Consider the following 83,810-nt stretch of genomic DNA (forward strand, 5'->3'; position numbering starts at 1 on the left):
TCCTAGAGTCAAAAGTCCCTCCGCCGGCCCCTTCCCAGGACACGCGCTCAGTATTCGGTGCGGTCCGGGTTGTCGCGCCAGGCCTGGAACGGCAGGTCCGACGCCGGAACGGCAGCTTCGCGCACCGGCATCAGTTCCGGGCGTGCCCCCTCGAAGTACTCGTAGAAGAGGGCGTCGTCGAAGCCGGCGGCGGCGGCAGCATTCCGGTCGGCCGCGAAATACACCTGACCCACCCGGGCCCACAAGGCCGCAGCGAGGCAGAGCGGGCACGGCTCGCAACTGGCGTACAGTACGGCGCCGCTGAGGTCGAAGCTGGCAGCCGCGGAGGCCGCATTGCGGATGGCCACGACTTCGGCGTGGGCCGTCGGGTCGTTGTCCCGGGTCACGCGGTTGACGCCGTCGTAGGCCCGGCCGTCCGCGGTGACCACGACTGCTCCGAAGGGTCCGCCGCCGTCGGCCACGTTGCGGACAGCGAGGCGGATTGCCTGGTTCAGGTACTCGGCGGCCTCTGCTGCTGTGTGGGGCGTATCCATGGTCCGATCATAGCCAGTGGCCTGCCTTCGGCCGCGGAGGAAGACATTCGACGTCGACTTTGCCGGCGCTGCGGAATAAAATCCGCCCATAGGGCAGCTGCGTTTTTCCGGCCGCCTGCCCGGCCTCAATCGGAGGTCGAATAGGTGGTCGAAATGGTCTCAAAGCTGTGGATTGTTCATCAACCGCCTTGGAGCACACCATGAGAAAACAATTGGCTTTGCTGGCTGCGGCCGCCACGGCGGCCCTCTTCATCGCTGCAGGTCCTGCGGCTGCTGAAGCGCCGGAAGGGACCACCGCAGACGGCCCCGCAGGGAGTGCACCGGTCCGGCTGACTGATGGCCTCGTGGGACCGCTTCATGTCAGCGCCGGCCGCAACGGCTCGGTGACGGTCAGCGAGGAGTTCGCCAGCAGGCTGACCCGGATCGCCGCTGACGGCACCAAAAAGGTACTCTACGAAAACACCGAGTGGGAGGTCGCCGGGAACACCCACCATGGTTCCGCCACCTACGTCCTGGAGAGCCAGGGAGCCGGACCCGAGGACCATCGGGATCTCGCCTCCCATGTGCGGATCATTGCGGACGACGGCGGCCAGCGGACCATCGGCGACTTCGCGGCACTGGAAAAGAAGGACAATGCCGACGGCGGTGCCCACTACGGCTTCCGCGATCTTCCCGCGGACTGTGCTTCGCAGCTCCCGCCGGAGCTTCCTGCCTCCTATACCGGCGAGGTGGACTCCCATCCCTATGGGATCGCAGTCTCCGATGGCACCGTGTACGCCGCCGATGCCGGGGCGAACACCGTGGTGTCGGTGGATCTTCGGTCCGGCAAGACGGAAACCGTCGCGGTACTGCCGCCACGTCCGTCCCGGATCTCGGCCGCTGTTGCGGCAGAGCTGCACCTGCCGCCCTGCGTGGTGGGCCGGTCCTACGCCTTCGAGCCGGTGCCGACGGACGTCGCGGTGGGCCCGGACGGCCGGCTCTACGTGTCAACCCTGCCGGGCGGTCCGGAGAGCCCTGCCGCCGGTGCCCGCGGGGCTGTCTTCACGGTCGATCCGGAGCACGGGCACGTGAAGTTGCTGGCTGAAGGGATCATGTCCCCTACCGGGATAGCCGTGGACCAGAACGGCGATGTGTACCTTGCGTCCTTGTTCGGCGACGGCGTCCTCAAGCTGGACGGACACACCGGCAAGACCAGCGTGGTGCTGGCCGCGGGCTCGACGGCCGACGTCGATCTCCGTGGGTCAACGCTGTGCGCCACCGTGAATGCGCTGCCGTCCGACCCCACGGCCCCGAACGGGCAGGTCATGATGTTGAAACTGGGCCGGGAGTCCCGTGACTCGGACGACTGATCCGGACGCAGCAATGGCCGGACCCTCGCCGGGTCCGGCCATTTCACTGCGCTGTTAGGACACTGCGCTGTTCGGGAAACTGCGGTGTTCGGGACTACTTGTTGCTGTCCTCGTCCAGATCGCTGTCTGGCGTGAGGTCGATGTCCTCTTCGTCGAAGTCGTCCTCGTCGAGCTCCACGTCCTCGGGCGTATCGCTCTTGTAGGGATCGGCGTCGCCGGCGTGGGTTGCGCTCGCGGCCAACGCGGCCACTTCGGCGTCGCGCTTCTTCGCGGCCCGGAGCAGTTCCTCCAGGTTGGAGGCGTTGACCGGAATCTGGTCAGCCACGAACTCCAGGGTGGGGGTCAACCGGACAGTGATGTTGCGTCCGACTTCCTGCCGGAGCACACCCTTGGCCTTCTCCAGCCCCTTGGCAGCCTCGGCCTGGACCAGCTCGTCACCAAACACCGTGTAGTAGATCGTGGCGTGCTGCAGATCGTTGGTCACACGCGCGTCCGTGACAGTAATACCCTCAAGCCGCGGATCCTTGACCCTGCGGCCCAGGGCCTCGGCAACAACAACCTTAATCCGCTGCGCCAATTTGGCAGCCCGTGCGGGATCAGCCATTTCCACTCCTAAAAATTTGGATGTACGACGGCGCGTTAACAGCTGGCGTACACACGTTGGGTTAATTGCCACGCGCCTAAGGCGAGTCTACGACGGACTCCCGTTGGATTTTTTCCGGCGGCCAGGGAGTGGCATCGGGCCTGTCGGAGCCGGGCGGGTTCGATCGAAGATCGAAACCGTCCGGCGAAGGGGCGGGGCCGCCGGAAAAATCCAACGGCCCCGCACCTGTAACGCTAAACCAACCTAGACGCGCGGCTTTTCGCGCATCTCGAAGGTCTCGATGATGTCACCCTCGTTGATGTCGTTGAACGAGCCAAGGCCGATACCACACTCGAAGTCCGTGCGGACCTCGGTGGCGTCGTCCTTGAAGCGCTTGAGCGTCTCAACGGCGAGGTTGTCACCGATGACCTTGCCGTCGCGGCTGATGCGGGCCTTGGCGTTGCGTCGGATGACACCCGAGCGAACGATCGAGCCTGCAATGTTGCCGAACTTGGAGGAACGGAACACTTCGCGGACCTCGGCGGTGCCAAGCTGGATCTCTTCGTACTCCGGCTTGAGCATGCCCTTGAGGGCCATCTCAATGTCATCGATTGCTGCGTAGATGACGGAGTAGAAGCGCATGTCCACGCCTTCGCGGTCTGCCAGTTCGGCAACACGCTCGGCGGGCTTGACGTTGAAGCCGATGATGACGGCGCTGTCGACCGTTGCCAGGTTGACGTCGTTCTGCGTGATCGCACCCACACCGCGGTGGATGATGCGCAGCTGGACGCCCTCGCCGACGTCGATCTTGAGCAGCGCGTCTTCGAGGGCTTCCACGGCACCGGACACGTCACCCTTGAGGATGAGGTTGAGGGTGTCGATCTTGCCTTCGGCGACGGCCTGGTCGAAGTCTTCCAGGCTGATGCGCTTGCGGCGCTTGGCCAGGGCGGCGTTGCGGTCGGCGGTTTCACGCTTCTCGGCGATCTGACGGGCGGTGCGCTCGTCAGCGGTCACGAAGAAGGTGTCACCGGCGCGCGGGACGTTGGACAGACCCAGGACCTGCACGGGGCGGGACGGGCCGGCCTCGGTCAGGACGCTGCCGTCGTCGTCGAACATCGCACGGACACGGCCGTGGGCCGTGCCTGCCACGATGGTGTCGCCGACGTGCAGGGTGCCGGACTGAACCAGGACCGTGGCCACGGAACCGCGGCCCTTGTCCAGGTTGGCTTCAATCGCGATACCGCGGGCATCCTTGTTCGGGTTGGCGCGCATGTCGAGGGCAGCGTCTGCGGTGAGCAGGACAGCCTCGAGCAGCTCGTCGATGTTGAGGTTCTGGCGGGCAGAGACCTCCACGAACATGGTGTCGCCACCGTACTCTTCCGGAACCAGTCCGTACTCGGTCAGCTGGCCGCGGACCTTCTCCGGGTTGGCGCCTTCCTTGTCGATCTTGTTCACAGCCACGACGATCGGCACGTTGGCCGCCTGTGCGTGGTTGAGGGCCTCAACGGTCTGCGGCATCACGCCGTCGTCCGCTGCGACCACCAGGATGGCGATGTCGGTGACCTTCGCACCACGGGCACGCATGGCGGTGAACGCCTCGTGGCCCGGAGTGTCGATGAAGGTGATCTTGCGATCGATGCCTTCGTGCTCGTGGCTGACCTGGTAGGCACCGATGTGCTGCGTGATGCCGCCGTGCTCGCCGGCCATGACGTCGGACTTGCGGATGGCATCCAGCAGTCGGGTCTTACCGTGGTCAACGTGACCCATGACGGTGACAACCGGAGGACGTGCCTCGAGGTCTTCATCGCCTTCGGCTTCCAGCTCGGCTTCGAAGTCAATGTCGAAGCCGGAGAGCAGCTCGCGCTCCTCATCCTCCGGGGACACGACCTGGAGCTTGTAGCCAAGCTCCTCGCCGAGCAGTGCGAAGGTCTCTTCATCCAGCGACTGCGTGGCCGTGGCCATTTCGCCGAGGTGGAAGAGCACGGTCACCAGTGCTGCGGGGTTCGCCTCGATCTTGTCGGCAAAGTCCGTGATGGACGAGCCACGGCGAAGCCGGACTACGGTGTTGCCGTCGCCGCGGGGTACGCTCACGCCGCCCAGCGACGGAGCACTCATCTGCTCGAGTTCCTGGCGCTTGGCACGCTTCGACTTGCGCTGCTTGCCACGGCCTGCGCCGCCCTTACCGAATGCACCCTGGGTGCCACCGCGACCGCGGCCACCCTTGCCGAAGCCACCGCCGGCCGGAGCGCCGCCACCGGCACCGGGAGCACCGGTACCTGGAGCGCCACCCGGACGGCCCGGACCGCGTGCGCCGCCGCCGGGACGGCCTGCACCGGCCGGTGCGGGACGTTCGGTGCGGTTGGGCATCATGCCGGGAGTGGGACGGTTTCCGCCGGCGCCTGCCGGACGGCCAGCGCCGGGAGCGCCGGCCGGACGCGGAGCACCCGGGCGTGCACCCGGAGCGCCACCGGTGCGGGGGGCACCCGGACGGGGACCGCCGGCGCCTGCTGCGGGACGCGGGCCGCCGGGGCGTTCGCCCTCGGTGCGGCTTCCGCCCGGACGCGGCATGCCCTGCGAAGGAGCGAACGGGTTGTTGCCCGGACGCGAGGGACGATCGTTGTCGCCGCCGCGGCCCCGGGGCATGCCCTGGGACGTGGCGAAGGGGTTGTTGCCGGGACGGGGGCCGCCCGGACGGGGTGCCGAGCCCTGGCGTGCCGGAGCAGCCGGAGCCTCAGCCTTCGGGGCAGGCCGCGCGCCGGGCTTGATGCCCGTCGACGGAGCGGCCGGGGCGGCCGGAGCCTGGGCAGCGGGTGCCGCCGGTGCGGCGGGCGCTGCCGGTGCAGCGCTGGCCGCAGCCGGTGCGGGGGCAGCCGGTGCGGCGGCGGGTGCCGGGGCAGCTGCTGCCGGAGCCGGGGCTTCGGACGTGGTTGCTGCTGCCTGCGCCGGGGCACCGGGCGCAGCCGGCGCAGGCGCCGGACGGGTTGCCGAGGGACTGGCGGGTGCCTTGGGGGCGGACGCGGGCGCTTCGGACTTCGAAGCTGCCGCGGCGGGGAAGGCGTTGCGCAGTTTCCGCACAACGGGGGCCTCAATGGTGGAAGAGGCAGAGCGAACGAATTCGCCCAGTTCCTGCAGTTTGGTTACTGCATCTTTGGAAGTAATACCGAGCTCTTTAGCAAGCTCATGTACGCGGACCTTGGCCACATTTCTCCTGTCTCGGTCCGCACCGAGCCAGGCACGAACCGTCTACTTCTTAATGCGGGCCTCCGCCGCGGGTGCAGCTGAAAGGCCCATTGCAAAGCGCAACAAAGTTGTCATCGTTGCGCACTCATCGCTGGGAACTCATCGGGTTTCCATCAGTTTTCTGACCCGCTTTCAGGTTGGACGGTTGTTGCTGCGGCCACCGGGGTGTCCACGGCTTTCGTGTCTGCCATGATCCGGCGCTCGACGTCGGCTGTACCGGTTACGCCGGTGAGGGCGCGTCCGAACGCTCGACGTTTGACCGCCAGTGCCAGGCACTTTTCGCTGGGGTGCAGCCATGCACCCCGGCCAGCCATCCGGCGTCGTTCATCCACTACGACGGCGGATGAACCGCTGCCGCCGGAGACGAGCCGGAGTAACTCAGACCGCGAGCCTTTTTGTCGGCATCCGATGCAGGTGCGCTGCGGCTGATTCCCGAGGTGTTGCACTTGTGCCACGTCCGAGTATCTTCCTGCCAGTACCTGTCTGCCTGCCGTGGAATCCGGAGCCCGCCCGGCGAAGTGTCTGGAAACTACCACTTTGCCAAGCGAAAACCCGGATGCGCTGAGGGCACGCGGACACCGGCCCTTAGGCGCGGTCATGTCTATTCTAGCCCCTCCGGCGCCCGGGCCCCGAACCTGAGGGACGCCGGCGCTGCCGGGCGGGCCGGTTGTGCGGCCTATTTGTCGCGGTTGACGACGGCGTCGGAGACGATGTCGATCCGCCAGCCGGTGAGCTTGGCGGCGAGCCGCGCGTTCTGGCCTTCCTTGCCGATGGCGAGGGAGAGCTGGTAGTCAGGGACGACGACGCGGGCGGAGCGGGTCGCCTCGTCCATGATCGTGACGGAATTCACCCGTGACGGCGACAGCGCGCTGGCGATGAAGCTGGCCGGGTCATCGCTGTAGTCGACGATATCGATCTTCTCGTCGTTCAGCTCGGTCATGACAGCCCGGACGCGGGAACCCATTTCACCGATGCAGGCGCCCTTGGCATTGATGCCCGGGGTGTGCGCCTTGACGGCAATCTTGGTGCGGTGACCGGCTTCGCGGGCCAGGGCGACGATCTCGACGGAACGGTCCGCGATCTCCGGAACTTCCAGTTCGAAGAGCTTCCGGACGAGCCCGGGGTGCGAGCGGGACAGCGTGATGGAGGGGCCCTTGGTGCCGCGGTGGACGTCGATCACGAAGGCGCGGAGCCGGTTGCCGTGGATGTACTTCTCCCCCGGAACCTGCTCGGGCGGCGGGAGCAGCGCCTCCACTGTGCCGAGGTTGACCTGGATCATGTGGGGGTTGTTGCCCTGCTGGATGGTTCCGGCCACGAGTTCGCCTTCACGGCCCTTGAACTGGCCGAGGACGTTGTCATCCTCAGCATCGCGCAGACGCTGCAGGATGATCTGCCGTGCGGTGCTTGCGGCAATGCGGCCAAAGCCCGCGGGGGTGTCCTCGAACTCGCCGATCGGGGCGCCGTCGTCGTCGATCTCGGTGGCCCAGATGGTCACGTGGCCGCTCTTGCGGTCCAGCTCGGCGCGTGCCTTCTCGAAGGCCCCCGGGGTCTTGTGATAGGCCACCAGCAGGGCCTGCTCGATGGTCGGGATCAGGAGGTCCAGCGGGATTTCACGCTCACGCTCCAGGAGTCTTAGTGCGCTCATGTCAATATCCATCAGGCCTCCTCAGAAGGTCCATTGTTTGCGTCTTCCAGCCCGCCCTCTTCGAGGTGGCTGAACTCTATCTCGACTTTTCCGCTGCGGATCCTGTCGAAAGGAATTTTGACCGGCTCGCCCTGCTTGGGCTTCATGCCCTTCTTGACGGCGATTTCCGGGACCAGGGTGACGCCGCCGTCGTCGACGGACTGGATCCTGCCGGTGACGTTTTCGCCCTGCAGGACTTTGACCGTGACCATCCGCCCGCGGGCGCGGTGCCAGTGCCGCTCCTCGGCGAGGGCACGCCCGACGCCGGGCGATGAGACCTCGAGCTCGTACGGGCGGGCATCCGTGCTGGGATCGTTGTCCAGGACGTCCGAGAGGGTCCTGGAAATCTCGGCGATGACGTCGAGGGTGACGCCGCCGGTCTCTGCCTGGGGCAGGTCCACCACTACGTGGACCACCCGGTTGGCGCCGGCGACGTGGATGGAAACGTCTTCAAGGTACAGGCGGTTTGCCAGGACTGCGGGTTCGAGGAGGGCGCGAAGACGCTCGGCCTCCAAATTCTGAGCGGGTGCGGCTTCAGCCTTCCCCGTCCCGGTCCGGTCTGTTGAAGTCGTGGCTTCTGCGTTGGTCATGATGCCGGCCGCCTCCCGCTAGATGATGTTGTGTGTACTAGCCTAGCGATTTTCCGGGCACCTTGGTGCACGGAGTTCCCGGCCGGCATGACAACATGGTCTGTTGTGAAAGACGACACCAGGGAAAAGCGTTGGCGCGGGCTCACTCCGCGGTTCCTGCCCCGGTCTCTTCCCCGCTGGGCCCTCTTGGCGTGCATCGCCGTGGTGGTGGTCAGCCTCGGCGTGGCTTTGATTCCCCGGAGCCCCAAAGCGCCCGGGGAACCGCCGTTTTCCGTGCGGGCGCGGGCTGCGGCACTGTCCGAAACCCTGCGCCTCCGGGCAGCCGGCGAGCAGCTCGGCAACTCCGCATCGGGCGCCGGCCAGTCCTCCCTTTCGCGGACTGTGACGTTGCTGACAAGCCAGGCCCGGGCGCTGCTGGCCCCCGGCCAGTCTGCGCTGATTACCCCGTCCGTGCAGTCAACCCGGTCCTCGCAGTCAACCCCTTCCCCAACCGGAGACCCGTCGTCCGCGGCGGCTCCCCTGCCGGACACAGCCGCCGGGCTGGCCGCCGCCCTCGCCGGCAGCGGCTCCGAACGGATCGCTGACGCTGCCGTGGCCGACGGCGGCATGGCCCGGCTACTGGCCGCCGTCGGGACCGCGCAGCTTCTTCAGGCGTCCTCGCTCGCGGCGGCCTCCGGCGCCCCGGCACCCCCGCAGGCGGACCCGGCGCCACCACAATTGACCGGAGCCTGCCCCAGCCCATCGGCACCGGCATCGGCCTCGCCGGCCCGCACGAGCGCTGCGGACGGCGGCCCGGTGATCGAGGCGACGATTCAGGCGGCGCTTGAAGCGGCAGTGCGGACAGAACTCCAAAGCATCTACGGCTATCAGCTTGCCCTGACCAGGCTGGGCGGCGACGCGGCGAAATCGGCGGCTGAACAGCTGGCCCGCCACGAAGCGCTTGTCAGCGGCGCGGAATCCCTGAGCCGCAGCCACTGTGTTTCCCCTCCGCCGAGGGAGGCCGGCTATGCCTTGGCGCCGTCCTTCCTGGCCTCGCCCGCCGCCGGACTCGCCGGACTTGAAACCGCCGCACTGCCCGTCTACGCCGATCTGGTGGCCCTGAGCGAGGGAGAAACCAGGCAATGGGCCCTCTCCGCTTTCGTGGGCGCCGCCCGCCGGGCCGTGCTGTGGGGCGCTGAGCCCGGGCCCGTGCCCGGCCTGGCGGCAGACCCGGACGCCTTCCCGACCCTCCCGGAACTTCCTCCGTCGTCCAGCCCGGTTCGCTCGCAGGCAGGGTGACTGCACCGTCCGGGGCTACTTTGAGCCCCCAAAATGGCGATGACCGGTCAGAACGCGGCGAGTCCGTGTCAAAGTGCCCCCGCCCGGCCCCGCGGCGGGCGGCGCGTGGCAAGCGAAGCGGGCGTCGGACCCAGCCTGGGCTTAGTTTTCTTAGCCTCGCACTACTGGCCAGCTGACGGCGCCGGTGCTTTGCTGTAATCATGGACAGCCGCGCACCCACACTTCATGAGAACGAGCCGCACCACAACGACCTCGCCCACCGCCTCAATTGGCTTCGTGCCGGTGTGCTGGGCGCCAATGACGGAATCGTCTCGGTCGCCGCCATCGTAGTCGGCGTCGCCGGCGTCACCACGGACTCCGGACCCATCCTGGTCGCCGGCACCGCCGGCGTGGTGGGCGGTGCGATCTCCATGGCCCTGGGCGAATACGTCTCCGTCAGCAGCCAGAAGGACAGCCAGCGGGCCCTGATCGAAAAGGAACGCCGGGAGTTGCTGGAGGAGCCCGAGGAAGAGCTCGAGGAGCTCGCCGCGATCTACCAGGGCAAGGGCCTCAGCGCCGACACGGCACGCACTGTCGCCAGGGAACTCACCGCCCACGACGCCCTCGGCGCCCACCTCTCCGCTGAACTGAACATCGACGAGACAGACATCGTGAGCCCCTGGCATGCCGCGTTTGCGTCCGCCGTCGCGTTCCTGGCCGGCGCGATCCTGCCCATGCTGGCGATCCTGCTTCCCCCGGAAAATATCCGCGTGCCGCTGACCTTCGTGGCCGTCCTCGTGGCCCTGGCCGCGACGGGTGCCCTGGGCGCCTGGATTGGCGGCGGCTCGCAACTGAAGGCCGCCGGGCGCGTGGTGGCCGGCGGTGCCTTGGCGCTGGTCGCGACCTTCCTGATCGGCAACCTGCTCGGTGCAAGCGGTGTCGCTATCGGCTAAGGCCCTTCGGCGGCGGGCCCGCCATCCGGCACCCAGATTCGGCGTCCAGACGGTATGCGGCACATTCCCAGCAACTACGCTGGACCCGATGAGGCAGCCTGCAGATATCCCGATCCCGCCCGATCTCTCCCGCCGCTACGGCGTCAGCGCCACCGGCCGCGACTGGCTGGCCTCGCTCCCCGGGCTGGTCAACCGCTGCCTGGACCAGTGGCACCTGGTGCTGGACCTTGCGCCGGGCGCCCTGCCGTGGACCGGACACGGGGCCATCGTGGTGCCGGTCCGGCGTCGAGAGACCGACAGCGGGATGCGGGAAGCTGTCGTCCTGAAAATCGCCTATCCGCACGACGAGGCGCTCGTGGAACGGCACGCGCTCACCTTGTGGGGCGGGGACGGCGCCGTCCGGCTGCTGGCATCCGACGCCGATGCCGGGGCGCTGCTGCTGGAGCGCCTGGACGCCGCCCGCTCCCTGCAGGACGTTCCCCTTGATGCGGCCGTTCCCGTCTGGGGAGCCGTGGTGCGCCGGCTCAGCCTGGTGCCCGACCTGACGCCAGCCGGCCGGCCGGAGTGGCAGGAATTCGACCATATTGCGGCCCGGGCCGAGCAATGGAGCGATGAGCTGCCCGAGACCTGGGAGCAACTGGGCCGCCCGTTCCCGCGCTGGCTGCTGGAGGCGGCACTCGAGGTGTGCCAGACCCGCGGCGCCGTCGGCCGCCGCTCGGGGAAGGATGTGCTGGTCCACACCGACCTGCACTACCTAAATATCCTGGCCCGTCCCGGCAGCCCGGCCGGCCCGAACTGGCCGCAGGATGCGGACGGTGCGGAAGTTTCCAACCCGGAAAGCTACGCCGCGATCGATCCGCAGCCCATGATCGGCGAGGCGGAATTCGCGGTCGCCCCGCTGCTGTGGAACCGGATTCCCGAGCTGTCACGGGCGGATCCGGAACGGGGACTGCTGGAGCGCTGCCGGGACTTCAGCGCCGCCGCAGGCCTCGACGCCGAAATTGCCCGCCAGTGGAGCCTGGCCCGCGAAGTGGACAACGCCCTCTGGTACGCCTCGAAGCCCCGCCACGAAGGGGACCTGGCCCGCTCGCTCTGGGTGGCCAGCACGCTCGCCGGACGCACCCTGCCGGAACTGCCCGCAGCCGCCGACCTGCCGGGACCCGGGGAAGCGGCCGGCTAACTGGCGTGCCCGGCCACCGCGGCCACGGCGTCCCGGACAGCGTCGACGGCGACCGTCACATCGGCGTCGTCCGTGCTCCAGTTGCTGACGGAAATCCGCAGGATGTCCCGGTCCTGCCAGCGCGAACCGGACATCCAGACCCGGCCGTCGCCGATGATCCGTGCCGTCACCGCGCGGGTCGTGGCGTCGTCGCCGAAGGCCAGCGAGACCTGGGTGTAGCCGACGTCGTTAAGCACCTCGACGCCGTCCAGCGCCGATAGCCGCTCCGCCAGTTGCGAGGCGCAGCGCACGAGCCCACGGACCTGGTTGGCGGCGCCGTCCCGGCCCAGTGACTTCAGCGCCGCCCAGACCGGCACCCCGCGGGCCCGGCGGGACAGCTCCGGAACGGTCTCGAACGGGTCCGCGGCGCCGTCCGTGTCCTGGATCAGGTAGCTGGTGTGCAGGCCCATGGCAGAACGCAGCGCATGGGAGTCCCGGACCACCGCGATCCCGCAGTCGTACGGGACGTTGAGGGTCTTGTGCGCGTCCGTGCCCCACGAATCGGCCCCTTCCAACCCGGCGGTCAGGGCTGAGAGTTCCGGCACGGCGGCGGCCCAGAGTCCGAACGCACCGTCCACATGCACCCAGGCGCCGTGCGCTTTTGCGACGGCGACCGCCTCCAGGAAGGGATCGAAGGCTCCGGAATGCAGGTTTCCGGCCTGCAGGCAGACCAGCAGCGGCGCCGGCCCGGTTCCGCCCGCACCGGCCGAGGCTTTATTACGGACGCTGTCCAGGGCGCAGTCCAGTTCCGCCGCGTCAATGCGGCCCTGCCGGTCCGCGGGAACCACCGTGGGCCGCCCCAGGCCCAGGTACCGCAGGCCAAGGTCGATGGTGTCGTGCCGTTCCTGCCCGACGAAGCAGTGGATCCGGGGCGCCCCGGAGAGGCCGCCGCCGTCGAGGTCCCAGCCGGCGTCGGCCATCAGGCGCCACCGTGCCGCGGCCAGGCCGGTGAAGTTCGCCATCGTGGCACCGGTGGCGAAGCCGACGCCGGACTGTTCCGGAAGCCCCAGCAGCTCCAGCAGCCACTGGCCGGCGGCTTCCTCGATGGCGGCCGTCGCGGGAGTGGCGAAACGCAGTCCGGCGTTCTGGTCCCAGGCGCTGACCAGCCAGTCCGCGGCCAGGGCCGCCGGCAGGGTGCCGCCGATGACCCAGCCGAAGAACCGTCCGGAGGGCATCGCCATCAGGCCGGGTTCGGCCTTCCTGGCCAGGTAGTCCACCACCTCCGCGGCCGGCATTCCCTGCCGGGGCAGCGGACCGCCGAAGTCGGCCGCCAGCTCGGACGCTGTGACGCGCGGGCCTACGTGCCGTGTTTCCTGGCTTTCGAGCCAGGAACGTGCATGCCGGACCGCGGCCGCCAGGGCATCGCTGTAGCGTTCTTCAGGTGCTGACATAGGTGCATGCTACGCCGACGGCCCCTGTTCGGGGAGGGTACTGTCCGGGGAGTCTCCGCGGTCCATCCGGGAAGGTGCCCCCGGGGACCGGCCGGCGGGAGCGGGTGCTATGCGAAAGAGTCCTGCCAGATATCGGAACCGAGCTTGAGGATGAGGGCCCCGACCACCACAAGGAACACGATCCGGATGAACTTGCTCCCCTGCTTGACCGCCGTCCGTGCGCCCAGGTAGCCGCCGGCCATATTCGCCGCGCCGAGCACCAGCCCGAGGCCCCACAAGACGGCGCCGTGGGGCAGGAAGAACAGCAGGGCGCCGGCGTTGGTGGCCATGTTCACGATCTTGGCCTTGGCGCTCGCCTCCAGGAAGGCATAGCCCATCGCCGAGACCAGCGCGATGATCAGGAACGAGCCCGTGCCCGGGCCGATCAGGCCGTCGTAGAAGCCGATCACGCCGCCGATCAGGCAGGCCACCACGTAGTGCCGGTGCCCGTCATGCCGCAGCCTGGTCAGCTCCCCCACGTTCGGGCGAAAGGCCGTGAACAGGGCGACGGCGACGAGCGCGGCGACGATGATCGGCTTGAACACGCTGGCCGGCAGGGTGGCCGCGAGCACCGCCCCGCCGAAGCTGCCGGCCAGCGCGATCACCGCCATGGGCACGGCGGTGCGCAGGTCCGGCCGGACCCGGCCGTAATAGGTCACGGCACTGGTGGTGGTGCCGAAGATCGATCCCATCTTGTTGGTGGCCAGCGCCTGCACCGGGCTGATGCCCGGCACCAGCAGCATCGCCGGGAGCTGGATCAGTCCGCCGCCGCCCACGACGGCGTCCACCCAGCCTGCGGCGAAGCCGGCCACCACGATCAGGATGAGGGTACTGAGTTCGATCGACTCCAGTCCCGAGACCACGCCGCTGCCTAGGAAAGCGCGTTAGCTGTTGCGGACGGCGTTGACCACGTAGTCAACGGCCTTCTCAACGGCGATGTTTTCGGCATTGCCGCTGCGGCGGTCCTTGATCTCCACCACCCCGTCCACGAGTCCGCGCCCTACGGCGAGGATGGTGGGCACGCCGACGAGTTCGGCGTCGCCGAACTTCACCCCCGGGGACACCTTGGGGCGGTCGTCATAGATGACGTCCAGGCCGGCGGCTTCGAGGTCGAGGGACAGCTTTTCCGCGGCTGCGAAGATTTCCTCGCCGCGGCCCACGGCCACCACGTGGACATCGGCCGGTGCGACGGCGCGCGGCCAGACCAGGCCCCTGTCGTCGTGGTTGGATTCGGCCAGGGCGGCGACGGCGCGGGTGACCCCGACGCCGTAGGAGCCCATGGTGACGACCACCTGCTTGCCGTTCTGGTCCAGGACCTTGAGGTCAAGCGCCGCGGCGTACTTCCGGCCGAGCTGGAAGATGTGTCCCATTTCGATGCCCCGCGCCGTTTCCAGCGGTCCGGACCCGTCGGGGGCCTCGTCGCCGGCACGAACGTCGGTGCACTCGATCACGCCGTCCCAGCCGAAGTCGCGGCCCGCGACCAGCCCGAACACGTGCTTGCCGGCCTCGTTGGCGCCGGTGACCCAGCCGGAGCCGCTGACGACGCGGGGATCCACGAGGTAGAGCAGCTTGGCCGCGCCCTCGGTGCCCAGCAGGGGCGCGTCCAGGGACAGACCCGGGCCGAGGTAGCCCTTGACGATGAGCGGCCGCTTCTTGAGGTCTTCGTCGTTGGCAGCCTCCAGCGTGATCTCGCCGGCGATCGGCAGGAAGGAACCGATGTTCGCTTCCACCCGCTTGAGGTCGACGCCGCGGTCGCCCGGCAGCCCGATGACGACGATCTGGCGTTCGCCGGTCGGCAGCGTCACGGCGAGCACGACGTTCTTGAGCGTGTCGGCGGCAGTCCAGGCGCCGCCGTCGGACTCGACACGGGGAACGAGGTGGTTGGCGGCGTCGACCAGGGTGTCGATCGTCGGGGTGTCCGGGGTGTCCCGGACTTCCGCGGCCGGGGCGTCGCTGAAGTCGATGTCCGCGGGGACCACGGTGGTGACGGCCTCGACGTTGGCCGCATAGCCGCCCGCGGAGCGCACGAAGGTGTCCTCGCCGATCTCGGTGGGGTGCAGGAATTCCTCGCTCTTGGAGCCGCCCATGGCGCCGGCCGTGGCGGCAACCGGGATCACCTCGAGGCCGAGGCGCCCGAAGATCTTCAGGTAGGCGCCGCGGTGCGCGGCGTAGCTGGCGTCCAGGCCGGCGTCGTCGACGTCGAAGGAGTAGGAGTCCTTCATGATGAATTCGCGGCCGCGCAGCAGGCCTGCCCGGGGGCGTGCCTCGTCGCGGTACTTGTTCTGGATCTGGTAGATGCTCAGCGGCAGGTCCTTGTACGAGGAATACAGGTCCTTGACCAGCAGGGTGAACATTTCCTCGTGCGTCGGGGCGAGCAGGTAGTCGTTGCCCTTGCGGTCCTTGAGCCGGAAGATCCCCTCGCCGTACTCGGTCCAGCGGTTGGTTACCTCGTAGGGCTCCTTGGGCAGCAGTGCGGGGAAGTGGACTTCCTGGGCGCCGATGGCCGTCATTTCCTCGCGGATGACCTGCTCCACCTTGCGCAGCACGCTCAGCCCGAGCGGCAGCCAGGTGTAGATGCCGGGCGCGGCGCGGCGGATGTAGCCGGCCCGGACGAGGAGCCGGTGGCTGGCCACTTCGGCGTCGGCGGGGTCTTCACGCAGGGTGCGCAGGAACAGCTTGGAGAGTCGAAGGACCACTGGAGGAGTATCCGTTTCTGGGAGGTGCCGGGAAAACCCAGTAAAACCGGGTAGAACTGAGTAAAAGCGTCTAGGTACTAATCTACCGTCAGCCCGGACACGGAAGAGCCACGCCATCACAGCTGGAAGCCCCTGGCCGTCTCCGGCTGGTCATCCCGTCATGGCGTGGCTCTGCGGCCCCCAACGCCGCCAGATCTCCGGCTGTGAGCTACTTTTGTGTTGCCCTTGAAGGCATTTACAGCCCCGGGGTTCTCCCGCGGGCCGCACGTGCCCTTGCGACACGGCTAGGTAAAACCTATGTGACTTCCGGGCCTAAAACAAGAGTCCGCATCCGGTTATTTTCGGACGCGCCCGTGCCGGTGGCTCGTCCTAGAAGAGAACGGTTGCGAAGGTGCCCACCTGCCGGAAGCCCACGCGCTCGTAGGTGGCACGGGCCCGGGTGTTGAAGCCGTTGACGTAGAGGCTGGTCACCGGGGCAAGCGTCTGGGCCAGGACCACGACGGCGGCCATGTAGCCGGCGCTCTGACCCAGCCCGCGGAAGGCCGGGTTCATCCAGACCCCTTGGACCTGGCTTACGCCGGGCGTCACCGCGCCAAGCTCGGCCTTGAAGACAACCTCGCCGTCCGGGTCCAGATGGACCAGGGAATGTCCCTGCCGGATCAGGCCCCTCACCCGGCGGCTGTAATACTCCCGGCCGCCGAGATACGGCGAATAGCCCACTTCCTCCTCGAACATCGCCGCGCAGGCGGGCAGGATCCTGTCGAAATCCGCGAGCTGGCCGAAGCTCAGGGCAGGGTTCGGCGGGACGGCCGGAGGCCCGGAAATGGTCATCAGCGGCTGGTCGTCCCGGACCTCGTGCGCGGGTTGGCCTAGCCGTTCCAGGCCGGAATAGAGGGCCATCACGGTCTCGGCCGGACCGAAGATGGAGGCGTAGCGGCGCCCGGTGCTGTGCGCGGCCATCGCCACGAGGCCGGCGAATTCCGGGTCAAGCTGCACCGGCACCAGGTTGGCGCCGGCCCAGCAGGCACCCACCAGGGTGGCGCCGTCGAACACGCCGAGGATGCTGGCTCCGCCGGCCGTGGGAGCTGCCGTGCCGGCGGTTTCCAGGTGCGAGAGCATGAAGACGTTGGCGACGGCGTCCTGCCCCGCCAGGTCCCGCAATTGTGACGTGTCCGGGCCGTTCAGGGCACGGACTGCGACGCCGGAGCCGGCGCCGTCCCTACGAGACGCTAACCACGGGGCTACCCTTGACAGCATCTTCGCCACCGGCCTCCCCCATCTCTTCAGCGATACGCATGGCCTCTTCGATCAGTGTCTCAACAATCTGGTCCTCGGGGACAGTCTTGATGACCTCGCCACGCACAAAGATCTGGCCCTTGCCGTTGCCCGAGGCCACACCGAGGTCGGCCTCGCGTGCTTCACCGGGGCCGTTCACGACGCAGCCCATGACGGCAACGCGCAGCGGAATCTCCATGCCTTCCAGCCCTGCCGTGACCTGCTCGGCGAGCGTGTACACATCCACCTGGGCGCGGCCGCAGGAGGGGCAGGAGACGATCTCGAGCTTGCGCGGGCGCAGGTTGAGCGACTGCAGGATCTGGTTGCCCACCTTGATCTCCTCGACCGGCGGCGCGGATAGGGAGACCCGGATGGTGTCCCCGATGCCGCGCGAGAGCAGGGCCCCGAAGGCGGTGGCTGACTTGATGGTGCCCTGGAAGGCGGGGCCCGCCTCGGTGACGCCGAGGTGCAGCGGCCAGTCGCCTTTTTCGGCGAGCATTTCGTAGGCGGCCACCATGATGACCGGGTCATTGTGCTTGACCGAAATCTTGAAGTCGTAAAAGCCGTGTTCCTCGAACAGCGAGGCTTCCCAGACGGCGGACTCCACGAGGGCTTCCGGAGTGGCCTTGCCGTACTTCTTGAGGATGCCCGGCTCCAGCGATCCTGCGTTGATGCCGATCCGGATGGAGGTGCCGTGGTCCTTGGCGGCGCGGGCGATTTCCTTGACCTGGTCGTCGAACTTGCGGATGTTGCCGGGGTTGACGCGCACGGCGGCGCAGCCGGCTTCAATGGCTGCGAAGACGTATTTCGGCTGGAAGTGGATGTCCGCGATCACGGGGATCTGGGATTTGCGGGCGATGATCGGCAGGGCCTCGGCGTCGTCGGCAGACGGGCAGGCAACGCGCACGATGTCACAGCCGGAGGCGGTAAGTTCGGCGATCTGCTGCAGCGTCGCGTTGATGTCGGTGGTGGGCGTGGTGGTCATCGACTGGACGCTGATGGGGGAATCCGAGCCCACGCCGACCGAGCCCACCTTGATCTGGCGGGTCTTCCGACGGGGAGCAAGAACGGGGGGCGGTGCTGACGGCATTCCCAGGCTGACCGAGGTCACATGGACTCCTTGTAGATCGAAGGATCGATGGGCGGTTTGCGGGGACGGGCTAGGCGGCGTGGCTGGCCAGCAGGCCGGTCAGGGGTGCCCAGACGGTGGTGCGGGTTCCGGAAATGGCGCCGGCGGCGGCGTACGGATCCTGCTTGAGGATCTCGTTCAGTGCCGTTTCATCGGCCGCCTTGAAGATGAGGAGCGCACCGGCGCCGTCGCCGTAGGGTCCGCTGGCGAGCAGCGCGCCCTCCTGCGCCAGTCCAGCGGTCCATTCGCGGTGCGCGGGGCGGCTGGCGTCACGGGCTTCGGAGGATTCGGCGTCGTACACGTACTCAACAGCAAAAACAGTCATACGGATACACTATCGCCCCGGCGGCCAGGTACCCATCCGGCGGCCGGCCAGGCGAGGCTCGGACTGCACTGCTCGACCGGCCGGCTCGTGATCAGCCGGCGACCGGCCGGCTCGGGATCAGCCGAGGAAAAGCAGCTTCGCCAGGGCGGCAATGCCGGCCGCCCACAGCATGGACGTAAGGGTTCCGATGATGAATCTCTCGGCTGCGACCGGCGTCTCCTTCAGTTCGGCGAAGCGGCCCAGCCCCTTGATGGCGACGACGTAGGCAATGGCGACCGGCTGGCCCGCCAGGACCGCGACGCAGACCGCCAGCCGTTCCAGGACGCCGATAATCGCTCCACCGCGCAGGATGCGGGAGCTGTTGACCGCGGCGGCGTGTGCTGCCGCGTGTGCTGCGGCATCTGCTGCGTCCGCGGCGGCCGCGGCGGCGTCCGCTGCCGGTTGAGGGGCCGACTGGGGGTTCGCGACGTCGGTGGTGGTGTCCGCGGCGGGATCCTCAACGGCAGCTTCCGCACTGGCGGGATCAGAGCCGACGGCGTCAGAGCCGGCGGCATGTGCGCCGGCGTCGGCGCGGTCGTCGATGGTCCGGGCGAGCCGGAAGACCAGCGCGGTGACCGGCCAGCCAACGAAACCAGCCGTGAGCAGGGCCAGGGTGATCCAGAGGGCGTTCACCTGTCTCCTTCTGCGCTGGTTTCCTTAGTGCGGGTGTCCCCGGCGCCGTTGTCCCCGGCGCCGTTGTCCTTGGACTGGGCGGCGGCGTCATCCGTCCCGGTTATCAGTCCGTGGGCGAGGGACAGCAGCATTTCGGCGGCCGGCCTCGCGGCCCATTCTTCCTGCCAGCCGGACCGCAGGAGTGCGCGGCTCACCGATTGTTCCGTGATTCCGAGTGTTCGGGCCGCGATTTTCTGGGTGCCACGGGTGCCGGAATGGCCGTGCCGGACAGAGCGGAGCACATCGAGCACCCTCCACTGCGCCTCGGTCCGGTCCTGGACCAGCCGCCCGATCAGCCGCAGCACCGCCTCGGCATTGGCGCAGGCCCTCGCCCCCGCGGATGCTTCCGGTGACCGCGCGGCCCCTCCCCTGCCGGCGCCGCCGGAGACGACGGCGAGCGGCACATGGGCCGCCGCGCCCTTGGCCCTTTCCACCGCAAGCCGGGCCGCGACGAAGGCCGGGCCGGACCCTTCGCGCGGGCTGGCCGGCAGCGGAAGGTCCACCGCCCCCACGCCGATCCCGACGTACCAGCGGCCGCTGCGCAGGGCATGCTGGGCGATCTCCACGACCTCGTCCGGACGCTCCACGACTCCCTGGACTTCGTCACCGACCGAGCGCTCGAAACCCCCGGCGCTGGACAGTGCCGCCAGTTCCACGAGGAGCCCGGGCACGCGGTCGGCGTCGGAAGTACTGCCGCGCTGGTCGATGGTCATCACGTACATAGCCCCACCCTAAGGGGCTGATCTTTCAGAATCAATCATTTTCAACTGATTACCAATAATCAGCTAGAATAAGCTGATAATGACTAATCACCGTAATCCGGTTCGCCCGCAATCACACCTGGGCAAGCTGGGCAGGCGGGACGGCGGGGGCTTCCGGGGGCGGACCCGGCGCCCTCCGGGGGCACTTTGACACGAAACGCCGGGCGCCCTCGTCCATTTCGACGCCGGACTGCGGCAAAGTGCCCCCGGACCGGGGCAAAGCCGGCACGGATCGCAGCAAAGCCCCTATGTGCCCCCGGTCCGCAGGCCAAAGCCGGCCCGGATCGCAGGCTGGGGTTTGAGGCCTTGTTTAGCGGTGGTCAGGGTCAGGGTCACGATCAGGTCAGCCGGCCGGCGGGCCCGCTAGCCGAAGAGGTTGACCGGCTTGACGATGTCCGCGTAGATCAGCAGGGCGCCCATGCCCATCAGCAGCACCGCCACCACATAGGTCACCGGCAGCAGCTTGGCGATGTCGAAGGCACCGGGATCCGGACGGCCGAACAGCTTGGCGATCCTGCGCCGGGCGCCCTCATACAGCGCGCCCGCCACATGGCCGCCGTCGAGCGGCAACAGCGGGATCAGGTTGAAGACGGCCAGGGCGAAGTTCAGTCCGGCCAGCAGGCCCACCAGGGCGCCGATCCTGGACTGCAGCGGCACCTGCTCCATCGCGGCGACCTCACCGGCCACCCGGCCCACGCCCACCACACTGATGGGTCCGTTGGGGTCGCGCGGCTCTTCGCTGAAGGCCGCCTTCGCCACGCCGGCCACCCGCGCCGGGAGGTTCACCACGACGCCGGCGATCTGCTTGATGTTCTCGCCCGCCATCGGCAGCACCGCCGAGGCCGGCTGCTGCACGAGCGCGGTCTGCGCGCCGATGCCCAGGAAGCCGACGTCCTGGTACTGCAGCTTCCCGTCGGCGTCCTTGGCCTGCCGGCCGTCGTCGCCGATGACCGGCCGCGCGGACAGCACCGGGGTCACAGTGGTGGTGACGGGGCCGCCGTCGCGCTGCACCGTAACGCTGACCTGCTTGCCCGCGGAGGAGCGGATCCAGCCGGTGAGTTCGTCCCAGCTGGTCACGGACTTGCCGTCGAAGGAGGTAATGACGTCGTTCGGCTTGAGCCCCGCGGCCGCGGCGGGCGTGGGCTTGCAGTCGGCAGAGTTCGGGTCCACGGTCTCGCCGGCCTTGACCTGGCATTTGGAGACATCGGCGATGGCGGTGGTCTGCGTGGCGACGCCGAATCCCATCAGCAGCACGGCCGTGAGCACGACGCCGATCAGCAGGTTCATGGCCGGACCGCCGAGCATGATGATGATCTTCTTCCAGACCGGGAGCCGGTAGAAGACCCGGTTCTCATCCTCGGGGCCCACTTCCTCGTGGGCCATGGAGCGGGCGTCGCTGGCGAGCGACTGGAACATGCCGGTGCTGGAGGGCCGCACCGTGCCGTCCTCCTTGTTCGGCGGGTACATGCCGATCATGGACACGAAGCCGCCCAGCGGGATGGCCTTGAAACCGTATTCGGTCTCGCCCGTCTTCCGCGACCAGAGCGTGGGCCCGAAGCCGATCATGTACTTGGTGACGCGGACCTTGAACAGCTTGGCCGGCAGCAGGTGTCCCACCTCGTGCAGGGCAATGGACACGGCGATGCCGATCGCCACAAAGACGACACCGAGGATAAAGAGGAGGACGGGGCTCATGCTTTGATCTGCTGCTTCCTAGACGCTTCTCAACTGTTCAGACGCTTCTGACGGCTAAACGTTCGTGGGTGCGGGCGCGTGCCCATCTCTCAGCTTCCAGCACGGACTCCACCGTCAGCCCGGAGGACCCTGTGTGTTCGCTGAGTACGGCTTCGATGGTATCGACAATGTCGGTGAAGCGGATCCGGCCCGCGTGGAAGGCCATCACCGCCTCCTCATTCGCGGCGTTGAAGACGGCCGGGTAGGTGCTCCCCCGCCTGGCCGCGTCCTTGGCCAGCCCGACGGCGGGGAAGGCCACGGTGTCCAGCGGCTCGAACGTCCAGTTGGTGGCCCGGGTCCAGTCGCAGGCCTGGGCGGCCCGGGGAACGCGGTCCGGCCAGCCGAGGCCCAGGGCGATGGGCAGGCGCATGTCCGGCGGGGAGGCCTGGGCGATGGTGGAGCCGTCGATGAACTGGACCATGGAATGCACCACGGACTGCGGATGGACCACGACGTCGATCCTCTCCAGCGGGATGTCGAAGAGCAGGTGCGCCTCGATCACTTCCAGGCCCTTGTTGACCAGGCTGGCGGAGTTGGTGGTGACCATGAGACCCATGTCCCAGGTGGGATGTGCGAGGGCTTCCCGCGGTGAGACGCCCTGCAGCTCCTCGCGGGTCTTGCCGCGGAACGGCCCGCCGGAGGCGGTGAGGACCAGCCGGTCCACCTCGGCGGCCGTGCCGGAGCGCAGGCACTGGGCGATCGCGGAGTGCTCCGAATCCACCGGAACAATCTGGCCTTCGCGCGCCGCGGCCTTGACGAGGGCGCCGCCCACAATCAGGGATTCCTTGTTGGCCAGGGCCAGGGTTGCGCCCGATTTGAGTGCGGCGAGGGTGGGCGCAAGGCCGATGGAGCCGGTGATGCCGTTGAGCACAACGTCGGCGTCGATCTCCGCGATCCGGGTGGCGGCATCCGGGCCCGTGATGATGTCCGGGCCGTAGCTTGTGACGCCGGCCGCGCGGGCGGCGTCGTCGATCAGCTTTTGCAGCACGGAGGCGTCGCCGGACGCGACGCCGATCGCGTGGGCGCGGGTGTGCACGGCCTGTTCGGCCAGGAGTTCCAGGTTGCCGCCGCCCGCACTGAGCGCCACGACCTCGAAACGGTGCGGGGCGCCGTCGACGACGTCAATCGCCTGCCTGCCGATGGAACCGGTGGACCCGAGGAGGACGATCTTGCGCGGCTGCATGGTTTAAGTATCCCGCACGGCCCATTCCTACGGGGCATGGCACTCCCCCGGCCTGCCTAGACCCGTGCTCGACCGCATCCATTTGCCACACCTGGCCGCTACCGACCCGTCCATACCGGCCATTTTTGGCGAACCGATGCACGCGGGAAGGCCTACCGGAACGCCAGCTCCACCACGCCCTTCGTCATCGTGGATACCGCGCCCGTGTAGGCAACGACGACCACAATCCGGCGGACAATTCCGGGCCGGATCCGCCCTGACAGGAGATCGCCGGCCGCGATGCCCAGCACCATGGCCGCTAGAATGCCCAGCCACTGCCAGCCCTCCAGGGCTGGAAGATGGCCGCCGGAAAATAAGTATTTACTCAGCAACGAGGACAGCCCGGTGGTGACGAAGTAGGGCTGCAGGGTGGCGCTGAAGCTCTTCTGATCCCAGCGGGTGGCGATGGCATAGGCCGTGATCGCCGGCCCACCGACGCCGGCCGCGGCGTTCATGAGACCGCTGGAAAATCCGAGTGACACCATGGGAACCGGGCCGTTGGCGCGCCATGAGCTGCGGTTCAGCCGCTGCGAAGCCAGCAGGGCGATGATGAGCAGTACCCCGATGCAGATTTCCAGCGGCGCCGCCGGTGCATGGCTGGCCAGCCAGGCGCCGGGGACCACCCCCAGCAGGGCAGAGATGGCGAGGCCCGCGTAGCGTCTCCACTGAACATGCCGCCACACCCTGGACAGGATCAGCAGCGACGACGCCGCACCGCAGAGGTTGACGATCATCACCCCGTCAAAGGGGCCGAGCAGAACCACAAGCACCGGGGATACGAGGAGGCCGAAGCCAAGCCCGGCAAGCCGCTGAGCCAATGCCCCGGCCACTACGGCGATGAGGACCAGAGCAAACATGACTCGATCTTAGTGCCGCAGTGAAATGCTGCCCGGAATGACCCGGCGGACGCCAGCGCGGCCTGGCTGCCGGGATAGTCCGCCCCTGATTGGCGGCGCCCGGATAGTCGGCCCCTGATTGGCGGCCCGCCGATTGACGGCCCGCACCGCGGGCGTAACGTGGAAATTGTGGAGTGGACCGCATGGTTCGACGCGCCGGAGTACGAATTCGCCCGGCAGGTGCTGCAGCGCGGCATCGCCACGCTCTACTTTGTGGCCTTCCTTTCCTCGCTCAACCAGTTCCCGGCCCTCCTCGGCGAGCGCGGTCTCTTGCCGGTGCCGGAGTATCTGGCGGGGTTCAGCCGCCTGCGCCGGCCCAGCCTGTTCCAGTGGCGCTACTCGGACCGGCTGCTGCGCGGCGTCTGCTGGAGCGGGATGGCCGTTGCCGCCACGCTCATTGTGGGGCTGCCCCAGCTGGGCCCGCCCTGGGTTCCGCTACTCGCGTTCCTGGCGCTGTGGCTGTTGTACATGTCGATCGTGAACGTGGGGCAGACGTTCTACGGCTTCGGCTGGGAGATGCTGCTGCTGGAGGCGGGGTTCACGGTGGCGTTCCTCGGCTCCGACCAGACTCCCCCGCCGCGGCCGATCCTGATCCTGCTGGCCTGGCTGGTGTTCCGGCTGGAGTTCGGTGCCGGCATGATCAAGATCCGGGGCGGCCGGGAGTGGCGGGATCTGACGGCACTGTACTACCACCACGAGACCCAGCCGATGCCCGGGCCGCTGAGCCGGCAGGCACATCTGCTCCCGAAGGCGTGGCACCGGCTGGAGGTCCTGGGCAACCATTTCGCCCAGCTGGTGGTGCCGTTCTTCCTCTTCGCCCCGCAGCCCCTGGGCAGTGCCGCGGCCGGGATCATCATCTTCACGCAGCTCTGGCTCGTGGCGAGCGGCAACTTCGCCTGGCTCAACTGGATGGCGATCCTGCTCGCCTTCGCCGCGGTCAGTGACCCCGTGGCGCACGCCGTGCTGCCGGCGATCCCGCTCGACTGGCACGCCGCGGCCGGGGGTGCTGGAGCGGCGTGGGGTGCTGGTGCTGCCGCCGGCGGGACGGCCACCGGCGCCGGCAGCCTGGCGCCGGTCCCGTGGCTCGTTGTGGTCCTGCTCGCCACTGTGCTGCATGTGGTGCTCAGCTACCGGCCGATCGAGAACCTGTTCTCCCACTACCAGCTGATGAACGCCAGTTTCAACCGCTGGCAGCTCGTGAACACCTATGGCGCCTTCGGCACTGTCACGAAGCGGCGGATCGAGATCGTGGTGGAGGGGACCCTCGACGCGGAGCCCGGAGATGGCACCGAGTGGCGGGAGTATGGCTTCAAGGGCAAACCCGGCGATGTCCGCCGCATCCCGCGCCAGTACGCCCCGTACCATCTGCGGCTGGACTGGCTGATGTGGTTCCTGCCGCTGCGCACCGTGCACGAGGAGTGGTTCTACGCGTTGCTGGCCAGGCTGCTCGCCGCTGACAGGCCCACACTGCGGCTGCTGCGCCATGACCCGTTCGACGGCGAACGCCCCCGCTGGGTGCGGGCCCGCAGCTACCTCTACCGCTTCTCCAGCCGGGCCGAGTTCCGCGCGACGGGCCAGCGGTGGATCCGGATCCCGCTGTACGTAGCCATCGCGCCGATGTCCCTGCCGCCGGAGGGCTGAGACGGGGCTGGTGCTACGGCCGGGAGCCCGGCTTCAGCACGTACCGCCGTTCCGGCCGGCCTGCCCCGTATTTGAGCCGCACGTCCGCCCTGCCCGAATCGTGGAGGTACTCGAGATACCGGCGGGCACTTACCCGTGATGCGCCCAACAGGTCAGCGACTTCTGCGGCCGAGAGGTCTGCGTCGGCTGAACGGAGCGCCTCTACAACCACCCTCAGCGTCTCGACGCTGCATCCCTTGGGCAACGGGAAGTCCCCCGGCTGCATGCGCTCAACACCGAAAACCCGGTTCACGTCCGACTGCTCGGCCACATCCTTGGCGGCGTCCAGGCCGTGATAGGCGCTCAGGTAGTGCGCGAGCCGCTCCTGGAGGTCCGACTGCGAGAACGGCTTGATCAGGTAGTGCACGATGCCGCCGCGGAGTGCCCGCCGCACCGTCTCGCTCTCCCGTGCTGCACTGATCACCAGGACGTCCAGGTCAGGCACTATGCCGCGCAACTGCGAGATCAGGTCAAGCCCGTTGGCGTCAGGTAGATGGATGTCCAGCAGGACGAGGTCGGGCGCCAGTTCCGTGGCCTTTGCGAGGGCTTCGCTACCGCTGTGGGCCGCACCGACCACCTCAAATCCCGGACTGCGCTGGATGAAGCCGGCGTGGACCTTCGCGACCATGAAGTCGTCGTCGACGATCAGGACCCTGATCATGGCTGAAACCTCCTTCTGAAGAGCCGGGCAGAGAAGATGGCACCGCCGTCGTTGTGCACCATGAGCTGTCCGCCCCGCCGCTGGCAGACGACCCGTGACAGCGCCAGCCCGTAGCCCCGGCCGCCTTCCGAGGTGGGCTGTTTCGTCGTGAACCCCTGCCGGAACACGTCCTCGAGGACTTCGGCAGGAACGCCGGGGCCCGTGTCGCGGACCACGATGCTCAGCTTTTCGTCCCGGCCGTCTATGAACACTTGAACGGCGGCGTCGGCCGTGCCCGTAACGGCGTCCAATGCGTTGTCCACAAGGTTGCCTACCACGGTGGTCAGATCCCTCGACAATTCGTCGTCCACCCGTTCCAGACGGGAGTCGGGGGAAAGTTGCAGAGCCACTCCGCGCTCAGCCGCGAGGCTCGATTTTGCGATGAGCAGGGCCGCCAGCGCCGGGTCCTCGATCCGGCTCGTGACGTCGTCGCTGAGCCGGGTCCGGTCCAGGGTTGTGCCGTTCACGAACTGCACCACCGCGTCATACTCCCCGATCTGGATCAGCCCGGAAATTGTGTGCAGCTGGTTCGCAAATTCGTGGGCCTGCGCGCGGAGCGTATCCGTCGCGGTGCGCGTGGCGCCGAGTTCCCGTTCCAGGGAGGCGAGCTCCGTACGGTCGCGCAGGGTGGTCACCGAACCGATGGTCCGCCCGTGCGACAACATTGGCATCCGGTTCAGGACCACCAGCCGTTCGCCCACCAGCACCAAGCGGTCCGGGCCGGGCTGGTCACGTGTCAGCACCTCCCGCAGTGCCGATTCAACGGCCAAGGCATTGAGGCTCTTGCCCACACAGTCCGGCGCCAGGCCCAACAACTGGCGGGCGCTTTCGTTCACCACGGTGATCCGCTCATTCGGATCCAAGGCCACCACACCCTCCTTGAGGCCGTGCAGCATGGCCTCGCGGTTTTCCACCAGGCCGGTGATCTCGGTGGGCTCCATTCCCAGCGTCTGGCGCTTGACCCGGCGGGCGAGCAGCAGCGACCCGGCCACGCCCAGGACGCTCGCAACGCCGAGGTACGTCAAGAGGTTGGGCACGGCATCGCCGAGCCGCTCCCAGGTCGAGGGATAGTTCCTGCTGATGGCCGCAATGCCGATCATCGCCCCGGTATCGTCCAGGACCGGGACGTGCGCCGACAGCATCGCGGTTGCGGTCCCGCCCACCACGCCGGTCCAGGCGCGGCCCTCCATCACGCGGCTGCTGCCGAGCTCAAGTCCCCTGCCCAGCAAGGATGGATCCGATGAGGCCACGACGGTTCCATCCGGCCAGGCGAGCGCCACCTGGGAGGATCCGGAAACAGTCCTGACCGATTCAGCCACCGCCGGCAGCGCCGAACCGCCCCGGGACTCTGCACTCGGCAGCAACGCACGGACAGTGGGATTGTTGCCCAGCGCCTCCGCGGCAGAGAGCGCCCGGCGCCCCTCAATCCGCTCGAAGGCAGCTGCCGACTGCGCGAGGGAGATTGCAACGACAGCTACCAGGACGGCCAGAACGATCAGCAGCTGAAGGACCAGGTATTGCCCGGCAAGGGACATCCCTCTTCGTCGAGTCACGTGCTGTCTTCCTTGTGCGTGGTTCAGCCGCCGTCCGGGCTGGAGAGGGTGCGCACCGGGGTCCGTCCGGCACAGTGGACTATACCCCAAGGTGCAGCACCGCCCCGCGATATGTTGGGCAGCTGTTGGAAACCGGAAATATGAACGCAATGAACTTAACTTTCTCTGGTTACACAAGAGTGATGCCTATCACTTCCGCACCTAGCATCAGATCACCAGTCAGATTTGCTGGTCAGTTCATTGAGAAGAGGAACACCATGCGCCAGATCCGCGCATTGCGAATTGCCGCCGTCGCTGCCGGCATCGCCCTGATGGCCACCGGTTGCGGTGCGACCACCAAGAGCTCCACCGCTCCCGCCAGCTCCGGCGCCGCTGCAGGCCCCGTGACGGGGCTGCAGATCCTGGTCCCCAACACCGCCGGCGGCGGTTACGACACCACCGCCCGGGCGGCGGCGAAGGTTCTCGACGACGAGAAGATTGCCACGAACACCGAGGTGTTCAACCTCGCCGGCGCCGGCGGCACCGTGGGGCTGGCCCGCGTGGTCAACGAGAAGGGCAACGGCGACCTGGCCATGCTGATGGGCCTTGGCGTGGTGGGCGCGAGCTACACGAACAAGACCGAATCCAAGCTGACGGACACCACTCCCCTGGCCAAGCTCATCGAAGAGCCGGGCGCGATCATGGTCGGCAAGGATTCGCCCTACAAGACCATCGGCGACCTCGTGTCAGCATGGAAGGCAGATCCGGGCTCCATCGCCGTGGGCGGCGGCTCCTCCCCCGGCGGCCCGGACCACCTGCTGCCGATGCAGCTGGCCGGAGCCGTTGGCATTGACGCCACGAAGGTTAACTTTGTCTCTTACGACGGCGGCGGCGCTCTTCTTCCCGCAATCCTCGGAAACAAGCTGGGTTTCGCCGCGTCCGGTGCCGGTGAGTTCCTCAAGCAGATCGAGTCCGGCGACGTCCGCGTCCTGGCCACCAGCGGGGACAAGCGTCTTGACGGCGTCGATGCCCCCACCCTGAAGGAATCGGGCATCGACCTGGTCTTCAGCAACTGGCGCGGCATGGTGGCGCCTCCCGGCATCAGCGATGCGGACAAGGCATCCCTGATCGCCGCCTTGGAGAAGATGCACGGAAGCCAGTCCTGGAAGGAAGTCCTCAAGACGCGGGGCTGGACCGACGCGTTCATCACCGGGGATGAGTTCAAGACCTTCCTGACCGAGCAGGACAAGCGGGTGGCCGACGTACTGACCAAGCTTGGGCTGGCGTGAGTTCCTTAGCCACCAAACTCAAAGGCCGCTCCGAGCTGGGGGTCGCCCTCCTGCTCGGGGCGGCCGGCGGGCTCGTCCTGTGGGACGCCGCCGGCCTGGTCACCCCGTACTCCAAGTCTGACCCTGTCGGACCCAAGACCGTTCCCTACATCGTCGCGGGCCTGCTGATCGTCTGCGCGGTGATGCTGGCCATCAACGTTCTCCGTGGCGGCCACGGCGAAGCGGAAGGCGGCGAAGACGTCGACCTGACCCACCCTGCCGACTGGAAGACCGTGCTCCCCCTCGCTGGCGCCTTCATCGCCAACATCCTGCTCATCGATTGGGCCGGCTGGGTCATTTCCGGGACCGTCCTCTTTTGGGGCAGCGTCCTGGCCCTGGGCAGCCGGCGCTATGTCCGCGACGGCCTCATCGCCGTAGCCCTGTCCCTCCTGACCTTCTACGGCTTCTACCTCGGCCTCGGGATCTCGCTCCCCGCCGGCCTGCTGGAAGGGATTCTCTAAATGGACGTCTTCACCTCCCTCATGGACGGCTTTGCCACCGCCCTGACACCCATGAACCTCCTCTACGCCGTGATCGGCGTTATCCTGGGCACCGCCGTCGGCGTCCTGCCGGGACTGGGCCCGGCGATGACCGTGGCCCTGCTGCTTCCTGTGACGTCTGTACTCGAGCCCACGAGCGCTTTCATCATGTTCGCCGGCATCTACTACGGCGGCATGTACGGCGGATCCACCACCTCCATCCTGCTCAACACGCCCGGTGAGTCTTCCTCGGTGGTCACGGCCATCGAGGGCCACAAGATGGCTAAGGCCGGCAGGGCCGCCCAGGCGCTGGCGACGGCAGCCATCGGCTCGTTCGTGGCCGGCACCATCGGCACCACACTGCTGGCCGTCTGTGCACCTATCGTGGTCAAATTCGCGGTCAGTCTGGGATCCCCCAGCTACTTCGCCATCATGGTCCTTTCGCTCCTTGCCGTTACTGCCGTGCTGGGGTCCTCCCGGCTCCGCGGCTTTGCCTCGCTGGGCCTGGGCCTGGCGATCGGCCTGATCGGGATGGACTCTGTCACGGGACAGCGGCGGCTCACCTTCGGCCAACCGCTGCTCACCGACGGCCTGGATATCGTGGTGGTGGCCGTCGCCATCTTCGCCGTGGGTGAAGCCCTGTGGGTGGCCGCCCACCTGCGCCGGACCCCCCTTAACGTCATCCCGGTGGGGAATCCCTGGATGGGCAAGCAGGACTGGAAGCGGTCCTGGAAGCCCTGGCTGCGGGGAACTGCCTTCGGCTTCCCGTTCGGTGCGCTTCCGGCCGGCGGCGCCGAGATCCCCACCTTCCTGTCCTACGTCACGGAAAAGCGCCTCAGCAAGCACCCCGAGGAGTTCGGACATGGCGCCATCGAGGGTGTTGCCGGGCCGGAAGCTGCGAACAACGCATCCGCGGCCGGCACACTGACCCCGCTGCTGGCGATGGGGCTACCTACCAACGCCACCGCGGCGGTGATGCTGGCAGCGTTCACCGGGTACGGCATCCAGCCCGGACCCCAGCTGTTCGAGAGCCAGGGGCCCCTGGTGTGGGCACTGATTGCCAGCCTCTTCATCGGCAACTTCCTGCTCCTGATCATCAACCTGCCCTTGGCACCCCTGTGGGCCAAACTCCTGCAGCTGCCGCGTCCCTACCTGTATGCGGGAATCCTGTTCTTCGCCACGCTGGGCGCCTACTCGGTGAACCTGCAGGCGTTCGACCTGGTGCTCCTGCTGGTGCTCGGCGCTCTCGGGTTCATGATGCGGCGCTTCGGACTCCCCGTCCTGCCGCTCATCCTCGGCGTGATCCTGGGGCCGCGTCTCGAGGGCCAGCTGCGCCAGACCCTGCAGCTCAGCGCCGGCAACCCCGCCGGTCTCTGGAGCGAGCCCATCGCCGTCGGAATCTACGTCATCGTGGCGATCATCCTCGTCTGGCCGCTGCTGCTCAAACTGTGGCGCAAATCCAGGCCCACCACCGCACCCGCCGCTACTGGCGGGACGGACCTGGGGCCAGAAAATAAAGTGTCCAAGGCGCCCGAAGCCGACGTCACCCAGGCTTCGGAACAGGCCGACGGCACCGTCGACGCCGTCCACACCCGAGCAGGACAGGAAAAACTGTGAGCATCATCGTTGGATACGTGCCCACTCCCGAAGGGGAAGCGGCACTGGAACGCGCAGTCTCAGAGGCACGAAGGAACAGCACGTTCCTGGTGGTCATCAACTCCTCACGCGGAGACGCGACGGTGGACAAACGCTATGCCCAGGGCAGCGAAATCGCGAGCATCGAAGAGCGGCTCGGACGTGAGGGAGTGGAACATCACATCCTTCAGCCGGTCCGGGGCAACGACGCGGCCAGCGAGGTCCTGCAGGCCGCCGAGGACTACCGTGCGGAGCTGATCGTCATCGGTCTGCGGAAGCGCACGCCCGTGGGCAAACTGATCATGGGCAGCACCGCGCAGCAGATCCTCCTCGAGGCAGATTGCCCCATCCTCGCCGTCAAGGCAGCCCCGGCGACCTAGCTGGCTGGCCTGGCCTGGCTGGCGTGGCTGAATAGGGGTGCACGCGGCAAAGGGCCGGAAGTCTCACGACTTCTGGCCCTTTGCCGTAGGTGGACCAATGCGCCTATGACGGCGGCCGTGGGGCAGGGATGAGCGCAACGGAGCACCCCATTCGACACAGATGGCCGCAATAGGGGCCGCCAATCCGGCCATTACTGGCGAATCGACGAGGTTCAGACCTGCGGAGCCACCACCTCGCCACACTTCGGTGGCCAGCGGGACGACGGCACGAACCTCCTGAAGTTAGCCGCCCGCGCGGCGGAGGGTGGACTCGGCGTGCTTGAGGATGGGCCCGTCGATCATTTTGCCCTTGTACTGGAACACGCCAGTGCCTGCTCCGGCGGCGGCGTGGAGCAGTTCCGTGGCCGCGGCGACGTCGGCTTCGGAGGGCGCGTAGGCACCGCGGACCGCCGCCACCTGGTTCGGGTGGATGCAGGCCTTCGAGCCGAACCCTGAGGCGGCGGCGTCCCCGGCTTCGACGGCCAGACCGTCAAGGTCCGGAATGTTGACGTAGACCGAGTCGATGGCTTCCTTGCCGAAGGCCTTCGCCGCCAGCAGCACCGTGGAGCGGGCGTGCAACGCCACGGCACGGTAGCCGCCGTCGTCGTCGGTCCGGCTGGAGGTGCCGCCGAGGGAGGCCAGCAGGTCCTCGGCGCCCCACATCAATCCCACGACATTGGGCTCGGCAGCGATGGCGGCCGCGTTCAGGATCCCGGCCGCCGTCTCACACAGTGCAATCACGCTGTAGCCGTCAAGCTCTTTGAGCTGGGCCACGCTTTCGGCCTTGGCAAGCATGACGTGCCGGTACGGGGTGTGCTTGAGGCAGTGCAGGTCCTTCTCGAACTCCTCCGTGCCCGCCGGGTTGACCCGGATGATGGTCCGGCTCGGGTCCAGTTCGGGGACGTCGCCGGTGGAACCGAGCTGGGCCAGGATGGCGCCGCGGGCGCGCTGCTTGTCAGCCGGCGCGACGGCGTCCTCCAGGTCCACGATGACGGCGTCAGAGCGCTCGGCGGCCTTCTGGTAGCGCTCGGGGCGGTCGGCAGGGCAGAACAGCAGGGCAGGGCCCATCAGGAAACTCATGTGTCTATTCTCCGCTTTTCCGCGCGTTCTTTCTGGACAGCGTTTTCTTTCTGGACAGCGTTTTCCTTCTGCGCAGAGGTGTGGGCTTCTCGCATCCACATCAGGCAGCTGCGCGTGGCGAGGGCCACCACGTCGCCGTGCTGGTTCCGGCCGGTGTGCTTCATGGTCACGATCCCCTGGCCCGGCCGGGAGGAGGACAGCCGTTTCCCGGTCACGACGGTCTCCGTGTACAGCGTGTCGCCGTGGTACATCGGGTGCGGGAAGGACACATCCGTCATTCCCAGCTGGGCGATGATGGTGCCCTGGGTCAGTTGCGGGACCGACTGCCCCACCACCGTGGCCAGGGTGAACATCGAGTTCATCAGGCGCTGGCCGAACGGCTGCCCGGCGCTCCAGGCGGCATCGAGGTGGAGTGCCTGGGTGTTCATGGTCATGGTGGTGAACAGGACGTTGTCCGTCTCCGTCACGGTCCGGCCGGGACGGTGCGCGTAGACCACGTCCTCCTCGAGCTCGTCGTAGTAGAGTCCGCGCTGTTCAATGACCCGGGGTCCGGGCACCCGGGGTCCGATGGCTGGCTGTGGCGCGGGGTTCGTCGTCATACGGTCAGTTCCTGGTCTTCCTCGAAAAGCTCGGCACCGGTGGCCGCAACCACGTCCTCAACCGAGACGTTGGGGGCCAGTTCACGCAGCACCAGCCGGGGCTTTCCGCCCTCGGCCACGACGTCCATCACGGCGAGGTCGGTGATGATCCGGTCCACGCAGCCCTTGCCGGTCAGCGGGAGCGTGCACCGCTCCACGATCTTCGGCTTGCCGTTCCGGTCCACGTGCTCCATCATCACGATCACCTTTTTGGCTCCGAAGACGAGGTCCATCGCGCCGCCCATGCCCTTCACCATCTTGCCCGGGATCATCCAGTTGGCCAGGTCGCCGTTGGCGGCGACCTCCATCGCACCGAGCACGGCCACGTCCACATGCCCGCCCCGGATCATGCCGAACGAGGCAGCGGAATCGAAGAACGCGGCGCCCTTGTTGACCGTGACGGTTTCCTTGCCCGCGTTGATCAGGTCCGGATCGACCTCATCCTCGCGCGGGTAAGGTCCGACGCCGAGGATGCCGTTCTCGGAATGCAGGACCACCTCGATGCCGGCCGGGATGTAGTTGGGGATCAGCGTGGGCATGCCGATGCCCAGGTTCACGTACTGGCCGTTATGCAGCTCCTGCGCCACCCGGGCGGCTAGTTCGTTGCGCGTCCAGCCCTTGACTTCGGGATGTTCGACGGCGGATCGCCGGTATTCGTGCCGGACGGCTTCCGGACGGGGAGGGGCGCCCTGCGAGCTGTTCGTTTCCACGGTTATGCTCCTGCCTGGTCGGTGTTGCCGGAGGTGGTCCCCGAAGAGGTCCCGGAGGTGTTCCCGGACGGCACCGCTGCGACTGTCCGCTTTTCGATGCGCTTCTGGACCTGCGGCGCGAGTACCACACGCTGGACGAAGATTCCGGGAACGTGAATGTGCTCCGGGTCCAGTTCGCCGGGTTCCACGAGTTCCTCGACCTCGGCGATGGTGATCTTCCCGGCCATGGCGCAGAGCGGGTTGAAGTTCATCGCGGTGGCGTGGAAGACCAGGTTGCCGTGCCGGTCGCCCTTCCAGGCATGCACCAGGCCGAAGTCGGGGTTCAGCGATTCCTCCAGGACGTAGTCGGCCCCGTTGAAGCTGCGGACCTCCTTCGGCGACGAGGCGATCGCGATGTTGCCCTCGGCGTCGTACTTCTGCGGCAGCCCGCCCTCGGACACCTGGGTGCCGACGCCGGCCGGAGTGTAGAACGCGGGGATCCCCGCCCCGCCGGCACGCATCTTCTCAGCCAGGGTGCCCTGCGGGGTGAGGACCACCTCGAGTTCGCCGGAGAGGTACTGCCGGGCGAACTCCTTGTTCTCCCCCACGTAAGAGCTGATGGTGCGGCGGATCCGGCCGTCCTTGAGCAGGATCCCGAGTCCCCAGTCGTCCACCCCGCAGTTGTTGCTGACGGTTTCCAGGTCCTTGGTGCCGTGCTGGTGCAGGGCATCGATCAGGGCCACCGGAATGCCGCAGAGCCCGAAGCCGCCGACGGCGAGCGAGGCACCGTCGTGGATGTCCGCCACTGCCTCGGCGGCGCTGGCAACAACTTTGTCAATCATCGTTGATCCTTTCAGGGGTCTCGACAAGCTCGACCACCGGGTGGAAAGTTGCGGCCAGCGGGCCGGTTAGAGCCCCAGTTCGCGGGCGATCAGCATCAGCTGGACCTCCGTGGTGCCCTCGCCGACTTCAAGGATCTTGGAGTCGCGGTAGTGGCGCGCCACGGTGAATTCGTTGATGAAGCCATAGCCGCCGAACACCTGGGTGGCGTCCCGCGCGTTGTCCATGGCTGCCTCGCCTGCGACCATCTTAGCGATGGCGGCCTGCGTCTTGAACGGCTTGCCGGCGAGCATCCGGGCGGCGGCGTCGTAGTAGGCCAGTCGGGCCGTGTGGGCGCGTGCTTCCATCCGGGCGATCTTGAATGCGATGGCCTGGTATTTGCCGATGTTCTGCCCGAATGCGCTGCGTTCCTTGGCGTATTTCACCGACTGGTCCACGCAGCCCTGGGCCGCACCGACGGCGAGGGCGGCGATGGCGATCCGGCCCTCGTCCAGGATGGAGAGGAAGTTGGCGTAGCCGCGGCCCTGGGTGCCCAGCAGGTTGGCCTCCGGGACATGGACATTGTCCAGAGTCAGCGGGTGGGTGTCGGAGGCGTTCCAGCCGACCTTGTTGTAGGCCTTCTCCGCCTTGAAGCCGGGGGTGTTGGTGGGCACCAGGATGGTGGAGATCTCCTTCTTGATGCTGCCGTCCGGACGCTCCTCCTGGCCGGTCACCGCGGTGACGGTGACGAGCCTGGTGATGTCGGTGCCGGAGTTGGTGATAAACTCCTTGTTGCCGTTGATGACCCACTCCCCGCCGCCCAGCTTGGCAGCGGTCTTGGTGCCGCCGGCATCCGAGCCGGCTTCCGGCTCCGTCAGGCCGAAGCCTGCGAGCGCCTTGCCGGAGGCCAGCAGCGGCAGCCACTCCTCCTTCTGGGCGGCGTTGCCGAAACGGTGGATCGGCATGGCGCCGAGCGAGACGCCGGCCTCGAGCGTGATGGCGACGGACTGGTCCACCCGGCCGAGCTGTTCCAGGGCCAGCGCCAGGGCGAAGTAGTCCCCGCCCATGCCGCCGAACTCCTCCGGGAAGGGCAGGCCGAAGAGGCCCATGTCCGCCATCTGGGAGACGATCTCGTAGGGGAAGCTGTGCTCCTCGTCGTGCTTGGCCGAGACCGGGGCAACCACTTCGTCGGCGAATTCGCGGACGGTGTTGCTGAGGTCCTGGTAATCCTCGCTGAGTTCAAAATCTGGCATGGGGGTGACTCCTTCGTCTGTACTGCTTTGTCTGTACTGATTGCCTGTACCGCTTTGTCTGTGGTCCGGCGCTGAAAGCTGGTGTTGTTACTCCGCCGCGCCCATCGCGATGACGGCTTCCTCGATGGTGTCCTCGGCCTTGGACGGCTCCGGCGGGTGAACGGGAGCGTGGATGGTGGCCAGGACCTGGTCCGCCTTGACCAGGTCGCCGGACGTGATGCTGATGTGTACCGTCCCGTCCAGCGGCGCCACCAGCTGGTGTTCCATCTTCATGGCCTCCACCGAGAGAAGCACCTGCCCGGCTTCCACGGTGTCGCCGTTGCTGACGGACACGGACACCACCGTGCCGGGCATCGGCGAGCGCACCTCCGGGTCTGCGGCGCCCTCGTCGCGTTCGAGCGCCGCCAGCACCCGGGCCAGCCTCGCCTCGCGGGTGAGCACCTCGAGGCGGCAGGACCAGCCCCCGTTGCCGAGGAAAATTTCCGTGGGCACCGAGTTGTCCCGGCCTGGGCGGACGGGTCCCTGAGACGCAGCCACGAGCGAGTAGACCCGGGCTTCGCCGTCGAGAGTCACCTCTGCGTGGTTTCGTTGGGGGAATCGAAGTGATGCCGTGCGCGGCGGCCCGCCGTCGACGGTCACCGCCGCGGTGCCCTGCACCACGGTGCCGAACACCTCAACCGTGGCGACACCGCCGTCGGGCGTGCCAACGCTGATCCGCCGTGGGGCGCGCGCACCAAGCCGCCAACCGTCGCGGAGGTCCCACGGGCCTTTCCCTGCGGCCTGCGCATCATGGTCCTGCGTGGCAGCGGCGAAGACGGCAGCGGCAGAGATCTCGAAGTCGCCCGGGCGGCGGAAGGAGAACTCCGGCATCTTGCGCTCGATCAGGCCGGTGTCGAGGCGCCCGGCCCGGACGTCGGCGTCGTTGATCAGCAGCCGCAGGTACTCAACGTTGGTGTCGACGCCCAGGGCCGTGTAGCCGGCGAGCGCCCGGTCCAGGGTATCCAAAGCATCCGCCCGGTCCTCGCCCCACGCGATGACCTTGGAGATCATCGGGTCGTAGCTGGACGAGATTTGGAGGCCCTCCAGCAGGGCCGAGTCGACCCGGACTTTGCCATTCGCGGTGTCCGGCAGTTCGTCCAGCAGCACGACTGTTCCAGCCGAGGGCAGGAAGTTCTTCTGCGGGACTTCCGCATACACCCGGGCTTCCACCGAGTGGCCGTTGAGCACGATGCCGTCCTGCGCCACGGTGAGCACCTCGCCGGCGGCGATCCGGACCTGCCATTCCACGAGGTCGACGCCGGTGACCATCTCGGTGACAGGGTGTTCGACCTGCAGCCGGGTGTTCATCTCCATGAAGAAGAACTCGTCCGGCGCGTTGTCCGAGACCAGGAACTCCACGGTGCCGGCACCGGTGTACTTGACGCTGCGCGCGGCGTTGCAGGCCGCCTCGCCGATCCGGGCCCGGATGTTGGCCCCGTCGGGCAGGGACTCCAGCAGCGGGGACGGGGCCTCCTCGATGACCTTCTGGTGGCGGCGCTGCAGTGAGCACTCGCGCTCCCCCAGATGGATGACGTTGCCGTGGTTGTCCGCCAGGACCTGCACCTCGATGTGCCGCGGCGTGAGCACCAGCCGTTCCAGGAACAGGGTGTCGTCGCCGAAGGCACTGGCGGCGACCCGGCGGGCGGTGGCCAGGGTGGCCTCCAGCTCCTCGGGACGTTCCACGATGTGCATCCCCTTGCCGCCGCCGCCGGCGGAGGGCTTGATCAGCAGCGGGAAGCCGACGCCGGCCGCGGCCTCGATCAGCTGCGCGTCCGTCATCCCGGGTTCGGCGATGCCCGGAACCACGGGAACCCCGTAGCCCGCGACGTGGTTCTTGGAGCGGATCTTGTCGCCCATGACATTGAGGGATTCCACGCCGGGACCGATGAACGTGATGCCGGCCGCTTCCAGGGCCCGGGCAAAGTCGACGTTCTCGCTCAGGAAGCCGTAGCCCGGGTGGACGGCCTCGGCACCGGTGTCGCGGCAGGCCTGGATGATGGCCTCGATCTTGAGGTAGCTTTCGGCGGCGGCAGCCGGGCCGATCCGCACCGCGAGGTCGGCTTCGCGCACGTGCCGGGCGCCGGCGTCGGCGTCGGAATAGACGGCCACCGAGCGGATGCCCAGGGCGCGCAGGGCCCGGATCACCCGGCAGGCGATCTCGCCGCGGTTGGCGATGAGCACGGTGCCGAACAGCGGCTTCTGGGGTGTCGAAAGAGGAGTAGTCACTGCTGGCTCACATCCGGAAAAGGCCGAAGGAGGTCTCCGGCAGCGGGGTGCGGGAGACGACGTCCAGCGCCAGTCCCAGGACGGTGCGGGTGTCCGCGGGGTCGATCACGCCGTCGTCCCAGAGGCGGGCGGTGGAATAGTAGGGGCTGCCCTGGTCCTCGTACTGGGCCCTGATCGGGGCCTTGAAGGCTTCCTCGTCCGCGGCGGACCATTCCTCGCCGCGGGCCTCGTACTGGTCCCGCTTCACGGTGGCGAGCACGCTGGAGGCCTGGTTGCCGCCCATCACCGAGATCCGGCTGGCCGGCCACATCCACAGGAATCGCGGCGAGTATGCCCGCCCGCACATGGAATAGTTGCCGGCGCCGAAGGAGCCCCCGATCACCACGGTCAGCTTGGGCACGCGCGCGGTGGCGACGGCGGTGACCATCTTGGCGCCGTTCTTGGCGATGCCGCCCTGCTCGTAGTCCTTGCCCACCATGAAGCCGGAGAGGTTCTGCAGGAAGATCAGCGGGATGCCGCGCTGGTCGCACAATTCGATGAAGTGGGCGCCCTTGAGCGAGGACTCGCTGAAGAGCACCCCGTTGTTGGCCACGATGCCGACAGGGTGGCCGTGCAGCTTCGCGAAACCGGTGACCAGGGTGGTGCCGTAGTTCTTCTTGAACTCGTGGAAGCGGCTGCCGTCCACCAGCCGGGCGATCACCTCGCGCACGTCGTACTGCGCGTTGACGTCCGTGGGGACGGCACCGTAGAGCTCGTCCGGGTCCGCCAGGGGTTCGACGGCGGTGTCCACGTCCCAGACGGGGTCTGCCGGGCGGGACAGGGTGGAGACGATATCCCGGACGATCTGCAGGGCATGCCCATCGTTCTCGGCCAGGTGGTCCGTGACGCCGGAGATCTTCGAGTGCACGTCCCCGCCGCCGAGTTCCTCGGCCGTGACGATCTCGCCGATGGCGGCCTTCACGAGCGGCGGCCCGCCCAGGAAGATGGTGCCCTGGTTGCGGACAATCACGGTCTCGTCGCTCATCGCGGGAACGTAGGCGCCGCCGGCGGTGCAGGAACCCATCACCGAGGCGATCTGCGGGATCCTGGCGGCGGACATCTTAGCCTGGTTGAAGAAGATCCGGCCGAAGTGCTCCTTGTCCGGGAAGACCTCGTCCTGCTTGGGCAGGAAGGCTCCGCCGGAGTCCACGAGGTAGATGCAAGGCAGCCGGTTCTCCAGCGCGATCTCCTGCGCCCGCAGGTGCTTCTTCACGGTCATGGGATAGTAGGTGCCGCCCTTGACGGTGGCGTCGTTGGAGATCACGAGGACCTGGCGGCCGTGCACGAGGCCGATGCCGGCGATCACGCCGGCGCCGGGCGAGTCGTCGTTGTACATGCCGTTGGCGGCGAGCGGTGCGATTTCCAGGAAGGGGCTGCCGTCATCGAGCAGCTGGTCGATGCGTTCGCGCGGGAGGAGCTTGCCGCGGGCCACATGGCGCTCCCGGGACCTTTCCGGCCCGCCCAGCGCGGCGGTGGCGAGCCGTTCCTTCAGCTCACGGGCCAGCCCCAGCTGGGCTTCCCGGTTCGCGGCGAAGGCTGCGCTCGCGGCGTCGACCTGGCTGGCGATTGTCTCCATTGACTGCTTCCGTTCTGGGCCTTCATGCTGGGGGCCTGCATGCTGGGGCTTTCAAGCCGGGGGCCTTCATGCCGGGGGCCCGCACTGCCGCTTTCCAGCCACTTCGGTTAGTACCGCATAACTGAGATTTAGGTTAGTCTCTATTAACTGTGATGTCCAACACGCGGCCGCGCAAATAAGCCACGCGGCCGCGTGGAATGTGAAACGAGGGATGTGCCGGTGATTGAACCCAACCAGACTATCCAGGCCCCTTCAACTCAACCTCCGGCAACCCAACCCCCTTCAACCCAGCGCAGCCAGGCCAAGGAGAACCGCCGGCAGGCGCTGCTCTCCGCGGCCGCCGCGCTGTTCGCCGTCGACGGCTTCAACCGCGTCTCGCTGGAGGACCTCGGCGCCGCGGCGGGAGTCAGCGGGCCCGCGGTCTACCGGCACTTCGCGGGCAAGCAGGCCGTTCTCGGGGCCCTGCTCCTGAGCGTCAGCCAGGAGCTGCTCGACGGCGGCCGGCGGGTCGTGGCGGAATCCGACGGCGATGCGGTGGCGCTGGCCCGGCTGGTGGAGTTCCACGTGGACTTCGCGCTCAGCAACCCCGACGTCATCCGGGTGCAGGACCAGGACTTCAGCAACCTGGCCGACGACGACCAGGCCGAGGTCCGCACGCTCCAGCGCAACTACGTGGAACTGTGGGTCGACGTCCTGGCCGGGCTGCACGCCGACACCGAGGCCACCGACCTCCGGATGCGCGCCCATGCCACCTTCGGCCTGATCAACTCCACCCCGCACTCGGTGCGCAGCCCCGGGCGCCGGATGGCCGTCAAGCGTGCCCGTCCCTTGCTGGAAAGCATGGCGCTGGCCGCCCTGATGGCGCCGGCCACGCCCCTCGGCTAAGCAACTCCTCCACCGCACCCGGGCACTCCAGCGAATCCAGGATTCCAGGACTCCGCCCGGGGGCACTTTGGCGCGGACACGCCGCGAACCATGGCGCCGCCGTCGAACATTGGGCTCAAAGTGCCCCCGGACCGAGCACCTCTGCACACAACAAAGCTGCCGGCTGCCCCTGGGAAGGAACAGCCGGCAGCTTGTGGCGAAGAACTGTTAGACCATGGCGAGCGCCATACCCGGGTCGGCCAGGATGGCGCCGAGGTCCTGCAGGAAGCGCGAGCCTTGCTCGCCGTCGACCAGGCGGTGGTCAAACGAGAGGCTGAGCGTCATGACCTGGCGCAGTGCCACCTCGTCCCGGTACTCCCACGGCATCTTGCGGACCGCGCCGAGGGCGAGGATGGCGGCCTCGCCCGGGTTGAGGATGGGGGTGCCCGCATCGATGCCGAAGACACCGATGTTCGTAATGGAGATGGTGCCGCCGGAGAGCTCGGCCGGGGCGGTCTTGCCTGCCCGCGCCGTGTCGGTCAGCGCAGTCAAGGCCGCGGAGAGCTCCAGCAGCGACATCCGGTCCGCATCCTTGATGTTCGGCACGGTCAGGCCGCGCGGAGTCGCCGCCGCGATGCCCAGGTTCACGTAGTTGTACTGGACGATCTCCTGCTTGGCTTCATCCCAGCGGGTGTTGAGCGTCGGGTGGTTCCGCAGCGCGATCAGCACGGCCTTGGACACGATGGTCAACGGTGTGAGCTTGTAGCCGGCGAACGCGCGGCTGGCCTTGAGCCTGGCCAGCAGTTCCATGGTGGGCGTGACGTCGACGGTCAGGAACTCCGTGACGTGCGGCGCGGTGAAGGCGCTGGACACCATCGCGGCCGCCGTGAACTTCCGGACGCCCTTGATCGGAGTGCGCGTCTCCCGCTCACCCCGCTTCAGGCCCTGGCCCGTACCGGTGCCAAGGCCTGCAGCCCGGGTTCCGGCCAGCTCCTGGGATACCGCGGCGAGGTCCCCTCCGCCGACGAAGTTCAGGACATCGTCCCGGATGATGAGCCCGTGCTCCCCGGTGCCGGTGACGGCTTCGAGGTCGACGCCGAGGTCCTTGGCGAGTTTCCGGACCGGCGGCGTGGACCGCGGACGTTCGGCGGGCGCGGCCACCACCGGAGCAGTTTCAACTACCGGAGCCACTTCAACTACCGGAGTGGTTTCAACCACCGGAGCCGTTGCACCTACCGGAGCGGTTCTAACAGGTTCGGCAACTGTGACAGGCGCGACGCCCGAAGCAGCCGGGGCCGCGAAGCTGCGGGCGCGGCGGGCCGGGCGGCCGGAGTCCTCGAGGACCGCGCCGTAGCCGACGAGATTCGGTTCACGCTTGGCGGCCGCCTCACCGGCGACAGAGTCGCCCGAGCCGAGGGCGCCGCCGGAACCGCCGGCGAGGCCGCCGTCGTCGCCCTCAATCTCGAACGAAACGATCGGCTTGCCCACCTCCACCACGGTGCCCGGCTGTTCGTGCAGGGCGGTGATCACACCGGCGTACGGCGAGGGAAGCTCGACGACGGCCTTGGCGGTCTCCACCTCGGCGATGATCTGGTTGAGCGCGACGGTGTCCCCTACCGCGACCTTCCAGGCGACGATTTCCGATTCAGTGAGACCCTCGCCGAGGTCCGGGAGCCTGAATTCCTTGATCATGGTGGCGGTCATCCTTCCAGCCCGCTGAGGGAGTTGGGGCGGCCCAGGGCACGGTCGACGCCGTCGAGGATCCGGTCAAGGCTCGGCAGGTGGTGCATTTCGAGTTTGGAGTACGGGTAGGGGACGTCGAAGCCGGTGACCCGGACCGGGGCCGCCTCGAGGTGAAAGAAGCAGCGTTCGGTGATGCTGGCGGCCACTTCGGCGCCGATCCCTCCGGACTGGCCCGCCTCGTGGGTGATAACGAGCCGGCCGGTCTTGCGGACCGAGGCTTCCAGGGTTGCGAAGTCCAGCGGGGCCAGCGAGCGCAGGTCGATGACCTCGATCGACACGCCCTCGTCGGCGGCGGCGAGCGCGGCGTCACGGGCGGTCTTAACGAGCGGGCCGTAGGCCACAAGGGTCACGTCCTTGCCCTCGGTGACGACCCTGGCCTTCTCCAGGGACAGGGCGGCGCCGAGGTCAAGGGACTCGTCCACCTCGCCCTTGTCGTGGTAGCGGCGCTTGGGCTCGAAGTAGAGCACCGGATCGTCCGAGGCGATGGCCTGCTGGATCACCGTGTGCGCATCCTGCGGGTTGGAGACGCTGACCACGCGCAGGCCGGAGGTGTGCGTGAAGTACGCCTCCGGCGATTCGGAGTGGTGTTCCGGGGAGCCGATGCCGCCGCCGAACGGCACGCGGATGGTGATGGGCATCTTGACGGCGCCCTGGGTGCGGTAGTGCATCTTGGCGACCTGGCTGACGATCTGGTCGAAGGCCGGGTAGATGAAGCCGTCGAACTGGATCTCCACCACCGGGCGGTAGCCGCGGTAGGCCAGACCGACGGCGGTGCCGATGATGCCGGACTCGGCGAGCGGCGTGTCAACGACGCGGTGCGTGCCGAAATCCTTCTGCAGGCCGTCCGTAACGCGGAAGACGCCGCCGAGGGCACCGATGTCCTCCCCCATCAGGATCACCTTGGGATCATTTTCGAGGGACTTGCGCAGGCCCGAGTTGATGGCTCGGGCAAAGGTCATCTGCGTCATCAGCGTGCACCTTCTTCAGAAGCGGCTTCTGCGGGATCGCCGAAGGAAGCCAGGTAACGGGAGTAGTGGTCCTGCTGGCGGTCCAGCGAGGAATTGGGCGAGCTGTAGACGTGCTTGAAAATATCCATCGGCTGCGGCTCGGGCATGTTGATGGTGCCGGCCCGCAGCGCCTTGGCCACGGCGTCTGCCTTGGTGGCGACGGCGGCTTCAAAATCTTCGCTCAGCAGGCCCTTGCGGTCGAGCAGGGACTTCAGCCGGGCGATCGGATCCTTGGCGGCCCAGTCCTCCAGCTCGTTGGCATCCCGGTAGCGGGTGGGATCATCCGCCGTCGTGTGCGGGCCCATCCGGTAGGTGACGGCTTCGATAAAGGTGGGTCCGCCGCCGCGCCGTGCCCGGTCGATGGCGATCCGGGTGGCGGCCATCACGGCCAGAACGTCATTGCCGTCCACCCGCATGCTGGGGATGCCGAAGCCGGAGGCCCGGTCCGCGAGCTGGATGTGGGACTGCAGCCGTACGGGTTCCGAGATGGCCCAGTGGTTGTTCTGGCAGAAAAACACGACCGGCACCTGGAAGCTCGCGGCGAAGACCATGGCCTCGCTGACGTCGCCTTCGCTCGTGGCACCGTCGCCGAAGTAGGCCACGGCAACCGAGTCGGCACCATCGTTCTGGATGCCCATGGCATAGCCGGTGGCGTGCAGCGTCTGGGAGCCGATCATGATCTGCTGCGTGGCCACGTTCACCGTGTAGGGGTTCCAGCCGGCCAAAGCGTTGCCACGCCAGGCCCGCACGAGGTCCTCCGGGTTTACCCCGCGGCAGTAGGCAACGCCGTTGTCGCGGTAGCTGGGGAAGACGAAGTCGTCGTCGCGGAGGGACCGGGCCGAGCCGATCTGGGCAGCTTCCTGGCCCAGCAGCGGCGGCCAGAGGGCAAGCTCGCCCTGGCGCTGCAGGGCGGTGGCCTCGGCGTCGATCCGGCGGATCACCACCATGTCTTCGTAGAGCGCGCCGAGCTGCTCGTCGGTGACGTCCTGAACCCAGGGGTCGAACTCCGGATGGCTGACGCGTTCACCCCCCGGGGTGATGAGCTGGACGAGATCCCCGCCCGTGCGCCGGTGTGATTCTGCACTGTTTCCCGGGCCTCCGGCGGCAATGCCGCCCTTGCCCGCGTCGTCGGTAAACACAGTTGTCCGCAACCTTCTGACGTCGTCTGACCGGTGCTCGCAGGACTCGTAATCCCGCTGCGCGCCAGCCGCCCGGGCGCCGTTGCCCCGGATAATTGTGACCCTACTCACAATGCTCATCGGGTACAACCACCCGCAAAAATATTGAGCATTATGCCCTGTCTGGACCGTGAGGACCGTGCTAATCTTGCGCATTATGCAAACCTTGGATGGCACCGACACACGCCTGCTTTCGGCCCTGGCCAGCGACCCCCGGCGCACCGTCGTCGCCCTGGCCCAGAAGCTCGGCCTGTCCCGGAATACAGTGCAGGCGCGGATGGCCCAGCTGGAGAAAAAACACGTGTTCCTCTCCTTCGAGCGGCGCATCAATCCGGCCTCGCTGGGGTATCCGCTGATGGCCTTTATTTCCGTGCACGTCCAGCAGCAAAAACTGGGCCGGTTGGCCGTTGAGCTGGCCGGCATCCCGGAAATCCTGGAGGGCTTCGGCCTGACCGGCTCGGCGGACCTCCTGTTGCGGGTTGTGGCGCTCGACGCCGAGGATCTGTTCCGGATTAACGGCAAGATCCTGGCCTGCGACGGAGTAGACCGGACCGATACCGCCCTGGCCATGGGTGAGCTGATTCCGTTCCGGATCCAGCCGCTGCTGGAACGCGGTTCCGCGGAAGGCTGAGCGGGGCACAGTCCGACGCTCCCTCACATCCTGCGAGGCCTACGCAGACGCTCCCTCACATCTCGCGCCCATCGGGCGAAACGTGAGGGAGCGTCCGGCTCTACCGGGCGAAACGTGAGGGAGCGTCAGTGGTTGGTGGCCTTTTCGGCGCCCACACCCGTGAGGGAGCGGACTTCCATTTCGGCCTGCTTGGTGGTGTCTTCCAGCTTCTTGTCCAGCACCGTACCGAGCCAGCCCAGGAAGAACGCGAGCGGGATGGAGACAATGCCGGGGTTGCTGAGCGGGAAGATCGCGAAGTTGGCGCCCGGGATCATGGACGTCTTCGTCCCCGAGACCACCGGGGACAGCGCGATCAGGATGATGGCCGAACCGAGGCCGCCGTACATGCTCCAGATGGCACCCTGGGTGGTGAAACGGCGCCAGAACAGCGAGTACACGATGGTGGGCAGGTTGGCCGAGGCGGCCACAGCGAAGGCGAGCGCCACGAGGAACGCGATGTTCTGTCCGTTGGCGAAGATGCCGCCGATGATGGCGAGCAGGCCGATCACCACTACGGTGCGGCGCGCCACCTTGACCTCGGTGTCGGCGTCGGCCTTGCCCTTGGCGATCACGCTGGCGTAGATGTCGTGGGCGAAGGATGCCGCCGCGGTGATGGTCAGGCCGGCGACCACCGCCAGGATGGTGGCGAAGGCCACCGCCGAGATGAAGCCGAGCAGCAGCGGTCCGCCCAGGTGGAAGGCCAGCAGCGGTGCCGCGGAGTTGACCCCGCCCGGGGCACCCTTGATGGTGTCAGCGCCCACCAGCGCGGCCGCGCCGTAGCCCAGGACCAGGGTGAACAGGTAGAAGATGCCGATCAGCCAGATGGACCAGACCACGGACTTGCGGGCTTCCTTGGCGGTCGGAACCGTGTAGAACCGCATCAGCACGTGGGGCAGGGCCGCGGTGCCGAGCACAAGGGCCAGGCCCAGGGACATGAAGTCCAGCTTGGACGTCTCGGACTTGCCGTACTGCAGGCCCGGGTTGAGGATGTTCGGGTTCTTCGAGGTCTCCACCGCCCCGCCGAGCAGGTCCGAAAGGTTGAAGCCGTAGATCGCGAGGACCCAGAAGGTCATGACGGCGGCGCCGGCGATCAGGAGCATCGCCTTGATGATCTGCACCCATGTGGTGCCCTTCATGCCGCCGATCAGGACGTACATGATCATCAGGGCGCCGACGACGACGATCACCAGGGCCTGACCGCCCCAGTCGCTGATGCCCAGGAGCAGGGAGATCAGGCTGCCGGCTCCCGCCATCTGCGCCAGCAGGTAGAAGAAGCAGACCGCGAGGGTGGAGATGGCAGCCGCGATGCGCACCGGGCGCTGCTTGAGCCGGAAGGAGAGCACATCGGCCATGGTGAACTTGCCGGTATTGCGGAGCAGTTCGGCGACGAGCAGCAGGGCGACGAGCCAGGCGACGAGGAAGCCGATGGAGTACATGAAGCCGTCGTACCCGTTGACGGCGATCGCGCCGGTGATCCCGAGGAAGGAGGCCGCCGAGAGGTAGTCGCCGGCGATGGCGGTGCCGTTCTGCGGGCCGGTGAAGGAACGCCCGGCCGCGTAGTAGTCCGCAGCCGTCTTGTTGCTGCGGCTGGCCCTGAGCACAATCACCATCGTGATCGCGACGAACAGGGCGAAGATCCCCATGTTCAGCAGGGTGGTGTCCTTGAGATCCGAAACATTTACCGTGGGAACCATGAATGTCATTTTGTTGCCCCGCCAATTTGATTGCCGTGCTTGTCGAACTCGTGGCCTTCGATTTCGTGGCGGATCTCGGCGGCGATGGGGTCAAGCTTCCGGTTCGAGTAGCTGACATACCAGCCGGTGATGGCGAATGTGGACACGAACTGCAGCAGGCCCAGGATCAGGCCGATGTTGATGTTGCCCCAGACCTTGGTGGACATGAAGCCGACCGCGTAGTCGGCCAACACGACGTAGGCGAAATACCAGAGCAGGAATGCAATGGCCATGGGAAAGACAAAGCTGCGGTGACGTTTGCGTAGTTGCTGGAACCGTTCCGTCGACTGGACTTCCTTGAAGTCCACGGCCGCCGCTGCGTCCGCTTCTTGGGCGTGCTGACCCATCGTTCCTCCTCATTGAGACTGGCTCGTCGACACCGGCTGCGTTAGCCTGATGGATACAGTCCCCCGGGCCGGCGTGACTACTATCACTGTGCATCGTGATGTGCACTACAGTCCATAGTCGCCGTGCCGGCGTCGCTCAACGGTCCTGATGCTGCGCTCAACGGCGGCCGCGCAACGCCCCGCCGGTGCCCGCGATACGCTGGCAGCATGCCGGACTCTCCGCTGTTTACCGCCGCCGCCATCGCCGTGATCGCGATGGCGATCGCCGTCGTCGTCGCCGTCGGCCTCAAGGTCCTCCGCTCGTTCCGGGAGCTGGGCACCGACGCGGAACAAGCCACGTACAAGACCCTGCACGCCGCTTCCCAGGCCGGCCAGCACCTGCGGACCGGACTCAATCCCGCCGGCGCGGCCAAGGCCAGCCGGCAGTTGCGCAGCCTGCTGGGAAGCGACGCGCTGGCGATTACCGACACGACGGGCGTCCTCGCGTGGGATGGCGCCGGCGAGGAACTCAAGCCCGCTTTGATGGGGCTCGCGGCCCGCGTGCTCGACGGCGGCCACACAGCCGTGATCCCGGCCGGCGAGCTGCAGCTGCTTGCCGGCGGCACCGCAGCCGGGACGCTGGCCCCGGAGGTGGAACGCGCCGTCGTGATCGCCCCGATCAAGGCCGGCACGCGGGTGGTGGGCGTCGTGGCAGCCTTCGCCCCGTCGGCCGGCGCGGGACTGGTGCGCGCCACGAGCGAGGTGGCCGACTGGGTGGCCACCCAGGTGGAACTGGCTGAGCTCGACGCCTCCCGTACGCTGCTGATGGAGGCCGAGGTCCGGGCGCTCCGTGCCCAGATCAGCCCGCATTTCATCTACAACTCGTTGAACGCAATCGCGTCCTTCATCAACACGGACCCGGTGCGGGCGCGCGAACTCGTGGTTGAATTCGCCGACTTCACCCGCTATTCCTTCCGCCGGCACGGCGATTTCACCACCCTGGCCGAGGAGCTGCGCTGCATCGACCGCTACCTGCTCCTGGAACGCGCCCGCTTTGGCGACCGGGTGCAGGTCAGCCTGCGGATTGCGCCTGAAGTGCTCAGCACGGTGATCCCGTTCCTGAGCCTGCAACCGCTCGTGGAGAACGCGGTCCGGCACGGGCTCGAAGCCAAGGAGGGGCCGGGGCATATCTCGATCACGGCCAATGACTCCGGAGCCTTTGCCGAGGTGAGAATCGAGGACGACGGGGTGGGCATGGATCCCGAACAGCTGCGCTCGGTGCTCGCCGGGCACAGCGACGGCGACCACGTCGGACTCCGCAACGTCGACACCAGGCTGCGGCAGGTCTACGGCGAGGACAACGGGCTCGTGATCGAAACGGCTCCCGGGGAGGGCACCCTGATCACCATGCGGGTGCCCAAGTCGCAGCCCCGTCACGACGCCTGATCGTCGCTCTGATACAGCAAAATGCCTCCGGCAGTAGGCTGGAACCATGATTAACGTCCTCGTCGCCGACGACGAGTTCCCCGCCGTCGAGGAACTGGCTTTCCTGCTCCGCAAAGATGACCGGATCGGCACGATTTACCGCGCCTCCTCCGGCGCCGAGGCCCTCCGTGCGCTCGAAGCCGAGGAGGTGGACGCCGTCTTCCTCGACATCCATATGCCGGCCCTGTCCGGGCTGGACATCGCCCGCGTCATCTCCCGCAGCTCCCGCCCGCCGGCCGTTGTGTTCGTGACGGCCGACGAGGACCGCGCGCTGGAAGCGTTCGAGCTGGCCGCCGTGGACTACCTGCTGAAGCCCGTGCGGGCAGAGCGGCTCGCAAAGTCCATCGGCCGGATCAGCGAGCTGCTCAAGGACGGCGCCCCGACGCCGGAAATGATCACCGTGGACCTCGGCGGCCACACCAGGATGATCCGGCGCGAGGACGTCACCTACGTCCAGGCGCAGGGCGACTACGCCAGGCTCCACACCGCCGACGCGAGTTACCTCATCCGGGTCCCGCTGGCCGACCTTGAGCAGCAATGGGCCGACGCCGGATTCATCCGCACCCACCGCTCCTACCTGATCGCACTGAACCACGTCAGCCATCTGAAGCTCGCGGCGGCGCGCCCCAGCGTCACCGTGGCCGGGGCCGAGCTTCCCATCAGCCGCCGGCACCTGCCGTCCGTGCGGGAGAAGCTGCAGTCGACCCGGATCCGGCCGCAGGCATGACCCGCGTCCGCGTGACCGCACCGCGCGGCCTGACGCAGGGCCGTACGGCGCTGGCCGCCGCCCGGTCAGCCGCTGATGCCCGGTCCACCACTGATGCCCGGTCCACCACTGATGCCCGTGAAGCGGCGGAGGAATCCGACGCCGGACAGGTCTTCGTCCGCTCGCTGATCCGCTCCCAGCTGCGGCTCGGACTGGTGGTGGCAGGCGGCTTCCTGCTGATCCTGCTGGCGTTCCCGCTCATGTTGGGGCTGGTTCCCGGGCTGGCGGACTCGACGATTGCCGGCCTTCCCTTCGACTGGGTGCTGCTGGGCGCCGGTATCTATCCCGTGATCGGGCTCAGCGCGTGGCTCTATGTACGGACGGCACAGCGGAACGAGGCCCGCTACCGGGATCTGGCCGGGGACAAGTGAGGCGCCGGTGAACCCGGCCGTCGGCGTCGCGGCCTTCGCCGCCGTCTCGCTGGCCACGGCCGTGGTCGGTTTTTACGGCCTCCGGATCTCACGCACCACCGGAGACTTCTATGTGGCGTCGCGCACCGTGCGGCCGTGGTGGAACGCCTCGGCGATCGGCGGGGAGTACCTCTCCGCCGCCAGTTTCCTCGGCGTCGCGGGGCTGATCCTGCTCTCCGGCACCGACGCCCTGTGGTTCCCTGTGGGCTACACCGCCGGTTACCTGATGTTGCTGCTCTTCGTGGCCGCTCCCCTGCGGCGTTCCGGCGCGTACACCATCCCGGATTTCACCGAAGCCAGGCTCGATTCGCGGGCGGTCCGCCGTGTCACCAGCGTTGTGGTGGTGCTGGTCGGCTGGCTCTACATCGTCCCGCAGCTCCACGGGGCCGCCCTGGCCATCCGGATCACCACCGGACTGCCGGCGTGGGTGGGGCCGGTGGCGGTGGTCGCCGTCGTCTGCGTGAACGTCGTGGCAGGCGGGATGCGTTCCATCACCTTCGTCCAGGCCTTCCAGTACTGGCTCAAGCTGACGGCGCTGGCCGTGCCGGTTCTCTTCATCCTGTTCGTGCTGGCCGGTACCGGCGCCCCCGCGGTGGCCGAGGCCGGGGTGAATCCCACCGCCGCCGCTCCGGCCAGCCCGTACCAGAACATCTCCCTGCTGGTGGCGCTGCTGTTCGGCACCCTGGGGCTGCCGCATGTGCTGGTGCGGTTCTACACCAACCCGGACGGCCAGTCCGCCCGGCGGACCACGCTGATTGTGCTGGGCCTGCTTTCGGTCTTCTACCTTTTCCCCACGGCCTACGGCCTGATCGGGCGCCTCTTCACGCCCGGGCTGGCGCAGAGCGGCCAGGCCGACGCGCTGGTGTTGCTGCTGCCGGGCCGGATGATCGGCGGGGCCGCCGGGGATCTGCTGTCCGCCCTGGTGGTGGCCGGCGCGTTCGCCGCGTTCCTCTCCACCACGTCCGGACTGGTGGTCTCGCTGGCGGGCGTGATCAGCCAGGACGTGCTCGGCGGCAGTGTGCGCGGCTTCCGGCTCGCGGCGGTCATCTCGGCAATCGTGCCGCTGGGGATCGCGTCCATGACGGACTCCCTGGGGCTGGCCGGCAGCGTGGGGCTGGTGTTTGCCTTCACGGCGTCTACGATCTGCCCGGTGCTGCTGCTGGGCATCTGGTGGCGCGGGCTGACGGACGCCGGGGCGATCGCCGGCATGGTGACCGGCGGGCTGCTCTGCGGCGGAGCCATGGTGGCCGGCTCCGTGCTGGGGGGCGCCGGCACGCCGTCGTGGCTTGCACAGCCCGCCGCTTGGACGGTCCCGGCGGCTTTCGCCGTCGTGGTCCTGGTGTCCCGGGCCACCAGACACCGCGTGCCGCGGTCGATCACCCGGTTGATGACCAGGCTGCACACACCCGAACGGCCGCTGGTGACCGAACGGTGACGGCGACCGTCAGTCGATGGCGGCCATCAGTTCAACGGCGCGGTCCAGGAAGGCATCCACCTGGCCTTCCTCATAGCCTTCGCGGCCCACGGTCGGCCGGAAGACGGCGCGCCTGACATTGTCCACGCTCAGCGGCCTGTCCTCTTCCAGGTAGCCGATCAGCTCGTGGCACAGGTCATCCACGTCCGTGGTGTTGTAGCTCCGGACCTTGGCTTTGCCCGGGCGTCGGAAGCGCTGGCCGTCGGGACGGTGAAGCCGTCCGCGGAGCAGGCCGGCCAGCCGGCCGATGTCGCGGAGCCAGGCTTCCTCGCCGCGTTCTCCGATCAGGTCATCGCGTTCCCGCAGCGCAAGCGCGTCCTCGAGCCGGTCCAGGGCGGCGTCCACGCCGGCCGCCGCGTAGCCGCCCTTGACGGGGTCGAAGGTGACGGCCCGGACGTCGGCGCTTTTGACCGGACGGCCCGCGGCATTCGGGGCCTCAAAAGACACCCGTGCGCGCTGCAGGAACTGATCGACCTGCTTGGCGTTGTAGCCGTACTGGTTCCGCTGCACGCGGTCAAAGGAAGCAGGAATCTGCTGTTGAATGTCCACTGTAACTATGTTTCCTTCAATGCCGTTCGGCTGGTTTGCTGGCACCATTCTAAGGGCCGGAAGTTGGAACGACGTTGGAATCGGGCACGCGCTAGGTGCCGACAACGGCGGAGAAGAGGATGAAAGCCACGGGCGAGGCGAACACGATCGAGTCCAGCCGGTCCATCACTCCGCCGTGGCCCGGCAGGATGCTGCTCATGTCCTTGATGCCCAGTTCGCGCTTCACCATGGATTCGGCCAGGTCCCCGGCTGTGGCGGCGGCGACCATGCCCACCGCCAGCACCGCACCCACCCACCAGGGCTTGCCCAGCACGAAGACGCTGGCCAGCACGCCGATCACCAGGGCGCCGGCGATCGAGCCGCTGAAGCCTTCCCAGGTCTTTTTGGGGCTGATTTTCGGAGCCATCGGGTGCTTGCCCAGCGAGGCGCCCACCAGGTAGCCGAAGGTGTCGTTGGAGACCACGAGCAGCAGCAGGGTGGCGGTCTGCCAGGCACCCGGGGGCACCACGCCGCCGGGCCAGAGTCCTATCGGCGTCTCGCCGCCGGAGGTATGCAGGGGCAGCACGGCAAAGCTGATCAGGAACGGCACCCAGGTCAGGGTGAAGACGCCGGCGAAGATGCTCCGCGCCGAACCGGCTGCGCCCTCCAGGGAGCGCCACAGCAGCACGGCCACGCTGCTGAGCAGCATGGCGAAAAGCAGGCTTTCCAGGCCGCCGAAGTAGGCGGCGAGGGGCATGCCTACCGTGCCCGTCATCACCGGGATGATGGGCAGCCTCGTGCCCGAGGCCTCCAGCGCCCGGAAGATCTCCCAGACGCCGAAAACCGCGAAGGCGGTGGTGATGAGCACGAAGCCCAGCGGCAGGAACAGCAGTCCGCCCAGGACGAGGAAGAGCATGCCGAGGCCCACCGCAGTGGCGGCAGGAAGGTTCCTGCCGCCCTTGGGCGTCGGGTTACTGCGTTGCTTCCCCTGCCCCCTGACGTGTGGTCCGGGGGCCTGCTGTGCCTGACCCATCAGACCTCGAGCAGCTCGGCTTCCTTGCGCTTGAGCAGCTCGTCGATGCCGTCGACGTGTGCCTTGGTCAGGGCGTCGAGTTCCTTTTCGCCGCGGCTGCCCTCGTCCTCGCCGGCGTCGCCGTCCTTGACGAGCTTGTCCAGCGTTTCCTTTGCCTTGCGGCGGATGTTGCGGATGGAGATCTTGGCGTCTTCGCCCTTGGACTTCACGATCTTGACGTATTCCTTGCGCCGTTCCTGCGTCAGGTCCGGGATGGTGATCCGGATGACGTTGCCGTCGTTGGACGGGTTGGCGCCCACCTCGGAGTCGCTCAGGGCACGCTCGATATCGCGCAGCGAGGTCTTGTCGAACGGGGTGATCAGGATGGTGCGGGCATCCGGAACGGCGAAGGAGGCCAGCTGCTGCAGCGGCGTCGGCGATCCGTAGTAGTCCACGAGCACCCGGTTGTACAGGCCCGGCGTCGCCCGGCCCGTACGGATCGAGGCGAAGTCTTCCTTGGCTACCTCAACCGCCTTGTCCATCTTGTCCCCGGCCTCGAGCAAGGTTTCTTCGATCACGGTCTCTCCTCAGAAATTGGTGCCTCCCGGCGGACGGGAGTGCTGCACGGTGTTGGTTCCGTCTGTTTCTTCCGCCTGGTCATGGCCCGGTCCGGGCGCGGAACTGTCCTGAAAACATCCTAGCCGTTGCTAGGGGGTGACCACGGTGCCCAGGTCCTCGCCGAGGATGGCACGGGTGACGTTGCCTTCGCCCTCCATGCCGAAGACCACCATGGTGAGGTTGTTGTCCTTGCACATGGTCATCGCGGTCTGGTCCATGACACGGATATCGCGCCGCAGGGCATCGTCGTAGCTGAGGGTGTGGAGCTTCTCCGCCATGGGGTCCTTCTTCGGGTCCGCCGTGTAGACGCCGTCGACCCCGCTCTTGGCCATCAGGACGACGTCGGCGTGGACCTCCAGGGCCCGCTGCGCCGCCACGGTGTCGGTGGAGAAATACGGGAGGCCGGCACCGGCGCCGAAGATCACCACGCGGCCCTTCTCCATGTGCCGGATGGCGCGGCGCGGAATGTAGGCCTCGGCGACCTGGCCCATCGTGATGGCGCTCTGCACGCGGGTCTCGACGCCGGCCTGCTCCAGGAAGTCCTGCAGCGCCAGGCAGTTCATCACGGTGCCGAGCATCCCCATGTAGTCGGCGCGCGAGCGGTCCATGCCGCTCTGCGACAGTTCTGCACCGCGGAAGAAATTGCCGCCGCCGACGACGATTGCCACCTCGACGTCGGGCACTGCGGCCGCGATCTGCTTGGCCACGCCGCGGACGGTATCGGGGTCAACGCCCAGTTTCCCGCCGCCGAAGACCTCGCCGGAAAGCTTCAACAGGACTCTGCGCCGGCTCTTCTTCGGCTGGGCTGAATTAGTGACGGTTTCCATGGTGCCTTCCCGTTGGTGAACTCTGAAAAAGGTTATCGTGCCGGGGGCCAAAGGCGTCATTCCGCCCTGGCCGGTGCGTGCCCCGGGTGGGTTCGTTCGGGGGCGTGCCCCGGGTGCATGCAAAAGGGGTGGCCACCGCGGTGACCACCCCTTAGCGTGTCTGACAGGTGTCTGACTAGGAACCGACAGTGTCTGACTTGTGTCCTACGGGTGTCTGACTAGGAACCGACGCGGAAACGCGCAAAAGCGGTGCCCTTGACGCCGGCCCCTTCGAGGACCTGCGCGACAGACTTCTTGGCATCCTTGGCGAATGCCTGGTCGAGGAGAACCTCGCCCTTGTAGAAGCCCGTGACGCGGCCCTCCACAATCTTGGTCATTGCTGCCTCGGGCTTGCCTTCAGCCTTGGCGGTTTCCTCGGCGATGCGACGCTCGGACTCGACGAGCTCGGCCGGAACATCCTCACGGGAGAGGTAGTTAGGGGACATCGCGGCGACGTGGACGGCGACGTCGTGGGCTGCGGTAGCAGCTGCTTCGCCTTCGCCGTCAACGGCGAACAGGACGCCGACCTGGGCCGGGAGGTCCTTGGAGGTCTTGTGCAGGTAAGCGTCCACCGTTGCACCCTCGATGCGGGAGATGCGGCGGACAACAACCTTTTCGCCCAGAACGGCGCCTTCTTCGACGACGACCTCGGACAGCGCCTTGCCGTCAACCTCGGTGGCCAGCAGGGTCTCAAGGTCGGCAGCGCCGGACTCGACAGCAACGGCCAGGACCTTGTCGGCGAGCTGGATGAACTTGTCAGCCTTCGCGACGAAGTCGGTCTCGCAGTTGACTTCGATCATCACGCCGACGCCGCCGTCGACCTTGGCAGCAACCAGGCCTTCTGCGGTGGAGCGGCCTTCGCGTTTGGTAGCGCCCTTCAGGCCCTTAATGCGGATGATTTCGATGGCCTTCTCGGCGTCGCCGTTGGCTTCGTCAAGAGCCTTCTTGACATCCATCATGCCGGCGCCGGTGCGCTCGCGCAGTGCCTTGATATCAGCGGCAGTGTAGTTCGCCATGTGAACCCCTCTGTCTAGAAATTTTGTGTGGTGTACGGACCGACAGGACGGCTGCTCACCCAGTGAGCGGCCATCCTGTCAGTTCCCCTACGCTGCGGAGAGCGTGTGGGGCGATCCAGTTTTACTTGTCAGCTGAGCCGGCAGGCTACTTGGCTTCGTCAGCCGGGGTGGCCTCGGCAGCAGCCGGGGTTTCGTCTGCAGCTTCGGCTTCCGGAGCGACAGCAGCTTCAGCAGCAGGAGCTTTCTCGGTAGCAGCGGCCGGAGCAGCAGCGGGAGCCTCTTCAGCGGCCGGAGCGGCAGCAGCGGCAGCAGCCTCTTCAGCCTTGTTGCCTTCGAGGAGCTCGCGCTCCCACTCGGCCAGCGGCTCTTCCGGAGCTTCCGTGGTGCCGGTGGCGCGCTGGTTGCGGGCGATGAGACCCTCAGCAACGGCGTCAGCAACAACGCGGGTCAGCAGGTTGACGGAGCGGATGGCGTCGTCGTTGCCCGGGATCGGGAAATCGACTTCGTCCGGATCGCAGTTGGTGTCCAGGATGGCAACAACGGGGATGTTCAGCTTCTTGGCTTCGTCGACAGCAAGGTGTTCCTTCTTGGTGTCAACGATCCACAGCGCGGAAGGCGCCTTGGTCAGGTTGCGGATACCACCGAGGTTGGTTTCCAGCTTGGTGAGTTCGCGACGAAGGAGCAGCAGTTCCTTCTTGGTGTACGCGGAACCGGCGACGTCGTCGAAGTCGATCTCTTCCAGTTCCTTCATGCGCTGGATGCGCTTGGAGACGGTCTGGAAGTTGGTCAGCATACCGCCGAGCCAACGCTGGTTGACATAGGGCTGGCCAACGCGGGTGGCCTGATCGGCGATGGATTCCTGCGCCTGCTTCTTGGTGCCGACGAAGAGAACGGTGCCGCCGTGCGCAACGGTGGCCTTCACGAACTCGTAGGCACGGTCGATGTAGGACAGCGACTGCTGCAGGTCAATGATGTAGATGCCGTTGCGCTCCGTGAAGATGAATCGCTTCATCTTCGGGTTCCAACGGCGGGTCTGGTGTCCAAAGTGGACGCCGCTGTCAAGCAGCTGGCGCATAGTTACGACGGGCATGCCGGCGCTCCTTCCGGCAGGTCATTCATGAGACAGCCCCCTGGGGCTGTCTTACCCTGCCAATAGTTGACGGTTAATTAGCAGACACCCGGGCGGGCGCTGCTCCTGGCATCCACTGCGCTTCTTACCCGGACCTGGGGTCCGGACCGCAAGAGGCGCAGTCCTCCGCACCGGAAGAAAAGACTTCAGATAGGGAGGGCTGGATACGCGTAGTCAGCCGCTGCTCCCCCGCACCCCTGAATGAGGCGTGCCGGCTCAGACAATCTAGTAAGACAATCCAAATTGAACAAGCATGAGGGCACAGCAAACTGCTCCAGCAAGTGTACTACAGGGACACTGCCGGATTTGACGGTTTCCGGTGGCCGGCGGGGGCTGCTCCGGGGCTGCTCCGGGTGCTGCTCCGGGGCCACCCCGGGGGCATGTCCACATAGCCGGGGCGGGTACTTCTGCACGCCCGGCGGCGCCGGCAGGCTAGGTCCATGAAGACTGGACCCGCAGTAATCCCTGCGTTCCTCGCGGCCATATTCCTGGCGCTTGCCCCGATTGCCACGCCCGCGGCTCCCGCGCCGGCGGGGTCCGCCGCCTGGAGCTGGCCGCTGAGCCCCAGGCCTGCAGTGCTGCGGACCTTCGACCCGCCGGCCAGGCCGTGGCTGAGCGGCCACCGCGGCGTGGACCTTGAGGCGGCGTCCGACGGCGCCCCGGTCACCGCACCCGCGTCCGGCACCGTGAGCTTTGTCGGAGTCGTGGTGGACAGGCCGGTCATCACGATAGACCACGGCAACGGCCTGCGGAGCAGTTTCGAGCCGGTGGAAAGCCAGCTGGCGGCCGGGGCCCTGGTGGCCGACGGCGGGATCCTGGGCACGGTGATGTCCGGCCACTGTGGACCTGTTCCCTGTGTGCACTGGGGCGTAAGGCGCGGAGAGGAGTATCTCAACCCGCTGGCCTTCGTGATGGACCTCCGGCCCTCCATCCTGCTGCCACCGCTGGATCCGGCGCCGGGGTAGGCGTCCGGGCTGGGCGTCCGGGCCGGGGACGGCAGCATGCAGGCCGCTGTTCGTGATGCAGGGTCCCGTGGTCCGGACCCGGAAAGGATTCCCGCAGAAAAGTAGGGCTACTCGGACTTGAACCGAGGACCTTAGGATTATGAGTCCCGCGCTCTAACCAGCTGAGCTATAGCCCCTTGCGCCCGGAGGCCGTGCCGCCCCTGAGGGCCGGGCTGCCTCCGGGCAAAAACACTCTAACAATACTATTCGTTGTTACGTGCCAGCAGAGCCTTGGGCTCAGACGACCAGGTCGTCGTAGCTGGCACCGCGGTAGAGGTCTTCGAACTTCTGGAGCGTGCGTCCGAGGCTGTGGTTCTCCACCATCTCCCGGCTCGTCTTGCCCATGGCCGCGAGCTCGTCTGCGGGAAGCGTGAACAGCCGGACGATCTTTGCGGCCAGGTCGTCGCTGTCATTCGGCGTGAACAGGTAGCCGTTCTCGCCGTCGCGCACCAGATGCGGCAGCGCCATCGCGTCCGCAAGCAGCACCGGGGTGGACGCGGACATCGCCTCGAGAGTGACGAGGGACTGCAGCTCGGCGGTACCGGGCATGCAGAAGACGTCGGCCGCGAGGTAGGCCTCCCTCAGCTCGGCTTCGCTCGCCAGGCCAAGGAACCTGACCCGGTCCTGGAGCCCGAGCCGGACCACCTGCGCTTCGAGGGCCGGCCGCACTTCCCCGCCGCCGACGATTTCGAGGTGGATATCCAGGTCCGCGGGTGCCTTGGCGACGGCGTCGATGAGCACGTCGACGTGCTTTTCCTCGGCGAGCCGGCCGACGAAGAGCGCGGTGGGGCTGGTGTGGCGTTCCAGGGTCTCGCCGGCCCGGAGCTCGTAGGCGGCGGCGTCGATCCCGTTGGAGAGCGGGAGGACCTTCCGGAGAAAGGCATGCCGGTGCATCGCCTTGGCTGCCAGCGGCGTGGGGGTGGTCACGACGTCGGCCTGGCCCATGACCTTGCCCATGTCCTTCCACGAGATGCGGCCCACAATGTCCTTGAACCACTGCGGGAACGGCAGGAACGGGTTCAGGTTCTCGGGCATGAAGTGGTTGGTCGCCACGATCCGGATGCCGCGCCTGACGGCCTCGTAGAGCACATGCTCGCCGATCATGTAGTGGCTCTGGATGTGCACGACGTCCGGCCGGACGCGGTCGAACAGCAGGCTGATTTCCTTCTTGATTTCCCACGGGAACGTGATGCGGAAGTATTCGTGGGTGGGCACCGAGTGCGAGCGGATCCGGTGGACCGTGGCTTCGTCGCTGAACTCGCTGTAGCTCGGGCCCTTGCTCGGACGGCAGGCCAGGACGTGCACGTTGTGTCCGCGGGCGCTCATGCCCTTGGCGAGGCGGTAGCCGAACATGGCGGCGCCGTTGAGGTGGGGCGGGTACGTGTCCGCGGCAATCAGGATGGTCAGCGGTTTCTGGTTGTCGGACATGGTCACGTGGAAAGCTCCTGGTGGTCACGGTGCGGGCAGCTGGGGTGGCCGGCTGGCCGTCGGCGCAGGCGCGCCGGGCCTACTACTGCTGAAATCTGAATCCGATGCCCTCCCTAGGACGACCGGCCCCCGGCCCTCCGCGCATCCTTCCTGCGCTTGGTGACCTCGGGGTGGTGCCTGGAGAGGGCTATCACTCCCACGATAGCAAGGGAAGCGGCCGTCCCCATCGCAATCGCCATCACGGCGTGGACATCGGGGCGGAGCTCGCCGAGGATCACGATGCCGATCGCGATCCCCACAATCGGGTCGATCACGGTGAGTCCGGCGATCACCAGGTCCGGGGGGCCGCCTGAATAGGCGCTCTGCACAAACCACGAGCCGAGGCCGCCCGCAGCCACGATCGCGACCACTGAATACCACTGGACATTCAGCAGGGCCAGGCCATTCGGGTCCAGCAGGTGCCTGCCGATGATGCGGGTCAGCACGGCCACGAAGCCGAACAGGACTCCCGCGCCGAGGATGTAGACGAAGGCGCTCATCCGGTGTTTGAACATCACGGCGAGCGTACCGAACACGCCCACCGCCAGGGCCAGCAGCAGCACGATCGTCAGCTCATCCGAGGAACTGACGTGGTGGTTTTCCTGGGTCACGTTGACAGCCAGCACGACGAACAGCGCCGAGCCCGTTACGCAGGCTGAAATGGCCACCACAGTGGCCCGGTTGATGCTCAGCCCCTGGTCCTTGGAGTTGACGATCGTGGTGATGACAAGGGCAATCGCGCCGATCGGCTGGACCACGGTGAGGGGCGCCGAGACCAGGGCGATGGCGTTCATGGCCATGCCCGTACACAGCAGCAGCAGCCCGAACATCCAGCGGGGACTGCGCAGGAGGCGGAGCAGCCCGTGGCTGCTGAGCGCCAGGCCGCCGGTATCGGCCTTGACTGCACTGCCTTGGCGCTGCGCGCCAAAGGCCAGGAAGAAGGCGCCGAGCACCGCCAGCAGTACTGCGATCCAGACCATCAGCCGAGGCCGCCGTCGACTGCTTTAAGCTGTTTGCCCTTGCGGATGATGGCCCAGAAATAGTTGTACCCGGCGATCCAGTGCCCCACGAGCCCCAGGCCAAGGAAGATCCAGGCGGCGACGGCGTAGACCTCGGTGGCCGGGATCGGCAGTTTGGAGAGCACCAGAAGCGGCGTTCCTACCAGCAGCAGGCCCGTCCGGATTTTGCCCACCCGGCTGACGGGCAGGTCCGGATGGCTGTGGAAGTAATACAACGACAGGCAGAGTAGGACCGCGTCCGGGACCAGCAGTGCCGCCAGGTACCACCACTGAACGACGCCGGCGATCGCGAGGGTCACGGCAACGGCGATCAGCGCCAGCCGGTCCGCGATGGGATCCATGACCCGGCCGAGCTTGGACATCTGGTTGAAGCGCCGGGCGATGTAGCCATCCACCCAGTCGGTGCTGGCCATGATGACCAGGACCAAGGCGCCGTAGCCGTATTCCTTGGGCCCGAGCACGAGCCAGATGAAGAGCGGGACGCCAAGGAACCGCACCACCGTCAGCACATTGGGGATGGTGAAGACCGCGTCGTGGTGGATCTCGGGCCGACCAGACCGGGCACCAGCGCCGATGAACTTCATCCAGTGCCCCTTTCCGTGGCCGGCAACGTTCGGGCGTTGCAGTTCAGCGGGCTGCCTAGCCCTTGATCAGCTTGCGCAGTAAGAACACCAACGCAGCGGCCGAGGCGGCCAGCGCTGCGAGCGGCTTCCAGCGCTGGCTCAGCTGCTCCACCGCACCGCGGCCGTTCGACGTCGCGGGCTTCTTCGCGGAGCGGGCCGAGCGGAAGCCGGCCACCTTGTCGCTGAGCTGCTCCTTGCCGTCCTGCAGCCGGACCTGGGCCGCGGCCAGCACGGCCTGTGCCTGGGTCTTGACGTCGAGTTCCCCGTTGAGTTCGTCGCGGACCCCGGTGAGGTGGGTGCGGCGCTGCTCCAGCCGGCGCCGCAGTTCCGTTTCGGTCGGCGGCGGCCCGAACTCCGGTTCGGCGGCCTTCTTGGCTGCCTTCTCCGCCTTGGCCTTGGCGGCGGCTGCAGCCTTGGCGGCTTGGGCGGCCTTGTATTGCTCGGAGTCGGGGTCCAGGACCGCCGGATCGAAGGCGGAGCCTACCTTGGCGATGCCGAGGTCGTACTTGAGGCCGCGGATGGTGTCTTCCGGCATCAGCGGCATGGCTTTCTTGAACTTCCGGAGTCCCAGCAACCCAACGATCAGGGCGATCAGCAGGAAGACGCCGCAGACAAGCAGCGCGGCAAGCCAGGCGGGCATGATCGTGGCCAGGCCCATGATGCCAGCCACGACAAGGCCGATCACCAGAAACGCGACAAAAGCCAGCGCGACGGCGAAGAAGGCGGCGGCGATACCGACCTGGATTCCCTTGCGCTTGATTTCGATCTTCGCGAGGGCGATCTCGTCAGTGAGCTGCCGGGGGGCCAGCTTGAAGATCAGTTTCAGGGTTCTGGGCAGCGCGGAAATGCGCAGTCCCCCGTTTGTCCCGCCGCTGTGACGTCCGCTCATCGGTCCCGCCTAACTGGTTACACCTGTGATTCCGCTCGCGCGGACTTGCCGGTCCGCGCCGCTTGACGCACCCTCCGGTGTCAAAACTACCATTCTGGCCCCGGGCCGGCCCGTGCGGGCACAGTGCGGCGCGCCCCGGCTCCCGCGCCCGGCAGCTGTGCCGGGCCTAGGATTGACCTCCGTGAGTACACCCCCCAATCCCGGCGACTCCCTGAGCCGCCGCCGCACGCTCCTCTACATTCTGATGCTCGGCGCCCTGACCGCCCTGGGGCCCTTCACGGTGGATCTCTACCTGCCGGCGTTCCCGGCCCTGGAAGCCGACCTCGGCGTCTCGGAGGCGGCCGTGCAACTGACGCTCACGGGCACGACATTGGGCTTCGCCCTGGGCCAGCTCGTGGTGGGGCCGCTGAGCGACAAGTTCGGCCGGCGGATGCCGCTGATCGTGGCGACAGCGGTGCACATCACAGCCTCCCTGGGCGCCGCCCTGTCCACCGACATCACCACGCTTGGCCTCTTCCGCGTCCTGATGGGCATCGGCGCGGCCGGCGGCGGCGTCGTGGCCATGGCCATGGTCCGGGACCTGTTCAGCGGCTACGCCATGGTCCGGATGTTCTCGAGGATGGCCCTCGTCAACGGCTTGGCACCCATCCTGGCTCCGGTGATCGGCTCCCAGCTGCTCCTGCTGACCCCGTGGCCGGGCATCTTCGTCTTCCTGGCCGGCTACGGGACCTGTGTGCTCATCGCTGCGATATTCGTGGTCCGCGAGACCCTGCCGCGGGAGCTGCGCGGGAAGTCCGGCATGACAGTGCGCCAGCGCTACGGTGTGCTGTTCGCGGACCGGATCTTCTCGGGCCTGCTGATGGTGGGCGGCATGAACTTCGCTGGCCTCTTCACCTACCTCTCCGCCTCACCGTTCCTCTTCCAGGACGTCTACGGCTTCAGTCCCCAGCAGTACGGGCTGCTCTTCGGCATCAACTCGCTGGGCATCGTGGCAGGCGTCCAGACCAGCTCCCGGCTGATCCGCCGGGTCCCGCCCCAGTGGATCCTGGCATGTTCCACGGCCTGGATGTTCCTCATGGCCGTGCTGATCGTCGCCTTCGACCAGCTGGACTTCGGGTTGTGGGGCGTCATGGTGCCGCTTTGGTTCTACATCCTCGGCGCCGGCTTCACCTTCCCGTGTGTGCAGGTCCTGGCGCTGGCCAAGCACGGCGCGCAGGCGGGAACTGCCGCTTCCCTGCTGGGAGCGGCGACGTTCATGATGGCGGGCCTGATCTCGCCGGTGGTCGGCTGGCTCGGCCTCGGCTCCGCCACCCCGATGGGCGGGGTGCAGGCAGCCTGCATCTTCCTGGCCGCGGCCGCCCTCTGGCTGGTCGTCCGGCCCCGGACCGTGCCCTCAATCCAGTAGCACCCGGCAGCTCCCCGGGGGACATGCCCATTCCTGGGGCCCGGGACCGGACATACCGGGCCTATGTCCACCCGCCCACCCCAACGCGGAGCATGCCCGACGGCGGCGCGGAGCACAGGACAAGCTCCCCGGGAGGACATGCCCATTCCCCGAGCCCGGGACTGGACATACCGGGCCTATGTCCACCCGCCAACCCCACCGCGGGACATGCCCGACGGCGGCGCGGTGTGGGCCACGAGGCCCTGACCCGCAACCCCTGTCCCACGGCCCTATTCCCGGTCCGCTGCGGGCGATAAAGTTGTAACGTGCCCCACTGGCAGGATCCTCCGCCCGTCCCGGCCACGTGGCAGCGGTGTGATGCCGGGATACTGCCGCTGTGGTGGGACCGGCTGTGCAGCCAGACCAGCCGCCAGTCCGCCGCCCTCTTCGCCGCAGGACTGTTCACCGAAGACCGGCGGCGCCCGATCGCGCAGTGGTACAACCCGGCCTATGACTCGGCCCTGCTGGTGGCCCCCGAGTCTTCGCCTGAATGGCCCGTGCAGCGTTTCGGCATTTTCTTCGCTCCGCCGGGAGGCGGCTTCACCCAGGTTCACTCCGCTCCGCACGAGTGGCACCCCCGCGAGCCGCGGAAGTCCCCCACGGAGCACGAGGCCTTCGAAGCCGCTGTGGCCGAAGCCGAGCGCTTCCTTCAGGTGGAGATGTACTTCGTCTGAGCCAATCCATGAGCCGCCGTAAGAGGGCATAAAAAAGGTCCCGCGGCCGGATTTTCACCGGCCGCGGGACCTGTCCGCTCCTCCTGCTGGACTTGAACCAGCAACCCTTCGATTAACAGTCGAATGCTCTGCCAATTGAGCTAAGGAGGAATGAAGCAGGTATGACATTAGCAAAGGTTTTGCCGCTTTGGAAATCGGCCGCGCGCCCTGCCCGGCGAACGCCGTAAATACCCCCTCCGGGTATAAAAAAGTCCCCGTCCCGGAAACCCGGGACGGGGACTGCGCGCTCCTCCTGCTGGACTTGAACCAGCAACCCTTCGATTAACAGTCGAATGCTCTGCCAATTGAGCTAAGGAGGAATGAAGCGGCTATAAGCCTAGCAAACACTCCGCCGGGAAGTGAAATCGCCCCCGGCGGGACAGCACTGACGGACAACAGGGCGGGACCATCAGGCATCCGAGCGCAACGACCTCCGCTGCACCTCCAGCTGCATGAGCTCACGGTTCAGCCGCTGGAACTCTTCCGGATCCGCCGAGGCGTCCAGGCGCTGCAGCTGGCCCATTTTGTCCGCCTTGACCCGGGTAATCTGCAGCTCAAACAGGCGCGCCAGGATGTCCTTGCAGTACCGCTGCACGCCTTCTGCCGTGCTGGCCGGCAGGGGCACGACGGCGAGCTCGGACACGAGCGGCCGCAGCGGCTCGGGGACTTCCTGCAGGAGCCCTTCCACCCAGCGCAGCGGATCCCCGGTGAGGGCCAGACCGGTTGCCCGGATGGCCTCGTGGATGGCCAGATACGCCGGCGTCGAGAACCGGGCCTCGGAGAAACGCTGCCAGGTCTCCCCCTCCAGCATCGCGGGCTCCTGCAGGGCGACCTCAAGCGCCTGCCGCTCCATGGCGGCCACCGGATCGCGCGGGTCCGGCCGGTTGAAAGACGGAAGGACGGCCGACGGCGGCAAGGGCGCCACACCCGGTGCGGACCGCGCCGGAGCTCCACCGGCGCCCGGGGAGTAGCCGGAGCCCTGGCCCTGGCCCCTGTGCCCGGACCCGCCGGATGGCCCTTGGGTGGCACGCTTGGCCGCCGCTCCGACGGCACGGCTGACCTCCTCCACCGGCATGCCCAGCCAGCCGGCCAGTTCGCGGGCGTAGGCCGGGCGCATTCCGGCGTCGCGGATCTGGGCCACCACCGGCGCGGATTCCCGCAAGGCGCCGATCCGGCCCTCGACCGTGTCCAGGTTGTGCCGTTTCAGGGTGGCCCGGATGGCGAATTCAAAGAGCGGGCGGCGGGTGCCGATCAGGTCCCGGACGGCGGAGTCGCCCTTGGACTGGCGCAGCTCGCAGGGGTCGGCGCCGTTGGGTTCCACGGCAACATAGGTCTGCGCCACGAAGCGCTGGTCCTCTTCGAAGGCCCGCAGCGCGGCCTTCTGGCCGGCGGCGTCGCCGTCGAAGGTGAAAATGACCTCTCCCCCGCTGCCGTCGTCGGAGAGCAGGCGCCGGGCGATCTTGATGTGCTCGGTGCCGAAGGCTGTACCGCAGGTGGCCACCGCCGTCGTAATCCCCGCGAGGTGGCAGGCCATCACGTCGGTGTAGCCCTCCACCACCACGAGCTGGCGTTCCTTGGCGATGTTGCGCTTGGCGAGGTCGATCCCGTAGAGGACCTGGGACTTCTTGTAGAGCGCGGTCTCGGGGGTGTTGAGGTACTTGGGGCCCTGGTCATCCTCGTAGAGCTTGCGGGCGCCGAAGCCGATCGTGTCCCCGGCGGTGTCCCGGATGGGCCAGATCAGCCGGCCGCGGAAGCGGTCGTAGATCCCCCGGCCGCCTTCCGAGAACATGCCCGTCAGCTTGAGCTCGGGATCGGTGTAGCCGCGGCCCCGGAGGTGCTTGAGCAGCGAGTCCCAGCCCTGCGGGGCGTAGCCGACGCCGAACTGTTCGGCGGCACCGCGGTCGAAACCGCGGCCATGCAGGAAGTTGCGCCCTTCTGTGGCGCCGGGCGTCAGCAGCTGGGCGCGGAAGAACTCGTCGGCCACCTTGTGGGCATCCAGCAGCCGCTGGCGCCGGCCGATGTCCTCGCGGTTGGGGCCCGAGCCGCCGTCCTCGTACCGGAGCTCGAAACCGATCCGGGCGGCCAGCTTTTCGACGGCCTCGTGGAAGGAGGTGTGGTCCAGTTTCTGCACGAAGGAGATGGCGTCGCCGTCCTCGCCGCAGCCGAAGCAGTGGTACCTGCCCACCTGCGGGCGGACGGTGAAGGAGGGCGAGCGCTCATCGTGGAAGGGGCACAGACCCTTGAAGGAACCGAGGCCCGCGCCCTTGAGGGTCACGTAGCCGTCAACGACTTCCTTGATGTCGGTGCGCTGGCGTACCTCGTCGATATCTTCACGCTTGATCAGGCCAGCCACAGTGCCATCCTAATGCCCGGGTACGACGCCGAAGGGCCGGCTATGGCGCCCGTCACCCGGCAGTCACCACAGTGACGGCAGGCTGCCGACGAGCCGCTCATACATGGCCAGCGCGGAACCATCAGTCAGCGAAGCCACCTGGTCGATCACGACGCGCAGCCGTGCGCCATCGTCCTCTGCGCCGCGCCAGTCGGCGGCGAACATCGGCTCCAGGTGGCGGTCTCCGGTGGCGCTCAGCGCGGTGACGAGGGCGTGCAGGACCTCGCGCTGGCGCTCGTAGATAGGCTGCCGGTGTTCGGTGGTCATCACAAAAGTGGTGGCCAGGCCCTTCATCACGGCGATTTCCATCACCGTTTCGTCGGGGACGATCAGTTCGGCGTTGTAGCGGGTCAGGTTCTCCGGCCCGTACACGGCGCGCGTGGTCTCCAGCGCGCTCTGGCAGAAGCGGCCGATGAGCTGGCTGGTCATGTCCTTGAGGGCGGCCATCGACTTGCGGCTGCCGTCAGCCTGGCGCACCCAGACGCTGGTGGCTTCCAGGCGGGCCAGGGCGGCGTCGATCGCGGCGGGATCGTTGTGCGGCAGGTACCACTGCTTGGCGTAGCCCACCACGCGGGCGCGGTGGTCCGGGTTGTCCATCCAGCTCAGCTGGAAGTGGCCGGCGACGATTGCGTCCTCGACGTCGTGCACGGAGTAGGAGATGTCATCCGCGAGGTCCATCACCTGCGCCTCAAGGCAGGACCGGCGTCCGGGGGCCTCCTCGCGGATCCAGTCGAAGATCGGCAGGTCGTCCTCGTAGGCGCCGAACTTGCTGGTCCGCTGGCCGTGGATGACGGGTGCGTTCTCGGCGGACCACGGGTACTTCGCGGCGGCGTCGAGGCTTGCCCGGGTCAGGTTCAGCCCGGCGGGGCGCCCGTCCGGAGCCAGCACCTTGGGTTCCAGCCTGGTCAGCAGCCGCAGGGTCTGGGCATTGCCTTCGAAGCCGCCGATCGCATGCGCCACCTCGTTCAGGGCAGATTCGCCGTTGTGGCCGAACGGCGGGTGGCCGAGGTCGTGGCTGAGGCAGGCGGTGTCCACGACGTCGGGATCGCAGCCCAGCGCCCGGCCGAGTTCGCGGCCCACCTGCGCCACTTCGAGGCTGTGGGTGAGCCGGGTGCGGACGAAGTCGTCGGTGTCCGGTGCCACGACCTGGGTCTTGGCCCCGAGCCGGCGCAGCGCCGAGGAGTGCAGGACGCGGGCGCGGTCACGTTCGAAGTCGGAGCGGTAGGTGCTCTTGGCCGGCTCCTCCACCCAGCGGGCCCAGTCGCGGCCGGTGTAGCCGTCCAGCACGGGGGCGGTGGTCCTGGTTTCAGCCACCGGACACGTCCAGTTCCGCGAAGGAGATCTCGCGCGACTGCTCGGCGTCCATGGTGCGGTCCAGCAGCCAGTCCTTGGGCAGGGCGGGCTTTTTGGGCGAGCCGGCGCGGCCGCGCGGGCCCTCGGCGTCAACCCCGGGGTACGGCGACTCAAGGTCCAACTGGTCCAGCGTTTCGCGGAGCACCTCGAGGCTGGTCACCATCGCCAGTTTGGTCCGCAGTTCGCTGCCGACCACGTAGCCCTTGAAGTACCACGCCATGTGCTTGCGGATCTCGCGGAGCGCCTTGCCTTCATCGTTGCCGAAGGTTTCGACCATGAGCTCAGCATGGCGGTACACGCCTTCCGCCACCTGGCGCAGGGCGGGCTTGTGGCGCGCGTCGCTTCCCTCGAAGGCGGCCATGAGGTCGCCGAAAAGCCACGGGCGCCCCTGGCAGCCGCGGCCCACCACGACGCCGTCGACGCCGGTTTCGCGGACCATGCGGATGGCGTCCTCCGCGGACCAGATGTCGCCGTTGCCGAGCACCGGGATGTCCGGCAGCGCCTCGCGCAGCCGGGCGATCGCGGACCAGTCGGCCTGGCCGGAGTAGAACTGTGCGGCGGTGCGGCCGTGGAGCGCGACGGCGGCGACCCCGGAATCACGGGCGATCCGGCCGGCATCCAGGTAGGTGAGGTGGTCATCGTCGATGCCTTTGCGCATCTTGATGGTCAGCGGGACGTTGCCTTTGGAGGCTTCCTTCACGGCGGTCTGGACAATCGAGGTGAACAGGTCGATCTTCCAGGGCAGTGCCGACCCTCCTCCGCGCCGGGTCACCTTCGGGACGGGGCAGCCGAAATTCAGGTCGATGTGGTCCGCGCGGTCCTCCTCGACGAGCATCCGGACGGCCTGGCCGACGGTCACCGGGTCCACGCCGTAGAGCTGGACGGAGCGGACTTTCTCGTCGTCGTCGTGCGAAATGATGCGCAGCGATTCGGGCGTGCGCTCCACGAGGGCGCGGGACGTGACCATTTCCGCCACGTAGAGGCCGCCGCCGTATTCACGGCAGAGCCTGCGGAAGGCGGAGTTGGTGATGCCCGCCATGGGGGCCAGGATCACGGGGGTGTCCACCGTGATGGGGCCGAGCTTCAGGGGCGGGAGTTCCAGCTTGGGTGCGGGAGGCGTTGCTACAACAGTCACCAGATCATTGTCTCAAAGCCGGGCAAATCGGCGGGATCCAAGCCGGCTATGTGGACAAGCCGCCGTCAGCCCCGCGCGGCTGCCCGGCGCCCGCGGCGCGTTTCGGGCGAGCTTGCCGCGCCGTCGCCAGACCGGCCGACGGCGTCGACCTGGTCCAGAACGATGCGGTCCCTGACGTCGCCAGACCGTCCGACGGCGTCGGGACCCTTGGCGGCGCCCCTGATGCCGGTGGCCTTGACCACCAGCACCGCGATGATCGTGGTGACCGGGATCGCCAGGACCAGCCCGACGGAGCCGACGAGGGTGCGGATCACTTCCTCGGAGAGTTCGGCGCTGGTGAGGGCGTCGCCGAGCGGCCGCTCGTAAAGCATCACCAGGATCAGGACCGGCAGTGCCGCACCGGCGTAGGCGAAGGCGATGGTGTAGACAGTGGAGGCGATGTGGTCCCGGCCGATCCGCATGGCCGAGGTGAACAGCTGCCGGGCGGACGTTTCCGGGGCGAGTTCCCATAGCTCCCACACCGCAGAGGATTGCGTGATGGTGACGTCGTTGAGGACGCCGAGGCCGGAGATGATGAGCCCGCAGAGGATGATGCCGGAGATCGAGATGTTGTCCGAGATGTTCGTGAGCGTGGCGGCGTCGTGGCTGCCCACTCCGGCGAGGTTTGCGGCGTCGGTGGCCCAGGCCGCCAGCAGGGCGGTGATGCCTAGCCCGAACATGGTGCCGAGCAGCGCCGTCGAGGTCCGCGCGGAGAAGCCATGGGCGAAGTAGAGCACGCCGATCATGATCACGGTCGATCCCACCAGCGCCAGCAGCAACGGCGGTTTGCCTTCCACCAGGCCGGGGAGCATGAAGGCCACGAGTACCCCGTAGGCCCCGACCAGCCCGATCAACGCCCGCAGGCCGCGCCAGCGAGCCACCGCGATCACGACGACGGCGTAGAGCACGGCCAGGAAGATGATGGGCAGCGTCCGGACGAAGTCGACGAAGACGTAGGCCGGTGTGCCCTGGGCTTCGGAGGCACCCTGGGCTTTGGAAAGGTTCAAATAGCGGATGTTGTCCCCGACCTTGACGCCATGGGACTTGGCGACGTCGGGGTTGATGACCACCTTGACGGGGTTGCCGCCCTTGTCCGGCTCGGTGAAGGCAAAGGTGCACTCCGACCCCTGATGCGGAGCCTGGCCGGCAGCATCGCCGCCGGGCTGGGCACCCTCCGTACAGCTACCGGTGACGACGCGCTGGATCTTGCCCGTGTCGAAGGTGACACCGGGAGCGGCCGCATAGGGACTGGCCAGTTTGATGCCCTCTTTGCTGCCGGAAGGCCACAGCATCACCATCGCCGCGAGCGTCAACAGGGTCAGCGGGATCAGGACGGCGGCCAGGATCCAGTTCGCTTTTTTCCGGGCGGCGAGCGCCTGGGGCGTCGGCTCCGCGTGTTCCGCGTTCGCATGTGAATGTCCGGCGCCCATCAGCAGTTCAACCTCATGCCGGAAACTTTACGGCGTTGGCGAGGCCCCTCCGGACGGATGACACCGACGGCGCGGGCGACGGCGCCGCGCGCCGCAGGTTACGCGGGCGGGATGTTCTGGTTGACGTGGAAGAGGTTCTGCGGATCGTACTTGGCTTTGACCTCCCTCAGTCGCTTGTAGTTCTCCCCGTAGTTCTCTGCAATCCTGGGCAGATCATCCCCATCCATGAAGTTGATGTAGCCGCCGGGAGCCGAATGGGGCCGCAGCGCGGCCGCGTAGTCCCGCACCCAGGCGATGTTTGCCTCGTTTTCCGCGGGGTCCAGCCACTGCGCCGCGATCACGGGCGAAAACTTCACGTTCCGGTTGGCGAACGCCGTGTCCGTGGCGCCCACCCGCTGGACAGCACCATCGATGGGGTAGATGTGTACCGCGGTTTGCACGCTGGGGACCTTGCTGCCGTGTTCGATGTGCGCCGCGATGGCGCCGTCGTTGAGCTCCGCCAGAAAATCCGCTTTCCAGTAGGCCTGCATGCCTGGGGGCTGCAGCGGGTCGAAAGCCGTGTTCAAGGCGGGGTACGGCATTGGCCCCACCATGGATCCCGCCGCCGGCGCGACGTCCAGGAACGGCTGCCAGCGTGCCGGACCTTCCGCCAGATCGCCGGTCCACATGCCGACGATGACGCACACCGGTTTGCCATGCCACTCCTCGGGCAGGAACGGAACTGGAGGGCCCTGATGGAAACCCAGGAACGCCCCAAACTCTTCAGGGGCGGTGGCCATGTGGTTCCGGTAAAACTTTGCCACCGTCTCCGCATGCTCGATGGGGTAAATGATGATGCCGGCGTGGACCATATCCACGGGATGCAGCCGGTATTCAAATGACGTCACGACGCCGAAGTTCCCGCCGCCGCCGCGCAGCGCCCAGAACAGGTCCTCGTTCTCGCTTTCGCTGGCGGTAAGGAACTTTCCCTCCGCAGTGACGACGTCGGCCGAGAGGAGGTTGTCGCAGCTGAGCCCATACTTGCGGCTCAGGTAGCCCATGCCGCCGCCGAGGGTCAGCCCGGCGATGCCGGTCGAGCCGACAATGCCGCCAGGAGTTGCCAGCCCGAAGGCATGGGTCGCGTGGTTGAAGTCGGCCCACGTCGCACCGGCCTCCGCGCGCGCCGTCGCGGCTGCGGGATCGACCCGGACCCCGGTGGTGTTTACGAAGTCGATGACCAAGGCGTCATCCCACGTGCCAAAGCCCGGGGCGCTGTGTCCTCCCCCGCGGACCGCCAGGTCCAGGGAGTTGTCCCGGGCGAAGTCGACGCAGGAGATGACATCGGCCACCTGGGATACCTGGACCACCGCTGCCGGCCTCTTATCGATCATGCCGTTGAAGACCGCACGCGCCGCGTCGTAACCGGCGTCGCCGGGCGTGATGATCTGCCCGCGGACCTGTTCGCGCAGGCTATCGAAGCTGATTCCGTTCATTTCTGTACCGTCTCATTTTCTGTATCGGGATATTCGTCATGAGACCCGGCCCGGACGGTGACCTGTGCTCCCAGCCGGCATGGCGTCCGGAGGTTTTACCAGCACAGGCCTACTCCTCCAGCCCTGCGCCGTCAATAGGATCCAGGCCCCGCCCAATGCCCGGGCCCGGGGTGCCGCAGCAGGGAGCCCGCAGCCGGCGGCAATCCATCCGTCCCATCGTTGGGCGCCGCCGCTCCGAATGCTCAATGGGCATGTCCCCGGGAACCCTGGGGGAGACCCGTCCGTCAGCGGACCAGCTGCAGGCCTTGAACTGCGGACGCGGCGCCATATGGTTGGTAATTGAGGGACGAAAGATCTGGAGGACACCGGCGTGGCGATACGCAAGCTGGACGACCGCGAAGCCGGAATGGCTGGCCCCGGGACTGACGCGAAGGCCGTGCTGAGCATTGCTGAGGCCAGCGGGGAAACCCTGGGCGTCGCCCTGGTGCTGCACGGCGGCCGTTCGGAGAGCTACGACTCCGTCCGCGCCCGGCACCTCAGCCCGGCCCGGATGCTCCCCTTCGCCCGGGCCCTCCGGATCCAGGGCGGCCCCCACGGGCTGGCCGTGTGGACGCTCCGGAACCGCTACCGCGGCTGGAACGGGGAGGACATGTCCCCCGTACAGGACGCCCGCTGGGCACTGTCCCAGATCAGCCGCGAGCACCCCGGCGTGCCCGTCTACCTGCTGGGCCACTCGATGGGCGGACTGACCGCGCTCTGCGTCGCCGATGACCCGCAGGTGGAAGCCGTGGTGGCCCTCGCGCCCTGGCTGAACCATGAAACCCCGGTGGAACGCGTCGCCGGACGCCGGGTGCTGATCGTCCACGGCACCGAGGACCGCTGGACCAGCCCCGCCAACTCGCTCGCCTACGCCCGCCGGGCCGAGGGCGTCGCGGAATCCGTGGACTACGTTTCCCTCAAGGGCACGGGACATTTCATGATCCGCCGGGTGGGCCTGTGGAACTCGCTCGCCAACGGCTACATCCTGGATGCGTTCGGCAACAACAGCGGAGCCGACATGCCTGGCAGCACCAAGGCCTTCCGCAGCCTGCTCCCAGCCGCCGGCGCGCGCCTCCCGGTGGTGCTCTGATGCCGGCCTTCCCGCTCGACGCGTTTCTGGCCAGCCTGCCGTGGGTGGCGGCAGGGCTTGTGGTGCTGCTGGCCGTGACGTTCGCCATTGCCGTCCGCCAGAGCCGCCACTCCGTCATCGACACCGTCTGGGGCCTCGGCTTCGTCGTGGTGGCCACCATCTCTTGGCTGCTTTCCGCCGGGTACGGCGACGGCGGCCGCCGCCTGCTGTTCCTGGCCCTCGTGGCCGTCTGGGGCATCCGGCTGGCCGTCCACATCGGCCTTCGCGCCCGCGGCGGCCACGAGGACCCGCGGTACGTGGACATGCTCTCCTCGGCCCCCGGCTCGCGCAACGTCTATGCGCTGCGCCGCGTGTACCTTCCCCAGGCGGTGGTGCTGTTCTTCGTCTCGCTCACGGTCCAGGTCGGCATGTTCAGCACCGGGAGTCTCGGCTGGCCGGCGCTGCTGGGGGTCCTGCTCTGGATCGTGGGCTTCGTCTTCGAGACGGTCGGCGACCGGCAGCTGGCACAGTTCAAGGCCGATCCGTCCAGGCGCGGCACGGTGCTCAACACCGGGCTCTGGCGCTACACCCGCCACCCGAACTACTTCGGTGACGCGGCCGTCTGGGCCGGGCTGTTCCTCGTCGCCGCCGACTCCTGGCCCGGGGTGCTGACCATCCTCTCCCCCGCGCTGATGATCTGGACGCTCGCCGGCAAGACCGGAAAGCCCTTGACCGAGAAGGCGATGTCCGCCCGTCCCGGCTACAAGGAGTACATCGAGTCCACCTCCGGGTTCCTGCCCTGGCCGCCCCACCGGCTCGGGACGGGCGGACACAGGACGGGCGGAAAACAGCCGGGCGGACACCGGGCAGGCGGACACTGACAATGACCTGGCGGCCCAAGCCCAACGACAGCTTCTACCGCGGCATGGTCCGCGCCGGCCTGGCGCTGAGTCGGTTGTTCCGGATCCGCGTCATCGTCACGGGGCAGGAGCATCTGCCCGCACCTGAGCGACCCGCCGAATCCCCCGCGGGCTCCTCCCGGCGCGTGGCCGCAGGCCGGGGCGCCGTCGTCGCGATCACCCACTTCGGATACCTTGACTTCGCCTTCGCGGAACTGCTGCTGTGGCGGAACTGCAGGGCCCGGCTGCGGTTCCTGGTCACGCAGGGTGCGGCCGACCACTGGTTCGCCGGACCCGCCGTCAGCGCCGCCGGGCTCGTCGTCGTCGGCTACTCGACGGGTTCCCATGCCTACGACGCCGCCGTGCAGAAACTCCGCGACGGCGAGTACATCGCCATCCTGCCCGAGGCCGGTGTCAGCCGCAGCTTCCGGGTCCGTGAATGCAAGACCGGGGCCGTGCGGATGGCCGCGGAGGCCGGGGTGCCGATCATCCCGGTCTCCGTCTGGGGATCCCACCGCCTGATGACCCGCCAGCATGGCTTCTCGCCGCGCCGTGCCTGGCGTGCCCCGGTCCGCATCCACGTCGCCGAGCCCATGCTCATCGCCGCGGCTGAGGACGTCCAGGCGGCCACGGCCAGGCTGCGGAAGGTCCTGCAGGCCGGGATCGACGCCGGCATCGCGGACTTCCCGCTGGACCCGGCCCCGGGCGCGTGGTGGATGCCGGCGGACCTCGGCGGCGGAGCCCCCAGCGAGGAGGAGCGGCAGCGGCTGGACGAGGCCGAGGGCCCGCGGCGCGCAGGCGGCCGCCGTCGAAAGCTTAGGTTCCCGGCAGCGTCCTGACTAAACTCCATCGGGTACAAAATTGCACTCAACGGAGAGGTACCCCTCTGTGGCAAACACAGTCCCGACGAAAAGCGGCATCGAAGAACGCGGTCTCGCCCGAATAGCCCAACGGATGGCGGCGTGGACCGAGAAGTGGTTCCCGGACGCCTACATCTTCGCCCTGGCCGGCGTCATCATCATCGCCGTGGCCGCCCTGGCCATCGGCGCCTCACCCCAGTCGATCGCCGATTCCTTCGGCAACGGCTTCTGGGACCTGGCCGCTTTCACCCTGCAGATGGCCATGGTGGTCCTCACTGGCTACGTCGTGGCGACCTCCCCGCCGGTGGCCAAGCTGATCAACCGTCTCGCCCTCATCCCGGCCACGGCCCGCACGGCCGTGAGCTTTGTGGCGCTGATGTCGATGTCCGTCTCCTTCCTCAACTGGGGCCTCAGTCTCATCTTCGGCGGCCTGCTGGCCCGCGCCATTGCCCGCCGCAAGGACCTGACCGTGGACTACCGCGCACTCGGCGCGGCGGCGTTCATGGGCCTCGGCGCTGTCTGGGCGCTCGGGCTGTCCTCCTCCGCCGCTCAGCTGCAGGCCACCGCGGCCTCACTGCCGCCCGCGCTGCTGAAGATCACCGGCATCCTGGACTTCGGCACCACGATCTTCACCTGGCAGTCGCTGCTCACCCTGGCCATCCTGATGGCCCTCACCACAGTGATCGCGCACTTCTCCGCACCCCAGGGCGGCGCGATCCGCACGGCGGAGGATCTCGGCGTCGACCTCGACGACGAACCCGGCGAAGCGGCGCCCCGCTCCCGCCCGGGTGAATGGCTCGAATACAGCATGATCCTGCCCGTCCTGGCGGGCATCCTGACGCTCGGCTGGCTCGTCTCGCAGTTCCTGACCAAGCCGTTCCTGACCGTGGTCAGCAGCCTCAACGGCTACCTGCTGGTCTTCCTGATCCTGGGCCTGGTGCTGCACGGCACGCCGCGGAACTTCCTGCAGGCCGTCACCAAGGCCGTCCCGGCCACCGCCGGCATCCTGGTCCAGTTCCCGCTCTACGCCGCGATGGCCGCGATCCTGACCAGGGCCACTGGTACCGGCGGGATGACCATCTCCGCTCACCTGGCCGAGTTCTTCTCGGACATCGGCGGCAGCGGCGCGTTCGCCGTCGTGATTGCGCTGTACACCGCCGTGCTGGGCCTCCTGGTGCCGTCCGGCGGCGGCAAGTGGCTCGTGGAGGCGCCGTACGTGATGCAATCCGCCACCGATGTGAACATGAACCTCGGCTGGACCGTGCAGATCTACAACATCGCCGAGGCGCTGCCGAACCTGGTCAACCCGTTCTTCATGCTCCCGCTGCTGGCGGTCCTGCGGCTGCGTGCCCGGGACCTGGTGGGCTTCACCTTCCTGCAGTTCATCTTCCATCTGCCGGTGGTCCTGCTGCTGGTCTGGCTGCTGGGAATGACGTTCAGCTTCGTCCCCCCGGTGATGCCCGCCGGCCAGTAGTCCTTACATAGCCCAACTGACCCGCAGTTGTTGTCGTTTTGAACCCTCAAAACGACAACAACTGCGGGTCAGTTGGGTGTGCGGGGCAGTTGGGTCTGCGGGTCAGTTGGGTCTGCCGGCGGTGTCAGTCGGAGACGACGAGGGTCTCGGCACCCTGGACGCGGGCCTTGCCGCTGTGCAGCAGCGGTTCGACGACGTCGCCCACCGCGGTCATCGAATCGTCCAGTTCCAGCAGCACGGGATGCTGGAACACGATCAGCGCCAGCAGGTCACGCACCGCGGCCCGGGCCTCTTCCAGCGAGAGCGCGGGGTCATGGCCCAGGAACACCTCGGTGGGCTGCCCGGAGCTGGCCGCGCCCTCCCCCTCGGCGGGGGCAAGCTCCGCGTAGCTGATCGCGAACGCCTCGAGCCGGCCCTTCCGGCTGGCCGGCACGCCCTGGCCGAAGGCGCTCGCCCTCGGGGACCGGAGCACAATCGCGCCGTGGGCTCCGCTGAGTTCGTCCAGGAACAGCCGCTGCACCGTGGCGATGCTCAGGTCCCCGGGGCTGTCCCAGCCGTGCACTGCCGTGTAGTAGCGGCCTACGACGTCGCTGAGCTCCACCGAGCCGGTGGCGAGATCCTCGACCTGCTCGGCGGCGGCAGCCTCGGAACCGTCGCCGAAGACCGGCAGCTTGAGCGCTCCCGGCTCCACGACGACGAGCCGGGAGCGCTGGATCGGGGCCAGTCCCCCCGCCCCGGCAAAGGCCGCCCCGGCGGTGCCGGGCTCCACCTTGGAGCGGAGCCGGGTCACTCCCGACGGCGACTGCGCGGCCTCGTGCCGGAGCATGCTCAGCAGCGTGGAGCCGACGCCGGTCCGGCGGTGCTGCCGGTCCACCTCGATGTAGGCCCAGAGCCGTTCCGGGTGCAGCGAGGCCTCGTGGACCACGCCTGCCGCGACGGGGATGGCGACGCCGTCGACGACGTCCTCGGCCACGATGCAGCGGCGCCACGGGGAGTTGCCCGACGGCGCCAGGGTGCCGCGGAACTGCCCGGCCTGGACGGTTTCCGGGCCGCCCCAGATCTCCAGCAGGGCAAGGTCGTCGCCCTCGCGCCATTCACGGTATTCGATCGCCATGATCAGGCGCCGATCAGCCGTGCGGCCAGGTAGCCCTCCACCTTGTCCAGGGAGACGCGTTCCTGGCTCATGGTGTCGCGTTCGCGGATGGTGACGGCCTGGTCGTCCAGGGTCTCGAAGTCCACGGTGATGCAGAACGGCGTGCCGATCTCGTCCTGGCGGCGGTAGCGGCGGCCGATGGCGCCGGCGTCGTCGAACTCGATGTTCCAGTTCTTCCGCAGCTGGGCGGCGAGGTCCTTGGCCTTCGGCGACAGGTCCTCGTTGCGGCTCAGCGGCAGCACGGCTGCCTTGACCGGCGCCAGGCGCGGATCGAGCTTGAGCACGGTGCGGATGTCGACGCCGCCCTTGGCGTTGGGTGCCTCGTCCTCGGTGTACGCGTCGATCATGAAGGCCATGAAGGAGCGGGTGAGACCGGCGGCGGGTTCGATCACGTACGGCGTGTAGCGCTCGTTGGTGGCCTGGTTGAAGTAGCTCAGGTCCGTGCCGGAGGCCTTGGCGTGCGTGGAGAGGTCGAAGTCGGTGCGGTTGGCGATGCCCTCGAGCTCGCCCCACTCCGAGCCCTGGAAGCCGAAGCGGTATTCGATGTCCGTGGTGCCCTTGGAGTAGTGGCTGAGCTTGTCCAGCGGGTGCTCGAAGAACCGCAGGTTCTCCTCCCGGATGCCCAGGCTGGTGTACCAGGACATGCGTTCCTTCATCCAGTACTGGTGCCACTGCTCGTCCGTGCCGGGCTCGACGAAGAATTCCATTTCCATCTGCTCGAACTCGCGGGTGCGGAAGATGAAGTTGCCCGGGGTGATCTCGTTGCGGAAGGACTTGCCGATCTGGCCGATGCCGAACGGCGGCTTCCTGCGGGAGGTGGTGAGCACGTTGCTGAAGTTGACGAAGATGCCCTGGGCGGTTTCCGGGCGCAGGTAGTGCAGGCCCTCCTCGCTGGCGACGGGGCCGAGGTAGGTCTTGAGCAGGCCGGAGAATTCCTGCGGCTCCGTCCATTCGCCGCGGGTGCCGCAGTTGGCGCAGGCGATGTCCTTCAGGCCGTTCTCGGCGGGGCGGCCCTTCTTTTCCTCGAATTCCTCCAGGAGGTGGTCCGCGCGGTAGCGCTTGTGGCAGGAGAGGCACTCGACCAGCGGGTCGGAGAAGACATCGACGTGGCCGGAGGCTTCCCAGACCTGGCGGGGCAGGATGACGGAAGAGTCCAGGCCGACGACGTCTTCGCGGCCGCGGACCACGGACTGCCACCACTGGCGCTTGATGTTTTCCTTCAGCTCCGCTCCGAGGGGCCCGTAGTCCCAGGCAGAACGCGAGCCACCATAGATTTCACCGGCCTGGAAAACGAAACCCCTGCGCTTGGCGAGGGAAATGATCTGGTCGAGGACGGATTTTGCTGCCATGGGAACTCCACTTTCTACAGGGCCGCTGGGTGCGGTCCGCGGTCTCAGCCCCGGAACCCCGGCTGGTTGCCGGACGGGGCACTAAAACGCAAAACAAAACGCAACGCAAATCGCAACGCAAAAGAGCTGTGGTGCAAAGGATTGCGGCGCAGGAAGCTGCGCCTCCTAGCCTACCGGGCTGCCGCCCCCTTCACGGCTGCCGCTTCAGGGCGCCCCGGGGCCACGGCTACCGCTTCAGGGCGCCCCGGGGCCAGGGCAAGGTGGCCAGGATGATCGCGGCGAGAGTCAGCACGGTTCCGAGCACCGTCGGAAGTGCTACCACGGTGCCGGGTGCCGGGAAGGCAAGGTCCAGGCCGAGCGAGCCCAGGAGCTGGCCGGAAATCATGCCGAGTCCCGTCACCAGCACGCCCAGGCTGCGCACCAGCAGGGCGGCCACCCCGATGAAGACGCAGCCCATGGGGCCGCTGAGGTAGTACCACCACTCCGCCGGGAGCGGGTTGCCGGCGCCGGCGACCGCGAGTTTGACCAGCCAGGCGACCCAGAGCAGGACCGTGCCGGAGACGAAGTTCACCAGGGTGGCCGTGATGGGCGTGCCGTAGTGGACCGTCGCGGTGCCGTTCATGGCCTGCTGGAAGCTCATCAGGAAGCCGGCCAGTACCGGGAGCAGCACCGGAACCAGCAGCTGGGCGGTCCCGGATTCGGCTCCGGAGAGGCGCGGCGACACGGCCCAGGCGACGGCCGCGATGGTCAGGATGCTGCCCAGCACCCGGATGCCGGTGATGGGCCTCTTTCCGGCGGGGCCGATCCCCATCCGGTCCACCAGCAGCCCGCTGAGCGTCTGTCCGGTTACGGCTGCCACGGTGAACAGGGCGACGCCCAGCAGGCCGATGGTGAAGGACTGCGTGAACACCAAGAACGCCCCGATGCAGCCGGCCAGGACGTAGTAGGGCGGGAACTCCCGGTTCCGGACGGCCGGCAGGACCCGCGCCAGGCCCGCCCGGCCCTTGGGCAGCGCCAGCGAGATGACGATCATCAGGACCAGCCCCGTGGTGAAGCTGACCACCGAGGCGGCGATGCCGTCCGCCAGGGCCGTGCCGAGCGCGCCGTTGATCCGGCCCTGCACCGGAAGAAGCAGACCGGCCGCCACCGCCAGGGGCAGGCCGGCGAGGAGCGGGAGGCGTGGTGCGTGGGTCATTGGTGACACCTTACGTCAGGCATTATTGCTTGTATGAGCAACCCGGAAATTGAAGACATCCCCATCCGCGACGACATGATCCGCCTCGGTCAGCTGCTGAAGCTCGCCAGCCTGGTGGAGGACGGCGTGGAGGCTGCGGAATTGATCAGGAACGGACTCGTGAAGGTCAACGGTGAGATCGAGGACCGCCGCGGCCGCCAGCTCCACCACGGCGACACCGTGACCGTGAACGGAAAGACCGTCCGGATCCGCACGTCGCCCGGGGCTTAACCGCCCGGCGCGTAGCCGCCGCGGGCGCCCCGGCGCCCCCGGGCACGCTCCTGCGGGCCGCCGTCGGGCACGCTCCTGCGGGCCGCCGTCGGACGCGCTACTTGCTCAGCACCTCGTGCGTGAGGAACTCGGAGACATGGCCGACCTCCTGCTGGTTGATGCCGTGCCACATCCCCGTATAAAGCACCTTGGTCAGCTTGACATGCTGGCGCACCCAGCCCGTGGTGAACTCGATCTTGTCCGGAGTAATCACCGGATCCTGCTGGTCGCGGCCCCAGAACATCGGCACGGTTCCGTCGAGTTCGGCGTCCCGGAAGCTCGGGTCCGAGTCGGCGTTGACCGCAAAACCGGACAGCCCGACGACGGCGGCAAAGTCCACGGGCCGCTGCCGCAGCAGCGTGGTGGCCATGGCCATGCCCATCGAGAATCCCAGCAGCGTCACCGAGGGGTGGTTGGCCTTGACGGAGTCGATCCAGTCCAGCACATACCGCGACGCCGCCTTGACGGCGTCGAGCGAATAGTCGATGGAGGCGGTCAGCGGGAACCAGGTGAAGCCGGGGCCGGTGACCAGGGGCGCCCGCACCGAGGCCACCGTGAATTCTCCGGGAAGCATGTCCGCAAGGCTCAGCAGGTCCTGTTCGTTGGCCCCGTAGCCGTGCAGCAGGACCAGGAGCGGCTTGCCGGCCCGCTCCCCCTCGGGCTTGGACCACAGGACAACGGGGGCAGGAAAGGCATCAGCTTCAGTCATGGGTCCATTCTTGCAGTTCGTTCCTCCCGTTACCGGCCGGTAACAAGCTACGGTGGCGTAGCTTTGCAGGAACAGTGCAGGATATGACGGGAGCGACGCCGAAGCCATGGAGAATCCACCAGAACGCGCCTTGAGCCACCCCTGGACCCGGTACGTGGCCATGGGCGATTCCTTCACTGAAGGCATCGGCGATCCCGAACCGGCAAGCCCCGGCGGCCACCGCGGCTGGGCGGACCGCGTGGCAGAGGAACTGAGCCGCGGCCACGACGACTTTGCCTATGCCAACCTCGCCGTACGCGGCCGGCTCCTGCAGCAGATCGTTGACCAACAGCTGGCGCACTGCCTGTCCCTCAAACCGGACCTGGTGACCCTGTCTGCCGGCGGAAACGATCTGATCCGGCCCGGCGGCGACCCCGATGTGCTGGCTGAAAAGCTGGACTCGGTAGTGCAGATCCTGAGCCTGGGCGGGGCCACGGTGGTCCTGTTCAACGGCCCGGACACCGGCTCCTCCGTGCTGGGCCGGATCCGCAGCAAGGTGGCCATCTACAACGAGAACCTCCGCACCATCGCCGCCCGGCACGATGCCGTCATCGCGGACATGTGGTCATTGCGGCAATTGAACGATCCCCGGATGTGGGACGCGGACCGCCTGCATTTTTCCCCGCTGGGCCACCACACCATCGCCGCCATGGTGCTGGATTCCCTGAACGTCCAGCACACGCTGGAGCCGCTCTCCCCCAAGCCATTGCCGCAACGCAGCTGGCGGGAGGCCCGCTCGGGTGATCTCGTGTGGGCCCGGGAGTACTTCGTGCCGTGGGTGGTCCGCCGGCTGCGGCACCGCTCCTCCGGCGACGGCATCACGGCCAAGCGCCCCCTGCCCGGTCCCGTGTTCGGCCCGGGGGTACCGCTGGGCTCCGGCGAAGGCCCGCCGGGCGCGGAAGAGCCAGCGCGGTCCTGAGCCGGCCCGGACAGCTCCGGCGGGACGGATGGACGCCGACGACGTCGTGAGGCTGCGGCCCCGCGGGCAGCAGCTGCGCGAACCTTTCGCCGCAACGGTGGATGAGGCGGTGCGGAACCTCCTGGCTGTCCAGTCGCAGGAGTTCCCTTACGCGCGCTGGACGACAGTCCGGCGCACCGCGGGCGCCTCGGCCGCAGCGGGCGCCAACGCGGAACAGGCGGTGTCTATTTCACCAGCCGCGGCCCACCTGGCACTTCGTGCACCGCAACAATCTGGGGTCTGAGGAGGATCGGTTTTCTAGGCAGTGAGTTCTTGGTCGTTGGTGGATACACGGGCCTTATCCGATGAGGAGTCCGGTCATGGTTCTGAATGCACCGTTTATCCCCCCCATCACCGGGCATTTTCTCGGGCGGGTGCTATGGGAATCGGCCGGCCGCGGAAACACGGCGATCGCGGTCCGAAAATTTTGGCTGGCGCTTACGCCGTTGGAGGACCGGCTTGCGGGACAGTCTCAGCGGGCGGGGGTGCGAGAAACGTTTCGATGTGTTTCATGAGGTGCCCGTAGGGGTACCTCGGATGCGGAGAGCCCTCGGCTCAAGGTCCTGACGCATTCTTGACCTGGCTAGAGCTGCCGGCCTCTACGATCCCAGTCCGCCCGGCGGGCCTCTTCCTCGTCCCAGAAATGACCGTCGCGGTGGCGCACGTACAGCAGATATGCGAGAAAGCCGACGCAAGCAACCAGGATTGCCACCATGAAGGAGTGGAACCCATCCCAAGGTTCATTCGACCGGAACACAAGTTGCCAGACCGGGTTCATGGTCAGCACAGTCCACGCGGCTACCTGCCAGCGGAATCCGCCCCGCGTCATGCGCGGCTGGTGGCGCTTCTGACCCTCTGCCATATTCGGAGCCTACAACCGCAGACGTTGCATGTCACCAAACGCGCACTCGCTCTGCCGGGGGTTGGATCAGCGTTCTGACCATGCGCCGCCGCAGTGCCAATTTTCGGCCCGGTGAAGGTTCGGCTAGGAACGCTCCACACGGTCGGCAACCATGGAGAATTCATCCTGCTGCGCCTCGTGCCAGGTGAGCCTTACGTCTTCGCCTGGGACAAGCTCAAGAAACTCATTCGCCCTCTGGACGATGCAAGAAAAATGGGCGAAGCATTCTGCGGCCACACCTTCACTCGGATGGATCCCCACCCTTCTTCGCGGTGCCAGGTCTTCACGGTTCCCCTGCTCCAAGGTTCATACATGTCACCGATGATAGCCACCTCGTGCTATTGGCCCCTTTGTGCCGACTAGGAGGGACGGTCAGCCATTTTCCGCCCCGTCAGGGTTCGGCTTGCGGGACGCCGCACAGTGGCGTTTAGCCGCTCGTTGGAGGACCGGCTTACGGGCACCGGGGTGCGGTCGTTATCTCCGCGTCGTGAACTGGATCTGGATGCGCTTGAGCTCGGCGCGTGGAAGCACGGCGGTCACGACGCCACCGCCTGCCAGTTCTGCGCCGATGCCGTATACGAACGGGTACGTATCGACCGCCGCGCCGGGCACTCCGACTCCATTGACGAGGACACTGGCCTGATCATTGACCATCAGGTCGGTCACTGCGGGTGCGGGTTGGTCCCATGGGTTGCCGCTCAGCCCTGAGGTGTGTCAAGGATGTGAGACAGCCGGTTAGTTTCTTTTTGGGTTAGGCGGCCGCGGGTAGCGGCTGGTTTTTGGTCTTGAAGTTGGCCATTGCTGTTGCCGGCGGCAGCCCATCATTGTTGGTGTGGGGCCGCCAGCGGTTATAGAACACTTCGATGTAGCGCATGGTTCCCCGGCGGGCGTCCTGCCGGGTGGCGAAGCTGTGGTGGTGGTAGAACTCTTTCTTCAGGGATGAGAACGCCGACTCGGCGACGGCATTATCCCAGCACACCCCGGTGGCCCCCATGGACTGGCGCACAGCGTTGCCGGTGCACCAGGCGCCCATTTCCCGGGAGGTGTATTGCGTGCCGCGGTCGCTATGGAAAATCGCATCAGGGGCCAGGTGTCCGCGGTCCCTGGCCATCGCCAGCGCGCCCGTGACGAGGGAGGCGCGCATGTGATCGGCCATCGCCCATCCAACGACCATGCGGGTGCACAGGTCGATGACGGTGGCCAGATACAGCCAGCCCTCGCCGGTGCGCAGGTACGTCAGCCGTCGGTGATTCTTCGTGGTCCAGCCAGCGGTAATACGAGGCCCGCGGAATGCCCAGCCGGGCGCACATCCAGGTGACAGGGAATTCGGCG

Annotated in this window: 78 protein-coding genes and 3 tRNA genes; 25 read left to right on the forward strand and 56 right to left on the reverse strand. The window is 67.5% G+C overall.

What is annotated here, in order from left to right; all coding sequences use genetic code 11:
* Positions 1-47 precede the first annotated feature (47 nt).
* Positions 48-533, reverse strand: coding sequence for a nucleoside deaminase (locus tag ABIB26_RS15025; protein WP_354244649.1), 486 nt, complete (start codon positions 531-533; stop codon positions 48-50).
* A 200-nt stretch (positions 534-733) separates the two neighbouring features.
* Between ABIB26_RS15025 and ABIB26_RS15030 the strand changes: the two genes are divergently transcribed.
* A complete protein-coding gene (locus ABIB26_RS15030; protein ID WP_354244650.1) occupies positions 734-1,882 on the forward strand; it encodes a ScyD/ScyE family protein in 1,149 nt (382 codons plus the stop codon).
* A gap of 94 nt (positions 1,883-1,976) precedes the next feature.
* On the opposite strand, the gene rbfA is transcribed toward ABIB26_RS15030, so the two are convergent.
* From rbfA to rimP, 5 genes are all read right to left on the reverse strand, one after another.
* Positions 1,977-2,486: a 30S ribosome-binding factor RbfA gene (gene rbfA / locus ABIB26_RS15035; RefSeq protein ID WP_354244652.1), complete on the reverse strand. Its 510-nt coding sequence runs from the start codon at positions 2,484-2,486 to the stop codon at positions 1,977-1,979.
* Positions 2,487-2,729: 243 nt separating this feature from the next.
* Positions 2,730-5,666, reverse strand: a complete 2,937-nt coding sequence (infB, locus tag ABIB26_RS15040; protein ID WP_354244654.1) for a translation initiation factor IF-2 — start codon at positions 5,664-5,666, stop codon at positions 2,730-2,732.
* A gap of 152 nt (positions 5,667-5,818) precedes the next feature.
* The gene (locus ABIB26_RS15045) at positions 5,819-6,304 is read right to left on the reverse strand and encodes a YlxR family protein (protein WP_354244656.1); all 486 of its coding nucleotides are present in this window, start codon (positions 6,302-6,304) and stop codon (positions 5,819-5,821) included.
* A 77-nt stretch (positions 6,305-6,381) separates the two neighbouring features.
* Positions 6,382-7,362 carry a transcription termination factor NusA gene (gene nusA / locus ABIB26_RS15050; RefSeq protein ID WP_354244658.1) on the reverse strand — a complete coding sequence of 327 codons (981 nt, stop codon included), beginning with the start codon at positions 7,360-7,362 and terminating at the stop codon, positions 6,382-6,384.
* On the reverse strand, positions 7,362-7,979 hold the full coding sequence (gene rimP / locus ABIB26_RS15055) for a ribosome maturation factor RimP (protein ID WP_354244661.1): 618 nt from the start codon (positions 7,977-7,979) through the stop codon (positions 7,362-7,364). The genes nusA and rimP overlap by 1 nt, the downstream gene beginning before the upstream one ends.
* Before the next feature lie 105 nt (positions 7,980-8,084).
* On the opposite strand from rimP, the gene ABIB26_RS15060 reads away from it, so the two are divergent.
* From ABIB26_RS15060 to ABIB26_RS15070, 3 genes are all read left to right on the forward strand, one after another.
* Positions 8,085-9,257, forward strand: coding sequence for a ferritin-like domain-containing protein (locus ABIB26_RS15060; RefSeq protein WP_354244664.1), 1,173 nt, complete (start codon positions 8,085-8,087; stop codon positions 9,255-9,257).
* A gap of 200 nt (positions 9,258-9,457) precedes the next feature.
* The gene (locus ABIB26_RS15065; RefSeq protein WP_354244667.1) at positions 9,458-10,189 is read left to right on the forward strand and encodes a VIT1/CCC1 transporter family protein; all 732 of its coding nucleotides are present in this window, start codon (positions 9,458-9,460) and stop codon (positions 10,187-10,189) included.
* Between the two features lie 88 nt (positions 10,190-10,277).
* Positions 10,278-11,369 (forward strand): aminoglycoside phosphotransferase family protein, encoded by a 1,092-nt coding sequence (locus ABIB26_RS15070; protein ID WP_354244670.1) that lies wholly within the window; start codon positions 10,278-10,280, stop codon positions 11,367-11,369.
* Here the strand turns inward: ABIB26_RS15070 and ABIB26_RS15075 are convergent.
* The 11 genes from ABIB26_RS15075 to ABIB26_RS15125 form a co-directional block, all read right to left on the reverse strand.
* Positions 11,366-12,799, reverse strand: coding sequence for a pyridoxal phosphate-dependent decarboxylase family protein (locus tag ABIB26_RS15075; RefSeq protein WP_354244672.1), 1,434 nt, complete (start codon positions 12,797-12,799; stop codon positions 11,366-11,368). The two genes, ABIB26_RS15070 and ABIB26_RS15075, sit on opposite strands and share 4 nt — an antisense overlap.
* Before the next feature lie 107 nt (positions 12,800-12,906).
* Complete coding sequence (locus tag ABIB26_RS15080; RefSeq protein ID WP_354244674.1) at positions 12,907-13,701, reverse strand: sulfite exporter TauE/SafE family protein; 795 nt, start codon at positions 13,699-13,701, stop codon at positions 12,907-12,909.
* A gap of 21 nt (positions 13,702-13,722) precedes the next feature.
* Positions 13,723-15,534 (reverse strand): proline--tRNA ligase, encoded by a 1,812-nt coding sequence (locus ABIB26_RS15085; protein WP_354244677.1) that lies wholly within the window; start codon positions 15,532-15,534, stop codon positions 13,723-13,725.
* Positions 15,535-15,903: 369 nt separating this feature from the next.
* Positions 15,904-16,791 (reverse strand): GNAT family N-acetyltransferase, encoded by an 888-nt coding sequence (locus ABIB26_RS15090; protein ID WP_354244854.1) that lies wholly within the window; start codon positions 16,789-16,791, stop codon positions 15,904-15,906.
* Positions 16,754-17,920 carry a flavodoxin-dependent (E)-4-hydroxy-3-methylbut-2-enyl-diphosphate synthase gene (gene ispG / locus ABIB26_RS15095; protein WP_354244679.1) on the reverse strand — a complete coding sequence of 389 codons (1,167 nt, stop codon included), beginning with the start codon at positions 17,918-17,920 and terminating at the stop codon, positions 16,754-16,756. Before ispG ends, ABIB26_RS15090 begins: the two co-directional genes overlap by 38 nt.
* Before the next feature lie 49 nt (positions 17,921-17,969).
* Positions 17,970-18,263: a YciI family protein gene (locus tag ABIB26_RS15100; RefSeq protein ID WP_354244682.1), complete on the reverse strand. Its 294-nt coding sequence runs from the start codon at positions 18,261-18,263 to the stop codon at positions 17,970-17,972.
* A gap of 117 nt (positions 18,264-18,380) precedes the next feature.
* Positions 18,381-18,935 carry a hypothetical protein gene (locus tag ABIB26_RS15105; protein WP_354244685.1) on the reverse strand — a complete coding sequence of 185 codons (555 nt, stop codon included), beginning with the start codon at positions 18,933-18,935 and terminating at the stop codon, positions 18,381-18,383.
* Positions 18,932-19,696, reverse strand: coding sequence for a MarR family transcriptional regulator (locus ABIB26_RS15110; RefSeq protein WP_354244688.1), 765 nt, complete (start codon positions 19,694-19,696; stop codon positions 18,932-18,934). Before ABIB26_RS15110 ends, ABIB26_RS15105 begins: the two co-directional genes overlap by 4 nt.
* 402 nt (positions 19,697-20,098) lie before the next feature.
* The gene (locus tag ABIB26_RS15115) at positions 20,099-21,430 is read right to left on the reverse strand and encodes a M50 family metallopeptidase (RefSeq protein WP_354244691.1); all 1,332 of its coding nucleotides are present in this window, start codon (positions 21,428-21,430) and stop codon (positions 20,099-20,101) included.
* Positions 21,431-21,467: 37 nt separating this feature from the next.
* On the reverse strand, positions 21,468-22,652 hold the full coding sequence (dxr, locus tag ABIB26_RS15120; protein WP_354244694.1) for a 1-deoxy-D-xylulose-5-phosphate reductoisomerase: 1,185 nt from the start codon (positions 22,650-22,652) through the stop codon (positions 21,468-21,470).
* Positions 22,653-22,804: 152 nt separating this feature from the next.
* A complete protein-coding gene (locus ABIB26_RS15125; protein WP_354244697.1) occupies positions 22,805-23,548 on the reverse strand; it encodes a TSUP family transporter in 744 nt (247 codons plus the stop codon).
* A 168-nt stretch (positions 23,549-23,716) separates the two neighbouring features.
* Here ABIB26_RS15125 and ABIB26_RS15130 point away from each other — a divergent pair, with 168 nt between their 5' ends.
* Complete coding sequence (locus ABIB26_RS15130) at positions 23,717-25,228, forward strand: lipase maturation factor family protein (RefSeq protein WP_354244700.1); 1,512 nt, start codon at positions 23,717-23,719, stop codon at positions 25,226-25,228.
* Between the two features lie 13 nt (positions 25,229-25,241).
* Here the strand turns inward: ABIB26_RS15130 and ABIB26_RS15135 are convergent, their stop codons facing one another.
* Positions 25,242-25,928 carry a response regulator gene (locus tag ABIB26_RS15135; RefSeq protein WP_354244703.1) on the reverse strand — a complete coding sequence of 229 codons (687 nt, stop codon included), beginning with the start codon at positions 25,926-25,928 and terminating at the stop codon, positions 25,242-25,244.
* Positions 25,925-27,502 (reverse strand): sensor histidine kinase, encoded by a 1,578-nt coding sequence (locus tag ABIB26_RS15140; RefSeq protein WP_354244857.1) that lies wholly within the window; start codon positions 27,500-27,502, stop codon positions 25,925-25,927. The genes ABIB26_RS15135 and ABIB26_RS15140 overlap by 4 nt, the downstream gene beginning before the upstream one ends.
* 275 nt (positions 27,503-27,777) lie before the next feature.
* Between ABIB26_RS15140 and ABIB26_RS15145 the strand changes: the two genes are divergently transcribed.
* The 4 genes from ABIB26_RS15145 to ABIB26_RS15160 are packed head-to-tail and all read left to right on the forward strand — an operon-like array spanning position 27,778 to position 31,321.
* Positions 27,778-28,788 carry a Bug family tripartite tricarboxylate transporter substrate binding protein gene (locus ABIB26_RS15145; protein WP_354244706.1) on the forward strand — a complete coding sequence of 337 codons (1,011 nt, stop codon included), beginning with the start codon at positions 27,778-27,780 and terminating at the stop codon, positions 28,786-28,788.
* Positions 28,785-29,288: a tripartite tricarboxylate transporter TctB family protein gene (locus ABIB26_RS15150; RefSeq protein ID WP_354244709.1), complete on the forward strand. Its 504-nt coding sequence runs from the start codon at positions 28,785-28,787 to the stop codon at positions 29,286-29,288. The genes ABIB26_RS15145 and ABIB26_RS15150 overlap by 4 nt, the downstream gene beginning before the upstream one ends.
* The gene (locus tag ABIB26_RS15155; protein WP_354244712.1) at positions 29,289-30,923 is read left to right on the forward strand and encodes a tripartite tricarboxylate transporter permease; all 1,635 of its coding nucleotides are present in this window, start codon (positions 29,289-29,291) and stop codon (positions 30,921-30,923) included.
* Positions 30,920-31,321, forward strand: a complete 402-nt coding sequence (locus tag ABIB26_RS15160; RefSeq protein WP_354244715.1) for a universal stress protein — start codon at positions 30,920-30,922, stop codon at positions 31,319-31,321. The genes ABIB26_RS15155 and ABIB26_RS15160 overlap by 4 nt, the downstream gene beginning before the upstream one ends.
* Positions 31,322-31,603: 282 nt before the next feature.
* Here the strand turns inward: ABIB26_RS15160 and ABIB26_RS15165 are convergent, their stop codons facing one another.
* The 7 genes from ABIB26_RS15165 to ABIB26_RS15195 form a co-directional block, all read right to left on the reverse strand.
* Positions 31,604-32,440, reverse strand: a complete 837-nt coding sequence (locus ABIB26_RS15165; protein WP_354244717.1) for an HpcH/HpaI aldolase/citrate lyase family protein — start codon at positions 32,438-32,440, stop codon at positions 31,604-31,606.
* Positions 32,437-33,039, reverse strand: coding sequence for a MaoC family dehydratase (locus ABIB26_RS15170; RefSeq protein ID WP_354244719.1), 603 nt, complete (start codon positions 33,037-33,039; stop codon positions 32,437-32,439). Before ABIB26_RS15170 ends, ABIB26_RS15165 begins: the two co-directional genes overlap by 4 nt.
* Entirely contained in the window at positions 33,036-33,788 is a 753-nt protein-coding gene (locus ABIB26_RS15175; protein WP_354244722.1) for a CoA transferase subunit B, read from the reverse strand. The genes ABIB26_RS15170 and ABIB26_RS15175 overlap by 4 nt, the downstream gene beginning before the upstream one ends.
* Before the next feature lie 2 nt (positions 33,789-33,790).
* Positions 33,791-34,609: a CoA transferase subunit A gene (locus ABIB26_RS15180; RefSeq protein WP_354244724.1), complete on the reverse strand. Its 819-nt coding sequence runs from the start codon at positions 34,607-34,609 to the stop codon at positions 33,791-33,793.
* A 66-nt stretch (positions 34,610-34,675) separates the two neighbouring features.
* The gene (locus ABIB26_RS15185; protein ID WP_354244727.1) at positions 34,676-35,839 is read right to left on the reverse strand and encodes an acyl-CoA dehydrogenase family protein; all 1,164 of its coding nucleotides are present in this window, start codon (positions 35,837-35,839) and stop codon (positions 34,676-34,678) included.
* 87 nt (positions 35,840-35,926) lie between these two features.
* A complete protein-coding gene (locus ABIB26_RS15190; protein WP_354244730.1) occupies positions 35,927-38,104 on the reverse strand; it encodes an acetyl/propionyl/methylcrotonyl-CoA carboxylase subunit alpha in 2,178 nt (725 codons plus the stop codon).
* A 7-nt stretch (positions 38,105-38,111) separates the two neighbouring features.
* Positions 38,112-39,719: a carboxyl transferase domain-containing protein gene (locus ABIB26_RS15195; protein WP_354244733.1), complete on the reverse strand. Its 1,608-nt coding sequence runs from the start codon at positions 39,717-39,719 to the stop codon at positions 38,112-38,114.
* Between the two features lie 222 nt (positions 39,720-39,941).
* Here ABIB26_RS15195 and ABIB26_RS15200 point away from each other — a divergent pair, with 222 nt between their 5' ends.
* Entirely contained in the window at positions 39,942-40,604 is a 663-nt protein-coding gene (locus ABIB26_RS15200) for an SACE_7040 family transcriptional regulator (protein ID WP_354244859.1), read from the forward strand.
* 207 nt (positions 40,605-40,811) lie between these two features.
* Here the strand turns inward: ABIB26_RS15200 and ABIB26_RS15205 are convergent, their stop codons facing one another.
* From ABIB26_RS15205 to pdhA, 3 genes are read right to left on the reverse strand one after another with little or no spacing between them, the layout of a single operon-like run.
* Positions 40,812-42,287, reverse strand: coding sequence for a dihydrolipoamide acetyltransferase family protein (locus ABIB26_RS15205; protein WP_354244736.1), 1,476 nt, complete (start codon positions 42,285-42,287; stop codon positions 40,812-40,814).
* The gene (locus tag ABIB26_RS15210; protein WP_354244738.1) at positions 42,284-43,294 is read right to left on the reverse strand and encodes an alpha-ketoacid dehydrogenase subunit beta; all 1,011 of its coding nucleotides are present in this window, start codon (positions 43,292-43,294) and stop codon (positions 42,284-42,286) included. Before ABIB26_RS15210 ends, ABIB26_RS15205 begins: the two co-directional genes overlap by 4 nt.
* Positions 43,294-44,472 (reverse strand): pyruvate dehydrogenase (acetyl-transferring) E1 component subunit alpha, encoded by a 1,179-nt coding sequence (gene pdhA / locus ABIB26_RS15215; protein WP_502913683.1) that lies wholly within the window; start codon positions 44,470-44,472, stop codon positions 43,294-43,296. Before pdhA ends, ABIB26_RS15210 begins: the two co-directional genes overlap by 1 nt.
* Positions 44,473-44,668: 196 nt before the next feature.
* Between pdhA and ABIB26_RS15220 the strand changes: the two genes are divergently transcribed.
* On the forward strand, positions 44,669-45,142 hold the full coding sequence (locus ABIB26_RS15220; protein ID WP_354244741.1) for an Lrp/AsnC family transcriptional regulator: 474 nt from the start codon (positions 44,669-44,671) through the stop codon (positions 45,140-45,142).
* 125 nt (positions 45,143-45,267) lie between these two features.
* On the opposite strand, the gene ABIB26_RS15225 is transcribed toward ABIB26_RS15220, so the two are convergent.
* Positions 45,268-46,884 carry a monocarboxylic acid transporter gene (locus tag ABIB26_RS15225; protein WP_354244744.1) on the reverse strand — a complete coding sequence of 539 codons (1,617 nt, stop codon included), beginning with the start codon at positions 46,882-46,884 and terminating at the stop codon, positions 45,268-45,270.
* Positions 46,881-47,261: a DUF485 domain-containing protein gene (locus ABIB26_RS15230; protein ID WP_354244746.1), complete on the reverse strand. Its 381-nt coding sequence runs from the start codon at positions 47,259-47,261 to the stop codon at positions 46,881-46,883. Before ABIB26_RS15230 ends, ABIB26_RS15225 begins: the two co-directional genes overlap by 4 nt.
* Before the next feature lie 207 nt (positions 47,262-47,468).
* On the opposite strand from ABIB26_RS15230, the gene ABIB26_RS15235 reads away from it, so the two are divergent.
* Genes ABIB26_RS15235 through ABIB26_RS15250 form a run of 4 tightly spaced genes read left to right on the forward strand, consistent with a single transcriptional unit; the run spans position 47,469 to position 51,336 of the window.
* Positions 47,469-48,686, forward strand: coding sequence for a sensor histidine kinase (locus ABIB26_RS15235; protein ID WP_354244749.1), 1,218 nt, complete (start codon positions 47,469-47,471; stop codon positions 48,684-48,686).
* Between the two features lie 46 nt (positions 48,687-48,732).
* Positions 48,733-49,452 (forward strand): LytR/AlgR family response regulator transcription factor, encoded by a 720-nt coding sequence (locus tag ABIB26_RS15240; protein ID WP_354244752.1) that lies wholly within the window; start codon positions 48,733-48,735, stop codon positions 49,450-49,452.
* Positions 49,449-49,862, forward strand: a complete 414-nt coding sequence (locus tag ABIB26_RS15245) for a DUF485 domain-containing protein (protein WP_354244755.1) — start codon at positions 49,449-49,451, stop codon at positions 49,860-49,862. Before ABIB26_RS15240 ends, ABIB26_RS15245 begins: the two co-directional genes overlap by 4 nt.
* 7 nt (positions 49,863-49,869) lie before the next feature.
* A complete protein-coding gene (locus ABIB26_RS15250) occupies positions 49,870-51,336 on the forward strand; it encodes a sodium/solute symporter (protein WP_354244758.1) in 1,467 nt (488 codons plus the stop codon).
* 9 nt (positions 51,337-51,345) lie between these two features.
* Here ABIB26_RS15250 and ABIB26_RS15255 read toward each other — a convergent pair whose 3' ends face one another.
* The 6 genes from ABIB26_RS15255 to rpsB all read right to left on the reverse strand — a co-directional run bounded on the left by ABIB26_RS15255 (position 51,346) and on the right by rpsB (position 56,505).
* Positions 51,346-51,972, reverse strand: coding sequence for a DivIVA domain-containing protein (locus ABIB26_RS15255; protein ID WP_354244761.1), 627 nt, complete (start codon positions 51,970-51,972; stop codon positions 51,346-51,348).
* 43 nt (positions 51,973-52,015) lie between these two features.
* Complete coding sequence (locus ABIB26_RS15260) at positions 52,016-52,936, reverse strand: phosphatidate cytidylyltransferase (RefSeq protein ID WP_354244764.1); 921 nt, start codon at positions 52,934-52,936, stop codon at positions 52,016-52,018.
* Positions 52,936-53,493, reverse strand: a complete 558-nt coding sequence (frr, locus tag ABIB26_RS15265) for a ribosome recycling factor (protein WP_354244767.1) — start codon at positions 53,491-53,493, stop codon at positions 52,936-52,938. Before frr ends, ABIB26_RS15260 begins: the two co-directional genes overlap by 1 nt.
* Positions 53,494-53,622: 129 nt before the next feature.
* Positions 53,623-54,360, reverse strand: coding sequence for a UMP kinase (pyrH, locus tag ABIB26_RS15270; RefSeq protein ID WP_354244770.1), 738 nt, complete (start codon positions 54,358-54,360; stop codon positions 53,623-53,625).
* Positions 54,361-54,578: 218 nt separating this feature from the next.
* Positions 54,579-55,415 (reverse strand): translation elongation factor Ts, encoded by an 837-nt coding sequence (gene tsf / locus ABIB26_RS15275; RefSeq protein WP_354244772.1) that lies wholly within the window; start codon positions 55,413-55,415, stop codon positions 54,579-54,581.
* A 145-nt stretch (positions 55,416-55,560) separates the two neighbouring features.
* Complete coding sequence (rpsB, locus tag ABIB26_RS15280) at positions 55,561-56,505, reverse strand: 30S ribosomal protein S2 (protein ID WP_354244775.1); 945 nt, start codon at positions 56,503-56,505, stop codon at positions 55,561-55,563.
* Positions 56,506-56,984: 479 nt separating this feature from the next.
* Here rpsB and ABIB26_RS15285 point away from each other — a divergent pair, with 479 nt between their 5' ends.
* The gene (locus tag ABIB26_RS15285; protein WP_354244777.1) at positions 56,985-57,509 is read left to right on the forward strand and encodes a M23 family metallopeptidase; all 525 of its coding nucleotides are present in this window, start codon (positions 56,985-56,987) and stop codon (positions 57,507-57,509) included.
* A gap of 102 nt (positions 57,510-57,611) precedes the next feature.
* Here the strand turns inward: ABIB26_RS15285 and ABIB26_RS15290 are convergent.
* The 5 genes from ABIB26_RS15290 to ABIB26_RS15310 form a co-directional block, all read right to left on the reverse strand.
* Positions 57,612-57,685, reverse strand: a tRNA-Ile gene (locus ABIB26_RS15290).
* Positions 57,686-57,785: 100 nt separating this feature from the next.
* A complete protein-coding gene (locus tag ABIB26_RS15295) occupies positions 57,786-58,976 on the reverse strand; it encodes a glycosyltransferase (protein WP_502913684.1) in 1,191 nt (396 codons plus the stop codon).
* Positions 58,977-59,089: 113 nt separating this feature from the next.
* Positions 59,090-59,995, reverse strand: a complete 906-nt coding sequence (locus ABIB26_RS15300; RefSeq protein ID WP_354244783.1) for a DMT family transporter — start codon at positions 59,993-59,995, stop codon at positions 59,090-59,092.
* Positions 59,995-60,618 carry a CDP-alcohol phosphatidyltransferase family protein gene (locus tag ABIB26_RS15305; protein ID WP_354244785.1) on the reverse strand — a complete coding sequence of 208 codons (624 nt, stop codon included), beginning with the start codon at positions 60,616-60,618 and terminating at the stop codon, positions 59,995-59,997. Before ABIB26_RS15305 ends, ABIB26_RS15300 begins: the two co-directional genes overlap by 1 nt.
* A 55-nt stretch (positions 60,619-60,673) precedes the next feature.
* Positions 60,674-61,546 carry a phage holin family protein gene (locus ABIB26_RS15310; protein ID WP_354244788.1) on the reverse strand — a complete coding sequence of 291 codons (873 nt, stop codon included), beginning with the start codon at positions 61,544-61,546 and terminating at the stop codon, positions 60,674-60,676.
* Between the two features lie 181 nt (positions 61,547-61,727).
* Between ABIB26_RS15310 and ABIB26_RS15315 the strand changes: the two genes are divergently transcribed.
* Both ABIB26_RS15315 and ABIB26_RS15320 read left to right on the forward strand, forming a co-directional pair.
* Positions 61,728-62,951 (forward strand): multidrug effflux MFS transporter, encoded by a 1,224-nt coding sequence (locus ABIB26_RS15315; protein WP_354244790.1) that lies wholly within the window; start codon positions 61,728-61,730, stop codon positions 62,949-62,951.
* 305 nt (positions 62,952-63,256) lie between these two features.
* Complete coding sequence (locus tag ABIB26_RS15320; protein ID WP_354244793.1) at positions 63,257-63,664, forward strand: hypothetical protein; 408 nt, start codon at positions 63,257-63,259, stop codon at positions 63,662-63,664.
* Positions 63,665-63,741: 77 nt separating this feature from the next.
* Here the strand turns inward: ABIB26_RS15320 and ABIB26_RS15325 are convergent.
* The 7 genes from ABIB26_RS15325 to ABIB26_RS15355 all read right to left on the reverse strand — a co-directional run bounded on the left by ABIB26_RS15325 (position 63,742) and on the right by ABIB26_RS15355 (position 71,524).
* A tRNA-Asn gene (locus ABIB26_RS15325) sits at positions 63,742-63,814 on the reverse strand.
* Between the two features lie 136 nt (positions 63,815-63,950).
* A tRNA-Asn gene (locus ABIB26_RS15330) sits at positions 63,951-64,023 on the reverse strand.
* An 89-nt stretch (positions 64,024-64,112) separates the two neighbouring features.
* Positions 64,113-66,056: a DNA primase gene (gene dnaG / locus ABIB26_RS15335; protein ID WP_354244796.1), complete on the reverse strand. Its 1,944-nt coding sequence runs from the start codon at positions 66,054-66,056 to the stop codon at positions 64,113-64,115.
* Between the two features lie 63 nt (positions 66,057-66,119).
* Complete coding sequence (locus ABIB26_RS15340) at positions 66,120-67,409, reverse strand: deoxyguanosinetriphosphate triphosphohydrolase (protein WP_354244799.1); 1,290 nt, start codon at positions 67,407-67,409, stop codon at positions 66,120-66,122.
* Entirely contained in the window at positions 67,402-68,583 is a 1,182-nt protein-coding gene (dusB, locus tag ABIB26_RS15345; protein ID WP_354244802.1) for a tRNA dihydrouridine synthase DusB, read from the reverse strand. Before dusB ends, ABIB26_RS15340 begins: the two co-directional genes overlap by 8 nt.
* A gap of 65 nt (positions 68,584-68,648) precedes the next feature.
* Positions 68,649-70,052 (reverse strand): YibE/F family protein, encoded by a 1,404-nt coding sequence (locus tag ABIB26_RS15350; RefSeq protein WP_354244805.1) that lies wholly within the window; start codon positions 70,050-70,052, stop codon positions 68,649-68,651.
* Positions 70,053-70,150: 98 nt separating this feature from the next.
* Complete coding sequence (locus ABIB26_RS15355) at positions 70,151-71,524, reverse strand: FAD-binding oxidoreductase (protein WP_354244808.1); 1,374 nt, start codon at positions 71,522-71,524, stop codon at positions 70,151-70,153.
* 376 nt (positions 71,525-71,900) lie between these two features.
* On the opposite strand from ABIB26_RS15355, the gene ABIB26_RS15360 reads away from it, so the two are divergent.
* Genes ABIB26_RS15360 through ABIB26_RS15375 form a run of 4 tightly spaced genes read left to right on the forward strand, consistent with a single transcriptional unit; the run spans position 71,901 to position 75,865 of the window.
* On the forward strand, positions 71,901-72,653 hold the full coding sequence (locus ABIB26_RS15360) for an alpha/beta hydrolase (RefSeq protein WP_502913686.1): 753 nt from the start codon (positions 71,901-71,903) through the stop codon (positions 72,651-72,653).
* The gene (locus tag ABIB26_RS15365; protein WP_354244814.1) at positions 72,653-73,513 is read left to right on the forward strand and encodes a DUF1295 domain-containing protein; all 861 of its coding nucleotides are present in this window, start codon (positions 72,653-72,655) and stop codon (positions 73,511-73,513) included. The genes ABIB26_RS15360 and ABIB26_RS15365 overlap by 1 nt, the downstream gene beginning before the upstream one ends.
* Before the next feature lie 2 nt (positions 73,514-73,515).
* Positions 73,516-74,370, forward strand: a complete 855-nt coding sequence (locus ABIB26_RS15370) for a lysophospholipid acyltransferase family protein (RefSeq protein WP_354244816.1) — start codon at positions 73,516-73,518, stop codon at positions 74,368-74,370.
* A gap of 49 nt (positions 74,371-74,419) precedes the next feature.
* Entirely contained in the window at positions 74,420-75,865 is a 1,446-nt protein-coding gene (locus ABIB26_RS15375) for a short-chain fatty acid transporter (RefSeq protein ID WP_354244818.1), read from the forward strand.
* A 124-nt stretch (positions 75,866-75,989) separates the two neighbouring features.
* Here ABIB26_RS15375 and ABIB26_RS15380 read toward each other — a convergent pair whose 3' ends face one another.
* From ABIB26_RS15380 to ABIB26_RS15390, 3 genes are all read right to left on the reverse strand, one after another.
* The gene (locus tag ABIB26_RS15380; RefSeq protein WP_354244821.1) at positions 75,990-76,979 is read right to left on the reverse strand and encodes a GNAT family N-acetyltransferase; all 990 of its coding nucleotides are present in this window, start codon (positions 76,977-76,979) and stop codon (positions 75,990-75,992) included.
* Positions 76,980-76,981: 2 nt separating this feature from the next.
* A complete protein-coding gene (locus tag ABIB26_RS15385; protein WP_354244824.1) occupies positions 76,982-78,367 on the reverse strand; it encodes a glycine--tRNA ligase in 1,386 nt (461 codons plus the stop codon).
* A 226-nt stretch (positions 78,368-78,593) separates the two neighbouring features.
* Complete coding sequence (locus ABIB26_RS15390) at positions 78,594-79,562, reverse strand: DMT family transporter (RefSeq protein ID WP_354244827.1); 969 nt, start codon at positions 79,560-79,562, stop codon at positions 78,594-78,596.
* Positions 79,563-79,595: 33 nt separating this feature from the next.
* Here ABIB26_RS15390 and ABIB26_RS15395 point away from each other — a divergent pair, with 33 nt between their 5' ends.
* On the forward strand, positions 79,596-79,832 hold the full coding sequence (locus ABIB26_RS15395; protein WP_354244830.1) for an RNA-binding S4 domain-containing protein: 237 nt from the start codon (positions 79,596-79,598) through the stop codon (positions 79,830-79,832).
* A gap of 97 nt (positions 79,833-79,929) precedes the next feature.
* Here ABIB26_RS15395 and ABIB26_RS15400 read toward each other — a convergent pair whose 3' ends face one another.
* Positions 79,930-80,580, reverse strand: a complete 651-nt coding sequence (locus tag ABIB26_RS15400; protein ID WP_354244833.1) for an alpha/beta hydrolase — start codon at positions 80,578-80,580, stop codon at positions 79,930-79,932.
* A 106-nt stretch (positions 80,581-80,686) separates the two neighbouring features.
* On the opposite strand from ABIB26_RS15400, the gene ABIB26_RS15405 reads away from it, so the two are divergent.
* Together ABIB26_RS15405 and ABIB26_RS15410 are read left to right on the forward strand one after the other, a co-directional pair.
* Positions 80,687-81,538 carry an SGNH/GDSL hydrolase family protein gene (locus tag ABIB26_RS15405; protein WP_354244836.1) on the forward strand — a complete coding sequence of 284 codons (852 nt, stop codon included), beginning with the start codon at positions 80,687-80,689 and terminating at the stop codon, positions 81,536-81,538.
* A 28-nt stretch (positions 81,539-81,566) separates the two neighbouring features.
* Positions 81,567-81,821, forward strand: coding sequence for a hypothetical protein (locus tag ABIB26_RS15410; protein WP_354244839.1), 255 nt, complete (start codon positions 81,567-81,569; stop codon positions 81,819-81,821).
* A 339-nt stretch (positions 81,822-82,160) separates the two neighbouring features.
* On the opposite strand, the gene ABIB26_RS15415 is transcribed toward ABIB26_RS15410, so the two are convergent.
* From ABIB26_RS15415 to ABIB26_RS15425, 3 genes are all read right to left on the reverse strand, one after another.
* Positions 82,161-82,439 carry a hypothetical protein gene (locus ABIB26_RS15415; RefSeq protein WP_354244841.1) on the reverse strand — a complete coding sequence of 93 codons (279 nt, stop codon included), beginning with the start codon at positions 82,437-82,439 and terminating at the stop codon, positions 82,161-82,163.
* A 513-nt stretch (positions 82,440-82,952) separates the two neighbouring features.
* On the reverse strand, positions 82,953-83,132 hold the full coding sequence (locus tag ABIB26_RS15420) for a hypothetical protein (RefSeq protein ID WP_354244844.1): 180 nt from the start codon (positions 83,130-83,132) through the stop codon (positions 82,953-82,955).
* Between the two features lie 97 nt (positions 83,133-83,229).
* On the reverse strand, positions 83,230-83,810 hold a 581-nt coding region (locus tag ABIB26_RS15425; protein ID WP_354244846.1), incomplete at its 5' end, for an IS3 family transposase.

The organism is Arthrobacter sp. UYEF20 (assembly GCF_040546335.1).
In the GTDB taxonomy this organism is placed as follows: Bacteria; Actinomycetota; Actinomycetes; order Actinomycetales; family Micrococcaceae; genus Arthrobacter.

What these genes read in the sequence shown, in the direction of transcription:
- ABIB26_RS15025 (WP_354244649.1), bottom strand. Translation starts at nt 533, where the DNA reads ATGGATACGCCCCACACAGCAGCAGAGGCCGCCGAGTACCTGAACCAG.
- ABIB26_RS15030 (WP_354244650.1), top strand. Translation starts at nt 734, where the DNA reads ATGAGAAAACAATTGGCTTTGCTGGCTGCGGCCGCCACGGCGGCCCTC.
- rbfA (WP_354244652.1), bottom strand. Translation starts at nt 2,486, where the DNA reads ATGGCTGATCCCGCACGGGCTGCCAAATTGGCGCAGCGGATTAAGGTT.
- ABIB26_RS15045 (WP_354244656.1), bottom strand. Translation starts at nt 6,304, where the DNA reads ATGACCGCGCCTAAGGGCCGGTGTCCGCGTGCCCTCAGCGCATCCGGG.
- nusA (WP_354244658.1), bottom strand. Translation starts at nt 7,362, where the DNA reads ATGGATATTGACATGAGCGCACTAAGACTCCTGGAGCGTGAGCGTGAA.
- rimP (WP_354244661.1), bottom strand. Translation starts at nt 7,979, where the DNA reads ATGACCAACGCAGAAGCCACGACTTCAACAGACCGGACCGGGACGGGG.
- ABIB26_RS15065 (WP_354244667.1), top strand. Translation starts at nt 9,458, where the DNA reads ATGGACAGCCGCGCACCCACACTTCATGAGAACGAGCCGCACCACAAC.
- ABIB26_RS15070 (WP_354244670.1), top strand. Translation starts at nt 10,278, where the DNA reads ATGAGGCAGCCTGCAGATATCCCGATCCCGCCCGATCTCTCCCGCCGC.
- ABIB26_RS15075 (WP_354244672.1), bottom strand. Translation starts at nt 12,799, where the DNA reads ATGTCAGCACCTGAAGAACGCTACAGCGATGCCCTGGCGGCCGCGGTC.
- ABIB26_RS15090 (WP_354244854.1), bottom strand. Translation starts at nt 16,791, where the DNA reads ATGCTGTCAAGGGTAGCCCCGTGGTTAGCGTCTCGTAGGGACGGCGCC.
- ABIB26_RS15100 (WP_354244682.1), bottom strand. Translation starts at nt 18,263, where the DNA reads ATGACTGTTTTTGCTGTTGAGTACGTGTACGACGCCGAATCCTCCGAA.
- ABIB26_RS15110 (WP_354244688.1), bottom strand. Translation starts at nt 19,696, where the DNA reads ATGTACGTGATGACCATCGACCAGCGCGGCAGTACTTCCGACGCCGAC.
- ABIB26_RS15115 (WP_354244691.1), bottom strand. Translation starts at nt 21,430, where the DNA reads ATGAGCCCCGTCCTCCTCTTTATCCTCGGTGTCGTCTTTGTGGCGATC.
- dxr (WP_354244694.1), bottom strand. Translation starts at nt 22,652, where the DNA reads ATGCAGCCGCGCAAGATCGTCCTCCTCGGGTCCACCGGTTCCATCGGC.
- ABIB26_RS15125 (WP_354244697.1), bottom strand. Translation starts at nt 23,548, where the DNA reads ATGTTTGCTCTGGTCCTCATCGCCGTAGTGGCCGGGGCATTGGCTCAG.
- ABIB26_RS15135 (WP_354244703.1), bottom strand. Translation starts at nt 25,928, where the DNA reads ATGATCAGGGTCCTGATCGTCGACGACGACTTCATGGTCGCGAAGGTC.
- ABIB26_RS15140 (WP_354244857.1), bottom strand. Translation starts at nt 27,502, where the DNA reads ATGTCCCTTGCCGGGCAATACCTGGTCCTTCAGCTGCTGATCGTTCTG.
- ABIB26_RS15145 (WP_354244706.1), top strand. Translation starts at nt 27,778, where the DNA reads ATGCGCCAGATCCGCGCATTGCGAATTGCCGCCGTCGCTGCCGGCATC.
- ABIB26_RS15155 (WP_354244712.1), top strand. Translation starts at nt 29,289, where the DNA reads ATGGACGTCTTCACCTCCCTCATGGACGGCTTTGCCACCGCCCTGACA.
- ABIB26_RS15165 (WP_354244717.1), bottom strand. Translation starts at nt 32,440, where the DNA reads ATGAGTTTCCTGATGGGCCCTGCCCTGCTGTTCTGCCCTGCCGACCGC.
- ABIB26_RS15170 (WP_354244719.1), bottom strand. Translation starts at nt 33,039, where the DNA reads ATGACGACGAACCCCGCGCCACAGCCAGCCATCGGACCCCGGGTGCCC.
- ABIB26_RS15180 (WP_354244724.1), bottom strand. Translation starts at nt 34,609, where the DNA reads ATGATTGACAAAGTTGTTGCCAGCGCCGCCGAGGCAGTGGCGGACATC.
- ABIB26_RS15185 (WP_354244727.1), bottom strand. Translation starts at nt 35,839, where the DNA reads ATGCCAGATTTTGAACTCAGCGAGGATTACCAGGACCTCAGCAACACC.
- ABIB26_RS15195 (WP_354244733.1), bottom strand. Translation starts at nt 39,719, where the DNA reads ATGGAGACAATCGCCAGCCAGGTCGACGCCGCGAGCGCAGCCTTCGCC.
- ABIB26_RS15205 (WP_354244736.1), bottom strand. Translation starts at nt 42,287, where the DNA reads ATGACCGCCACCATGATCAAGGAATTCAGGCTCCCGGACCTCGGCGAG.
- ABIB26_RS15210 (WP_354244738.1), bottom strand. Translation starts at nt 43,294, where the DNA reads ATGACGCAGATGACCTTTGCCCGAGCCATCAACTCGGGCCTGCGCAAG.
- ABIB26_RS15220 (WP_354244741.1), top strand. Translation starts at nt 44,669, where the DNA reads ATGCAAACCTTGGATGGCACCGACACACGCCTGCTTTCGGCCCTGGCC.
- ABIB26_RS15225 (WP_354244744.1), bottom strand. Translation starts at nt 46,884, where the DNA reads ATGACATTCATGGTTCCCACGGTAAATGTTTCGGATCTCAAGGACACC.
- ABIB26_RS15230 (WP_354244746.1), bottom strand. Translation starts at nt 47,261, where the DNA reads ATGGGTCAGCACGCCCAAGAAGCGGACGCAGCGGCGGCCGTGGACTTC.
- ABIB26_RS15235 (WP_354244749.1), top strand. Translation starts at nt 47,469, where the DNA reads ATGCCGGACTCTCCGCTGTTTACCGCCGCCGCCATCGCCGTGATCGCG.
- ABIB26_RS15240 (WP_354244752.1), top strand. Translation starts at nt 48,733, where the DNA reads ATGATTAACGTCCTCGTCGCCGACGACGAGTTCCCCGCCGTCGAGGAA.
- ABIB26_RS15245 (WP_354244755.1), top strand. Translation starts at nt 49,449, where the DNA reads ATGACCCGCGTCCGCGTGACCGCACCGCGCGGCCTGACGCAGGGCCGT.
- ABIB26_RS15255 (WP_354244761.1), bottom strand. Translation starts at nt 51,972, where the DNA reads ATGGTGCCAGCAAACCAGCCGAACGGCATTGAAGGAAACATAGTTACA.
- ABIB26_RS15260 (WP_354244764.1), bottom strand. Translation starts at nt 52,936, where the DNA reads ATGGGTCAGGCACAGCAGGCCCCCGGACCACACGTCAGGGGGCAGGGG.
- pyrH (WP_354244770.1), bottom strand. Translation starts at nt 54,360, where the DNA reads ATGGAAACCGTCACTAATTCAGCCCAGCCGAAGAAGAGCCGGCGCAGA.
- tsf (WP_354244772.1), bottom strand. Translation starts at nt 55,415, where the DNA reads ATGGCGAACTACACTGCCGCTGATATCAAGGCACTGCGCGAGCGCACC.
- rpsB (WP_354244775.1), bottom strand. Translation starts at nt 56,505, where the DNA reads ATGCCCGTCGTAACTATGCGCCAGCTGCTTGACAGCGGCGTCCACTTT.
- ABIB26_RS15285 (WP_354244777.1), top strand. Translation starts at nt 56,985, where the DNA reads ATGAAGACTGGACCCGCAGTAATCCCTGCGTTCCTCGCGGCCATATTC.
- ABIB26_RS15295 (WP_502913684.1), bottom strand. Translation starts at nt 58,976, where the DNA reads ATGTCCGACAACCAGAAACCGCTGACCATCCTGATTGCCGCGGACACG.
- ABIB26_RS15300 (WP_354244783.1), bottom strand. Translation starts at nt 59,995, where the DNA reads ATGGTCTGGATCGCAGTACTGCTGGCGGTGCTCGGCGCCTTCTTCCTG.
- ABIB26_RS15305 (WP_354244785.1), bottom strand. Translation starts at nt 60,618, where the DNA reads ATGAAGTTCATCGGCGCTGGTGCCCGGTCTGGTCGGCCCGAGATCCAC.
- ABIB26_RS15310 (WP_354244788.1), bottom strand. Translation starts at nt 61,546, where the DNA reads ATGAGCGGACGTCACAGCGGCGGGACAAACGGGGGACTGCGCATTTCC.
- ABIB26_RS15350 (WP_354244805.1), bottom strand. Translation starts at nt 70,052, where the DNA reads ATGGGCGCCGGACATTCACATGCGAACGCGGAACACGCGGAGCCGACG.
- ABIB26_RS15355 (WP_354244808.1), bottom strand. Translation starts at nt 71,524, where the DNA reads ATGAACGGAATCAGCTTCGATAGCCTGCGCGAACAGGTCCGCGGGCAG.
- ABIB26_RS15365 (WP_354244814.1), top strand. Translation starts at nt 72,653, where the DNA reads ATGCCGGCCTTCCCGCTCGACGCGTTTCTGGCCAGCCTGCCGTGGGTG.
- ABIB26_RS15370 (WP_354244816.1), top strand. Translation starts at nt 73,516, where the DNA reads ATGACCTGGCGGCCCAAGCCCAACGACAGCTTCTACCGCGGCATGGTC.
- ABIB26_RS15380 (WP_354244821.1), bottom strand. Translation starts at nt 76,979, where the DNA reads ATGGCGATCGAATACCGTGAATGGCGCGAGGGCGACGACCTTGCCCTG.
- ABIB26_RS15385 (WP_354244824.1), bottom strand. Translation starts at nt 78,367, where the DNA reads ATGGCAGCAAAATCCGTCCTCGACCAGATCATTTCCCTCGCCAAGCGC.
- ABIB26_RS15390 (WP_354244827.1), bottom strand. Translation starts at nt 79,562, where the DNA reads ATGACCCACGCACCACGCCTCCCGCTCCTCGCCGGCCTGCCCCTGGCG.
- ABIB26_RS15395 (WP_354244830.1), top strand. Translation starts at nt 79,596, where the DNA reads ATGAGCAACCCGGAAATTGAAGACATCCCCATCCGCGACGACATGATC.
- ABIB26_RS15400 (WP_354244833.1), bottom strand. Translation starts at nt 80,580, where the DNA reads ATGACTGAAGCTGATGCCTTTCCTGCCCCCGTTGTCCTGTGGTCCAAG.
- ABIB26_RS15405 (WP_354244836.1), top strand. Translation starts at nt 80,687, where the DNA reads ATGGAGAATCCACCAGAACGCGCCTTGAGCCACCCCTGGACCCGGTAC.
- ABIB26_RS15410 (WP_354244839.1), top strand. Translation starts at nt 81,567, where the DNA reads ATGGACGCCGACGACGTCGTGAGGCTGCGGCCCCGCGGGCAGCAGCTG.
- ABIB26_RS15415 (WP_354244841.1), bottom strand. Translation starts at nt 82,439, where the DNA reads ATGGCAGAGGGTCAGAAGCGCCACCAGCCGCGCATGACGCGGGGCGGA.
- ABIB26_RS15420 (WP_354244844.1), bottom strand. Translation starts at nt 83,132, where the DNA reads ATGGTCAATGATCAGGCCAGTGTCCTCGTCAATGGAGTCGGAGTGCCC.